Consider the following 115,343-nt stretch of genomic DNA (forward strand, 5'->3'; position numbering starts at 1 on the left):
GCAGGAAAATGCCGACCAAAACGGGCCGCAAAGTGACATCGCCACGGTCCGTCATCTGCTGGCAAATGATGGTCGGCAGGTGATCTTCATGCTTTCGCACGCCAATCGCGACACGCTTGAAACCGCCGCCAATGATTTCGCGGGCCGGATCGCGGCCCTTGATGGCACGCAGGGCATCACCCTTCCCGGTCACAACAATGATCGATTTGCCGATCTGATGGCGCTTTATGGCCCTCATGCCAACAGCCTGCTATCCCCGTCTGATCGCGAAAAGCTGGCAAATGGCAACGCCGAAGCGCTCTATCGCCGCGCCATCCAAAACCTCTATTCCCCGGCAACAACGCTCAGCAGCCAGTCGCTTAAACAGGACCCGTTTGCCCTGCTGCCAGCCTTCCTGTCCGACCTTGGCGCAAAGCTTGGCACCGGTAACGAGATCATCACCCGCGACGGGCAATTTTACCTGCCGGTGATGGCAAGCCTGTCACCCGATCTGCGAAGCTCCGGCAACGATCAACGCTGGGTCATGGATGCCAACGCTGCCTTGCAATCCATCACCGATGCCACATCCGGCCTGACCACCGCCAAAACCGGCCAAATCTTCTTTGCCGTGGCAGAAGCCACCCGCGCCCAATCCGATGTGCAACGCATCGCGATCATCGCGACCATCGGCATCCTTGTGATGATCGGGCTGGTGTTCTATTCACCCATCCCGCTTTTCGGTGCCCTTCTGGTCGTCGGCAGCGGCCTTTTGGCGGGGCTCGCCGCCGTGGTCGCGATCTTCCCCGCCATCCATGCGATTGCGCTGGTGTTTGGCGCGACCATGATCGGCATTTCGGTCGATTATGCCCTGCATTACCTTGTGCTGCGCTCTGCCGCCGGATCCCCCACGGACCGGCTGCGTAAAATCAGACCGGGGCTAAGCCTTGGCCTTCTGACATCCATCATCGGCTTTGGCGCACTATCGCTCAGCCCCACCCAATTGCTCTCCCAGATCGCGGTTTATTCCATCGCCGGTCTGATCGCGGCCTATTGTTCGGTGCTGTTCCTGCTGCCCCTGATCCCGGCCAGCGATGTCCAGCCATCCTCGCCGATCCGCAAACTCCATGACGGCTTGCAAGCTGTACTTGGCAAAACATTTGCCCCGATCCGGGTACGACTGACCGCAAGTGCCGCCATCATCATCACCCTTGCCCTTGCGGCCTTCCTGATCCCCGGCAATAACGATATCCGCCAGTTCGGTCACGGCAATGACGCCCTGATATCGGATGCCGGAAACATTGCAGATATCCTCGGCCTTGGCGGCAGCCCCGTCTTCCTCCGCATTGATGGCGGTGATCCCCAAACCCGCCTTGAAACCGGCGAAGCAGTACGGGGTGCCCTGACACCGCTGATCGCCGATAACCGCCTTGGCGGCATGATCGGCCTGTCCGATCTGATCCCGTCCATCACCCGGCAGACCGAAAACCGCGATCTGGTCACGACCGGCCTTTATGATCGCTTTGGCCCGGCCCTGTCCGATCAGTTGCCGGTCACTATCACCGCACCGGATAAGGATGCTGATTACCTCATCCCCGATGACAACGCGACAAGGACATTACCCGAAATCGCTCGCCTGCATTCCGGCGGATCGGACATCATCCGGCTTCGCAACGCCACCGATATTGACGCCATCAGCAACGCCCTTGCCGATATCCAGAACGTCACCCTGATCAACCCGCCCACCGCGATCAGCGACCAGTTCGCCGCCTATCGCCTGTGGGCATGGATTGCCTTGGGCGGTGCGCTTTGTGTCGCCGCCATCCTTGCTGTTTTGCGTTACGGGCTTCGCACCGGCATCTGCGTTTTTGCCGCCCCCGCCGGGGCGATCCTGTTTGCGGTGCTGGGCGGTTATGCCTTTGGCATCGCCCAAAGCTTCTTTACCACCATGGCGCTGTTTCTGGTCTTTGCCATCGGTGCGGATTACGTTCTGTTTCTGGCCGAAAGCCGCAACGGCCCCCATGATGACGACACGCGCCTTGCGGTGTTGCTGTCGCTGATCAGCAGCGTGCTTGCCTTTGGCCTTCTCGCCACATCATCCGTACCGCTGGTGCGCGATATCGGATCGGTGATTGCAATCGGCCTGATCGGGGCATGGTTCCTGGCCTTCTGGATGACCGCACCGACAGGCGATAAAAACAACGCGCAAACCCAAAAACAGCGGGGACAAAAACAGTGAAACCCGATTGCGATATCGCCGTTATCGGTGCCGGGCCTGCCGGATCGGTCATTGCCAAATTCCTCCATGATGCCGGCATGGCCGTTACCGTGCTCGAAGCCGAAACCTTCCCGCGCTTCGTGATCGGCGAAAGCCTGCTGCCCAATTGCATGAATGTGCTCGAACGCGCCGGGCTTCTGGATGCCGTGACCGATGCCGGGTTCCAGTTCAAAAACGGTGCCGTCTTCGAATGCGGCCCCCAATATATGTCGATTGATTTTCGCCAGAATTTCGAACCATCCGATTGCTGGGGCACCACGTTTCAGGTTAAGCGCGCCCGCTTTGATCAGATTCTGGCAGGTGAGACCGCGCGCGCCGGGGTCGATATCCGCTTTGGCCACCGCGTCACATCCGCACAACTTGCCGATGGCGATTGCCGCCTTGGCTTCACCGATGAAAACGACAATCCGGGCGAACTGCGCGCCGGGTTCGTGGTCGACGCCAGCGGCTATGGCCGGGTTCTGCCCCGCATGCTCGGCCTTGCCCGGCCCGGCAAGTCGATTGAACGCCGCGCGTTATTCACCCATATGCGCGATCACATTACCGATCCCGGTTATGACCGCGAAAAAATCCTGATCACGGTGCATCCGACCCATCATGAAATCTGGTACTGGCTGATCCCGTTTTCCGATGGCACCGCGTCCATCGGCGCGATCTATCCCGATAATGATCCGGCCTTTGTCGGCATGTCGGATCAGGACATTTTCAATAAGCTGATCAATGACACACGTCTCGGAAGCCTTCTGGCCAATGCCGAACCGATCCGCGATCTCAATTCCATCGCCGGATATAGCGCGCAGTCGGAAAAACTTTTTGGCGATGGTTATGTGCTGCTCGGCAATTCGGCGGGCTTCCTTGATCCGGTCTTTTCATCGGGTGTCACCATCGCCCTGCATTCTGCCGAACTGGCCGCCAAGGCCCTGATCGCGCGTCATAATCGCAAGTCTGTTGACTGGAACCTGGATTTCGCCGACCCGCTGTCAAAGGGGGTCGATACGTTCCGGGCTTACGTCGATGCATGGTATGATGGACGGTTACAGACGATTATTTTCAATCAGCCCGATGACGATTCACAACTGAAACGTATGGTCGTTTCGATCCTTGCAGGTTATGCATGGAATATGGAAAACCCGCTGGTCGCCAAAACCGAACGCTATCTTGAGATGTTGCACGATCTATGCGCTCCGTCGTCGTAAAAACCCTTGTCGCTGGAATGCTTGCCACGGGCCTGAGCGCCTGTGAAACAATGAACATGCCCGATCTGACAATGCCCGACTTTTCCATGCCCGATGTCTTCACATCAACACCGGCGCAAACCGTGATGCTTGACGAGGGCTATGAATTCACCCTGCCCGAACAGCCATGGGCAGATGATGACGCCATCGACGTCACCCAGCAGGTCACCGCAAACTGGAAAAACACCAGCAGCAACGAAACCGAAACCGGCACCTTTCAGGCCCGCATATCGCTTGAACGCGATCACGCCCGCATCGTCATGATCGATGATCTGGGCCGTCGCGCGATTGATATCGACTGGTCGACCGATGCACTGTCGGTCCAAACCGCCGACTGGCTGCCCGCAACACTTGATGCACGCCGTATGCTGGCCGATATCGTCATGGTCTATTGGCCGCTCGATGTCGTGCGCGATGCCCTGCCCCGCGATCTGTCGATCCGCGAAACCATGGGTGAGCGCACGCTTCGCATCGATAGCAACGGACGCTTCTATGCCCGGATCGAACGCCCGGTACGCGATGTCTGGCAGGGTTTTGCCAAAATCCGCAACGAACGTTTCGGCTATGTCATCACGATCCAGTCAAAACACACTGGATCGTCATCATGACGCTGGGCTCGCTGTATCTCTCCGCCCTTGGCATCGTATCGGCCCTTGGCACCGGGATGGATGAAACCCGCGCCACACTTTTTGGCGACCGCCCGGCGGATATGATCGCGCGCGACGGTTTCCTGCCCGACCGCACCACGATCCTTGGCACAGTTACGCATGATCCCGAACCGCTACCCGAAAACCTAGCCCGCCACGATACCCGCAACAACCGTCTGCTTTGGGCCGCAACCCGGCAGATCGAAACCGACATCACCGATCTGATTGCCGATATTGGTCGTGCCCGCATTGGCGTCATCATCGGCACCAGCACATCGGGCATCGAAGAAGGCACAACCGATTACGAAGCCGCCCTTGATGGCGGGGCCTTCCCCGAAACATTCCTGTATAGCCATCAGGAAATCGGATCACCCGCTGATTTCCTGCGCGATGCCTTTGATCTTGGCGGACCATCTTATGCGATTTCAACCGCCTGCTCGTCCAGTGCCAAGGGTTTTGCCGCCGGGGCGCGCCTGATCAATACCGGGCTGTGTGATGCGGTTCTGGTCGGCGGCGTCGATAGCCTCTGCCGTCTGACCGTGCGCGGCTTTGATGCCCTGCAATCGGTTTCAAACGGCCTTTGTAATCCCATGAGCCTTAACCGCGACGGCATCAATATCGGCGAAGGGGCCGCACTTTTCATCCTCCGTCGTGATGCGGGCGACATCGAATTGCTCGGCGTCGGTGAAAGCTCCGACGCCCATCACCCCAACGCCCCGCATCCCGATGGCCGGGGGGCCGCCATGGCAATGCAAAACGCGCTTTCCAATGCCAAACTCAAACCATCCGACATCGCCTATATCAATCTGCACGGCACCGCGACCCCGCTTAATGACGGGATGGAGGCACGTGCGGTTTGCGATGTCTTGGGGGCCAATGTCCAGGCAAGCTCCACCAAACCCATGACCGGCCATACGCTGGGCGCTGCGGGTGCCATCGAAGCCGCGATGCTCTGGCTCTCGCTTTGCGATGCCGCCGATGGCGCCCCCCTGCCGCGCCATATCTGGGATGGTGCGACTGATCCCGAAATTCCCGACATCAATCTGGTGACCAAGCCGGGCACGAAATTGCCCCCTTCGGATCGCTTGGCGATGATGAGCAACTCATTTGCCTTTGGCGGCAGTAACGTCTCGGTCATTCTGGGCCGGGGCTGGAACCGGGGGAACCGCGCATGAATGCGTCTGTAAAACCCGCCTTCCCACCAGCCTTCCCGCCCGTCGAAACACTGGTGCCCCACGCCGCCCCAATGCTTCTGATCGACCGCGTTCTGAATGCCGATGCCGAAAGCCTGACGGCAGAAGTCCGCATCACAAAAAACAGCCTGTTTTTCACCCCCACGCATGGCGTCCCCGCCTATGTCGGGATTGAATATATCGCCCAGTCGGTCGCCGCCTATAGCGGCTGGCGCGCCCAGTCTGCCGCCCCCGGCACAGCCCCCAAAATCGGCTATCTGCTCGGCACGCGCAAAATGACCATGGCATGCGATGGCTTTGCCGATGGCGATGCGCTGTCGATCCATGTGCAGAACATTTTCGAAGACGGCGAAATGGGTGTGTTTGACGGTGAAGTTCGCAAAGGCGATGAAATCCTTGTGAGTGCGCGCATCAATGTCTATCAGCCCGACGACGCAGCAACCCCATCCGAAACCCCAACCAGCAACCAAGAAACGACAAAGCCATGACAGAAACCATTCTGGTAACAGGTGCCAGCAAGGGGATCGGTGCCGCAACCGCGCGCCGTCTTGCAAGGGACGGTTTTGATATCGTCGTCCATTATCATTCCGATCTGGCCGGGGCCGAAGCCGTCCGTGATGATATCATCGCCCTTGGCCGCACGGCCCGCCTGATCCAGTTCGATATCGCTGACCGCGATGCCACGCGCACCGCAATCGAGGCCGACATTGCCGATCATGGCGCGCCCTATGGTGTGATCCTCAATGCCGGGCTGACCCGCGATGGACCTTTCCCGGCCCTTGAAGACGACGATTGGGACCGGGTTCTGCACACCAATCTCGATGGTTTTTACAATGTGATCAAACCGCTGATCATGCCGATCATTCAACGGCGCAAGGGCGGGCGGATTGTCGCGCTCACCTCCATCGCCGGGATCGCCGGCAATCGCGGGCAGGTCAATTACGCCGCCTCAAAGGCCGGGATCATCGGGGCGGTCAAATCGCTTGCCCTTGAACTCGCCAAACGCAAAATCACCGTCAATGCCGTTGCCCCTGGCGTGATCGAAACCCAGATGACCGGCGACCTGCCAGAGGACGAGGTCAAGGCGATGATCCCGATGCGTCGCTATGGCACCACCGACGAGGTCGCGGGCACCATCGCGTTTCTGTGCAGCCCCGATGCGTCCTACATCACGCGTCAGGTCATCAGTGTGAATGGGGGCATGTTATGAGCAAAGGCACATCCTCCACCCGCCGCGTGGTCATCACCGGCATGGCGGGCATCACCGCCCTTGGTGATAATTGGGAAACCATTTCATCGCGCATGGCAGCGGGTGAAACCGGCATCCGGCGCATGCACGATTGGGACGGCAAATATGATCTGCGTACCCGCCTGGCAGCCCCCGTGCAGGATTTCACGCTCAAGGGCAAATTCAGCCGCAAACAGCTCCGCAGCATGGGCCGTGTCGCGCAGATGTCGGTCGATGCCACCGACAAGGCATTGGAAATGGCCGGCCTTCGTGATGATACCGCCATCCTTCAGGGCGGGCGTCTTGGCATTGCCTATGGCTCGTCATTTGGCAGCACCCCGCCCGTTCTCGGCTTCACCCGCCTGATGGAACATGGCGACAGCAACGCCATCACCGCCACCAGCTACATCCAGATGATGAGCCACACGGCAGCCGTCAATATCGGCGTGCTATACGGCATTTCCGGGCGCATCATCCCGACCTCGACCGCCTGCACATCGGGCAGCATGGGGATCGGTTACGCCTACGAGGCGATCAAATTCGGCATGCAGGACCTGATGATCGCCGGTGGGGCCGAAGAACTCTGCCCCACCATGGTCGCCGTGTTCGATACCCTGTTTGCCACAAGTACGTCCAACGACGCCCCCGAACTGTCCCCGCGCCCCTATGATGCAAGGCGCGATGGTCTGGTAATCGGCGAAGGGGCCGGAACGCTTATTCTGGAAGAATACGAACACGCCAAGGCCCGCGGGGCGACCATTTACGGCGAAATCGTCGGCTTCGCCAGCAATTCGGACGGCGCACATATTACCCAACCTGCGGCGGATAAAATGGAAGTCGCCCTTCGTAAATCGCTTGAAAGTGCCGGGCTGTCATCATCGGATATCGATATCGTCAATGGCCACGGCACCGCAACCGATCATGGCGACCTCGCCGAAAGCAGGGCGACACGTGCGGTGTTTGACCGCGCCATTCCGATGCACACGCTCAAGGGCCATTTCGGCCACAGCCTTGGTGCATGTGGTGCCATCGAAGCGTGGCTTGGCCTTGAAATGATGCGCGAAGGCAAATTTGTCGCCACCGCCAATCTTGAACAGGTCGACCCGGAATGCGCCGAACTTGATTACATCTTTGGCGACGCCAGAAGCCTCTCGGCGGAACATATGATGAGCAACAATTTCGCCTTTGGCGGCATCAACACATCCCTGATCTTCCGGCAAATCTGATTTTACCGGCCCAACAAAAAACCCCGGCATCTGCCGGGGTTTTGCGTTTCAGGCCGCATTTCTATCCGCCGGGATCGATGCCGTCGCCTCGATCTCGATCAATGCCTCGTCTTCGACAAGCGCGCTTACCACCACCATCGTCATCGCCGGGAAATTCTTGCCAAGCACGCGGCGATAGGCCTCGCCGACCTCGCGCTGTTTCGCAAGATATTCCTTCTTGTCGACCACGTACCATGTCAGCCTTGTCAGGTGTTCCGGCCCGCCACCGGCGGCCTCAAGCACATCGACGATATTGCGCAGCGCCTGTTCCATCTGACCGACGAAATCCTTGGCGACAAAGACCTGATCGGCCGTCCAGCCGATCTGCCCGCCGATATAAAGCGGTACCCCGTCGGCCAGCACGCCATTTGCGTAACCCTTGGGCGGTTTCCATCCGTCTGGCTGAATGATTTTATGCATCTTTTTCTACCATTTCATTGATTTCGTTGTCGATTTTGGCACGCAAATCATCGGGCCACGGCACCGATTTCCCGGCACCCCTTCTGGTAAACACCAACGTTGCTGTCATCGAAAGGCGTTGCTCATCACCACAGACAGCCGTGATTTCAAGATCAAGGCTGGACCGCCCCAACCGTTTCGGCACCAACCGAAACTCAAGCATCTCGCCAAGGCGGCTGGGCGCGGTAAAGCTGATCTGCAGCCCCGCGGTCGGCACCGCCACCTCGTCAACCCCGTGCATCTGCGCAAAGCTGAAGCCGATGCGGTCCTCAAACCATTCTTCGACCGTCGCATTGATCATTTCGAAATAGCGCGGATAAAAAACGATCCCCGCCGGGTCGCAATGCTGAAACAGGACTTTCTGGGCATAGGTGAATGTCGTCATCTCACACCCCCAGATACCGGTCGGCAAGGTCGTCGGTCAAATCGCCAACCGCCCCGGTCCATGCGGTAACGCCCTTTTCGACCACCACATAACGGTCCGCAACGCCGGATAATTCTTTAAGCGACTTATCGACGACAAGGATCGAAAGACCCGATTGCTTCAACCGGTTGATCGCAGCCCAAATCTCTTGGCGCACCACCGGTGCCAGGCCTTCTGTTGCTTCGTCAAGGATCAAAAGCCGTGGGTTGGTCATCAATGCCCGCCCGATGGCCAGCATCTGCTGCTCCCCCCCCGAAAGCGTCATCGCCTTCTGATCGCGCCGTTCGGCAAGCCGTGGGAAAAGGTCCGCCACCCGGTCAAAATCCCATTCACCGGCGCGTGCTGCCGCCATCAGGTTTTCCATCACGCTTAACCGGGCAAAGCACCGCCGCCCTTCGGGGACAAGCCCGATGCCAAGCCGTGCGGCCTTGTGCGATGGCAGTTTCGCAAGGTCGGTATCAGCAAAGCGGACCTCCCCATCCCGGTGGCTCATCATCCGGCAGATGGTCTTGATCGTCGTGGTCTTGCCCATGCCGTTGCGCCCCATAAGCGCAACCGCCTCACCCTCATTCACGATCAGATCGACGCCAAACAGCGCCTGCGACGCACCATAAAATGCGGTGATGCCTGATACTTCCAGAAGTGCGCTCATGATCAGGCTTCCTCCCCCAGATACGCCCGCTTGACGTCTTCATTGCCACGAATATCGTCAACCGTGCCGGTCGCAATCACCCGGCCATAGACCAGAACCGAAATCCGGTCGGCCAGCGCAAAAACCGCGTCCATATCGTGCTCCACCAGCAGGATCGGCGCTTCTGCCCGCAACCCGTCAAGGAACCCGGTCAGGCGTTTCGATCCTTCCGGCCCCATGCCCGCCATCGGCTCGTCGAGCAAAAAGGCACGCGGCTTAAGTGCCAGCGCAACCGCCATTTCAAGCTGCCTGCGTTCGCCGTGCGATATGTCGGCGGCCCGCATCTGGGCCCGGTCGGCAAGGCCAACCCGCTCCAATTGCGCCATCGCAGGTTCGATCAACGACGCATCGCTCAGAACCGGCTTGAAAAACCGGAAGATTTTCCCGCTGACCGATTGCTGCGCCAGAACCACGTTCTGAAGCACCGAGAATTCCGGCATCAGGGACGACACCTGAAATGTCCGCGCCAATCCCATGCGGGATCGTTCCACCGCATCCAGTTCATTGATATCGCGCCCGCCAAAGCGGATGTTACCGCTATCGGATTTGATCTCGCCCGCAATCTGCTTGATCAGGGTGGATTTCCCCGCCCCGTTTGGCCCGATCAGGGCATGGATTTCACCGGGCATAAGGTCCAGCGACACATTGTCACTTGCGCGCAACGCACCGAACTGCTTGGTGACATTGGATAGTGAAAGAATGGCTTCAGGCATGTTTGCGCTCCCCCGCCAGAAGTCCGATCAGGCCACCGCGTGCAAACAGCACCACCACCAGCAACAGAATACCCAGTGGCAATTGCCAGTATTCAAACATGCCGCCCAGAAGATGTTCCAGAATGATGTAAAGTGCCGCCCCCGCGACCGGACCAAACAGCCGCCCGACCCCGCCAAGAATGACAAACACCATGATTTCACCCGACATATGCCATGACAGCATCGACGGGCTGACAAACCGGTTCAGATCGGCATAAAGCGCACCGGCCCATGCGGTAATCATCGCCGAAATCACAAACGCCACCAGCCGCACCCGAAACGGCGCAATGCCAATCGCCATCATCCGCTGGCTGTTTTGCCGCGCCCCATGCAGGGCCAAACCAAACCGCGACCGGATCAGCACGGCTGAAAACGCAATCGCAACACCAAGCATCGCAGCACACAGCGCAAAGAAGCTGATCGGATCAAGCGTGTTGAGCCCCGGGAAGCTGTTGCGCACATAGATCGAAAGCCCGTCTTCCCCACCATAGGCAGGCCAGGAAATCGCGAAATAATAAATCATCTGCGCAAAGGCCAGCGTGATCATGATGAAATAGACCCCGCTGGTCCGAAGCGTGATCGCCCCGATCAAAAGCGCCACCAAAGCCGATGCAATCAATGCCACGATCCAGATGACAATCATCTGTGTCGTACCGTTGATTTCAAAGGGTGCCGTCATGATCGGCTCGTAATTCAGCGCATGGCTGGCAAGGATCCCGGCGGCATAGCCCCCGATCCCGAAAAATGCCGCATGACCAAATGACACAAGCCCGCCAAAGCCAAGCGCGATGTTAAGCCCGACCCCCGCCATGCCAAGGATCGCAACCTTTGTCGCAAGCGTGATGATAAACGGTTCGCCCATGATCTGCGCGATCACCGGCACCGCAATCAGCAACGCCGCCAGAACGATATTAAGGATGGTTTCGCGGTTCATGCTCATATCAGGCTTCCGTCCCGAACAAACCGCTTGGCCGCAGGAAAAGCACCAGCGCCATAACGATATAAATCAGCATCGATGCAAGGGCCGACCCAATCGCCGTCGCACTTGCCGGATCAAAAAACGCCTCGAACCCAAGCGGCAGCAAAAACCGCCCCATCGTGTCGGTAAAGCCGACCAGTAACGACCCGACAAGCGCGCCCTTGATCGACCCGATCCCGCCAATCACGATAACAACGAATGCCAAAATCAAAACCGGCTCGCCCATGCCGACCTGAACCGATTGCGTGGTTCCGACAAACGCCCCCGCCAGCCCGGCCAACGCAGCACCCAGCGCAAAAACAATCGTGTAAAGCCGGTCGATATTGATCCCGAGTGCGGCAATCATTTCACGGTCGGCTTCACCGGCACGGATGCGCGTGCCAAGCCGTGTCTTGCCAATCAGCAGGAACAGCCCGCCCGCCACGATCAGACCAGCCACAATAATCGCCAGCCGGAAAATCGGATATTGCGATCCACCAGGGATAGTTAGCGTGCCCGAAAGGGCTTCGGGGACATTTAAAAACAGCGGGAAAGACCCGAAAATCCACCGGGTTCCTTCGGAAAAAATAAGAATAAGCGCAAATGTCGCCAGCACCTGATCAAGGTGATCACGTTTATAAAGCCTGCGGATCACCAGCATCTCGACCAGCGCGCCTGCAAGGGCGGCCGCCATCAAACTCGCGACAAGGCCAAGCCAGAATGAACCGGTCCACGCCGCAACGACCGCGCACGCAAACGCGCCCACCATATAAAGCGACCCGTGCGCCAGATTGATCAGCCCCATAACGCCAAAAACAAGCGTCAGACCCGATGCCATCAGAAACAGCATGACCCCCGACTGAAGGCCGTTCAGAAGCTGTTCCAGAAATAAAGAAAACATAAAGGAAAACTCCGTCGCAAGATGGCGGGCATCAGCCCCGGAAACCGGGCACCAATGCCCGCCGAACCTGCCAGTCTATGAAACAGACTTCGTCGTTACATCGCACATTCCGATGCATAGGCATCGGCATGATCGATAAGGGCTGTGCCAATGATCTTGTTGGTCAGAACGTCGCCTTCCTTCACCACTTCACGGACATAGATGTCCTGGATCGGGTGCTGGTTCGGGCCAAAGATGAATTTGCCACGGACGGAATTGAAGTCGGCAGCGCGCAATGCATCACGGAAGGCGTCCTTGTCATTGACGTCTGCCTTGCCCATTGCCGACAGCAGCAGGTTGGCGGTATCAAAGCCATATGACGCATAGATCGACGGCAGGCGGCCATATTCCGCCTGGAAGGTTTCGACAAACGCCTTGTTGGTGTCGTTGTCGATATCCTTGGACCAGTTGGCGGTGTTTTTGATGCCAATCGCCGCATCGCCAATCGCGCCAAGAATCCCCTGATCAAGCGAGAATGCAGGACCGATCAACGGAATATCCACACCCGACTGGGCATACTGTTTCATGAACGCAATGCCCATGCCGCCCGGCAGGAAGAAGAACACGCTATCCGCACCCGATGCACGGATCTGTGCGATTTCGGCCGCATAGTCGGTCTGACCAAGCTTGGTGTAAACCTCGCCCGATACATCACCCAGATAGAAACGCTTGAAACCGGCGATGGAATCCTTACCCGCCGGATAGTTCGGCGCCATCACAAAGGTTTTCTCGTAACCGGCACTGGTCGCATAACCGCCTGCGGCTTCATGCAGGTTGTCGTTCTGATACGAAACGCTGAAATAATTCGGGTTGCAGCCCTTGCCCGCCAATTGCGACGGTGCGGCATTGACCGAAAGATAAAACTTGTCCTGTGCCACCGCCGACGGCACCACCGCCATCGCCAGGTTCGACCAGATGATACCGGTCAGGACATCGACCTTCTCGCTCTGGATCATTTTATCGGCCAGCTGAACCGCGATATCGGGTTTCTGCTGATCGTCTTCGATCACAACCGTCAGGTCCGGGTTATTGGCCTGCTTGACGGCGAGCATGAAACCATCACGCGCATCGATGCCAAGCCCCGCACCGCCCCCCGAAAGGGTCGTGATCATGCCAACCTTGACCGGCTCGGCCTGTGCCGCCCCTGCCATCAAAAGCGCAGCCAAAGCTGCGATTGTCGTCTTAGTGCCCTTCATCAAAGCCTCCGTGTTTATATGTTTTTATCTACTCAGCAACACGTTGATCCCGCGACTTTTTCTATCGTCTGTCGTCGCAGTTTTGTGAACCTGATGCCTGCCCCTGATTTTGCAGTGTTCCATCAGGCCCGTCCATCCTCAAAGCGTGGTTCGCACCCGCCAGAGTTCCGGAAACAGTTCAACTTCCAGCATTTTTTTAAGGTAACTCACCCCGCCGGTCCCCCCGGTCCCGCGTTTGAAGCCAATGACGCGTTCCACCGTGGTCACATGGTTGAACCGCCAACGCCGGAAATAATCCTCAAAATCCACCAGCTTCTCGGCCAGCTCATAAAGCGGCCAATGCTTTTCAGGCGCGTTGTAAACCCGATGCCACGCCGCAATCACATCGTCATGTGCTTCGTATGGCGCACTGACATCGCGCGATAACACCGCATCGGGCACCGCGATGCCTTCACGCGCCAGAAGGGCCAGCGCCTCGTCATAAAGGCTGGGCGTTGCCAGTTCGGCGTTAAGCATCTCGGTAATGTCATCGCGGTGCGCATGCGGGCGCAACATCGCATGGTTACGATTGCCTAACATAAACTCGATCTGGCGATACTGGTATGACTGGAAGCCCGACGACGGGCCCAGCGCATCGCGAAATGTCGTATAGTCGCTGGGCGTCATGGTCCGCAAAACGTCCCACGCATTGTTCAATTGCTCGAATATGCGCGATACCCGTGCGAGCATCTTGAATGCCGGTTGCAGGCGACCTTCGCGGATGGCATCGCGTGCCGCCGTAATTTCCCGGATCGCAAGCTTCATCCACAATTCGGATGTCTGATGCTGAATGATAAACAGCAATTCATCCTGCGCATCGGTCAAGGGATGCTGGGCGGTCAGAACCGCATCCAGCGCCAGATAATCGCCATACGACATCTGATCGGAAAAATCGGTTTTGGCCCCTTCGGTGCTGGGGTCATAGGGCTGGTTCATCGGGCAGCCGGTATTTTTGGCTTTATCGCTCATGTCACGGCATTCCTTTTGTGGAATTCCGGCTTGTCCCAGGCCCGCGTTTCCATGATTTCGGCCAGAATTCTGACCGCCCCATCAACATCGTTGTTGTCGATATAAAGCGGGGTAAAGCCGAACCGGATGATATCGGGTGCCCTGAAATCGCCAATCACGCCGCGCGCGATCAAGGCCTGCATCACCGCATAGCCATTTTCAAACCTGAACGATATCTGCGATCCCCGCTTGTTGGCATCCCGCGGGCTTGCCAGTTCCAGCATCGGGCAGCTTGCCTCGACCCCGGCGATGAACTGCTCGCAAAGCTCAATGCTGCGTTTGCGGATATCGGCCATCTCGATCCCATCCCACGCCTTCATCGCCTCTTCCAGAACCGTCATCTGAATGACCGGCGGGGTGCCGACCCGCATCCGCGAAACATCCGGGGCCGGGCTGTATTCAAGGTCAAAGGCAAACGGGGCCGCATGACCAAGCCATCCCGACAATGCCGGGCGCACGGTCTTCGCATGATCGGGCCGGACATAAATAAATGCCGGCGCACCGGGGCCACCGTTAAGGTATTTATAGGTGCACCCCACCGCAAAATCGGCTTCACATCCCGCAAGATCAACCGGAACTGCCCCCGCCGAATGCGCCAGATCCCAGATCACGATTGCGCCCGCATCATGGGCCATCTTCGTGATCCGTTTCATGTCATACATCCGCCCGGTGCGATAATCGACATGGGTCAGCATCAAAACCGCCAAGTCCTCGTTGATCAGGCTTTCGACATCTTCCGGGTTTGGCGTCTTAAGAACATGGCCCTTATCAAGGCTTTTGATCAACCCGTCGGCGATATAAAGGTCGGTCGGGAAATTGCCATTGTCGGAAACCACCACCTTGCGATCCGGCTTCATTTCAAGCGCACTGGCAAGCGCCTGATAAACCTTGATCGACAAAGTATCGCCCATCACCACCGTACCCGGTGCCGCCCCGATCAGACGCGCGACCAGATCGCCAACGCGCTTGGGCTGCTCCATCCACCGGGCATCGTTCCAGCCGCGGATAAGCATCTCGCCCCATTCATCACTGATCATGGATTTGGCGCGCGCGGCTGCGGTTTTCGGCATCGCACCCAATGAATTCCCGTCAAGGTAAATCACCCCGTCAGGGATATGGAACAAGGCTTTGGTGGCGGCAAAGTCAATCATGCAGACATTTCCTGTTTCAATCGGAATCGCTGGATTTTTCCAGTCGCGGTTTTGGGTAGTGCCTCGATAAACAATATCGAACGCGGATATTTATAAGGTGCAATCGTCGCCTTGACATGATCCTGCAAAAGCTTCGCCATTTCGGGTGACGGATTGGCATTCGGGGTCAATACCACATGCGCCTGCACGATATAACCGCGTTCCTCGTCAGCAGCCGCCACCACCGCACATTCCGCCACATCCGGGTGCGACAGCAACGCCGCCTCGACCTCCGGCCCGGCAATGTTATAGCCCGACGAAACGATCATATCGTCGTTACGCGCGGCAAAATGGAAATAGCCCTCGCTATCGACAAAAAACGCATCCCCCGTCAGGTTCCAGCCATCGCGCACATAGCCATGCTGCCGATCATCGGCCAGATACCGGCACCCGGTCGGCCCGCGCACCGCAAGCTTGCCAATCGTGCCGATGGGAAGTTCGTTCATTTCATCATCAACGATCCGGGCTTCATATCCGCCCACCGGCCGTCCGGTGCAGGCCGGATGACTGTCGCCAAACCGGTTGGAAATAAAGATATGCAGCATCTCGGTCGCGCCAATCCCGTCCAGCATCGGCTTGCCGGTCTTTTCCATCCATGCCTTGTAAACCGGGGCTGGCAATGTTTCCCCCGCCGAAACGGCGGCACGAAGGGATGATAAATCCGCCCCGTCATCCATCGCCGCCAGCATCGCCCGATAGGCCGTCGGTGCGGTAAAGCACACGGTTGCCTTATAGGTCTCGATGATTTCAATCATGTTGGGCGGCGATGCCTTTTCAAGCAACGTCGCGGTCGCCCCGAACCGAAGTGGAAAAACCGCCAACCCGCCAAGCCCGAATGTAAAGGCCAAGGGCGGCGACCCGACAAAAACATCATCAGGCGTCACGTTAAGCACTTCCCTGGCATAGCCATCGGCAATGATCAGAAGATCACGATGGAAATGCATGGTGGCCTTGGGCTCCCCCGTGGTGCCGGATGTGAAACCCAGCAACGCCACATCATCGCGTCCGGTCTTGACCGCCTCATATTTCACCGATTTGGTAAGCGCAATGCGATCCAGTTCCGCGTCATGATTGGCCGTACCGTCAAAGCCGATCACCTTTTTAAGGAACCTGCTGTCCTTGGCACACGCCACCAGCTCATCCATCAGCCGCGTATCGCAAAGGGCAAATTCGATCTCGGCCTTGTCAACGATCTGGGCCAGTTCCCCTGCACGCAGCATCGGCATGGTATTGACCACAACCGCCCCGGCCTTGGTTGCGGCCAGCCAGCAGGCCACCATCGCCGGATTATTGGCCGACCGGATCAAAATCCGGTTGCCGGGCTTGACGCCATAATCCTCGGCCAGCGCATGGGCAATGCGGTTGGTCCAGTCGGATAATTCCTTGTATGTCCGCTGGCGGCCATTGCCGATCAGGGCGGTATTGTCACCAAATCCCTGTTCGACCATCCGGTCGGTCAACTCGACCCCGGCATTGAGATATTCGGGATACTGAAACTTTTCGAGGTTAAAGACCGGCCAACTTTCGACCGGTGGCAGATTGTCCCTTGCGAACGTATCGCTATGTGCGGTCGGACCCAGAACGTGCGACATGGTTAAGCCCCTGATACAGCTATTTTTGTGCCAGCGTTTGCCGTGCAATGATTATTTTTTGGACGTCTGACGCACCTTCATAAATCCGAAGGGCGCGAATTTCCCTATACAGCGTTTCAACGATGTGACCAGAACGCACACCATCGCCGCCATGTATTTGTACCGCCTTGTCGATGACGGTTTGGGCATGATCGGTTGAATAAAGTTTTGCCATCGCGGCCTCGCGCGACACCCGCGATGCCCCGCTGTCTTTCAGCCACGCGGCGCGATAAACCAGAAGCGCACTGGCATCGACATCAAGCGCCATGTCGGCCACATGCCCCTGCACCATCTGCAAATCAAAAAGCGGCGCACCAAACAGTTCGCGGGACTGAACGCGACTGATGGTTTCATCCAACGCACGACGGGCAAAGCCCAATGCAGCCGCGGCAACGGTCGACCGGAACACGTCCAGAACCGACATCGCGATCTTGAACCCTTCGCCGGGAAGGCCAATCAGGCTGCTTGCCGGAATGCGGCAATCATCAAATTTCAACCGCGCCAATGGATGCGGCGCAATGGTTTCCAGCCGTTCGGCAATCGAAAGCCCCGCTGTGTCGGCGGGCACCAGAAACGCCGATAGCCCCTTGGCCCCCGGTGCCTCGCCAGTGCGCGCAAACACGCAATAAAAATCGGCAATCCCGCCATTGGAAATCCAGGTTTTCTCGCCATTCAGCACGAAATGGCCGCCATCGGATCGCGCATCCAGCGCGATATTGGCAACATCCGATCCCGATTGCGGTTCGGTCAGGGCAAAGGCCGCAATCGCCTTGCCGGAACGGACCTTGGGCAGAATACCCGCCCGCTGCGCTCTGGTGCCAAACAGCGAAATCGCCCCGCTGCCAAGCCCCTGCATGGCAAAGGCAAAATCGGCCAGCCCGTCATAACGCGCCAGCGTCTCGCGGATCAGGCAAAGCGACCGGACGTCAAGCTTCGCCCCGTCAATATCCGGGTCAATCGCGGCATGTTTCAGCCACCCGCCATCATTAAGCCGCGCCACCAGATCGCGGCACGCCCCATCCACATCATGATGATCGATACCGTCAAGATTGGCCCCCGCCCACGCATCAAGCCGTGCGGCAAGGTCGCGGTGCCGGTCTTCGAAAAACGGCCAGTCAAGATAGGACGTATCAGCCATCAGTTCCCCTCGAACACCGGTTTTTCCTTGGCGACAAATGCCTTATAGGCGCGGTTGAAATCCTCGGTCTGCATGCAGATCGCCTGCGCCTGTGCTTCGGCTTCAATCGCCTGTTCGATCCCCATATTCCATTCCTGCGCCAGCATGGTTTTCGTCATCATGTGGCCGAAATTCGGGCCTTCGGAAATCCGGGTTGCCAACGCAATCGCCTCGGCCTCCAGAACATCGCCCTCGACCAGCCGGTTATAAAACCCCCAACGCTCGCCCTCATCGGCACTCATGGATCGCCCGGTATAAAGAAGTTCGGCTGCACGGCCCTGCCCGATGATGCGCGGCAGGATCGCACATGCCCCCATGTCACACCCCGCAAGCCCGACACGGGTAAACAGGAATGCGGTTTTGGATGCCGGGGTCGCAATGCGCAAATCGGATGCCATCGCAATGATCGCCCCGGCACCAACGCAAATGCCATCGACGGCTGCAATCACCGGCTTGCCACAGCCAATGATCGCCTTGACCAGATCACCGGTCATGCGGGTAAATTCCAAAAGCCCCTTCATGTCCTTGTCGATCAGCGGGCCGATAATGTCGTGCACATCCCCGCCCGAACAGAAATTGCCGCCGTTCGATCCAAAGACCACCGCCTTGATATCATCGGCATAAACCAGATCGCGGAACGTATCGCGAAGCTCGGCATAACTCTCGAACGTCAGCGGGTTTTTGCGTTCCGGCCGATCCAGCGAAATGACCGCAACATCGCCTTCCATGCGCCAGTTGAAATGCTTTGGCGTGATGTTTGCCATCTTAGTCATGGTGCGCCTCGTTATGATGATAAACAGTCCGAAGAATACGGATCAGGGCATCGGCATCATGGGCCGACAGATCGGAAAACAGCTCGGACACCCAGCCTTCATGCACAAGGGCCCGCTCGGCAAAATCCTTTTCGCCCGCTTCCGTCAGGCGCACGATGGATGCCCGGCGATCATTTTCGACCGGCACGCGCACCAGCATCCCCTCGGTCACAAGCCGGTCAACAATCCCGGTGACATTTCCGTTTGATACCATCAACGCACTTGAAAGCTCGCTCATGCGCATCCCGTCGCGGGATCGGTAAAGCGCTGCCATCACGTCAAAGCGCGGCAAAGTGGACCCGAATTCAAGGCGCATCTTCTCGCGAAGCTCGCCCTCGATCTTGCGCGACACTTTCAGGATTTGCAGCCACGCCCTAAGGCGCGCCTTTGAGATATCGGGCGAAATATCCGATGTCTCGTTGTGCGGCAGATCGGGGTCGCGGACTGTCTTATCCATATTCATATCTCTCCTCCCGATACCGAAATCGCCTGTCCGGTGATAGATGCGGCCTGGCTGCTTGCCAGCCACATCACGGTCTCGGCAACTTCTTCGGGCGCGATGAACCGGTTCTGCGGATTGATCTTCGCAAGGCTTGCGCGCGCGTCTTCCGCACTCATGCCGGTTTTCGCAACGATATTGGCAACCGATTGTTCAAGCATCGGCGTTTCCATGAAACCGGGGCAAACCGCATTGACCGTGATCGGCGTTGCTGCAAGCTCGGTCGCAAGGCTTTTGACTAGCCCGATAACCGCATGCTTTGCCGCGCAATAGGCGGTGACATAGGCATAACCCTTAAGCCCCGCCGTCGATGCAATCGAAATCAACCGACCGGGCTTGGCGCGGTCCATCACGTTCAACCCTTCGCGGAACGTCAAAAACGTCCCCGTAAGGTTCACATCCATCGTGCGCTTCCAAAGATCGGTGGATGTTTTGCCAAATGGCGCGCTTTCGGCCATGCCCGCATTGGCAATCACCAGATCGGGCGCACCGGTCACATCGCAAAATGTGCCAAACATCGCGCGCACCGATGCCTCGTCCGTCACATCGGCGGGAATGGCGGTGATACCCGGATGTCTTGCCACCTCGGCCAGCATGTCGGCACGGCGGCCTGATACCGCGACCTTGACCCCGGCATCGGCCAGCATACGGGCCATCACGGCCCCCACACCCGTCCCGCCGCCGGTAATCAATGCTGTGCTGATGGCAAGGTTTCCCATGGGGTTACACCTTCCCGGTCATGACGTCGGACCGTTCCGCCAGACGCCACATCTGATCACGCCCGGCATGGTACGGTTCCGGCCAGTTTTCCGTCCGGTTGCCAAGCGTTGCCGCCGCATGCAGCGTCCAGTACGGATCGGCCAGATGCGGCCGCGCAAGGCACACAAGGTCCGCCCGTCCCGCCATCAGGATCGAATTGACGTGATCGGGTTCGTAAATATTGCCAACCGCCATGGTTGCCATATGCGCTTCGTTGCGGATCCGGTCGGAAAATGGCGTCTGGAACATGCGGCCATAGACGGGACGGGCGGCCTTGGTCGTCTGGCCTGCCGACACGTCACAGATATCAACATCATGGGCCTGCAACATCCGGGCGATCTCGACCGCTTCTTCGGGCGTGACACCGTCATCCCCGACCCAGTCATTGGCCGAAATACGCACCGATAACGGCTTGTGCGCCGGCCATGCGGCACGCACCGCGTCAATCACTTCCAACGGATACCGCATCCGGTTTTCAAGCGACCCGCCATATTCATCATCGCGCGTATTGCTAACCGGGCTGATAAAGGATGACAGAAGGTATCCGTGGGCCGCATGGACCTCGATCATGTCAAAGCCCGCCCGATCCGCCATTTCGGCGGCCGCGACGAACTGATCGCGCACCCTATCCATATCATCGCGCGTCATCGGTTTTGGCGTCTGGTTGCGATCCGACCATGCAATGTCGGATGCCGACAATAACGGCCAGTTACCCGATTTCAGCGGCGCATCCATTTCTTCCCAGCCAAGCTGCGTTGAACCCTTGCGCCCGGAATGGCCGATCTGCGCACAGATTTTGGCATCCGTTTCGGAATGCACGAAATCGGTAATCCGTTTCCACGCTGCCTCGTGCGATGGCGCGTAAAAACCGGGGCAGCCCGGCGTGATGCGGCCGGTATCGGAAACACAGGTCATTTCGGTATAAACCAGCCCCGCGCCACCCTTGGCCCGCTCGGCATAATGCACCAGATGCCAGTCGGTCGGGCAGCCATCCACCGCCTTGTACTGCGCCATCGGCGACACCACGATGCGGTTTTTCAGTTTCATGTCACGCAATGTAAACGGCACGAACATCGGGTGACGGACTTCGTCATTCGCCGGTATCCCCGCCTGCCGCTGGAACCATCCCTCGGCATCTTTCAGCCACTTGGCATCACGCATCCGAAGGTTCTCATGGCTGATGCGCTGCGACCGGGTCAGAAGCGAATAGGTGAACTGCACCGGATCGAAATGGAAATACCGTTCGATCTCCTCGAACCATTCCATCGAATTGCGTGCCGCTGATTGCAGGCGCAAAACCTCCAACCGGCGTTCGTCTTCATATTTGGCAAAGGCGGACGGCAAATCGGCCTCGGAATGCAGGTAATTGGCAAGCCCGATGGCACTTTCAAGCGCAAGCTTGGTGCCCGATCCGATGGAAAAATGCGCCGTCGCCGCCGCATCGCCCATAAGAACGATATTCTCATGCGACCATGTTTTGCAAAGCACGCGCGGGAAGCTCAACCACGCCGACCCGCGCACATGATTAGCATTGCTGATAAGCGCATGACCGCCCAGATGGTCCTTGAAGATTTCCTCGCAGGTGGCAATCGACTCTTCCTTGGTCATGTCGCCAAAACCATAGGCTTCCCAGGTTGCCTGCGAACATTCGACGATGAAGGTCGCGGTCTTGTCATCAAACTGATAGGCGTGCGCCCAGACCCAGCCCTTCTCGGTTTCCTCGAAAATGAACGTAAAGGCATCATCGAATTTCTGATGTGTGCCCAGCCAGACAAACTTGCATTTCCGCGTATCGATATCGGGCTGGAATTTATCGGCAAACTCGGTGCGGGTTTTGGAATTAAGCCCGTCGGATGCGACGACAAGGTCAAATTCCCTAGCATAATGCGCGGCACTTTCGGCCTCGGTCTCAAACCGTAAATCAACGCCCAATTCGCGTGCCCGCTGCTGCAACAGGATCAAAAGCTGCTTGCGCCCGATGCCGCAAAAACCATGTCCGGTCGATACGGTTTTTTCACCGCGATACAGAACCGCAACATCATCCCAGTATGAAAAATGCGCCCGGATCGCCTCGGCACTTTTGGCATCGTTTTCCGCAAGGTTATTAAGCGTCTCGTCGGACAACACAACGCCCCAGCCGAACGTGTCGTCTGGCTTGTTGCGCTCAAACACCACGACCTCATGACCGGGATCACGCAATTTCATCGAAATCGCAAAATAAAGCCCCGCAGGACCGCCACCCAAACAAGCTATTCTCACCTGATTTTCCCTTCTTGATATGGGGGTCTTTGCCCCGGTTGTTTTGGGAAACTTCAAAAACGGTACGCCTGCCCGACATTTATTTCAAGCATAAAATATTTGGGTTTGAAATATCTGGATTTTCCCCTAGAATTCCCGAAACAAGACGATGCAAGTTGCTTCAAGCAAGCCAACAACAAGGTATCTCTGATGTCCGACCTGCGGTCATGTTTCCGCGAGCCAATTCCTGAAATTGCGATAGCGGCTCAGTATTTGGATGCTGCGGTAACCGAGCATCTAAAGGGGGAACATGAACAGGCCGCCACGCTGATCAAACGATCAGATATGCCGATCATCCGGGACTGGACGGAATCAATCTGGGGCAAGAACAGCCCCTACGTTTCCTCTGGCAGGATTTCTGGCGCAGCACCTGTTCTGACCAAAGGGCAACGGTTCGCAGCCCGGATGCCAAATGCGCTGGAAAAAAAGCATCTCCATGAACGGGATGCTTTTCATTGCCGTTTTTGCGGCATTCCCGTCATTCGCAAAGAAGTCCGTGCGAAATTGGCAATTCTCTACCCAGACTCTTTAAAATGGGGCCGGAAAAACACCGAACAACACGCCGCATTTCAAGCGATGTGGCTTCAGTATGATCACGTGATCCCCCACGCAAGGGGCGGCAACAATGACCTCGATAATCTGGTGATTACGTGCGCACCATGTAACTTTGGGCGCATGAACTTTCTGATCGAAGAAGTCGGGCTCCTTGATCCCAGAACCAGAGAGCCTTTTCGTAGCTCTTGGGACGGGCTGGAACGATTGATGACGTGATTCGATACTGAAGGACCTGACGAAGCCTATTGCGGGCTGAAACCGAAACCCGCTCTAAAAAAGGGATGATAAAAACAATGATCACCAACTGGGACGACGCATACGCCAATGGCGATTACATCACGGGTGCGGCAGAATTTCCCGGCATGTGGGCCAAACTGGCAGCAGCCTTCCGCGATGAAATGGTGGCCTCAGGCCGGGCGGAACTGGATGTGGCCTATGGCAATGCCGAGCGTGAAAAATACGACCTGTTCCTGCCCGAAGGCAGCCCAAAGGGCGCGGTCGTTTTCGTGCATGGCGGCTATTGGAAGGCATTTGATAAATCGACATGGTCGCATCTGGCACGCGGGGCTGTTGCGCGCGGCTGGGCGGTCTGCCTGCCAAGCTACACCTTGGCCCCCGATGCCCGCCTGTCGGAAATCACCCGCCAGATCGGGGCGGCGATTGATCATGTTGCCAACCGCATTTCTGGCCCCATTCACCTGACCGGCCATTCGGCGGGTGGTCATCTGGTCAGCCGGATGAACTGCGTCTCCTCGCCCCTGTCAGCGGCCACACAGGCACGCATCAAAAACACGGTATCGATCAGCGGCCTGCACGATCTGCGCCCGCTTCTGAAAACCGCGATGAATGATGTGCTGAAACTCGACGAAGCCGAAGCAATCGCCGAAAGTGCCGCCCTCATCCGTCCGCATCTGCCATGCTCCATCACCTGCTGGGTCGGCGCGGATGAACGGCCGGAATTTGTTCGTCAGAGCGACCTTCTTGCCAATATCTGGACCGGGCTTGGTGCATCGACCCGCGCGGTCGAGGCCCCCGGCAAACACCATTTCGACGTCATCGCCGATCTGGCCGATCCGGACTCTGATCTGGTCGCCTGCCTGCTGCATCCGATCGAGCCGGAGGACGCATAATGTCCACACTGTCCACAATGCCCCCCGTCAGCCTCACAACCGAAAACGACACCGCGATCATCACGATTGATCACCCGCCGATCAACGCCACCAGCCATGCCGTCCGTCTGGGAATCTGGGATGCGCTCGATCAGGTCAACCGCGATGACGCGATCCGTGCCGCAATCCTGATCTGTGCAGGGTCCACCTTTATCGCCGGTGCCGATGTCACCGAATTTGGCAAACCGCCGCTGGACCCGATCCTGCCCGATCTGATCCTGAAACTCGAACAATCGACCAAGCCACTGATTGCCGCCCTTCACGGCAATGCGCTTGGCGGCGGGCTTGAGGTCGCACTCGGCTGTCATTACCGCATCGCCACGGCGACGGCCAAACTCGGCCTGCCCGAAGTCAATCTTGGCCTGATCCCCGGTGCCGGTGGGACCGTGCGATTGCCCCGCCTGATCGCGGTTGAAAACGCAATTGCCATGATCACCGGCGGCAAGCCGGTCACAGCCACCACCGCCCTTGATTTCGGCCTGATCGACGAAATTGCGGATATCGGAAATGGCGATTTGCTGGTTGCGGCAATCGCCTTGGCCGAACGGATCAAAAACGATCCCTGCCCGGCCGCCCTGATCGACCGCACCCCGCTCAATGCCCCGGATGCCGATGCTTGGGATGCAATCCTTGCCGGGATCGGCAAAAAGGCCCGTGGGCAGGATGCCCCGGTGATTGCCGCCCAAACCATCCGGGCCGCCGTCACCGGCGATGCCAGAACCGCCCTTGGGATCGAACGCGAAAACTTCATTCGCCTTCGCGACAGTGACCAGTCAAAGGCACTGCGTCATATTTTCTTTGCCGAACGATCCGTTGCCAAGCTTCCCGAACTGGCCGGCGTCGCCCCCCGCCCCCTTCACGAAATCGGTGTCATTGGCGGCGGCATCATGGGGGCCGGTATCGCCACCGCCGCCCTTCTGGCCGGTTATGCCGTGGTGATGATCGAACGCGATGACGACGCCTGTGAACGCGGCATCGCCAATGTCCGCCATCATCTCGGCGGGTCGCTCAAACGCGGCATCATCACCCAGTCCCGCCATGACCAGCTTCTGGGCGATCTCGTCAGCAGCACGGATTACGCCGCCCTCGCCGATTGCGATCTGGTGATCGAGGCCGTGTTCGAAGACATGGCCATCAAGCACGACGTGTTTGCCAAACTCTCCGCCCATTGCAAACCCGATGCGGTGCTGGCATCCAATACCTCCTATCTCGACATCGATGCGATTGCGACCGCCTGCCCCCATCCCGAACGGGTGATCGGCCTGCATTTCTTCTCCCCGGCGCATGTGATGAAATTGCTCGAAGTCGTCCGCACCCGCTTGGCGAACCCCGCCTCGCTGGCAACGGCCCTTGCCTTCGCCAGACGGCTGGGCAAGATCGCGGTCCCTTGCGGGGTGTGTGATGGCTTCATCGGCAACCGGATCATGTCGGCCTATCGCAAACATTGCGAATACATGCTCGAAGACGGATCTCTCCCGTCTGACATTGACCGCGCCATGACCAATTTCGGCTTCCCGATGGGCCTGTTTGCCATGCAGGACATGGCCGGCCTTGAAATCTCATGGGCCACGCGCAAACGCCTGGCCCCCACCCGCGATCCGAATGAACGATATGTCGCCCTTGGGGATTACCTCTGTGAAATGGGCCGTTTCGGGCGCAAGAATGGCCTTGGATGGTATCGCTATGATGAACATGGCAAAGCTTTCCCTGATCCTGTTGTCGATGAACTGGTGATCGCTGAGTCGGCGAAAAAGGGCATCAAGCGCCGCCCGTTTTCCGATGCCGAAATCATCGAAACCATCCTGTCTGCCATGCAGGCAGAAGGCGAAAAAATCCTCGCCGAAGGCATCGCGCACAGCCCGGACGCCATCGATGTCGTGATGGTCAACGGCTACGGCTTCCCCCGCCACAAGGGCGGGCCGATGCACCTTAAAAAGACCGCCTGAACACCCGAAATCCGGGGCTTTCGCGGCCCCGGAAAGGTGCCCGACCCCGGCCCTTCTCCACCATCACCCCGACCCGCGCAGCGGCACAAACTTGGCACAAACCGGGCGCAACTCGGGCATAAAGCCCCCCAAATGACGCTCAACTGGTGCTCAAACAGCCCGCAAACCGGGCACAACTCTCCCGCTTGGCCGCCTTTGACTGCTTTTGACTGCCGTTTGTCCCCCGCTTGACCGCCAACAAAACGGCCAAAATCGCCGCTCGTGGCCATAATACGAACCGCCAATCTGGCTGCCCGCCGCACACTGCACACCACATACCACCAAAACAAAAACGCCCACCGGGAAATTCCCGACGGGCGCAATTCTGGTGTTGACTTGGTTCTTATAGCAGACCAAAAAGAACAAATCAAGAACTTTTTAGCATGGCCGGTGTTTTTTTTCGCCTACCCGACCAGAACTTCCTTGCCACTCGCAAGCGATTCAAGCGCCGCATCGGCCAGAATCAACGCTTTCAGGCCATCTGCACCGCTGGGATAGTTGCTGGTTTTACCCGCCACCACATCACAGAATGTCGTCAGCTCGATGCGATAGGCATCGGCATAACGCGACATGAAGAAATCCATCAACGGTTCGGCGGTATAGCCCGCCCCGTTCGCCACCGTCACCGACGTGGTGCGATGGTTTCCGGCCTCGACCAGACCTTTTGAGCCATGCACTTCGATGCGCTGGTCATAACCATATGTCGCACGGCGCGAATTGGTGATCACCGCCATCCGACCACTTTTGGTCCGAAGGGTTGCCGCCGCACTATCGACATCACCCGTCGCCTTGATTGCCGGGTCGGTCAGAACCGCACCGGTGGCATAGACCGATACAATCTCCTCGCCCAGAAGGAAGCGCGCCATATCAAGGTCATGGATCATCATATCGCGGAAAAGCCCGCCCGACCGTTTGATATAATCGACCGGCGGCGCGGATGGATCGCGCGACGTGATCTGCACCATTTCAACATCACCAATCGCGCCCGCGTCAATTTCGGCCCGAAGGCGGGCAAAACTGGGGTCAAAACGGCGGTTGAAACCAACCATCAGGACCGCACCGGTTTCCTCGACCACCTTAAGGCAATCGCGCACCCGCCCGGCATCCAGATCGACCGGCTTTTCACAGAAAATCGCCTTGCCCGCCCGCGCGGCCAGTTCGATCTGATCGGCATGAAGGTCGGTTGGGGTGGCAATGATAACGGCGTGAATATTGCCATCCGCCATGATTTCCTCGACCGTCGCACGGGTCGCCCCGGTAAGGGCAATCGCGTTTTCCGCCGCGGCATCGACCGGGTCGAAAACCTTGGCGATTTTGGCATTTGGCAGGGCCTGAACGGCTTTGGCGTGGGTGATGCCGATACGGCCAGCACCAAGAAGTCCGATATTAAGCATGTCTGACATCCTGAAAGGACAAATGTTGCGAAGATGGGAATACGGAAAACGGGTTATTTGCTGTCGCGCTGGAAAATCCAGTCATGATCGGGATGGTTCTGGAACCGCCATTTGCGCATCGGCCCGGCCATGACATTCAGGTAATACATCTCATAGCCATAAGGACTGCCGCACGGGTGATGCCCCTTGGGCACCAGCACCACATCGCCGTCCGAAACCGCCATGGTTTCGTCAAGCTCCCCATCCTCGGTAAACACCCGCTGGAAACCGAAACCCTGCTTGGGGTTAAGCCGGTGATAATAGGTTTCCTCAAGGTATGTCATGTCGGGATAATTATCCTCGTCATGGCGGTGCGGCGGATAGCTTGACCAGTTACCGGACGGGGTGAAAACCTCGGTCACGAGAAGACTGTCGGCAATATCCTTTTCCTCCATCGCAATCGGATGGATGTATCGGGTATTGGCCCCCTTGCCGCGTTCGACCAGCTCGATATCGCTGATCACGCGGGCCGGATAATTTCCCTTGCCCGGTGCGGTACAGACCGCCAGAACGCAATCGGTTGTGGCCTTGGCATTCCAGCTGGCATCGTTGGGCGCATAGACACAGGCAGGCGGGATACGTTCAAACACGCTCATGCGTTTGCCCAGTTCCCCGAAATTCTGATCGCCCACCGTGATTTCGGCCTTGCCTTCGACAAGGACCAAAATCACTTCGCGGTCGCCCGTCGGCTCGGCTGCCGTTTCACCGGCTTTCAGGTGATAAAGACCGAACCCGACATAGCCCCAATTGGCACTTTGGGCGGTAATGTCATGGACCTTTCCACGGGTCCCCGACGGTTTTCTCAGCAGATCGGCCATCAGGCTTCTCCCTTATCCAGTCCGGTTTTCTGCGCCATCGCACGCAGCGCCTTAAGCCCCATCGACTGATATTTGAACGGATTGCGCACGACCGGGTCCTGTTCGGCCTCGATCACCAGCCAGCCGGAATAATCATGCTCGGCCGCGATCTTCAGAACCGGTTCGAAATCAACAATGCCTTCCTCGTCGCCGGGCACGGTAAACACCCCGCGCCGCACCCCTTCAAGGAAGCTCAGATGCTGATTGCGCACCTGCTCGGCGATTTTCGGACGCACGTTTTTGCAATGGATATGCGCCACCCGATCCATATAACGGCTGGCCAGTTCTTCGGGATTTGCCCCGCCAAACCATGCGTGGCCTGTATCCAGCAACAAATGCGTTTTCGGGCCGGTATGGGCCATGAAGGCATGAATTTCATCAGCCGTTTCAACAATTGTGCCCATATGGTGATGATACACCAATGTCACACCCTGATCGGCGCAATAGGCGGCAATCGCCTCAACATCCGCGCCAAATTTCGCCCATTTGTCCGCTGGCAAAACGGGGCTTTCGGACAAGGCGGCATTGTCATTGCCGTGGATCGCATTGCTGGTTTCACACACGATGCACACCTTGCATCCCATCGCTTTCAGCAAATCCAGATGCGGCTGGATCGCCTTTTTCTCGTCCTCGACCGAATGGGTCAGAAGGTTAAGCGAATGCCAGCCCGACACGAATTTAAGCCCGTTGGGGTCAAGCTTGGCCTTGAGTGCCGCCGGTTCGGTCGGCATCTTGTGGCCTTTTTCAATCCCGTCAAAACCGATTTCGCCTGCTTCGGACAAACAGGTTTCAAGGCTGATTTCAGCACCCAGCGTCTGATCATCGTCATTGGACCAGGCAATCGGGTTGGTACCGTAAAGGATCATTTTCTTAATCTCCGGGGCGCTGTTGTTTAAGCGCAGCTTCGTAATTTTTGCGGGCTTCGTTCACTGTTGGCCGCACCGAAACTTCCGGCACGGCAACATCCCACCAATGACCACCGGCGTCGGTGCTTGGCAGGGGATCGGTATCAATGACAATGGCGTATGACCGGTCGGCCTTGCGCGCACGTTCCATCGCCGCTTCCAGTTCGCTGATCGACGATACCTTTTCGGCAATCGCCCCCATCGATCCGGCATGGGCGGTGAAATCAATCGCGGACGGCACCACATGGCGTGCGGTATCCAGAAGGTTGTTGAAACTCTCCCCACCCGTCGCCATCTGCAACCGGTTGATACAGCCATAACCACGGTTATCAAGGATCACGGTGATGATCTTGTGGCCCAGCATCACACTGGTCGCCAGTTCGGAATTCATCATCATGTATGACCCGTCACCGACCATCACGACGACCTCGCGGTCGGGCTGTGCCATCTTGACCCCAAGCCCGCCGGCAATTTCATATCCCATGCAGGAAAAGCCGTATTCAACGTGATAACCGTTGGGTTTTGCCGCCTTCCAAAGCTTGTGCAGCTCGCCGGGCAGACCACCCGCCGCACAAACCACAATCGCATCGTCATCAACACTGCGCTGAACCGCACCAATCACCTGCGCATCGGTCGGAAGGGCATTGCCCGTTGGTGTTGCCGTCACCTTGTCCACCGCCGCAATCCAATCGGATTTAAGCCCGGCATCAATCGCCGGTGCCCGGTAATCGCCCAGCATGTTGCCAATTTCGGCAAGGGTGATTTTGGCATCCCCCGTCACCGCAATCGCATTATGTTTGGCCGCGTCATAGGCCGCGACATTGATCGACAGAATGCGCCGATCCGGATGCTTGAAAAGGGCCCAGCTGCCGGTGGTGAAATCCTGCAACCGTGTCCCGACCGCAATGATCAGATCGGCATTTTCGGCAATCGCATTGGCACTGCTTGCCCCCGTGACACCAATGGAACCAAGGTTAAGATCATCATCCCACGGCATGGACGATTTACCCGCCTGCGTTTCCCCAACCGGAATATTGTGACGATGGGCGAACTCGGCCAGGGCATCGCAGGCACCTGCATAATGCACTCCGCCACCGGCAATGATCATTGGCTGTTTGGCAGCCTTGATCGCCGCCACCGCCGCGTCAAGCTGATCCAGATCGGCGCGCGGACGCTGGGTTTTCCAGATTTTGGTCTCAAAGAAACTTTCGGGCCAGTCAAAGGCTTCTGCCTGCACATCCTGACAGAATGCCAATGTCACCGGGCCGCAATCAGCCGGATCGGTCAATGTCGCCATGGCGCGTGGCAGGGCGGTCAAAAGCTGCTCGGCGCGCATGATGCGGTCAAAATAACGGCTGACCGGCTTGAAACAGTCATTGGCCGAAATCGTGCCATCGCCGAAATCCTCGACCTGCTGCAACACCGGGTCGGGGGCGCGATTGGCAAACACATCGCCGGGCACAAACAGGACCGGCAGGCGGTTGACATGCGCCAATGCGGCGGCCGTGACCATATTGGTCGCGCCGGGCCCGATCGATGTCGTGACCGTCATGGCACGTTTGCGGTTTGATGCCTTGGCATAGGCAATGGCGGCATGCGCCATGCCCTGTTCGTTATGGCCGCGCCAGGTCGGGAAATCATCGCCAATACCGTGCAATGCCTCGCCCATTCCGGCGACATTGCCATGACCGAAAATCGCCCAGCACCCGCCGAAAAACGGTACACCGTCTTCGTTCTGCTGTTTGCTCAGATACCGCACCATCGCCTGGGCGGCGGTTAATCGAACGGTTTTCATGCCGCTCCTCCCGATTTTTTGCGCGCCGCATCCCATGTGGTGCAAAGCGCGCGATATTTTTCCGCCATCTGTGTAACGGCTGTTTGATCGTCAATGTTACCCGCAAGCCAGTCGCGTGCAACCCCGGCAAAGATCGTCCGCCCGACGGCAAAGCCCCTGACCATGTCATGCTTGGCCGCAACCTCGAAACTTGCCACCAGTTCGGCTTCGGGCGCTTCAAGACCCAGAACGACGATGCCCCGGCAATAAGGATCATGGCGCGAAATCATGTCACAGGCATGACGCCATGCCGCGTCCGATTTCATCGGTTCCAGCTTCCACCAATCGGGATAAACCCCGATCTCATAGAACCGCTCGATGATTTTCGCCGTCGTCTGATCATCACAGGCCGCAACCTTTGACGGGATGATTTCCAACAGGAATTCAAGCCGGTTGGCCCGTGCCCCATCCGCCAGCCGCTTGATGGTTTCTTCCTGATCTTCCTTCATCGCCGCGTCATCATCGGGGTGATAGAAACACAGCACCTTGACGACATGCTCGACCGGCCATTCGGCAAGCTTGCTTCCGATATCCGGGCCAATTTCCAATCGTAACGGACGCGATCCCGGCAATTCAACCGGCCGCCCGATCCAAAGCCCGGTGCCAGCCGCGGCATAAAGCGCATCACGGCCAAGGCGCGGTTCGCACAGGATGCCATAACCCGGCTTATCACCCGCCACATCGCGCACCGAACGCAGGCAAAGCTCCTTGAACGGCCCGATCCGGTCGCGCGAAACGCCAACCTCATCGGCCAGGTCTTCAAGCTGCATGCGGTGATCAAAGGCAAAAACCCGCATTTCCGGCCAGTCACCCATCCGGTTGGTCGACCAATGGATCTGCTCCAGCTCCGCATCATGACGCAGCGACGGGTTCTTGATCCCCCGATCAAAGAAGAACTGCAATTCGTCCCAGCTTGGATAAGCCGGCGTACAGCCATGCCGCGACACGGCAAACGCGCCGCACGCATTGGCATATTTAAGCGACGTTTCCCAGTCCTGATCCGTCAGCCACCCCTTAAGCAGGCCGGACATAAACCCATCACCCGCGCCCAAAACGTTAAACACCTCGACCGGAAAACCGGGGCCGGAAATACCGTCATCAAGCTTCGCGCCAATCTTGCCGGTAAAGGCAACCGCCCCCATCGGCCCGCGCTTGCACACCAGTGTCGCGTTCGACGTAACCCGCACATTTTCAAGCGCCTCAAGCGTATCGGTCGTGCCACCGGCAATGTGAAACTCTTCCTCGGTCCCGACGATCAGGTCAAAAAGATGCAATGTCGCTTGCAGTTCCTTGGTCACCTTGTCCGATGCAATGAAGCGGTTTTCACCATCCCCATGCCCCGACAATCCCCAAAGATTGGGCCGGTAATCAATATCAAGGGCCGTTTTGGCCCCGTTTTCCCGCGCCAGTTTCAATGCCTTCAGCACGGCCGCCCGGGTGCGCGGATGCGATAAATGCGTCCCCGTCACCGTGACGCACCGCGCATCGGCAATAAATTCGGGATCAATATCATCCTCGCACAGCGCCATATCGGCACAGTTTTCCCGATAGAAAATCAACGGAAACTGTTCCTGATCGCGCACGCCCAGAAGGACAAGGGCGGTCAGACGTTCCGGATCGGTGACAACACCACGGACATCGACACCCTCGGCCAGCAACTGTTCGCGGATGAAACGCCCCATGTGCTCGTCGCCCACCCGCGTGATCAGGGCCGATTTCAGGCCAAGCCGCGCGGTGCCACACGCCATATTGGTCGGTGATCCGCCGATATATTTGTTAAAGGATGCCATATCCTCAAGTCGGCCGCCGATCTGCGCCCCGTAAAGATCAACCGATGATCGTCCGATGGTAATGACATCAAGCTTTTTCATCAGATCGTCCCCCCAAGCGACCCTTCAAGCTCGGCCAGTTCCTGACCGCCCGCCATCAGATCCTGCAATTCTTCGGGTTTGATATCACCGCGCTTTGCCGTGCCATGTGTCTGGCCACGGTTCAAAACCGTGAAACGGTCGCCCACCGCCATGGCATGGCGCACGTTATGGGTAATGAAAATCACCCCGATGCCCGATTTGCGCACCCTGTCGATGGTCGCAAGGACATTGGATGTCTGCCGCACGCCAAGGGCGGATGTCGGTTCATCCAGAATAAGCACCTTGGCCCCGAAATAGACCGCGCGCGCAATCGCCACCGTCTGCCGTTCGCCCCCCGAAAGGGTGCCGACGGCCTGTTCCGGCTCGCGCAGATTAATCCCCATGCGCGCCATTTCGTTCAGTGTGACGGAATTGGCGTGATCGAAATCGATCCATTTGAACGGGCCGAAACTTTTGCGCGGTTCACGCCCCATCCAGAAATTGCGCGTCACCGACATCAACGGGATCATCGCCAGATCCTGATAAACCGTTGCAATGCCGCTTTCCATGGCGTCACGCGGGCTTTCAAAAACGACGTCCTTGCCGCCAACCCTCATCGTTCCCTTGGTCGGTTTATGGACCCCCGACATGGTTTTGATAAAGGTCGACTTGCCCGCCCCGTTATCGCCCAGCAGACAATGGCATTCGCCTTCCATCACATCGAACGACACCCCGCCCAGCGCAATCACCGGACCAAAATGCTTTTCGATATTGTTCATTTCAATCAATGGCGTGCTCATCACCGTTCTCCCGTGATCATGCGGCGGATATAGGTGTTCATGATGACGGCAAGGATCAGGATACCGCCCAGGAACACACGGAACAGCGAACTTTCAGCCCCGGCAAAGAAAAGCCCCTGCTGAACCACACCGAAAATCAGCGCGCCAAGTGCTGCCCCGATGACCGATCCATATCCCCCGGTCAGAAGCGCCCCGCCGATCACCACACAGATGATCGCTTCAAATTCTTTCAAAAGTCCGCGGTCTGCAGCGGCCGAACCGAATTCCATCACCTGACAGGTGGCGAAAACCGTGGCACAGAACGCGGTAAACATGAACATCAGGATTTTGACCCGATTGACCGGCACGCCGACATAACGTGCGGCTTGCGCATCCCCGCCGGATGCAAAAATCCAGTTCCCAAACCGGGTTTTGGTCAAAAGCCAGTGCCCGAAAATCACCAGCACCACCGCCCAGACCACCAGCATCGGCAGGCCTTCGACAACCGGCTGCCCCTCGCGCGAACCACGCGTAAAGGTATCAAGCAGTCCAAGATCGGCAAACCACTGGAACAGGTCCTTGAAAATCACGCCGCCAAACAGAAATGCCAGCGGATCACCCTCTGCGGCTTCCTTGACCCCGCCAATAATCGTCTGGCGCGTGGTCAGGATGGATAACCAGATCGTCAAACCGCGCAGGATATAAAGAAATGCAAGGGTGACGATAAAGCTCGGCAACCCGGTCTTGATCACAAGGAACCCGTTTAACGCGCCAAGCCCGACACAAATGACAAAGGCCGCAATGATCGACAGCCACACCGGCCATCCCAGATGGACCGACAGGATGGCAATCACCACCCCGGCAAAACCGATCATCGATCCGACCGACAGATCAAATTCGCCGGCAATCATCAAAAGGCAGGCACCAACCGCAATAATGGCAAACTGCGCAGAAACCACGCCCCAGTTCTGCACCCCTTCGGGCGAGAACATGCCGCTATCGCCCGCGATCATGAAGAAGAAAACAAAGACCAGGATCGTGCCGCAAATAGCACCCAGTTCCGGTCGGATCATGGCACGTCGAAGGGTTGAGACTTGCTTGAGCCGCTCGTCCGTCATGACATCACTCTTTTATCTGGCAGGTGAGTTTTGCCAGGGGGCGGCACGCTGCCCACCCCCTGACGGGAGGAATGCTTAACGGAATTCGCCAGCGTATTTTTCAACAAGCGCGATATTGTCCTTGGTGATGAAACCGGGACCGGAATTGATGTTGCCGGACGGCAGAACACCATATCGTGCATAGTTGGTCAGGATAACGACCGGCAGATACCCCTGAAGGTAAGGCTGCTGATCAATGGCGAAATTGATCTCGCCCTTTTTGATCGCTTCGGCGATTTCGCTGGAAAGATCGAACGTGCCAAACATGATCTGACCGGCAAGACCGGCATCACGAACGGCGGCCAGGGTCGGATGGGCCGAATTCGGGCCAAGTGTCAGGATCGCATCGACATCCTTGTTGGTATTCAGATAGGCCGCGACCTTGTTCTTCACTTCCGACGGATCCATGCCGCTATCGATCATCTGGCTGCCAAGCTCGACGCCAAGCGCATCGGCAAAGCCACGGCAACGCTCAACCGATGCCGGGTTGGTGATGTAATGGTTCACACAGACAAATGATTTCGCACCGGCGGCTGCGGCACGTTTGCCCGCCCCGAAACCGGCATCATATTCCGGCTGACCAACATGCATCAGCGCACCAAGCTCGGCCGACTGTTCAACGGTGCCGGAATTGATGGTGATCACCGGAATACCGCGATCAACCGCATCCATGATCGGGCCTTTAAGCACGTTGAAATCGGCGATGGTGACAATGATGCCATCCGGGTTGGTGGCCGCTGCCTGCTCGACAATACGGGCCATATCGGCCAGATCGCCGGTCGGCGGGTTGCGGTAATCAACCGTGACTTCCATCTGGTCGCCTGCGACCTTGATGGCATTCTTGATGGTGTTCCACCAGCTGTCCGAGTCCGGTGCATGGCTGATCAGAACGAATTTTTCGTCTTCTGCCGAAGCAGTCCCGGTAAATCCGGCAAAGGCAATGGCAGCGGCCGCAATTGCGGTCAAAGTCTTCTTCATCGTTAGCCTCCCTAGTGGCTTTGAAACGGGGCCGCATTTTGCGCCCCGATGCGTCGACTGAATGTTCAGTGAACGGTCCGGCCTGTGATTTCTTAAGGCGTCACTTTTTACCGGGCCTCGCTTCGGGGTCAGGTACCCCGAATTCGATGAATGGAATTTTTATTCCATTTTTATTTTGATGCAACAAATTTTTTCTATTCGCTTGCCCGATCCCGTTTTGCCCCAATCGCCACCGCCAACGAAATCGCCAGCGAAAGCGTGGCCGACAGCGCCCTGAAGGCCCCGACATCGACTTCGGACACCGCAAGGGTCAGGGCGTCAATCCGCCGAAGCGGACTTGTCATCGTATCGGTAATCGCAACAACCGGGTTGCCGAGTCCCCGTGCATAGGCCGCCAGATCGATGGTTTCCTGCGAATAGGGGGCAAAGGTAATGGCAATCATCACATCGCCCTTGCGAATGGCATGACGCGGGTTAAGCTTCCCCACCCCGTCATGCAAAACCGCCGGGATGTCCATCTTTTCAAACGCATAGGATAAATAACTCGCCACCGGAAAGGCGCGTCTGAACCCGACAATATGGATCATCGGGGCAGCCGCCAGCACATTGACCGCTTCTTCAAGCAATCCGGCATCAATCGACGACGCCAGATTTTCAAGCGACAGCCGCCCGGCCTCGACAAACTCCGCCAAAAGCGCACTGGGGCTATCGGCCCCGCTTGCCCGAAGATTTTCCAATCGCGTCGCGTAATCGGGCCATTTCTGGGCATAGGTTTCGCGAAACATTTTCTGCATTTCGGAAAATCCCGAAAAGCCCAGCAACTGGCAAAACCGCATGAAGGCCGATGGTTGCACCCCCGCCCCGGCGGACAGTTCCGCCACGGTCGAAACCGCAATACGGTCTGTATTCTGGGCGACAAATTCGGCGCATTGCCTCAATCTTTTGGGCATTGCCTCCGATATTTCAGCCAGCCGATGATTGAATTCTTCAAGCGAGACCGGCGCGGTTTGTTCCGTCATGGCGTACGGGTTTCCTGTTTTTGTTTTTGCTTGACGCTGGATGTATTCCATGATCATCCATTTTATAGAATAAAAATTCTATTTTGATACAGACAGGGAGTCCAGCGAAATGGCATCCATCGGTATTGGCCTTATCGGCACCGGTTTCATGGGCAAGGCGCATGCGCTTGCATTTGGCGCGGTTCGCGCCGTGATGGGCGATGTCCCTGATGTCCGTCTTGAACTGCTCTGTGATACCCCGGCGGACAAGGCCAGAACCATGGCCGATCAGTTCGGCTTTGCGCGTGCCACCGATGACTGGAAGGCCCTGATTGCCGATCCGGCGGTCGATATCGTATCGATCACCACCCCCAATATGCTGCATTTTGACATGGCGCTGGCCGCAATTGCGGCGGGCAAGCATGTCTATTGCGAAAAGCCGCTGGCCCTGACGCTTGATCAGGCGCGTGCGATGCGCGATGCGGCGCGCAAGGCCGGGGTGAAAACCATGGTCGGCTATAATTACATCAAAAACCCCGCCTTTACCCATGCCTGCAAACTGGTGCGCGAGGGTGCGATTGGCGACATTGTGCATTTTCGCGGCTGGGTGGACGAGGATTATCAGGCCAACCCCGAACTCCCCTGGACCTGGCGCAGCACGATTGCCGACGCTGGTTTGGGCGCACTTGGCGATCTGGGATGTCATCTGGTTTCGATGACCTATGGCCTTGTTGGCCCGATCGACAGTCTGATTGCCGATATGCAGACGGTCCATGAAACCCGCCCGCTGGCCGATGGGGCGGGCCGGGCAAAGGTCGAAAACGAAGATACCGCAACCGCCCTTGTCCGCTTTGCCAATGGCGCACAGGGCAGCATTTCAACCTCCCGCTCCGCCTGGGGGCGCAAAAACCGGCTGGCATGGGAAGTCCACGGCACAAAGGGCATGCTGTGCTTTGATCAGGAACGGCTGAACGAATTGCAGCTTTACCGCAACGAAGGCCCGACCGCCAAACAGGGCTTCACCACCATCCTGACCGGCCCGGAACATCCGCCTTATGGCAATTTCTGTCCGGCACCGGGCCATCAGCTTGGCTTTAACGACCTCAAGGTCATCGAAGCCGCCGCCCTTCTGCGCGCCATCCGCGACAATCACGCTGCCTATCCGGGCTTTGACGATGCGTTTGAATTCGAAAAGGTCATCCACGCGGTTGCCCTGTCGGCCCGCGAAGAACGGCGTGTAAAAATCGACGACCTTTAACGCACGGCATTATCGGAAGGGCTCAAGCGTCCGACATATGTTCGGGCTTGCCCTTCCACTTGGCAAAAAGCACCAATATCCCCGCCCTCTGCTGTGCTTTTGATTTTGCAGGCATGGTTTCCATCCTTCTTTGGTGTGTTTCACACCCCAAACGGTCGGCGCTTCCCAAAGATGCCCTATAAACAGCCAAGCAACATGCGCAAGACAGGCTGCAATTTGACCGTCAATACGCCACCGATAATGAAAAGGCCGGAACAGCATTTCTGCTATTCCGGCCTTCATCATTCAGGAGCCGACGGGAGGTCTCGGCTCCCTCAGTGAACCAGCGGCAATTCCTTGCGGTCGCCCTCAAGCGTCCATTCCATTGGATTAAGAGCACGGCCCTCGGCCGATACGACGCCGTTTTGATGGAACAACACCGCGCCATATTGCGCATCTTCGATACGATATGTGCCATCGGTATCAACATGAACATCAAGCGCATGGCTATTGGCAAATTTCGCCAAATCACCGGCATGTCCCAGTCGAACAACCCATATCCCATCACGCCCCGCAAGACGCAATTCATGCCCGGCCGACCCGCCCGTTTGCACAAGCTCCAAAGGTCCCGACGCCGATATAAGCAACGCACCCTCGCCCGAACGTGCCGACGCCCGATATCCATCGACATGCCATTCATCAAACGCCAATGTCGGGAACCATGCATGGGTAAAATCAGGTTGCGGTGCCACACCTTCAAACCGGACAATCGCCAGATCACGATATTGCTGAACGCGTGGAACACTTGCCGATCCGCCCCAGAAGGACGGGCGACCAAAACCGGATTGAACAATTTCGCCGGGATGGTTGATGAATATCTGTGCGCCCGGTTCGCGACCGATCCGCGCCTGAAGAAGCGTTTCCTGATATCCCCAGTCCCGCCAGCGATAAAGGGCGGCACTTCCCATCGCGGTTTCACTGGTTTTGTAATGATACAATCGGCAAAACGCATTTTCGCCCTGCCAGAAAGTCCATTCCTGCGCGGTATCGCGTTTCTCCCAGCAGGCAATGTCGGCAAGATCAGGCAATTCAAGCCCATGATCACGCAACGCCAAAGCCATCTGGGCCAGGCAATTCACATGCGCCCCAAACTGCCCTTTGCCCCACAACAATCTGGCAAGACCGTTCAGTTCCAAAGTATCGGCGACGCAAAGTGAATGCTCGTAACTTCGGCCCTGCGCCCCGGTAATGACGCCGTGATGCGCCGAATTGGCAATCATGGTGATCAGTCGGGTAATGGCCCCAGATGCCCGTTTCCGAATGACTTCGTCGGGTGCAAGCGCAAACAGGGCCGCCAGCCCTTTAAGATCAATCGGGAAATAGGTTCCGGAATTGAATTCCGCCATTTCGGCCGCTTCGAAATGATCGAACCACGCCATCAGGCGCTCATAACCGGCCTGTTTCTGTGCGGTGCCATTCCTATCTGCGCGCCGGAAATGTGACTGCGGCAACAGGTTCCCTGCCAGATAGGCAGAAGTATGGAACAACAATGCATGGTTTTCCGAGAAATACCACTGAACATCGTTGCCCGGCTCATCCATCCAGTAACGGAATTCAAGAATAGCGGCATCGATACGCGCGACCAAAGATGCAGGGAGCCGATCCGCAAACACAATGCGCGTCCACAAAAGCGGAACCAGCGCAAAATCAGCACAGTCATAACACTGCTCGATCCCCGGCAAAGCCGTGTTGATGATTGCCTCGGCACGCGCCAACGCCACCTCATCCCCGACGGCCGCACAGGCAAGTGCGGTTTCGGTATCGGTTTCACCGTTCTTTGCAATCCATGCAAGGCTTTCGGCAATGCGCGCCTCAAGGTTTTCCGGTGCTGGCCCGGTTACAGAACGCCAACTGACTTCCGCACCAAGCCGCGCTTCGGATGCAAAATCGCCGCACTGGAACGCAAATCCGAAATACCGGTAATCTGCCGGAAAATCGTTCGACGATGCCAGACGCACGCGATCTGCCCCCGCGGGAATTTCAAACGTCACATCATCATGATCATGCGACATGAAATGACCGGCAACCCTGACCCGGCCGCGAACCTTGTCAGGAAACGGCACAGGCATGACAAGCCAGATATCATCACTGTCATAGAATTTACGATCAAGATGCATGGCATCAACAGCCGCCTCGACCGCAGATACGGCGTCAGGTTCCGCCGGAAAACAATTCCCCGCCTCTGCCTTTGGGCCGTCAATCCAGACAAGCGCAATACGGATAACCGCATCGCGCTCGCACAGATCTTCAAACTGGACGGCAACCTCGTTGTGGCCCTGTTTCAGATCGGCCTCAAACTCGACCTCGTCCATGGCATTCCGGGTCGCGGGCGAAAGCCACGCAACCGCCCGCCCGTTCACATAAACGCGCGCGGCCCCACAAATACCCAATCGCAACCGCGCAGGGCCTGCATCCATGGCATTGATCGCCGTTCTCGCCCACCCCTGAATATGGGTTGCCCGGAACCAGAACCCCGAAAGATCAAGAAACGGTGATCCACCTGGCAAAATGTTCCTTGCCTTCCGCCAGTCAGGGAACGGCAGTTCGGCAATTTCTTTGCCACGGCGTTCGGCAATATAAGCGGTCCGGCAGGGATAGGTATGCGGGATGAAATTCTTTTCCTTTGTCAGGAAAAAGGTTGAATCCATCTCGCCTTCCATCGGCATATCCGCCACATCATATGCCCGTTCTTCAAGCGACGTGACCTGCCAGTAAGGAACGGATGCTCCGGATTTAAGCAGCATGACTTAACGCAGCTCCTTAATGGCAACCGGCGAAACATCGGTATATTCCTGATTTTCCCCGGTCATGCCCCACACAAAACCATACGGCCCGGTACCGGCCCCCATATGAATGGACCAGGCTGGCGACAGGACGACATCGCCATTTGCCACAACCAGATGACGGGTATTATCCGGGCGCCCCATGAAATGCATAACCCGGTCTTCATCCGAAAGATCGAAATAGCAATAGGCCTCCATGCGGCGCTCATGCAGGTGCGGCGGCATGGTGTTCCAGACCGAACCCTTCGCCGGATCGGTAATGCCCATCAGCAACAGACAGGATGGCGCGACCTCTGGATGAATATACATCGCCAGGGAACGGCGATTGCTTTTCTCGGCATCCCCCATCTCAAGGATTTTCGATTCCGCACGCGTGATCAGACGCGTCGGCACTGAATGCCCCGCCGGGACCGAATTCATATAAAAACGTGCCGGGCTTTTGGCATCATCACTGCCCAGCGAAACGGTTTCAGCACCACGGCCGATATAAAGAACATCGCGGTTTGCAAGCTCATAGCGCGTTCCGTCCACCTCGATCCAGCCCGCGCCGCCAAGGTTTGCAATGCCCATTTCGCGTGCATCAAAGAACAGGTTCGTCCCGACATCTTTGCCATCGCCAAAGCCAAGCGCCTTTTCCCCCGGAACGGCACCACCGACAATCATCCGATCAAAATGAGTATACGCAAAGCTGATCTGACCCGGCACAAAGAGACGCTCGACCATAAAATTCTCGCGCAACTGGGTCGTATTCATTCCATCGATCTGATCGGGACCGGCACCATAGCGTTGTTCCATAGCCACGGGATATCTCCTAAGGATGTTCCTGCACGTTCAGCCACCGTTTGGATCGGTGACGCACTTTATAAATTCGCAGAAGCAGGAAGCTGGCTTCCTGTTCCGCACAGGAAAAAACATCACACCAAGAAATTTTTCGTGCAATATGTAAATAAATTCCACAAACTGATGAGAATCAGGAAAGGGAAAAACATGGCAGTTAGCGGACGCACGAAGATAAGCGACATCGCCTCGCGTCTTGGGGTTTCTACGGCAACCGTATCACGCGCCCTAAGCGGCAATGGCTATGTCCGCGAACATCTCGCCTCCAGAATCCGGGCTGCGGCCATTGAAATGAACTACGCCGTTTCAAGCACCACTGCCGGGCAAAAGGTCCTGATTGTTTCCTCGCAAGAGGCCATGATCGATTTCAAACGCAGCCAGTTCACCATGTATGTTCTCGAAGGGGTTCGCGAACGCGCCGAAAGCCGGGACATCCGCATAGAATCTTACATCTATCAGCCCAATCAACGCTTCGAAGACCTCTACAACGCGGCACAGGCCCCGGATTTGATCGGTCTTTTGCTTGTTTCCGTCGATGATGCGACACTCGATTATGTGCGCGCCTCGGATATGCCTGCCGTCCTGGTCAATGGTGACGATCCGGAAATGCAGCTAAGCTCGGTCACGCCATGCAATCGATCGGCGGCCTCCCTGGCGACCAAACATCTTATCAATCAGGGACACCGCCATATCCTGTTTCTCAATCGCCCCGGCAGGCGCACGATTCAGCGCCGCTTCGAAGGATGGCGCGACGCCATGGCCGAACATTACAATCCCGACTATGTGATTGATATCGACGACTGGACCGCCGAAGCCGCAAGCCAGCGCATTACCGAGGTCATCGAAAGCAACCTTTCTTTCAGCGCCATTGTCGCTGCTGGCGATATCCTGGCTGTCGGCGCTGTTTCCGCCCTGCAAGCCAAGGGCTACAACGTCCCGAAAGATGTTTCTGTGGTCGGCATTGATGGCCTGCCCCAGGGCCAATACATGTCACCTGCGCTGACATCGGTCAAAATTCCGATGCAGACAGTCGGCGCGCTGTCGCTGGATCTGCTGATTGAAACCTGCCGACTGACCAATGCCGATATTGAAATGCCCGCACGCCGGATTGAACTGGCGTGCGAGCTCATTAACCGCGAAAGCGTCGGCCCGCCACCGGCCAAACTACGCTGACAGACATGACCGGCCAAACGTGATCAGGGCGCCACAAACCGCCCTATCGCGCAAGCCAGCCACCATCAACATTCAAAATGGCACCTGAAACATAATCAGACGCGGGCGCTGCCAGATAAACCGCTGTTTCCGCGATATCATCAGGACGTCCCCAACGCCCTGCCGGAATACGTTCCAGAATGGCCGCAGACCGATCAGGATCATCACGCAACGCCTGTGTATTGCTTGTCGCGATATAGCCCGGCGCAATCGCATTCACATTGATACCGCGTGCCGTCCACTCATTTGCCAGAATACGGGTCAAACCGGCCACACCATGCTTGGATGTGGTGTAGGACGGAACCCGAATACCCCCCTGAAACGATAAAAGCGACGCGATATTCACAATCTTGCCCTGCCCGCCGCGCGCAAAGACCTCCCTGGCAAATGCCTGCGCGGTAAAGAACACCGCCTTGGCATTCACATCCATGACGGCGTCCCAGTCTTCTTCGGTAAAATCGATGCAATCGGCGCGGCGGATAATCCCCGCATTATTGACCAGAATGTCGATATTGGCACCCTCAAACAGGGCCGCCCCCGCCATCGGATCAGCAAAATCAACAATGACCTCGCTTGCGACACCGCCCGCATCACCGACCATTGCAACCGTTTCGCTACAGCTTCGCCGTCCTGCACAGACAACTTCCGCACCTGCGCGTGCCATGGCGACGGCAATAGCCTGCCCTATTCCGGCATTGGCACCGGTTACCAAAGCTTTTCGACCGCTCAGCGAGAACGCATTCATGATATAACTCCGCTTGGATAGGATTAGGTATGGGTGAACGTCACATCAGCCCAAGGAACCGCGGCAATGCCAACGTGATCCAGGGGACATAAGTGGTCAGAAGCAAGGCCGCCGATGTCGCAAAGAAGAACGGCAGGATCGGCCTTACCACCTGATCAATGCGCAGATTGGCAACCGCACACCCGACAAAAAGGACGCTCCCGACCGGTGGTGTCATCGACCCAACCCCAAGGTTAAAGATCATGATGATCCCTAAATGCACCGGATGAATGCCGATCTCGGTCGCAATCGGCAAAAAGATCGGGGTGAAAATCAACACTGCCGGCGTCAGATCCATGAAAAACCCGATGATCAGCAGACAGACATTCATCACCAGCAAAATCACAATGGGATTGTCAAAGGTCAGAATGGTCTCGGCAATGACATCGGGAATCCCGGCAATCGTCATGACATAGGACATGATGCCCGATGCCGCGATCAGAAACAGGATCGAACAACTCGTAACCGCCGACGATTTCAAAGCTTCCAGATATTCCTGCAAGCTTGCCATCCGGTACATCAACGACAGAACAAATGAATACAGAACGGCAACCGCCGCACCTTCTGTCGCGGTAAAAGCCCCGATCGCAATGCCACCAATGACCAGGATAATCATCAATAACGGCGGCAACGCCTGCCATGTCACATGCAGAATTTCCGACCAGCCGACACTACCTTCCGTGCGATAACCGCGACGCATGGCAAAAAAGGTAATGACCATCATAACCGATAGCCCCATCAGGATGCCCGGAAGATACCCGCCAAGAAACAGGGCGGAGATCGACGTCCCGCCAGACACCAGCGAAAACAGGATTAAAGGTCCGCTTGGCGGGATCAGAATACCGGTGGGCGCCGATGCAATATTCACCGCTGCCGAAAACGCGGGATCATACCCCTCTTTGCGCTGCAACGGCCCCATAACCCCGCCAACGGCGGCCGCAGCAGCAATGGACGACCCGGAAATCGAGCCAAACAGCATATTGGCCAGCACATTGGTATGGGCCAATGCACCGGGCATACGCCCGCCCAGCAACTTCGCCAGATTGATCAGGCGGATTGCGATACCGCCCTTGTTCATGATGTTTCCCGCCAGCACAAAAAACGGGATGGCCAGAAGCGTAAAACTGTCGATGCCCGAAAACATCTTTTGGGCGCTGACAAAACTGATCACGCTTGATGGCAAATAGGCAAAGCCCGTCACAACCGACGAAACACCAATTGCAATCGAAATCGGTGTTCCAAGGGCAAGAAGGCCGAAAAACAGCGCAAACAGCACAATTGCCGCACCCGCAGGATCAAGCATGAAATCAACAAGCGCATCCATTTCAAACTGTCTCCTGCACTTCTTCAACCGGCGCCAGTTGACCCAGACCGATCAGAATAATATTAAGGGCCTGCAACAGAATGATCAGGCCCGCCGACACCGGAACCGCAAGGTAAACCATCCCCATCGGGATCTGCATGATCGGCGAAAGCTGCGCCATTGCAGACATGCTCGCCCCCCAGCCACCGATCAGCATCGTAAAGCTGGCAAATGCGATGGAAATAAGCCCGTTCAGCATCGCCAGCCCTTTGCGCCACCACATCGGCCCCAGAAAAACCAGCAGATCAAGCGACAGATGTTTACGGCTGCCAAAACAGTAAGCCGACCCCAGAAGCGCCATCCAGATCATCGTAAATCGAAGCGTTTCTTCCGTGAACAAGGCAGGCGTTGCCAGCACATAGCGGGTGAAAACCTGCCACAGCATCAGGACCACCATGCAGCACAACGTGATTGAAATAATCACCAGCAGCAGGCGCTCAATACCATGCTTGAGAGATTGCAACACTTCGCGTTTCCTCCGTCGAAGTTGCCTGGCGCAGACAGGCATTCTTTTTATTTCGATTATCCCCAGACCATGCGATGTGAAAACAATATCTGCAATCTGAAAATTATTTTCATAAACATTTCGGAACCGGACTTACACGTTAAAGCAGGATGATGCAACCGGCGCTGCGCAGCCAAACTGCGCTCCATCACATTCAAAAGATTATCAAACCCGGACAAATCTCTGACCTCAAAGATATTGGCGCGCACTCTGTCCCAAACGTGAATGCCGACGCCCCTTTCGCGCGGTTTCCTCATGTTTGCTTGGCCGCCCGCGAATGAAAATTTATTACATATGGAAATTTTATTTTCACAATGACAGTTTTATCCACATGTCATCGATGAAATGCGGTGACATTTTCGTCACCGCCAATCGGGCGGAAAAAAATCCAAGGGAGGAAAACAATGAAATATCAGAAACTTGCCTTGACCTTAACTGCAATCGCCACTCTTGCGGTCGGCCAGGCAGAGGCCAAAACACGTTTGACTCTGGCCAATTCGCTGTCGGCGGACCACCCGACCAGCACCGCCCTGCAACAATTTGCTGATGAAGTCAAAGAACGTACAGATGGCGAAGTTACCATTCAGCTGTTCTTAAATGCGGTTCTGGGGTCCGAGCGCGAAGTCCTCGAACAGCTTCAGAACGGTGCGGTTGACATGACCCGTGTGAGCGCAGGCAACCTCGAAAACTTTGACCCGGTATTCAAGGCATTCACCCTGCCTTATATCTTCAAGGGCGAAGACCATTTCTATCGCGTCATGACCGGACCGGTCGCAGACGAGGTCTATAACGCCACAGAAGGCAGCGGCTTTGTCGGCCTGACCTTCTTCGACAGCGGCGCACGTTCGTTCTATACCACCGATAAACCGATCAATACGCCAGAAGACCTTGCTGGCCAGAAAATCCGGGTTCTGAACTCCAACAGCTCGATCCGCATGGTCGAAATGATGGGGGGCTCCCCGACACCGATGCCCTACGCCGAAATCTATACTGCCCTGCAAATGGGCGTGATTGATGGTGCGGAAAACAACGTCACGGCTTTGACCATCGGTCGTCACGGCGAAGTCGCCAAATTCTATTCGCAGGACGAACATCTTCGCATTCCGGACTTCCTGGTGATCTCCAACGCGGCGGCAGAAAAACTCACCGACGAACAGAACGCCATCGTCAAGGAAGCTGCTCTAAACGCGACTGAATCCTTCCGTGCGCTCTGGGACCAGGCCGTCAAGGATTCGACCGCAGAAGCAGAAAAGATGGGGGTGACCTTTGTCTCCCCGGATCAGGCCCCCTTCCGCGAAAAAGTCATGCCGCTGCTTGACGAGTATCGCAACGATCCGGATTTCGGCGGTCTTCTGACCCAGATTCTCGAAACCGAATAATTTTCCGCTCCGCGCCACCAAATTCCTTCAGAAAAAACAGCGAGACATAATAATGGGAACCGATACCGTCAGCCTTCACCACGAATTGAAAGAGAAAATCTCTCAGATAGTGACAGGCTTACGTAACCTGCGAGACGAAGGACAATTCAACGAGCCGAACCTTGATGGAACAGCCGGTGATTATGTCAGTTTCGATAGTTGGGAATGGCCACAGGGTGTCGGTCTGTATGGAATTGCACAACTCTGGCTCCAGACCAGAGACGCAGAAGCGCGGAGTATTCTGGAAAATTGGTACGAAAAACAGCTTTCCCGGGGCCTGCCGCCCCAGAATGTGAACACGACAGCCCCCATGCTGGCCCTGTCCATTCTGTGGCAGCAGACCCGGGATCCTCGATGGGAACCTGTTCTTGACGATTGGGCAAACCGTCTGATCGCAGAAGCCCCGCGCACCACGTCCGGCGGGTTCCAGCACGATGTTTCAGACAAGATCAATAACGGCGAACTGTGGGACGATACCCTGTTCATGCTCGCCCTGTTTCTGGCATCCTACGGTCAGGCTTCCGGCCGAAAAGACCTGATCGACGAAGCCAAATTCCAGTTTCTGGTCCACACCCACTATCTTTGCGAACCCGAAACCGGCCTGTGGTTCCATGGCTGGACCTTCGATGGAAATCACAATTTCGCCCGTGCGCGCTGGGCGCGCGGCAATTCATGGATTTCGGCAGGAATACTCGATCTTATTGATCTTGCCGATCTTGATGCCGCCACACGCCGCTATCTGCTATGGGTTGTCAAGGCACAGCTATCAAGCCTGATCGACTATCAGACCCAAAACGGCACATGGCACACACTGGTCGATGATCCAACTTCTTACGAGGAAATCTCGGCAACCTCTGCAATCGGTTATGCGCTGCTCAAAGGATATCGGCTGGGCCTTGGCCCCGAAAGCTGGAAAACGGCCGGTCAAAAGGCTCTGCATGCCGTGCTTGGCAACATCGACAGTAATGGCGTCGTGCAACAGGTTTCCTACGGCACCCGCATGGGACATGACCTTGAATTCTACAAGAACATCCCCCTGCACCCCACTGGCTATGGCCAATCCATGGCGCTTCTGTGTCTCGTCGAAGCTCTCAATCACATAAACGAATAGAATTGCGCTTCAACTGAAGTTTCGAAAGCCCCTGTCCGCATTGCGACAGGGGCTCTTTTATAAGTTTTCAGCGAAGCCTATCGGCCAAAATCGAACCAAAATCACGACAAGACAATGATCCGGCAAGGTCTGCTGTTCGCGTTTCCGGATTTTTCAGCATTTCGGAAATTGTCTTATCCAGCCTGTTTGCAGCCTGCTGCAAATCGCTGCGACCGGTTTCTGCCCCCTTCCAATCCAGAAGCAGAACGGTCGACAGCAAAAGCGATACGGGGTTGGCGATATTCTTGCCTGCAATATCGGGGGCTGAACCATGCGATGCCTGCGCAATCGCATTTTCATCCCCGACATTGAGTGACCCGGAAAGCCCAAGCCCACCGGCCAGCTCCGCCGCCTCATTCGAAAGGATGTCGCCAAACATGTTGGTCGTTACAATCACGTCAAACGCATCTGGCGTTCTGACCAGAAGTGATGCCATCGCATCAACATGTTCTTCGCGAACCGTAAGTCCGCCCTGCTCGGCTGCGGCTTTCTCTGCTTCGGATAAAAACAGACCGTCGCTAAGTTTTAAAACATTGGCTTTGTGCACAATGGTCAGATGCCCGCGACGTTTGGCCGCAAGACGTGCAGCAAATGCCGACACCCGATAACTTCCCTGGCGCGTCACCTTGCGCATCGCCAGCGCAAGATCAGGGGTTGGCATCACCTCGCCGGTGCCCGCATACATGGTGCGATCGGCATAAAAACCTTCTGTGTTCTCACGCACAATCACTAGATCCATATTCCGGGCCAAAGCAGGAAGACCTTCAAACACCTTCGAAGGCCTTACATTGGCATACAGATCAAGATTGATGCGCAATGCCGCAGAAGGATTGATCCCACCCTGATCTGCCGGAGGATAATGCGCGGTATCAACCGGTCCCAGAATGGTCAGATCAGCCTTGCGGGCACGCTCGATCAATTCCGGGGTAATGGTGGCACCGTGTTTTTCCAATGATGCAAATCCGACATCTTCGCTGGTAAATTTTAATCCCAGCGAAAACGAACGATCCAATGCCTCAAGCACATTGCGGGTGACAGCCGTAATTTCCGGTCCGATCCCGTCGCCCGGCAATAAAAGAACATCCACGACCCTAAACCTCCGTCAGAATATTTTCAGGAACAAGAACCCGACCTTCAAACAACCGGCGTGCGGTGCGGATCACCCCGCCGGAAATCACCGAAAGATTTGGTCCCGATCCTTCGATGGTAAGTTCCACCGCAATCATGCCACTTGGATGTTCAATCTGAATCCACTGTTGCGGCAAGGCCTTGAGACTGATCATACCATCAACGATGCTTCCTGAAAGTGATGCGCAACTGGCAACACAAATCGCACCGGTCACCGCATGGGTTGCATGGCAATTATGCGGCACAAAATAGCGCGATGTAATATCGCCACCTTTTGTCGGCTCGGACAGAATGGCCATTTTCGGAACAACCTTACCGGTACAATCGCCAAGCCCCATTAGTTCCGATGCTTTGCGGCGCACGGCTTCCATCCGCGCAATCAGTTCTGCATTGCCGTCAAGCTGCGCCTTTGTTTCGTTCCCCGTTATTCCAAGATCGCGGGCGCGAAACATCACCATCGGAACCGCCACATCAATACAGGTCACTTCAAGCCCGTCGATATAGTTGATCGGTTTCCCCGTTGGCAGGAGCCGACCGGTTTTGCTGCCCATGATATCCTTGAACCGCAATATCAGCGGGGACGCAGTCCCGGGCACGCCATCAATCGCCGCATCCCCGCTATAAGTCACCTTTCCGCCGGGTGTCGCAACCAGGACATCAACCAATGCACCGACATTTTTATTGTAAATGCGGACCAGCGTTTGATCCCCTGTAACCGGCACCAAACCGGCCTCAATCGCAAACGGGGCAACTGCCGCGGTCATGTTCCCGCAATTCGGATTTACGTCAACCTCTGCCCTGTCGATGGCTACCTGGGCAAACAGGAACTCGACATCTGCATCCGGTCGGCTGGATGGCGCAACAATGCATGATTTGCTGGTTAACGTATCGGCACCGCCAATTCCATCAATCTGACGTTTGTCTGGTGACCCCATCGCCGCAAGCAAAAGACGATCACGCGCGGCAACGTCTTCGGGCAAATCACTGGCCAAAAAGATCGGCCCTTTTGATGTTCCGCCGCGCATCATGACGCAGGGAACGGCATGTTGGTCATTCACAATCACGGTATTTTTCATGTCGATCACCCCAGCGGCCAGGGAAGTTCAATCAGGTCCTGAAGCATCCCGGCCGGGAAATCGAGAACCAGTGACCACGCAAGAACACAAAGCCCGCCAATCGCAAGCCCGGTTAAAAGCAACGTCCGAAGCCACGATGCCTTTGCCTTGACCCGAAGGAAGGCCATGAAGAACCCGGTAATCGCAATCAGGAACCCAAACACGGCGGTTGCGGCAACCATTCCGGCAACCCAAAAAACGTAGTGCCAAAGACCTGCGGTCGGCTTCACGTCCTGATGTTCAAGGTCAAATTCATGATCAAAATTGGCCGCATGGGACGGTGGCGATACAATCAATTGCCAGATCAAAATCGCCGAAACGACGAACATCACCACCGAAACCGCACCGGTAAAGACACTGCCAAGGAAGGAATGCTGCGTTGCATCCCAAATTCCGAACGCAAAGAACGCCAGAAGCACGCCCGCAAACAGGATTTGCGGCCAGCGTTTCGGATTGTGGGAATGGCTGCTTTCTTCTTCTTCAACCGGATTTACCGGGTGTTTGCGCATCCCCATAAGAACGGAAATGACTGTCAAAGCCGCGATAATTACCACACCTGGACGGGTCAAGAATTCCCAGTTGTAGAATTGCAGGGCCTGATAAAGATAGGTTTCCGTGTTGGATGCGAGCACAAAACCAATCAGAAACGCCGGGCGAGGCCAGCCAAAGCGTTTCATCAGCACGCCAAGAACACCAAGCACCAACAAGGCGATCATATCGGAAAGGGAACGCGTCGCCTGAAACGCGGCAAAGCAGATCACCGTAATCATGAACGGCGCAAGGTAACCGTATTTGATTGTCGTCAGGCGTGAAACGAAAGGCGAAATCAGCAATGCACCACCAGCACCAACGACATTGGCAATCGCAAGCGACCAGATGATCGTGTAGGTGATATCAAGATCGCGCCCGACCATTGCAGGGCCGGCTTCAAGACCAATCAGGACCATACCGCCAAGGAAAACAGCCATGCTGCCCGATCCGGGAATACCAAACAGCAGCGTGGGAACAAGCCCGCCGCCCTCCTTGGCATTGTTTGCGCTTTCCGGTGCCAGGACACCACGAATATCGCCCTTGCCGAATTGCGATTTGTCTTTTGCGGTCTGGACCACATGACCATAGGCGATCCAGTCGACAACACTTCCGCCAAGCCCGGGCAGGGCCCCGACAATACTGCCAAGACCGGCACAACGCAGGCACAACCATTTGTGACGGATCATATCCCGAACGCCGTCGCGCCACCCCAGACCAAGGGTGCCCTTATCAGAAATAGATCGATTTTGCCGGCACAGGTCGATGATTTCAGGGAACGCAAACATGCCCAGCCCGACAATGACGAGTGGCAGACCATCCATCAGATAAACAGAGTCAAAGCTCATGCGGAGTTCGCCGGTGGCCGGAGCCGCACCAAGCGCCCCCAGCAGCAAGCCAAGGCCCGCAGCAATCACGCCTTTAGGCAGGCTTTTACCGGCAAGAACGCCGACCATCGACAGACCAAGAACAGCCAGCATAAAGAGTTCGGCCGAACCAAATGCCAGGATCAGAGGCCGCGCGATCACGACAAAGCCGGTCAGGATAACAGCCCCCACCAGTCCCCCGACCAAGGATGCCGAAAATGCAGCCCCCAGCGCACGGGCACCATGGCCTTTTTTGGCCAAAGGAAAACCATCAAGAACTGTTGCTTGTGATGCACTTGATCCCGGTATCCCCATCAAGACAGATGTAAAGGTATCCGAGGTCGGGATAACAGCAACAAGACCGATCAACATGGCAAGTGCCGAAATCTGGTCCATGCCATAAATGAAAGGTAACAGAAGAGACAGCCCGACAATTCCGCCCAGACCGGGCAGAATGCCGACAATCATGCCCATTCCAACCCCCAGCAAAAGATACATCAGATGGGTTGGCTGCGCGAAATGAGACAGTGCCGTCATCATTGCATCAAGCATCAGGAAACTCCGTCAAAAGACAAAGTTCGCCCGTTCCCTTGAAACGACCAGACAGTCGCAGGGTGAAAAAAGCGGGGTGGACAAGGCCACCCCGATCAGGAAACGGGAGACTTCAGATTTTCAGTTAGAACTGAACCGAATATTTATCGGTCAGCCATTTTTGCACCCACTCACGGGCTTCTTCTGGAACGTTCACAGCCGTGCGGAAAATACGCTCTGCAGGCTCGCCAACGATCTGTTTGTATTCGCCAAGCGTTGCCTGTCGATCCGCGACAAAGCTCTCATCTTGGGTTGCGGCCTGTGCGGCATCACGATAGGCCTGCACGATTTCCTCAGGCGTATCTTTTGGCAGGAAGACCATTTTCTGAGCCGGGAAACCGGCAATGAAAAAGGCTTTGTAAGCATCCCAGGCGGGACCTGAAGGTTTTTCACCCTTCATCATCTCGTATGCTTCCGGGAAACTTGGCAGGTCGGGGAAGGAAGGATCGCGCACGATATTGCCGTCATCGTCGATCGCCCCCCACGAGAACAGCGGAACAGCGCTGCCGATATCAACAAGTGGTGTAACGTTGTTAATAAACGCCGACGAAGTCTGGTAATCGATGTTGACTTCGCCACGCTCAAAGGCAAGACGACCGGCCCCTCGGCCTTTCATGCCAAACACGGCATCGACATCAAGTCCCAGCAGCTCAAACGCTAGCAACGGAACCAGATCAAGGGACGTCGCGCCCTGACTACCATAACGCAACTTGACGGTTTCAAGTGCTTTCATGTCAGCAGCCGACTTAAGACCCAGATCGGAATTCACATAAACAACACCACCCGTCGGCGAAGCCAAAACCACGCGCCAGTCACGCATTTCATATTGCACGCGTTTGTCGCGCAACAGATACGGAAACTGGGTTGAGCCGGAAGTTCCGATGGCGGTCAATCCATCAGGTTTGGCGCGGGCTTCAAACTGGTTCGCCCCCGAAGTCGAACCGCCGCCCGGAATGTTCTTGACGACAACGGTCGGGTTTCCCGGCAGAAAGACGCTGAAATACGGTGCCCAGAACCGGCCCCAGGTATCAGTCCCCCCACCTTCACCGAACGGAATAATCAGTTCGACACGATCCCCGGCAAAGTCGGCATCCTGTGCGGTTGCTGTACCGGCAAAGCCAAAAGCAATTGCCGCAGCCGCACACGCGGTTTTGAATGATTGATTAACGGTTTTTCCCCATGACATTGGGCTTTCCCTCCATAACGGTTGTTTTCTCTCGAACGGAAGGAAGAAGCGCGTGACGCACAGACATGCATCAAGTGTCGATTTCCTCCCATTCAGGCTTTCGGCTGTTATTGTTCTTCTGACCGGTCGTTGCCGGGAGTGCCGTTTGCCTATGACGCAAAATCTAAACGAAAAAGCTGTCAGTTTGCTGTCTAGGGTCAAATTTTTCATTTTCGAAGTCGTTTTCGGTGTTATTTAGGCAGAATGCGTATCCTGATCGTAGAAGATAACCTTGTTCTGGCTGACAAAATCGCTGCTGCCCTGCGGCAGACCGATCATGCTGTCGATCTGGTTCATGATGGCGAAGATGCTCTTCGACTTGTTCTGCAAGAAACCTTTGATCTTCTGATTCTCGATTTGTCGCTTCCGGGACTGGACGGGATTGAAATTCTGAAAACCGTGCGCGCGCGCAAAATCAATTTGCCCGTCATGATCCTGACCGCACGCGGCAATCTGGATGAACGTGTCGCCGGTCTGGATGCCGGGGCAGACGATTATATGGTCAAACCGTTCGAGCTATCGGAACTCGAAGCCCGTGCCCGCGCACTTTTACGACGCAATATCGGGCAGCGTAATCCCGCCATCACGGTTGGAAAACTGACATTCAATTCGGTGGACCGGTCCGTCACGATTGATGGACAGCCCGTTTCGCTAACACCGCGCGAACGTGGTGTGCTGGAAATCCTGCTGCTGAACGTAAGCCAGGTGATCAGCAAGGAAAAAATCGCCCTGCATCTGTTCGGTTTTGATGATGAGGCCAGCGTAAAATCCATCGAACTTTACATCAGTCGCCTGCGCAAAAAAATTGCATCAGGTGATGTCGAAGTCCGGACTATTCGCGGACTTGGCTATATGATTGACGAATGACCGAAAACGCTACCGCCATATCAACATCATTGCGCGCAAGGCTCCTGCGCTGGCTTTTGCTGCCTGGATTAATGCTGGCATTCGGGCTGCTGGCCAAAAACTATCTGACCGTTAGCGAAATGGCCAACCGTATTCAGGACCGGCTTCTGGTTGCACTGGCGGTAACGATTTCCGAACATGCAATCAATTCAAGGGGCGATTTGCTATCGCGTGATATCGAGCTGCTGCTCGAGCAATTCACCCGCGAAAACACATATTACCGCGTACAGGGTCCGGACGGGGCGTTTGTGACGGGGGATTCTGGTCTGCCACGACTGCCCGCTGGCATTACTCTGGAACCGGGTGTCCCCCATTTCTATAACGCACACTATCGCAACGAGGACGTACGCGCGGTAACCATGAAATATCTGGTTTCCAATCCGTCGTCGAACATCTATGGCTGGGTCACCATTGATGTCAGCCAGACCCGTCGTGAACGCGATAATCTGATTTATGACGAACTTCTGGGATCGACCACTGATTTTCTGGTTCTGATGTTTCTCGGCGGCGTTTTCGCGTGGATCGGCGTTTCACGCGGACTTGCCCCCCTAAGACGCCTTCAACAGGCAATCCGCCGCAGATCCACTGATGATTTGCGGCCAATTCGCCATGCCATGCCCAAGGAAGTCACCGAGGTCGTCAGATCTCTAAATGCACTTTTGGCACGCCTGGAAAGCTCAATCACGGCCAATCAGCGTTTCATCGCCGATGCATCACACCAGCTACGTACCCCGCTTGCGACAGTACAGGCCGAAGCCGAATGGGCTTTGCGCAATGCCAGCGACCAACAAGACCGTCAAGCTCTTGAACGTATCGTCAGTCAAACCCGTCAGACGGCCAGACTTGCCAACCAGCTTCTGAACCTCGCGCGGGTGTCACCGGAAGGCCGAAAGGCTGTCCGCTACGAGAAGACTGATCTCTTGGCCCTTGCCGCCTCGGTGACATCCGGGATGGTTCGTCATGCCATCCGCCACAATATTGATCTTGGCTTCGACGATCAAAGCGAGGGCATGAGCTGTGAAATTGAAACAGGAAACGAAGTTCTGCTTCAGGAAATGCTTTGCAACCTGATCGAGAATGCAATCGTCTATGGCAATCCCGGTACGATTGTGACGGTGCGCGTCATTGGTCGCGGCGTTGCTGTAGGTCCGGTTCTCGAGGTTGAAGACAACGGCCCCGGTATCCCGGAAAAAGACCGCGATACGGTTCTGGAACGGTTCGTGCGCCTTGATGAGCAAAACGGACAAGGATGTGGCCTTGGACTGGCTATTGTCAAAGAAGTTGCCAACGCACATCAGGCCGTTATGTCCCTTGAAGACGGCAAAGACGGTGTCGGCCTCAAGGTGCGGATTGCATTCCCGCGCTAACCGGTTCTATCTGTCTCGTTGCAGACGAAAGACCGGCACGTCGTGCGCCGGTCTTTTGTCTTTTGACATTCAGGCCGCTTTCTTGTCCGGACAAACGCCCACCACCTGCTTGTGATCGTTCTTTTCGACCGCAAACACAATCAGCGCGATCAGGCGATAAAAACCATGCACAAACTTGCCATATGGCATGGACAGAAACAGCGTCATCACAACACCAAGATGGATGCTTAACATCACCCCGACATATTGCGTATCACGCACAAACATCAGGCAAAGTCCGGTCAGACTTGTCAAAAACAGCAGAACCAGAAAACTGACATCCATACCCTTGTTCGTTTTGCCTTTCGGGGCGGCATCTGCCCGGGCCTTCAGGATCAGCAGCCCCGCAGGCCCCACAATAAGACCAAGTCCTCCCAGAATGCCAAACAGTTTGGGCAGGCTCAAATACCCGTAAGGTGCGGGAAGATCGAAGCCATAATGCAAGACCGTGGCCGACGATGTGGCAGCAAAGCACAGCATGAAGCCCCAGAATGTCATCTGATGGAACCAACGCCTTGCCATGGAGGGCGTTTCGCTTGGATACGAGCATCCCTGCCCGTTGCCACCATCCAGATATTTCAGCGAAAGAGCATCTTTTATCCCCTGCATGACGCGGGGATAATCAAGCCTGAAAGGACTTGGCAAATTCATTGTCCGCCAGAATTTGACAATCGAAACCAGCAGCGCAAGCAGCACAAATCCACCGACCGCACCAAACATTGCGGCCAGGACATCATGCGAAATCACGCCGTAAAATGCGTTGTCGTGCGCTGAAAAGAAATCATCCCCGGTTAGAATGGCCGTTCCGCCCAGAAAAAGCGTGATCACAACGATTGACAGAAAACTGACCCAAAGACCGTTATTGGCAAACAGCTTGCCCATAAAGCCCGGCCACGCGTAAATGCCGTAGTTTTCCTGCCTGAGCTCCGCCATCGCGGCCGGAACGTTAAGCTGAAATTCGTGTGGCGGCGCATATTGGCAATTGTGATAACAGGCCCCGCAGTTATGGCAAAGGTTTGCCAGATAATCGAGCGTATCGGAATTGAATTCCAACCGCAGTTCCATCGCTTGGAAAACGGCACAATGTCCCTCGCAATAACGGCAGGCATTGCAGATCGACATAACGCGGGCGGCTTCGGCTGTTTTATCGGTTGAGCGCATAATCGGCAGCCTCCCTTCCTGCAATTCGTCCAAACACATTTCCAATCGTCATGCCAATCCCGGCAAGATATCCTTGGCCCAGAACGTTTCCGGCCATAATTTCACCCGCAGCAAAGATGTTCGGGCTTTCGGTCCCGTCGGCCATCTGCATCTGCGCCTTTTCGCTGACTTCTACCCCGAGATAGGTGAATGTGATGCCCGGCCGCAGGCAATAGGCGCTATAGGGCGGATGATCGAGTGTCCGCGCCCAGTTGGTCTTGTTCACCACAAGCCCGCTGGTATGAACCCCATCCAGTTCGGTATGATCAAATTTTCCCGGTTGAACCGCCGCGTTATAGTCGGCAACGGTTTTCTCAAGCGTCGCGGGATCCAGACCGATCTTTTGGGCCAATTCGCCAATCGTATCGGCGACCACGGCCGGGAAAACGGGGGGCATAAAGGCACCACGCGCCTTCTGGTCAATAATCACATGGGCCACCTGATCAGGTTGGTCCGCAACAAGACGGCCCCAGATCGCATATCGCTTTGGCCAGAAATCCTCGCCTTCATCATAAAATCGCTCGGCATTCCTGTTCACCACAATGCCAAGCGACACGCAGTCAACCCGCGTGCAGATTCCGCCGTCAAACTTTGGCGCGCGCCCGTCAATTGCCACCGCATGGCACTGATTGGGTTCCCCGATCTGCCGGGCTCCGGCATCAAGCAGCATGCGCAGCAAATCACCACGATTATAGGGCGTCCCCCGGATCAGGAAATTTTCGGCAATGTCGCCCCATGCCTCTTTCAGCCACTCGATATTCGCTTCAAATCCGCCGGCTGCCGCAACGAACGCATTTGCCGAAATGGTGTGATCACCCACCTGAAGGCTTTTAAATCTTCCTTCCGAAATCTCTACGGACGTGACCATCGCATCGTAATGAACTTCAACGCCAAGCTTATCGGCATGCCGATAAAGGGCGTTTAACAGTTGCTTGCCCCCGCCCATGAAGAACGCATTCGTTCGGCCCAAATGCAGGGTTCCGCCAAGTGGCGGCTGGAACTGCACACCGCGCGCCTCAAGCCAGTCAACGGCTTCTGTCGATTGGCGCAGGGTCATGCGGGCGAGTGTTTCGTTGGTTTTCCCCTTGGTCACCCGCATCAGGTCATCCCAGTATTCCGCCTCGTCATAAGTGCCGCTCAAAACCGACAAGGGGCCAATATGCATGGGTCGCAAATTGCGGGTATGGCGGGTATTCCCGCCGCGATGGGTTCTGGGTGCCCCTTCCAGCAGACAGACGCGCGCGCCTTTTTCCGCAGCAACAATCGCGGCAATCAGCCCCGCCTGCCCGCCGCCCGCGACAAGGACATCATAATGATCGGATTCAGTTTTCACGGCGTCTCCACCTCTTTTCGTATTTTAATGGATACTCTTGTATACAATTGTCTCCAACCTTGAGATTTCAGCATGCTTGTGTCAAGTTAAAAACCAGACAGAACAAAGCAGGTGCCTTCTCATGAGCCCAGATTCCGCCGATCACCAGCCCCGCGGGGAAGTTGCCTATCAAAAGCTTCTGGCAGCCATCCAGCATGGCGAACTCAAGCCGGGGACCCGAATCCGCGAGGTGGAAGTTGCTGAAAGGTTTGGAATCAGCCGCACCCCGGTGCGCGATGCCATTCGACGTCTGGAAAGTGATGGGCTGCTGATCCACATGCCGCGACACGGGGCCGTCATCAAGGAACTCGATCATCGCGAAGTGATCGAGCTGTATGAAATTCGCGAAGTTTTGGAAGGAACGGCCGCCCGTTATGCCGCGCGCCACGCATCAGAGCTTGAAATCGCCGAACTGGAAGATCTCAATGAACTGATGCTGAAAAACGGGCAGGACCCGGTGAAAGTTGCAGAAGCAAACCGGCTGTTTCATCAGGCGCTGTATAGAACGGCGAACAATCGCTATCTTATTGATGCACTTAATTCTTTATCGAATTCAATGGCGCTTCTGGGCGGTACGACGCTTCAATATGACGGCCGCCCCGAAAGTGCCTATCAGGAACATAAGAACATTATCGACAGCATCCGGTCCGGCAACGCCGATCAGGCCGATACCGATGCAAGACATCACATCCGAAGCGCTCAAAGGCTGCGGATCAAGCTATTGCGTGAATAAGAGGCGATCTGTTGCACGCTGTTGCAAGGTCACACCACGCGCAACAGATCCGCATAAACACCGTCAAGAGCGACCAGTTGGTCATGACGCCCCTGCTCTGCGATGCGTCCTGCTTTCATCACCACGATCTGGTCCGCATGGCGGATGGTGGACAGCCGGTGCGCGATGGTAATCGTTGTCCGGCCTTTCGACATGTGGTTCAACGCAGACGACATCGCGCGTTCCGTACGTGTATCAAGAGCACTGGTCGCCTCGTCCAGTAAAAGCACAGGCGGGTCGCGCAGGATGGTGCGAGCCAGCACCAAGCGCTGTTTCTCGCCACCGGAAAATCGGTATCCATCCTCACCAACCAGCGTATCATAGCCCATAGGCAGCGACGCGATATGGTCGTGAATCTGGGCAATCTTTGCCGCCGCAACCAGTTCGGCCTCGGTCGCGTCCGGTTTTGCGAAGCGCAGGTTCTCTGCCACAGAGGCATGGAACAGATAGGGCTCTTGCGGAACGACCCCCACCATTTCGGACAGCGATTGAAAACTGAGATCGCGCAGATCCACGCCATCAAACCGGATGGCACCACTATCCACATCGTAAAGCCGCGCCAGCAAGTATCCCAGTGTCGTCTTGCCCGAACCCGTCGGGCCGACTATCGCGACATTGCTGCCTGCGGGAATCATGAGGCTTATGTCATACACAGCAGTCGGGCCATCCTCATGGTAGGCAAAACTGACATGCTCCAGCTCTACCTGACCGCGCATGTCCGAACGGCGAATTGTAACGGGTGCCGGTTTCTCGGTGATCTCAACCGGCATGTCCAGATACTCGAAAACCCGGGCAAACAATGCACGTGTTTTTCGTGTATCGCGGCCGATTTCCAACAATTGCTCGAAAGGCCACAATAGCTGTTCCTGTAACGCGATCATCGCAACCAGCGTACCGATGGTGGCAGGATTGTCTGTCTGCATCAGCAGCCCCCCCGCCAGCAACGTCATCGCCGGCAGGACGGCCAGCGCAAAGCTGATCAGGGACCACTGCCATTCACCGGCGGTATGTGACTTCACCTCAAGTTTCGCCAGGTCTCCCGATATCCGGGTGAACCGTTGTACAAGATGTGGACCCCTTCCCATCGTGCGGGCAAGGATGACACCCGAGGCCGAAAGCGTTTCCTGCACCGCCACGGAAATGTCGGCGGCGCGCGCCTGCTGCTGGTAGGTCAACGCTTCGCGCATACGGGCAACGCGGTTACTGATCAGGATCGTTCCCGGCACCACGAACAGAACAAAAAGTGCCAACCGCCAGTCAAGGATCACGATGGCAATGGCCGTCATGACAACCGCACTGAGCGAACGACCAAGTTCGTTGGCAGTTTCCGTTACCAACGATTGCAGTCCATCGATATCACTGGCGATGCGCGACTGAACCTCGCCCACACGCGTTCCGGTAAAGAACCGCAACGAAAGGCTTTGGAGATGGGTGTAAAGCCGCACCCGCAAGGCATGCAGAACCGCCTGTCCGATACGTGACATGAGGATCACCTGATAGGCACCGACCGCCGCCGAAAGCAGGGCGACGATGACCATACCTCCCACCAGCCCGACAAGCAGTTTGATATCATTGGCGGGCAAAGCTTCGTCAATGATCGCCCGCAACAGGAACGGTCCCGCCAGACCGACCGCTGAGGACATGATCATAAGCAATATGACCGCTGCGATCCGTTTCCGGTAAGGAATGAACAGCGACAATATACGCCGCATGGAAACATGCCGCGCCGCAAGGTCGGTATAGTCGTCGGAATAAGGAAGATGTTTGGACATTGGTACAATCAGACGAAAGGTAACACTTGGCACGGCAGCCGGATTTCGACGGCAAGACCAGGATGATCAGAAGGGAATATCGACGCATCTCCTCCATGCGCCCGGGCAATCGCCCTGACAATTGGCAAGCCCAGGCCGGAACCACCACCGCTACGCCCCCGTGAGTCGTCCGCACGCCAGAACCGCTCGAAGGCACGCGTGCGGCTTTCTTCAGGAAGGCCCGGTCCTGTATCCGTGCAACGGAAAAAGACATACTGTCCTGCCACACCGGTCTCGACATGCACCGTACTTTGCGGCGCGTAACGACAGCAATTTTCCAGAACCGCCACGAAAGCCTGCCTCAATCGCGCGCGGTCAGCACTGACGACGGCGCTGGACAACTGGCGCATTACCGTGATCCCGGCCTTGCTGAAATGATCCTCAAGCGAAAGGAGCGCCGCCTCGGCCTCCACCGCCAGATCAAGACGTGAATATTGCAGATCGAGCTGCCCTGCATTGCTCAGCGCCAGTGTCCGCAACTCCTCGACGATGGCCGACAGATCATCCACATGGTTAATCAGGCGACCATACAGTTCCGGACTGGGGGCGAAGGCACCATCCAGCAACCCCTGGAGCCGCCCACGCAGAATGGTCAAAGGCGTTCGCAATTCATGTGCAATGGCCGAGTTAGAATATTTCAACTCGGCCTCGGCACGTTGCAGTCGCCCTGCCATCTGATTGAAATCGTCAACCAGATCGCTCGCCTCGCCAAAATTGCCCCGGCTCAATGAGGCGCGCGCCGAAAAATCCCCATTCGCCACCTTGCGCGCAGCCGCGGCAACAGATTTCAAAGGATCCACAATCCGTCGTGCCAGAACCCACCCCAACAAAGAGGCGGTTAATATGCCGATCCCCAGAAGAAGGCCCAACGTTACGATATCACCGGTGCGCAGGATGTCGTCGTCGGTGAAATCCGGATAAAGCCATTCATAAATGAAGAAGAAATACGCCGTTAACCCGAAATAAACGACGGTGAAAGCAAGCAATGTAAGCGAAATCATCGCACGAACGATGCGGGAATTCAGATTTCTAGCCATGGGTGTTGTCCAGTCGATAACCGACACCACGGACACCGACGAGCATGCCATCCGCCCCGGCAGCAGCCAGTTTGCGCCGCAGATTGCTGACATGGCTGTCGACTGTCCGATCCAGCGCCTCACCCTCCGGCAGGCACGCATCGACCAGTTCCGAGCGCTCGAACACCCTGCCAATCCTCAAGGCCATATAAGCCAGAATGCGAAATTCGGTTCTGGTAAGGCCGAGCACAACCGGTCCCGCCGCGCTTTCGACCTCCACCCGATAGGCCTGTGGATCAATGGTCAATGGTCCGACGCGCAACATTTGCCCGTCATCACGGGCAATGGTTCGCCGCAAGACCGCCTTAACACGCGCCACAACCTCAAGCGGGTTGAACGGTTTAACGACATAATCGTCTGCACCAATACGTAGCGCCTGCAACTTGTCGAGATCCTCGGCAAGCGCCGTTACCATGATGACGGGCGTGTCACCACGTCGACGGATCGCCGCCAGCACTTCATAACCGTCCTGCCCCGGCAGCTTGATATCCAGCACCACAAGGTCGGGCCGCAAGCGCTGATGATGGGCAAGCCCGACCGTTCCATCACCAGCCGTAACAACCCGGAATCCTTCGCGTGACAGGTAAGTCCCGATGATTTCCGCAATCTCGGGCTCGTCCTCAATGATGAGGATCAAGGCATTGTTCATGGACATGTTTTCGATCTTTGGCTTTTCACCCAAAAGGATTCATTTGATTGAGGCGCATCTCACCCCAGGTTATTCACAACCGATTGAAAGTTCCATCATGCATCTGCCAGCAATGCCGGCATCGGAGTTCCAGAATAACACTCAACGATTACTCCTCCCACGTCGAGGGCAGGTTAAGATTTTGTCGAGGTTTTGTGGAGATGTTCGGCAATAGGAACTCCAGTGTAACGAGCTCAAGAGGCAGTCCGATAATTTATCTGTATCAAAGAGCGCACTTCATCATTGTGCTGCCGCAACCTCTTCATCAGCGATTGCAGTACTTCCGCCAAGCGCGCGGTAAAGCGTTGATTCATTGACAAACTGTGCGAGCCGCACATCGGCAAGAACCACTTCGGCAGAACGACGGCGTTCCTGCGCATCAAGCCAGATGCGCAGGGTGGTCGCACCAGCCCGATAACGTGTCTCGGTCAGTTTCTCGACTTCCAGCGCGGCCATATAGGCATTATCAAGTCGGCGTGACTGCTCGCCATAGCTGGCGCGCGCACCAAGCGCATTGGCCACATCGGCAAACGCGTTCAGCAAAGTTTTGCGAAATGCGGTGACGGCCTCTTCATAATGGGTCTCTGAAACCGCAATCGTCAAACTCATATCCTTCAGGTTAAGGAATGAGAGGACAGCACCTGCTCCCAGGGTTCCGACCGGGTTGGAGACGAAGGAAATCAGTTGATCGCTGCTGGTCCCTAACCCACCGGTAAGCGATATCCCCGGATAGAAGCTGGTCCGCGTCGCGTCCACGCTCTTCAACGTCCCCCGCAACCGCGCTTCTGCTGCACGAAGATCAGGACGGCGGGCAAGCAGATCGGCGGGCAACCCTGCTGCAAGCTCCGGAAACTTCTTTCGCGGCAGGCTCTGCGGTTCTGGAACCGGGTTTGGCGCACCGTTCAAAAGGACCGTAAGCACATTGCGCAGAACAAGGCGGGCCTGCTGCAACTCCGCTACTCGCGCCGCCTGAGTCTCGACAGCTTGTTCGCTTTCTCTAAGTTCCAGATCGGAAACATCCCCGACTTCTGCCTGCTTCCGCACGAGATCCTGAATTTGCTCTACATAATCAAGGCTGTTTATAGCCGATGCAACCGACTCATTGGCATGGGCGATACGGAAATAGGTTTCGATCGTCATGCCGATGATTGCCAGGCGCGCCGCTTCGTAATCCTCGGCAGTTGCCTCCGCCTCGAAGCTTGTGCTGTCGCGCTGTGCCGCCAGTTTCCCCCACAAGTCGACTTCATAGGAAACACCGATTGCTGCAGACGAAGATGCTGTCGAAGTCGCACTTCCTTCAAGAGGCCGGCTCTTCGAAGTGTTAAGAGTCCCGCTCAACTTCGGGAACAGGGCATTTGCCGCAAGGTCGGCTTGCAGGCGCGCTCTGCGCGCACGAACGGTCGCAGCGAAAATGTCGTTGTTGCGACTGACCACTTCGCTGATCAGGGTGGTAAGTCCGGAATCTCCGAATGCAATCCACCACTGATCTGCACTCGCATTCGCCGTATCTGCGGCAACCGAAGCAGACCATGTCGGCCCCTCCGGCAGATCAGGGCGCAGATAGTCTGTCGACGGGCTGGTGCAACCGGCAAGGACAACAAACAGGCAAGGAACAATCAATCTGACAAAAACCATGACTACTCTCTGGAAAGCGCAACGACCGGATCAAGCCGCGAGGCATTGCGTGCAGGCAGAAAACCGAAAACGAGGCCGATGAGAAGTGCGACCAGACAGGCGGAAAGGATGGCGTCGATCGAAATGATCATCGGGAATGAACTGCCCTGCCCCCCAAACGTAGCAGCCGCGCCAAGCGCCACTCCAACGCCAAGCAGAGATCCGGCAATGCAAATCGTGACAGCTTCAATCAGAAACTGAAGCATGATGTCGATACGCCGTGCGCCGACCGCCATGCGCAGGCCGATCTCGCGGGTACGCTCGGTGACGGAAACCAGCATGATGTTCATAACGCCGATCCCACCAACGATCAGCGAAATGACCGCGACCGAAGAAATCAGCAGCGTCATCGTCCGCGACGTCTTCTCCATGATCCGGCGCAACTGGTCACTGTTGAAGACAAAAAAGTCCTGTATACCGTGACGGCGTGTCATCAGACCGACAATCGCGCGTTCGGCAACAATCGTGTCAACATTGTCAGATATGCGAACGGTCAGCCCGGCAAGGCTCGTTGCCGCCCCAAGCAGCCTGCCGGCCACAGCAGTATAGGGAAGGTATATTTGCAGGGTTTTGCCCGACATGCCGGAACGCTGGGCCACCGTGCCGATGATGACCACCGGCACGCGATCGATCATGATGATCTTGCCAAGCGGAGATTCACTACCCGGAAAAAGCGTAGTTGCGGCTCTGTCGTCTATCACGGCCTCCTGACGACGCTCGGCGATACTGTCGGCCGTGAAGCCGTTGCCCTGCACGATCTTGAGGCCGTTTACCCGAAAATAATCCTCACCGACACCGTCAACGTTGGCCGACATGGAAGTGCTGCCGAACCGAATGCGCGCACTCGTCGACACCAGTGGCGTAACGCTGTCGATATAGTTTTGCGCAGACAAAGCCTCGGCGTCGGACACAACCAGCGTCCTGATGCTGTCGGCGCGCTCGTCGTCCCAACCCTGCCCGGGATAAATGGAAAGTGTACTGGCACCAAGTTCGCTGATCTCGGCAAGGACCCGCTGGCGTGTCCCTTCGCCCAGACCGACGACTGAAACCACGGCAGCAATGCCAATGATGATCCCCAGCATGGTCAGGAATGTGCGGACCCGATGAGCCGCCATCGAGCGCAACGCCATGGGAAAAGCTTCTGCAAACCGTCGATGGAAACCTGCCAGCACGCCAACAGACCCGGAACGTGCAAAGGAAGGTAAGGGAGCACCAACCAGAGGTTCGCGGCATCGCTGGTCAGACAGAACCAGACCGTCACGGACTTCTATGATGCGATCAGCATGGGCCGCGACCTCCATATCGTGGGTGACGATAATGACCGTATGGCCGTCCCGATGAAGCTCCTTGAGAATCTCAAGCACGGTTTCACCGCTTCTGCTGTCAAGCGCTCCGGTCGGCTCGTCGGCAAGGATGATACGCCCACCATTCATAAGCGCGCGAGCAATCGACACCCGCTGCTGCTGACCGCCGGAAAGCTGACCTGGACGGTGATCGACGCGCTCGCCAAGGCCGAGACGCTCCAGAAGTGACCGGGCCCGCTCGCGCCGGGAGGCGGTATCAAGGCCTGCATAAACGGCTGGCATCGCGACATTGTCAGTCGAGTTGAGCGTGCCGAGCAAGTGATAGCGTTGGAAGATGAAGCCGAAATGCTCCCTTCGCAACGCTGCCAGTTCGTCTGCGCTCAAACCGGCAACACTGCGCCCACCGACACGGTAATCGCCCGCAGTCGGCTGATCAAGGCAGCCAAGAATATTCATGAGCGTCGACTTGCCCGATCCGCTTGCGCCCACAATCGCGACAAGTTCACCACTGTCGATATGAAGATTGATCCCCGCAAGCGCGGAAATGGTCTCTTCGCCCGTCTGAAACAGCCGTGTGACGTTCTCTATTTCCAGTAAAGCGCTCACATCATCTCCATAGCGTTAGAGTCCGATGCCTGACCATCTGCCGGAATGACAACCTCCTCGCCGACCTGCAGGCCATCGATCACTTGCGCCTTGATCCGGTCAGTCAGTCCTATTGTGACAAGGCGCTCCGAAATTTCGCCAGAAGAGGAGCGGACACTAATGCGATAGCGACCGTTCTGATCGCGCTCGGTCAACGCTGACCATGGCACCAGCGGCACGTCCTCTGCCTGCCCCACCACAATGGTCACCAGAGTAGTCATCATGGGTCGCAGTCGGCCATCAGGATTGGGCGTTGTGAATATTCCGTTGAAATAAACAGCCTGTGTTGCCTGCCCTGCGGTTGTGGAGGCCGTCGTTGATTCTGTCGCGATTGATGTCGGGGCGGGCGCAATCTGCTCCAATCTGCCGACCGTCGGAAGATGGGTTTCGCCCATGATCGTGAAACGCACGATCTGGCCGGGTTTTACGCGGGTAATATCGGCTTCTGATATTCTTACCTTAACCTGCATGACGTTGAGCTCGGCCAGCACAATGATCGTCGGCACGGCCAGATTGGAGTTCAGTGTTTGGCCAGCCTTGGTAACGACCGCAACCACAACCCCATCCATCGGCGCGGTAACCTTCGTGTAGCCAAGGTTGGCTTTCGCGTTCTCGACCTCCACTGTGGCTTGGGCAATCTGCGCGTCCAACGCCTCGATATCAGCCGTCAGGACTTTGAACGCCGCCTCCGCCGTCTCAAGCTCGGCGACTGACGCCGCACGCTGACGGGCCATGCTCTTCTGCCTGTCATAGGCTTGCTCAGCCCGCCTGAGTTCAAAACCACGCGCCTTGCGCTGCGCCTTCACATTGGCAAGTGCCGCCTCTGCGATGCGAAGAGCATATGCCTGTGCCGTCGGGTCAATCTCGGCGATCAGATCCCCGGCCTTGATTTTCTGACCCAGTTCAACATGCAAGGTTTTCAACTGACCGGAAACCTGCGCACCGACACTGACGATCCGGGCAGGTTCGAGTTCACCATTGGCAAGAACCGTTTCCTCGATTGTGCCGAGCGAAACAAACTCGGTAAGCACGGATGCCTGCGGCTCTTCCTCAAGAACACCGCTGGCCGACGCCATTGCCACCAGCGCCACAGCAATTACGCCTGCGATGATCAGAGTTCGACCAATGCTATTTGACAGTTTCATTGTTGTTTTTACCAACCGACATTTATTGACCAGAAAAGAAGATCGTCGTTCAATCGGGTTCACTCTCGCCCCGAGACGACTGATCTCGATAACCCCGCCACATCAGCCAGATGGTTAGCCGTGGGCGGGTCGTTTGCGAGTTTTGAAAAAATCCCTGTGAACATGATTGCTTTCTTCAAGCACCATCTCACGCCGCAATGAAAGTTGGGTGCAGGTTATGTGGAGATCGCGTGGACGCGCGCGTCTCCTCGCCCAGCTGCCCCGTAATCCAGGACCCAAATGACAAAACCCCGCCAATCGGCAGGGTTTTGTCATTTGGATGCGACGGCAGGCATCCAGTCCGGCGCTCCATACCTGGAACGACAAACAAATATTTTGTAATATTAATTACTTAAATGAAATCTGCTCAAATGATCGATCCGGACAATCCCTCTAAAAACTGACTTCCCGGATAAAGCCTGCGACTATCGCTTCATAAAGGCGGCGCGCCCAGCTCATGGGCTCGGCATCAATCTGCAGCCTGCCGCGCTGCATCATCGAAAAACCCTCGCCGGCCGGGGGACTTTCCCTATCCGTCGCAACGATCCCCTCCAGCTTGAAAACCGGATCATGCGGGGTGTATCGGCCATCCCTGTCCGCAGTCGCGGCAATTGTCCCGCCGTGGGTGGATACAAGGGCTGGTGTCTCGATATAGGTGCTGTTGAACCGCTCGACAGTCTCGACCTCGATGTCAAGAACGGGTTGGGTAAACTGTTCCGGATAGAACCTTGCCGATGGCCGGTTGCCGATACGCGCAATATCGCGCTGGGAGACATAGGCGACAACTTCCCATGACGCCCGTTCGCTGGCACCGACAATCCGCGCAAGCTGGGTGCGCGGTGCAATCCAGTCGCCAACCCGGATATCATCGGCCAGTTCGCGCACCATGCCGTCAATCGGCGCACGCAGGGTCAGAAGATCCTGCCGCGCTTCAAGGGCAACGATCCGCGCCGCCAGACGCCGCATTTCCTGAAGACGGGCGGCATAGTCGCCAAGATTATCCCGGCTCGCCTCGGTCTGCGCCAGCAATATCCGCGCCTCGGCAAGCTCCAGCTCCCGAATGCGGTGTTCGGCATCAAGTTCCGGCGCGCTCAGAATGGCAATCGTATCACCGGCCCGGACCCGGTCCCCTTTTTTGACCGTGATTTCGACAACCTGGCCTGCAACCGTGCTGATGATCTCCGCATCATTGCTGGCCTGAAGCACCGCATCTGCCGAAACACGCGATTGCCACGGCACGAATGTCAGAACGGTCAGAACAGCCAACAGAAATCCCGTCACGACAAGCGACGGTGTGACTTTTGCGCTATGGCGGTCTTTCCACCAGTGTTTCATTTCATTTAAAACCGGAATGACGATGAACCATGCGATTTCGACCACAAAAAGGATAATGCCAAGAACCTTGAAGAACAGGTGGTAAACCACCAGCGCAATGCCAAGAAACAGAAAGAAGCGATAAATCCAGACCGCAATCGCAAACGCCGTCAGCATTCGCCGCTTTTTGCGTGGCATCGGTTCGGGGGCGGGATGCCCGAACCGGAAAAGCGTCTCGCGGATCGTCCATTTCGCCATGGCAAAGGACCGGTTTTGCAGATTGGCAATACCCAGAAAATCCGACAGCAGATAATAGCCGTCAAACCGCATGAAAGGGCTTAGATTGATCAGAAGTGTTGTGATCCAGGTTGTCGTCGCCAGAAGGAACACCGCACTTTGCAACGGCCCGGGCGGCACAAGATGCCAGAAAAAAGTCGCCAGCAGCGCAAGTGCCAGCTCAACCCGGATACCGGCCGCCGCAATACGCAGCCTTTTTTCCTTGCTGATGATCCGCCAGGCATCGGACGTATCGGTATAAAGCACCGGATACATCACCAGAAACGCAACCCCCATCGACGGCACCCGGCAGCCATAGCGCGCCGCACTATAGGCATGCCCGAATTCATGAAGGATTTTGGCAAGCGTAAGTGTCACCGCCATCCACACCACGCCCTGCCAGTTGGCAAAGCCCATGAATGTCGACACAAACAGGTCCCATTGACGCAAGGTCAGGAAAATGCCGATCAACCCCAGGATCAGCACGCCCAACTGAACCGCGCGCGATGCGATAATATCGGCAATCGGCTGGGTCTTGCGCAGGAAACCGTCCGGATGAACCAGCGGCACACGCACAAAAAGATAATTGTGGATCGCCCATTTCCAGAAGGGCGGTTTGCCCGCATTGGCAATGCGCGAAAACTCGGCCACGGTCTCGTTGCTGTCGCGCTGCAACAGACCATTACCATGCAGGAACTTTATCAGTCCGTTTAGCGAGGCCTCGTCAACGCTCAGAACCGTATCGCGGCAAATGCGCTCGATGATTGCCTGCCCCTGGCGCAAAGGCCACCGGCGCAGCATTTCAAACGCGGCATAACCGATCCGGAAATACCGGTTGCGCACCGGATCATGGATCGTCCAGCACGGCGCGCCATATTCATCGGTCCCGGCGGGCAGAAGCCTCAGATCCTCGCGCAGTGGCGGCACAACCAGCTCTTTTGCGTTCCCCTGCGGTGCGATTGCCATGGCAGATCAAAACCCGATCATCTGGCGCAATGCTGAAAGCGGACGGCGGAAAAGGAACAGCGCCAGCGGAACACGATCCCCCATGATTTTCGCCGATCCCTTCAACCCGATACGGGGAATGTCATCCGGGCTGTCAAAGCGCGCCACCGCCTGATAGGCCAATATGCCTTCTGGCGTTTCCTTTGGCTGATAGGCGGCATATTCAAGCGTTGCGTCAATCGAACCAAGCGGATCAACATCCAGAAACAGCCGGACCTCCGCCCCCGATTGCAGGGCGATGGCATCGGAAACCGGAATGGAAATACCAAGCTCGGCGGCATCGGGGGCGGCAATGGCCATGACCTGCTCACCCGTCGAAACAGGCCGCCCGCGCCAGTCATTGGAATCACTGAAAATCGCAATACCCGATTGCGGTGCCCTGACCTCGATCTGCGAAAGCTGATAGCGGCTGAATTCGGCCTGTTCCTGACGCAATGCCAGACGCGTCTGCGAAAGCGCAACCTCGGCCCGGCCCTTGGCATCCCCGAATGCCTGCTGCGATGCACGGCGCAGTTCCGCCTCGGCGGTATCGACCGCGCGCAACGCTATCTCGTAATTTGCCTTGAATTCCGCACCTTCAAACGAAAACAGAAGATCGCCCTTTTCGACCGGCGCATTCGGACGAACACTGATTTCGCGAATAACCCCGGTGATCGGGGCGGCAATCATGACCGGATCGCGCGGCATGACCGTTGCCGGGGCAATAATACTTTGCCGAACCGGGATGGCCAACACAAGAACAAGGCCGACGAAAACACCGGCCAGAACGGCGCGGCGTTTTTTCCCGGCCTCAAACAATCCGCCCCGCCTTTTGCGCGGGCGAAGCGCATTCCACGCATGGCCAAGCGCATCGGTCAGTTGTTCGACAAGAAGCAGTTCCCCGTCCTGCCATTCCGGGGCCCGGATCAGTAACAGAAGGCCAAGCGATGTGCCATCCGGGGCAAGAACAGGCTGAGACAGGATATTGTCCTGAAGAAACTCCCGCCAGTCCGCTTCGACATCAGCACCATCCGATGCACGCGAAAATATCTTCTTCTGATCGGGGGTAATCTGCCGGTTGGCAAGCTTTTCGACGAACCGGATATAGGGGGCATTGCGGTCCACCGTCGGAACGTTTGAAACAGCCACCACCCGCAATTTCCCATCCAGCCCATGCGAAAGCAACACCGCCTGCTGATAGGAAATCAGTCGGCGTGTTTCCGTAACGGCCACGAACTGAAGTGCGGTCATATCCCGGGCCTGGCGGATGGACTTTTCGATGCCCAGCAAAATTGCGGATGCTGTAATGGTGCTCATTTTACCCGTCGGTTCTGGTCGCGTGCCGCTTCGCCCTGTGCCGGAAACGCTCAGGATTCCGGTTCAAAAACAGCAACACCGCTCATGCCCGGCAACAGCTTCCCGGCATCGCCATTGATGGCTGCAAAGACTTTAACCGTCTGGCTGACCGGGTCAATATCAGCACCGATCCTTTCGGTGGTTGCCGCAATGACCGATCCCGTTTCCTCGATCCGCGCCTGAAAGCTCTGCCCCGTCGAAAGCCATGACAGCCAGCTTGACGGCACGATCAGTTCAAGTTCAAGATTGCCCGAACCGATGATTTCCATCAGTTCATCGGCAGGATTGGCAATCTGATAGGGCTGGCTCAGCCACTGGACAACAGCCCCGTCATAGGGTGCCGTGATCTTGCAGCGATCAAGATACACATCATGAAGCTGCAACTGCGCCAGTGTCCGCTCCTTTGCTGCTTGCGCCATGACAACATCAAGCTCGCCAACACTGCGCAATTCAAAAAGCCGCTGCTGGGATTTCAGTTGGGCATCGGCCTGGCGATAGTCGGCCGCCGCCGTTGCGCGTTGTGCCTTATAGGCCGCACAATCAAAAGAAATCAGCAAATCGCCCTGCTTGAACTTCTGGCCCGGACGGACCGTCATTTTATCAATTCTCGCGGCCAGTTCACCGGCAAGAACGGCGCGATCCTGTGTGGTCACCAGAACACGCGCTTGCAGTGGTTCCTGCGCATCTGCCAGAACCGGAAACAACAAAGCCGAAACCGCAAGCATGCAAAACATGCTTGCGGCAGACTTGAATGTGCGGCCCGGGGACTGAACCCGAAATCCGCGCAACGACGTCAGGCTAAAAAGCATCACTGAACAGCAGCCTGCTTCATTTCATTTTCTGATGCCGGATCGCCAACGTCTTCGGCAACGGTGACCGGTGCATCGTAATCCCCCCGGTTCCAGCGCGACAGAACATCGCCGACCGTCTGCGCAAGCGTATCGACAGAATCATCAGGGATATCGTTCGGGAACGGATCTGCCCCGATCGAGGCAAACAGACGGCCATAGGATGCCTGCATGTCGGCATAGGCCATGTCGCGTTGCAGATTGCTGAGCAACGCACGGACATCGGCACGGATCGCCTGCCCCTCGCCGACCGCATTGGCCGACTGGCTGGCATTGACGGTTTCCGATATCTGGTCCTGCACCGATGCGATCCGGTCGGTCAGTTCATAATCGCGCTTGGCAAAGGCAAACCGCAGTTGCGCGATATTGACCTGACTGATCACCGCCATGCTCAGCGCAAGACGCCGCACTTCCGAAAGTTCGATCTGGCTGTCGGCAAGGCGCATGTTTGCCGGTGCCTTGAACAACTGCATCAGGTTCCACGAAAGATCAAGCGACCCTTCATACCAGTCGGAATTGACCTTGTAGCTGTCCGTGGTGTGATTGATACCGGCACTGAAATTAAGCCCCGGCACCATCTGCAGGATGGCGATCTTTGCGTCCTGCTGATTGATCCGCAACTGATAGGCTTCCGAACGCAGTTCCGAACGGTTTTTCAACGCCTCCAGCTCAAGTTCCTCGGCACTCATCGAAAGAACCGGCATTGAACCGGTTTCCGGTTCAACCGCGGCCGCAACCGTGAAATCGCTATCGGGGTGAATGTTCATCAGAACGGCAAGTTCGGTGCGGGCTTCCACCAGTTGACGCTGACGGGTTTCAAGTTCACGCAGGGTCAACAGAAGATCTTCCTGATAGGTCAGCGCATCAAGCGGCGCACCAACCCGTTCACGCACCTGCGTTTCGGAACGCGAAAGTGCCGTACGAACCTTTTCCAGGACCGGTTTGAACTGCACCAGCGCCCGTTCGGCTGCGGCTGCGCGCCAATAGGCACTGCGCGTATCATTGATCACGTTATGGATCACCTGGCGACGGCGTTCCTTGACGATAAGCGCCATGTCCGCCTGCTGATGGGCACGCATATAGCCAATGGCAAAATCCAGAACATTCCAGCTTACCGTCAGGTCGCTATCGCGGACTTTCTTGTCCGAACTGGTGGATGTCGAGGTTTTGCTCTCGTTATAGGTCGAGTCTGACCGGCTGCGCTGTGTCCAGCCGGAACTGGCAACCACGTCGGGCAGAAGATTGACATTGGCAACGTCAAGCTGCCCCATCGCAACGGCTTCTTCCATCAGCTTGAGCCGATGATCAAGGTTGTATTTAAGCGCACGCGCTATCGCTTCCTCAAGCGTCAGCGGCCCGGTGATCTTTTCCTGCTTTTCAAACAGGCGCTTCAGATCATTTTCAACCCGCGCATTATTTTCCGAAACCGTCAACGGCTCCGGCGCAACCGCACAGGCCGATAATACTGCCGCCGCAGTCAGCGCGACCGCCACATTCCGCCATTTTCGGAAAGTTCCGGGAAACTTCAAAGCACGATAAACCAAGACGGTATTCCCCCAAGTAAATTCAAACTCCCGCATCTCTGCCCGACAGATACGCGGCTATCCGATGCGTCATCCGGGTCTGTTGCGATTCTGTCCAAAACCGCAACATCCCTCTTTCCATCTCGATCCCGCCCGGGCTCTTCGAAACCGGTCGGGACATTCCCTCATTCCGGCAGTCAGACAGGGTCGACCGCCGGAAAATCATTACTCAAGTCATCAAGCAAATCATCACGCCGGAATACGATACGTGCCCAGAACCTGGTCAAGCAGCATCGTTTCCATTTCGGCGGCATCGCCAAAGGCTGCCAGTTGCGCGCTGAAATCGTCAAGTGCCGCGGCAAGCTCTGCCTCACCGTTACCATCGATCATGGCCTGATCACCGCCACCCTCGCCAGTCGGGGTTTCACCGTCGCCACCTTCGCCACCTTCGCCACCCGGAGCCTCGCCCCCGGTTGAGGGCGCGCCCAGAATACCGTCATTGCCAACAGGTGTTCCGGTTCCCGCTTCGCCACCGGCACCGCCGCCAAATCCACCGCCGAAGCCGCCGCTGCCCAAACCACCACCAAGGCCACCACCTAGTCCGCCGCCACCAAGGCCACCGCCCAAGCCGCCGCTGCCAAATCCGCCACCGGTCAAAGCAGCACCACCGCCGTTACCTCCCAGTCCGCTGGTAACACCCAGCCCGCTTCCGGCCTGGTTGACGCCAAGCCCTGTCGAAACCGGCGTGCCGGTATTGTCGATCGGGCTGGTACTGCCCAACTGGCCGGTCACGGTGGTCCGGATCGGGCCGCCGGAGTTGAACTGCCCGCCAGAACCATTGCCATTCGATCCGCCGCTAAGCGCACTGCTGACCGGCGTTCCCGCGTCCCCACCCGATCCCGGCGTTTGCAGGATCGGCGGGATCGTTACGACCGGTGTCGGTGGCGGCGCAGGCGGCGGCGGAGGCGGTGGTGGCGTTTCGGCCACCGGCTCTGTCACCCGTACCGTCACCGTGCTGGCCGTGCTGGTGTTTCCGCTGATATCGGTCAACGTCACGCTGATCGTCCGGTTCCCGCCTGCCGGTGTGCCCGAACTGTTTTCATAGGACAGCGCACGTATCAGCGTCTGAACATTTGACGGTTCCGCAGAAGTGTTGAAGTTGATCTTGAGCGTACTTCCCGCCCCGATCGGATTTTCGAGCGTACCAATGACAGTCCCGTTAACCCGAACATCCGTCCCGTCAAGGGTCACAGTCCCGGTGGTATCAAGTGTCAGGATATCCTGGGCTGCGTTACCGCCCCCGGTGATGCTGACCGTAAGGTTCCCGCCGTTACTGAAACCACCCGCAACGAAATCCGCATCCACTATGGCCGCATTCTGCCCGACATCAAGTTTGACCTTTTCACCGGTGGTATAGGCAACACTGTCCCCCGAAAGGTCGGTGATGGCCGGTCGGGCGGTAACATTGACAGTGATTGTATCGCTGTCGCTCACAGTGCCGTCCGATGTTTCCACGGTAATCGTACGCGAACCGGAAGCTGCCGCCGTAAACCGCAGATTGGCCAGCGTCGCATTGACATCGGCGACACTGCCGGAAATCTCGATGGAATTGGTGCCACCCCCGGTGATGCTCGCATTGCCGGTCGTGGTAAATGTTCCATGTCCACTGGGCACCGAAATTGTGGTGGTCACCGTCGCGCTATCGACATCCTCAACCGAAATGCCGGTGATCGCCTTTGCCTCGCCAACAACGGCGGTCTGTGCCCCCGGTACGGTATTGACCGGCGCATCATTGACGGCACCGACTGCAACCGTCGCCGCGATGGACGCACTTGCGGTGTCCGAACCACCGTTGGTCGTACCGCCGCTGTCGCTAATGCCGGTAAGGGTCACAACACGGCTCGATGTGCCGGGATTGTTACTGCTTGACGCATAGGTCATGCCATCGACCACGGTTTGCGCATCCGCCGCACTCAGGGTACCGCCGGTAATCGTGATGGTCGCAACACCGCCCGTAACCGAAACGTTATAGGTCAGTCCGTTGGTGGCAGTGGACCCGGTTCCATTGACAAGCGAGATCGCCTTACCATCAAATGTGATGCTGTCGCTGGCTTCGGCATTGGTCACCGTAAAGGTCATGCCCGAAATCGTCTGACCGCTTTCACCCGTGCTGATCGTGACACCAGAGAACAGATCAACCGCCGTACCGTTTTCGGTAAAGGTCGGAGTGCCACCAGTGGCCGAAACCGTCGGCGCATCATTCACACCCACCACATTGACCGTAACATCAGCCGGGGCGGAGGTAAAACCACCCGACGCATCGGTAACCGTCACCCGTACCGTCCGCGCCCCTGTCGTCGGATCATCCGCGTTGCTGTTGCTGTACTGGATCGCCGCCAGAAGGCTCGCGACCCGTGCAGGGGTGGCGTTGCCATCGAAATTGATCACCAGATTGTTGCCTGCGGCAATATTGTTGGCCAGCGTACCGATCACGGTGCCACCGACACTGACAGTCGAGCCCGCAGTTGAGCCGGAAAGCGTAATCGTGCCCCCGGTCGAAAGCCCCAGGATATCCTGCGCAGCATTGCCGCCGCCTGTGATACTGACGGTCAGATTGCCGCCATTGAAATCGGTATTGTCGCTATCGGCAACGGTCGCCGCCGTTCCGGCATCAATGGCAACCGCGCCGCCGCCTTCGGTATAGGTGACACTATCCCCATTCAGATTGCCGATCACCGGAGCAGAGACGATATCGACATTGCCGCCGCCAACCTGCGGATTGACCGTACCGTCATCGGCATTGATCGTAAAGGTTGCCGCATTATCGCCCGCCGCGTTCGATGCGCCGGTATACTGAATATTGGATGTGGTATCGAGCCATGTGTTGATATTGGCTGCCGTGCCCGTCAGCGTCAGCGTGCCGGTACCCGAACCGCCCACCGTCACACTGCCCGACGAGGTCGCGGCAAATGTCCCGGCGGATGCCGCAATCGTCACTGTAAGACTGTCGCCGTCAATATCGGCAAAACTGACAGCAGACAGATCGAAATTGCTGGCCGTGTTCTCGGTCACCGTCACATCGGTCGGAATACCCGTTACCGTCGGCGCGTCATTGGTTCCGGTAATATCGACATTGCCACCGCCAACCTGCGGATTGACCGAACCATCATTGGCATTGATCGTGAAGGTCGCGGCATTATCACCCGCCGCGTTCGATGCGCCGGTATACTGAATATTGCTGGTGGTATCGAGCCACGTATTGATATTGGCTGCCGTGCCCGTCAGTGTCAGCGTGCCGGTGCCAGAACCGCCCACCGTCACACTGCCCGACGAGGTCGCGGCAAATGTCCCGGCGGATGCCGCAATCGTCACCGTCAGACTGTCACCGTCAATGTCGGCAAAGGTAACGGCAGACAGATCGAAATCGCTGGCCGTATCCTCGGTCACCGTCACATCGGTCGGAACACCGGTAACGGTCGGCGCATCGTTGGTGGCGGTAATGTCAATATTGCCATTGCTGACGGTGGAATCGGTCGTACCATCATTGGCAGTGACGGTAAAAGTCGCGGCATTATCGCCCGATACGTTCGATGCACCGGTATATTGAATATTGCTGGTGGTATCGAGCCATGTGTTGATATTGGCTGCCGTGCCCGTCAGTGTCAGCGTGCCGGTGCCCGAACCGCCCACCGTCACACTGCCCGACGAGGTTGCGGCAAATGTCCCGGCAGTAGCCACAATTGTCACCGTCAGGTTTTGGCCATCAACCTCAGTAAAGGTAACGGCAGACAGATCGAAATTGCTGGCTGTGTCTTCGGCAACCGTCACATCGGTTGGAACACCCGTTACCGTCGGCGCATCATCGACACCGGTAATATCGATATTGCCACCGCCAACCTGCGGATTGACCGTACCGTCATTGGCATTGATCGTGAAGGTTGCCGCATTATCACCCGCCGCGTTCGATGCGCCGGTATACTGAATATTGCTGGTGGTATCGAGCCATGTGTTGATATTGGCTGCCGTGCCCGTCAGTGTCAGCGTGCCGGTGCCAGAACCGCCCACCGTAACACTGCCCGACGAAGTCGCCGCAAACGTCCCGGCGGATGCGGCAATCGTCACCGTCAGGCTGTCGCCGTCAATGTCGGCAAAACTGACAGCAGACAGATCGAAATCGCTGGCCGTATCCTCGGTCACCGTCACATCGGTCGGAACACCGGTAACGGTCGGCGCATCGTTGGTGGCGGTAATGTCAATATTGCCACTGCCGATCTGCGGGTTTGTCGTGCCGTCATTGGCATTGATCGTAAAGGTCGCGGCATTATCGCCCGATACGTTCGACGCGCCAGTATATCGGATATTGCTGGTGGTATCGAGATAGGTATTGATATCCGCTGCACTGCCTGCAAGCGTAATGGTCGTGCCGTTAACAAGGGTTGCTGTCACGCCACTGCCAACACCCGAACCATCAACAGGGGTCGCAAACGTCCCCGCTGATACTACAATCGTCACCGTCAGGTTATCGCCATCAACATCGGCAATCGTGACCGCCGACAGGTCAAAATCGCTGATGGTATCTTCTGTCACCGTCACATCGGTCGGAACACCACTGGCCGTCGGCGCATCATTCACCGCCGTGATGTTGATCGTCACCGTATCGGCAGTACCATCTATTGTTCCGTCATTGGGCGTGACTGTCAGGGTTGCCGCAGTCGTATCGTTGCTGGCCGGTGTATAGGTGATCTTGGTTGTGTCATTGAGATAGGTATTCAGGTTCGCCGCCGATCCCTGAAGGGTCATGGACCCGCTGCCTGAATTGGTAATCGTGATCCCCGTGCCAGCCGCACCGGCAATTGCCCCCCGGTCAACCGCAAGCGTCAGGGTGATGGTATCCCCCTCACCATCCGACACATTATAGGCAGATAAATCAATCGCGGTCGGAGTATCCTCGGTAACGGTAACATCTGCCGGTGTACCGCCCAGTGCTGGTGCGGTGTTGCTGACAATCGCCTTGACATCAACAACTTCAATATCATTGAGACCTAATCCAGAGTTACTTCCCGTATTGACGGAGGAAATCACAACACTTTTGATGTCATTAAGACTTGTTGTCGAAATCCCGCTGAACACAGAGAAGTCGGTAATGGTTTGCGCCGAATTTTCAGTTGCAAGAAGAGTTCCTGTTGCTGTCGAATTATCAGCGTAAGTCACTTCGATTGTTATGGTATCATCTTGTTCCGTAAAGTACTTGAAACCAGTCAGGTCAAAGCTGTAACCATCAGCTATTGCCATGGTAAGCTTCGTACCATTACTGCCATCCCCCACCGAACCGTCAAACGCTTGATAGTATCCGGCTGCAGCGCCTGTAAGATCGTAGAAGTATTTATAAGAGAATGTCAGGGTTTGACCATCAACAGTTCTTTCAAAAGTTCTTGTCGTAACACCGTCGCCAGAATTATCGACGTCACCAGAATTAAAGCTAACTGTCTCAAGAATGCCGGAATAGTTGGCAAACTCTCCGGCGTCATCGGCGTCGATTGTCCCGAAATGCGCTTCCAGATCCCAATCCCCGCCAAGCGATGCGGTCCCGGTCATATCGGTTGATGCCGCAATATCGGCACCGGTCAGGGTGGCAAGGGCATTCACAAAGGCCGCCCCCTCACCACCGGCAACATCGCAGCCATAGAGCAACAGGTCACCATCCTCGGCAAGCGCATTGCCCAGCATCTGCAATTCGTCGGCGCGACCGGTCAATGACTCCTGCGTCAGGGTTGCCGTCCCGACATGAAGCTGGCCTTCGGAACCATGGCTGAGCAGATGGATCGCATCGTAACCGGAATTGCCCTCTGCCCACTGCGCCATAGCCGAAACACCGTCCCGCGCACCATCAAGCAGGATAATCGCCTTGCCCGGAGCAACCCCGTTGGCCAGAATTTGCCAGTCGGCGACACTGGTATCAATCAGAACCGCTTCCTTGCGTCCATTATTCTGGGACGGGTCGGCAGCACGGATTTCCTGAAAACCGGTTGAAGATGCCTGTGACAATGCTGCCGCCAGGGCCGCACTTTCCTGATCGCCCCCATCCGCAGAGGTTGTATCATCGGCACTTCCCGAAGTTGCATTTTCAGCTTCCGAGTCTGCTTGCGCCTGTTCTGCACTTTCTGCCGCCGTCGCCGCCCCGGCTGCGTCGAACATGTAACGGGGCTCAAGCGCCAGGGGCAGAACATCCGCTAAACTCTGAACGTGCAGAACGGACTGTGTTTTAATTCCCGCGCGGGTGGCACTTGTCGGCATCAGAGCCTCCGTAAAATTCAATATTGCTCAATGGTATATGTCGCGAAAAAACAGACATCCTGCAACTACTCGAAAGGGTAGTTATGTTGCGATTACTGTGATTACTGCAATTATTCAGCAAAATTTACGCAATTGTCAGAAAAAGTCAGATTTGAACCAGCGATATCATTGTAATCCTCAATGATACGCTCCAACGCTTGAAGTCAAGCCTCCCAGTCCGGGCCAGATCAAACGTTTTTGGACTATAATACCAACACAAATTCTACCCTGACGCTAAAACAGATTGCAATTCGCACAATAATTTATCCACTATGAAGTGGTGCGTCTTGTTTTGACAAGTCGCAAGCAGAAGGACAACGGGTTTCAGGGCAACAACCCGATACGATATCCGACGTCCCGGATCACCTCAACACCACCCCATCCCGAGGATGGCTGTTTTCGTTTTGTCCCAAATAAGGGGGGATCATGTACCCGATCAGGAAATCATCATTGAAACTTTTGCCACTTGCCGCATTGGCCGGGCTGGCATTTGGTGCGGCAACAATATCCGCGCCCAAACCGGCAGCCGCATGCAGCGATCAACCCTATGTCGGTGCGGTATGCATGGTTGGTTTCACATACTGCCCGCGCGAATATATCGAAGCAAAAGGACAGATCCTGCCAATCAACCAGTATCAGGCACTGTATTCGCTTTATGGCACGACATACGGCGGCGATGGAGTGACGACATTCGGCATACCCGATTTCCGGGGGCGCAGCCCGGTTGGCATTGGCCAAAACCCCTATACAGGCACAACCGTCACCTTGGGGCAAAAGCGCGGCACCGAGACCGTCACACTGACTGTTGACCAGATGCCAAGCCACACCCATGAAGCAATATTCGAGGCGACGACCGCCCCCGTGACGGTTGACATCCCCGGAAGCACGGGCGATCTAGACATCACCACGACCTTTTCCGCCTCGACTGCGAATGGTGCCAGTACGTCACCAAGCACGACCAACAACACCTTGTCCAAGGTCGCAGGTCCGCCATCAAGCCCCTATGGTCCGGGCGGCGGCACGAATGTGCCCCTTGCCGGTGTGACAACTTCTGTTACCGGAACTCCGGCAATCCCTGCAAGAACGGCACAGATCAACACGGTTACCGGCGGCAAGGTCAGTGTTGGCGATACTGGCGGCGGGCTGCCCCAGCCCAACATTCCCCCGCAGGCCGCGATCAGGTTTTGTGTTGCAACACTGGGTCTCTATCCGCCCCAACCGGATTGATCCCGTCACGGTATCCCACCGTATTTTGCTGCCCGCAACACAAAGGAAACTATGATGATGATCTCAGCAAGGCGATATTTGATGGTCGCGGTAGCCCTGGGGACGGCTGCCATCCTCATGCCCGAGCCTGCAAGGGCCGAGTGTAGCCCCGATGCGTATCTGGGTTCAATCTGCATGACCGGAATGTTCCGATTCTGTCCGCGCGGCTATGCCGATGCGAATGGAGGGCTGATGAGTATTAACGGGAACGAAGCGTTATTCTCGTTATTCTCCGACATCTATGGCGGCGATGGCCGAACCACTTTCGCCCTGCCGGATTTGCGCGCTTTCATGCCGGTCGGTGCGGGAACCGGCCCGGGCCTTACGCCTGTTGTACAGGGTAATTTGCGCGGCAGCGAGCGCCACGCCCTCTCGCTTATGGAATTGCCCGTGCACAGCCATCAGGCGGACTTCACCCCGACCACGACCAAGGTGGACGTCTTTATCTCCGGACAACAGGGAAACCTGTCGGTAAACACGCAGATTTCCGCCACCACATCCAGCGGCGCGAACGCATCCCCCAGCGCGGCGAACAACACGTTATCGACGGTCTCGGGTACGGCGCGTCTTTACGGCCCTGGTGGGGCAACAAATGTCACGCTCGGCAATCTGGATACGATTGTTGCGGGCACGCCTGCCATCCCACCGACCACCACCATCATTAAAACCGTTATGGGCGGCTTCGTCTCGTTGGAAGACACACCGGAAAACCAGACAAAATATGTACCAAATATCCCGCCGCAAATGGCCATTCGTTATTGTGTGGCAATTGAAGGGACTTACCCGATAAGGCCCCAATAATACTTATGCCCGGATATGGTCCTGCGCGCCCGCATATTGCCCATATCCGGCCCAAAAACACGACTGTCCATGCCCTCATGGCCCGCATCGGATGTTTCTTCACAGTCAACCAGACACCTGACCGCACTTGAAGGCGTTTCGGGCGGTGGCGGAACATCCGGTAACGGGGATGTTGGTAATGGGAAAACCGGCGGTGGATAATCCATGCCGATTTCCGGACCATGACTGACGCGGCGCTATTGCATCGTGACCAAAGGCATTTACCCGCCAAGCCCCTCCTGATAACCGTCGGGCGTCTGCCATCCTCGCCAACTGACGGCCTTCGGGCTCACCGCCCAATCCCATCACCTCCGGCCACGGCGGCACTTCCGGTAACCGATGAAGCCCGGACGCACCTCGGGCGTCTGCCGTCCTCGCCAGATGACGACCTTCGGGTCCACGACCCGCTCCGGTCACTCCCGGCCACGGCGACATTTCCGGCAACCGATGAAGCCCGGACGCACCTCGGGCGTCTGCCGTCCTCCCCAGATGACGGCCTTCGGGTCCACGACCCGCTCCGGTCACTCCCTGCCACGGCGGCACTTCCGGCAACCGATGAAGCCCGGACGCACCTCGGGCGCAAGGCCCCCACCTGTCCACCAACGACGGGTCTTGGCCCGCTGCTGCCATTGCTGCCACTCCCGGCAGTTTCACCTTATCCCTTCCCCAAAAGACACACCTCTCCCGTCATGACAAATGATCGGGTTAGCCCTCCTTAGTTCTCTTACTCCTCGGGCAGAATGCCGCCGTAATGGCTCCGCCAGCCGCCGCCCTGTCCATATCCGTGTCTATGTCTTTGCCGCTGCATCCTGATATCCCCTTTCATCCGGCCCCAAACGCAAAAACCCGCGAGGCACAAGGCCTCGCGGGTTTCGGTCCGGGTGCTTTTCTCCCGTTGACCTGTCTCTTATGCCATACACAAAAGAACAAATCAAGAACTTTTTTGAAAAAAAGCACATTCATATGTTAAATCGGGTTTCGCAGCAGCAAAAGCGGCACGACAAGCAACGCTGAACAGGCAGCAAGATCACCTAAATCGGATGTACTATATTTGCCTTCCTCATGCAGGACACTGATCGCCCCGATTGACTTGCCCATCGCAACCACCGGGACACTGAGGCAGGCAGAACAGCCCAGACTTTTAATCAGTTCATGATCTGGGAACGCCTCGCGCATGGCCGTTTCGTTTTTTCCGAACCATGGCGTCTGATCACGCAGAACGGTTTGCCCCCACTGTGTCGGTCCCATCTTCTTTTTTGCCGATGTCGGATATTTTTCCGGATTATTTGACCAGACGCGACGGCACATATCGTCGCCATTATCCCAGGCAAAGAACGTCATCAGACGGGGTTTAAACCGGCAATCATAAAGATCGGCTATCGCATCAAGTGATGCTTCGGGCTGGGCTTTCGCCGCATATGCCCCCGCCAGTCGAACAAGATCAATATCAGTCATAAAGAGTACTCGGCAACCAAAGGGCAATTTCAGGAAACCAGACAAGCAGGGCAATCGCGCCAAGCATCAGCAGGAAGAACGGGAACGCATATCTTGCCACCCGGCCAACAGACTGCCCTGTCAGGCTTTGCAGAATAAACAGATTGAAGCCAACGGGCGGTGTGATCTGGCCCAGCTCAACCGTCACAATCAGAAAAATGCCGAACCATACCGGATCAATCCCGGCCTGCATCGCCAGCGGCAATGTGATCGGCAAACTCATGACGATGATCGAAACACCATCAAGAAAAAGCCCGAGCACAAGATAGAACAGCGTCAGAACCACAATCAGCATCGAAGGGGACAACTGCCATTCACCGATAGTGCGCGCAATTTCACTTGGAATATGCAGATAGCCCATCGCGGTCGACAGAAAGGCTGCTGCAATCAGGATCGAACAGATCATTGCACTGCTGACCACGGCCCCAAGCAGGGTCCGCACCAACATCGCAACCGAAAACTGGCGCAGGCAGATGGTAATCACAATCGCACCGAACACACCAACAGCTGCGGCTTCCGACGGGGTCGCAATCCCGGAATAGATTGCCCCCAGTACAATCACCATCAGGGTGATAATCGGCAGCAGATCGATAATCGCCCCAATCAATTCCAAAGGCTTGAACCGTGCCTCTGCCTTTGGGGCAATGCCAGGTTTCAGCACGGCACGAAAGGCAATATAGCCAGAAAAGAGCGCAGCGATCATGATGCCCGGCAGAACACCGGCAGCAAACAGACGGCTGATCGAAACCTCGGCCAGGATGCCATAGACGATCATCACGATTGACGGAGGGATCAGCAATCCGAAGCTGCCAGCCCCGGCAAGCGAGCCCAGCGATAAAGATTGATCATAGCCACGACGCGAAAGTTCCGTTGTGGTGATTTTACCCACCGTGGCCGCCGTGGCAGCACTAGAGCCGCTAACTGCAGCAAACATGGTACAGCCCAGTACATTTGTATGAAGCAATCTTCCCGGCAACCAGTTCACAAATGGTGTCAGGCCCCGAAATATCCGATCGGAAATATCTGTCCGGAAAATGATCTCCCCCATCCAGATGAACATCGGAATGGCGGCCAATTCCCAGGTCGTGGAGTATCGATAGACAATATTGGCAGCAATGGTACCGATGCGCGATATATCCATACCGGCAAGTAGGGCAAGTGACAAACCACTCACCGCCAGAAGCCCGACAAATATCCAGACCCCGAGCCCAAGGAACAAGAAAATCAGTGCAAGAACCAATCCCGCAGCAAGAAGTGCATCCATGATAAAACCCGTTTTTTTTAATTACAGTTTCAGCGCGCGAAACGACATGATTTCAAAGCGTTTCGGCATCTGATGCACGATCGGGGATTGCGATGAATTGTCTGATCAGAAGCGCGATCAACTGAAGAAACAGCAAACAGAGCCCGGCAAGAATGATCCCCTGAGGTATCCACATGGGCATTTCGGCAATACTGCTGCTAACGGTATTTCGGGCCCAGTCGCGCGCAACCCGGACCCACATGAAAGAAATCAGAAGCCAGGTCACACCAAGACCGACGACGCAGCTCAAAGCTTCAAGAAACTTGCGATGCCTGCCTGACACATGCCCAAGGAGCAATTCGACGCGAATGATGCTTCCCTCGCCCAACGCATAGGGCAACGCCAGAAAGGTTGCCGTTGCAACGCCATAACCAACCATTTCATCCATGATAAAGGTCGAACTGTCGAAAACCGTTCGCAGAACAATCTCAAAAAGAATGAACAATACCATTGCTACCAAGGTTATGGCGGCCAGGGCAGCTCCCAGCTTGGACAGGCTTTCGATGAATTTGACGACAGATTTCATGATACTATTCGCGTTGAGCGTACCGGGCACAGTATCACCATGCCCGATACCGGTTCAAAGATATCGAGCCCTACTGTGCAAGCAGCTCGTGATAGGTGTCCAACAGTGTCTGGGCATCGTCGCCCACGCGTTCTTTCCACTGCTCAACTTCCGGGGCGGCAGAAGATTTCAGCAGCGACAAAAGATCCGCCGAAACGCCGGTTGTAACGGTTACACCATTTTCGGCAAGCTTGGCGTAGTTGGCTTTAACCCGGGAATCCAGAGCCTCCCAACCGAATGTTTCCGCCTTTTTTGCGGCATCAAGAACAGCTTTCTGACCTTCTTCACCAAGATCATCAAAGGCATCGCGGTTCATGTGCGTGACCTGAAGCGGAAGCGCATAGTTTACTTCGGTAAAATCGGACAAATATTCCCAGAACTGCGACCCGGCACCGCCGTCAGCCGAGGTCAGAACAGCATCGATGCCATTGGTCGTCAGCTGCGGAACGATGTCGCCCCAGCTGAGCTGAACCGGTGACGCGCCCGCATTCTGGAGGGTCTTGGTACCGGGGGTGTCATAGGTCCGAATTTTCAGACCTTTAAGTGCATCTGGTTTATCAATCGGCTTGTTGGCCCAAAAACCAGAAGCCGGCCAAGGTGCGGCATAGAGGAAAACCTGATTGTCCTCTTCGAGCGCCTTTTCATAAAAGGGCCGGGTTGCTTCATAAAGTTTGCGGGTATCTTCAATCGAGGTCGCAATGAATGGCAGCGACGAAACCAGGAAGATTGGATTGATCCCTGACCATGCGCCCGAGAAGGATGACGCAAGCTGTACCGCACCATCCCCGACAGCGTCATAGTGATCGACCGATTTATAGCCCAATGCACCACCATGATGGACGGTGACACTTATGTCGCCATTGGTTTCTTCGCCAAGCGTTTTGGCAAAAAAATCTGCCGTCTGGGCGTGAATGGAGCTTACCGGATATTCGCTCGACATATCCAGGCTGGTTTCGGCATGAGCGCCGGTAACGCCGATCCCGAGTACGACCGCAAGGACCGGAAGGGTAACGTTCTTCATTGCACTTTCCTTTTTTTGAAATTCGGTGATCTTCGAACCGGACTTACAGGGAACCTGTATTTTTAAAAATGCGGCCACCCTTCATGATCAGCGGCATATGCACGCCCTGACGGGTCAGCAAGGACAGGTCGTCGAGCGGATTTCCGTCAACGACAATAATGTCGGCAAATGCGCCCGGCGCGATCACACCGATTTCACCCTCCTTGCGCAACACCTTTGCTGCATCAATGGTAGCAGACCGGATGACATCCTTTGCAGGCAGGTAACGACCGCGCAGCAGGAATTCCTCGGACTGGTGGTCATGCATCTCGCCCAGAAGGTCTGAACCATACCCCATGACGACACCCGCCTTATGCAGATGGGTCAGGCATTCAAGACCAGCACCACGAACGTCTTCGATTTTGGCAACCGATTCCTCAGGCAAGCCAAACCGGGCACCTTCACGCGCCAGCAAGTCATAGGTGATATTTGTCGGGATCACGACGGCCCCCGCTTCGCGGATCAGCTTGGCCGTTTCCGGCTTCATCAGATTGGCATGTTCAATGGATTCAACACCGCACTCAAGCGCACGGCGAATGGCCTCGTCGGTATAGAGATGCCCCGAAACATAAAGCTGTGCATTCTTGGCTTCTTCAACCGCGGCCTTAAGCTCCTCGGTTGAGAAGGCCAAAATTGCAATCGGGTCGGTCGGAGAAGAAACACCACCATTTGCCATCACTTTAATGAAATCGGCCCCTCCCTTGATCTGTTCGCGCGCTGCGCGGCGGACTTCATCAACACCGTTCACAACCACGCCAAGCGAACCGATCTGATCTCTGTAATAGTCAACAGACCGCAGACTGTGGCGTCCGCGATAGTCGGTATGACCACCGGTCTGCGACAGGGCCTTGCCACAAATCACGAGACGCGGCGCAGGCAGACCATCCTGCTCAACCGCTTCGACCAAACCGTAATCAGCCCCCCCCAGATCGCGCACGGTCGTAAAACCGCGCATCAACATGCGTTCCATGATCTTTGCCGAACGCAGCGCGACCAAAGAGTTCGGAAGGTCCGCGTTTTTGCCAAGATTTGTGGTGGTTGCGATGACATGCACATGGCAGTCGATCAAGCCTGGCATCACAGTCTTGCCACGCACATCCATAACTTCTGCATCCGGCGATGTGGCATCGGCCGATACTTCACAAATGCGATCATTTTCAATCAGGATGTTGAGCGGCTCCGTCGGTTCGGCAATCGAGCCATCAACAATACGGGCATTTTTAATCAGTTTTAAGGTCATGATCTTTCTTCTCTGGTGGAGCAAGCGGAGATATCGATACCCAATCCGTTGGCAAACATCTGACGAAGCAGCTGGCGCCAGAAGGACAGGAGTTCATCGAAATATTCGGTATCTTTGCGGACAATGGTCTGTGCCACCATGCCGCGAAACAGGCACATTGTTGCGTTCAGGACGACTTCTGCCTGTCTTGGATCAGCATGGTATCGGCGCGAAATAATGGCCCAAATTTCGTTGAGAGAGCTGTGAAAGCCTTGAACAACCGGTATGAGGCGCGTTTTGAAAAGCGCGTTGTGGCGCATTTCCGGTAGCCATTCCAAAGTTACATAAAACAGGCCATCCGCCATCAAACGCCACAGATAATCAATAATCTCATCAACAGAAATATCCTTGTCTGCGTTCTGTTCAACATATCGGCGCGTGGTTTCGATGGCTTCCTTGAGCTGATATTCGACCGCCGCAACAACAACGTCTTCCTTCGTGGCGTAGTGATGGGTCAAAGCGCCACGCGAGACATCGGCCTCTTTTGCAATTGCCGGGGTCGTCAATCGCGAATAGCCCTGCCACTGCAAAAGCCGAACCGTCGCCTCCATAATGCGTCGACGGGTTTCTGCACTTTTTTCAACTTGTGTGCGGACTGTCCGACCGGTCATCTCGCCATCCTGTTTCAGTATTGATCCTCAGGCCGTTGATGTAACAGATACATATAAAAACAGTATAGACTGTTTGTTTTATATTATGTGCACATTCCTGATGGAAGCCGTCCCAATCTCTAAAATATTTCCATCTCCCAGTTCATCGATACGCCAAAGTCGGCAACCAGAGAGACAAGATCGGGAACAACATCAGGATCAAAAGGGTAAGGAAATCCATGGCGATAAACCATCCGACACCCCGGAATACCTCGGGCAACGTTACAAGGTTCCCCAAAGCACCTTTGATCATATAAACGTTCAAGCCAACTGGCGGAGTTACCAACCCGATCTCCAGAAGCTTGATCAGGATGATCCCAAACCAAATCGGGTCCAGTCCGGCACTGCTTACCAGCGGTAAAATCAACGGCAGGGTCAGCAGCAGAAGCCCAATAGAGTCAATCAGCATCCCAAGCACGACATAGATGACTGTCACGGCAAGGAATATCCACCACGGTTCAGAACTGACACTGAGGATCGAGTCCGAGAAAGCGGCCGGAAGTCCACTTAATGCAAGAAAGCGCGTAAAGAACACAGACCCGATAAGAATGACAAAAATGCCCGTTGCGGCAACAATGGTATCGCGTAGGGAATTCTTGATCGCGTGCCACGTCAATGTTCCGCGAACGGCCGCAATGACAGCCGCGACCGACGCCCCGATTGCACCGGCCTCGGTCGGCGAAAATACGCCGGAAAATATTCCCCCAAGCACCGAGAAAATAAGAACAGGCAGCGGCCAAATCGTTTTCAGGGCAGCGCGTTTTTCTTCTTTCGTCGGGTTTATGACAACACTACCGGCAAGAGATGGCTTGAGCTTCACCCGCGCCATGATCATGCCCATGTAGACAAGGGCCGAAAGCACCCCCGGAATGAACCCGGCCATGAACAGCTGACCGACGGAAACCTTTGCATAAACGCCATAAAGGATCAAAAGGACACTTGGCGGGATAAGAGACCCCAGCGTTCCGGATGCTGCAATCGTACCGGTTGCAAGCCCCTTGTCATAATTGTTCCGCAGCATTTCCGGTACTGCGATGCGTGACATCGCAGATGCCGTCGCGACACTTGACCCCGCGGCCGCCGCAAAGAAGGCACATGCCCCGACACTTGCAATCGCAAGCCCACCGGGCAACTTTGCCAGATACAGCCGCAGCGCTTCAAACAACCCTTTGGTCATGTTGGTTGAGGAGCAAATAAACCCCATAAGCAGAAACATCGGCGCCGCCGTCAATTCCCACTGACCGACATATTCGAACGGCGTTGCAGAAATCATACCCAAGGCGACGTTCACATTAAACATCGCCGCGATACCGCCGATCGAGACAAGACCAAGACTGATCCCGATTGGCACACGCAAAGCAATCATCGCGAGCGCAATAAGGGTCCCAATGATACCGATATCAAGATTACTCATTACTTCCCTCTTACAACGCGCGCCAGCGGGTTAAGGACTTCATCAGATTGCACAGCACCGCCAAAACACATCCGACAAAACCGATTGGCAGCGCCCATCGGCTCGGCCAGACGTAAAAGAGAAAGTTGGACATGATGGTTTCCGAGGACTTGGTCGCGCGAATGGCATCAAGCGTGCTCTGCCAGGCAAGAAGTCCAAAAAATGCAAGCCCCGCCAAACAAGCCAGAACATAAAGAAAGACCTGCGCAGACCTTGGCATTTGCTGAACAAACAAGTCGACACGGATGTGCTGGTTTTGAAGCTCGACATATCCGAACGCAAGAAAGATCGCGCAGACCATGTAATAGTAGGAAACGACTTCGAGTGTTCCGGTTATGCCGTAATCCGAAATTGTCCGAAGCAAAACGTCGGCGGTCACATGAATCATCATGAGAACGACAAACACTGCAGACACCACAAGAAATGCGGTGTTAAGCCAAGATACAGCCCGGTAAAGAAAGTTGGACTGAACTGCGCCAGAACCTGAAATATCTTGATCAGGATTAAAGGACATGAATACCGCTCCGCTTCGTGCCGGAATTACATTTCAGGCTTGGCCGACGCTCCGGGAGACAAGGGACACACTGTCGTAGTGCCAGGTGCAAAGAGCGTCGGCCAAAGGCAAATGCCGCATCCTGATGGATCGGGCAAATGGGCCTATTTTATGCCGTAGGAAGCTGGATCGAGATCGCCATAGATTTCCTTGGCAGCGATCGCCGCGAGGGCATCGACATTACTGCGATCTGCATGTTCCAGCAGTCCCTCCCATTTTGCATAGGTGAACCGGAAATCGTCGATCAGATCCGCGCCGTCAGCGACACCATATTTTTGTTCGGCAATCGTATAAATCTCGCCCAACACTTTCTCGCGGAATTCTTCGACCGACGCCATCAGCTCTGGGGACGGCTGACTGACTTCATTGCCCTTCGCTTTTGCCTCTTCAAGTGCCGCTTCCGAGCGCGCAATGTAATTCACGGCCATGTTTGCCATGCTATAAGCCGTTGCATCCATAAGCTGCTTGCGTTGTGCTGAGGTCAGATCTGCCCAGAAACCGGCGTTAAAGCCCCATTCTGGACCAGTCCAATACATCCCGGTCGGCAGTTCGGTGGTATAAGGTGCAACTTCCCACAGAGAGCGGTCAATCAGGTCATTGGCGGCATTACTTGCGCAATCAAGTGTCCCCCGTTCAAGGCCGGTATACATTTCACTTGATGGAACGTTTACGGGAATCCCCCCAACTTCCTCGACCCATTTTGAGACACTCGATCCGGCAGTGCGGATACGCTTGCCCTTTATGTCTTCAAGGGTGCGAACCGGCTTGCTGCAAAAAAGGATATAAGGGGGCGTTGCATAGGCACCAAGATAAACAATGCCATTATCAGCCCATTCCTTAAGCTGAACTGCGTTGTGCATGCTGAAATCTGCAGCGGCAAAGATCGCTGTCAACGGATCAGAATAGTTAAAACCAAGTTCCTGAATGGCATTTGCCACAGGCAGCTCTGAAGGCGTATAGACCGCCGCGATGTTCGCGACATTGGCAATATTATCGCGCGCCCCCTGAAGGCTTGCGCGCGGCGCCAAAAGAACAGATCCGGTATAAACTTCAGGTGACAGATCGCCGCCCGAAATCTCGCGAACCTTTTCCGCCCATTCGACATAGCCGAATTTGCTGAGTGGATGTTCTGCATCATAAAACGAGTTGGCAATGAAGCTGGTTTCCGCATGTGCGGTGAAAGCGCCACCTGCTGCAAAAACAGCGGCAATTGCCGGAAGGATCAATTTTTTACCAAGCATCTAGGTCTCCATGTTCAGATCGTGACGGCCACTCTGGTCTGACGTGTCTTGCTACCGATTGCCGGATTAAGTCCGTTCGGCTTTGTTCTTGATAAAAACATACAGACTAGTCTGCTTGTAAATGTCAATATTTATAAATGGACTTGTGGGATCAAACCCGGTTGAAATAAGTTATGACGCAACAACGAAAGCAGGAGCGTTACGCCTTATGGCATTGAAAAATCAGGCATCAGAGCTCTCTGACGCGACAGAAAAAAAAAGTTCGCCCCGGAAACGTCGCACACAGGCAGAACGATCAAGTGATACGCGAAAACGCGTATGCCAAGCGACCCTCCAGGCTCTCATCGAGATCGGGTACGAGCGAATCTCGACTCAGGAAATTGCCACTCGGGCAAAGGTATCTCGCGGGGCGCTAACCCATCAGTTCCCCACCCGCAACGAGCTGATTGTTGCGGCCTTTGATTATCTGATGCGTTCATGGGAAAACGACTGGCCTTTTGATGACGCCCAAAACCGCCCGAGCATGAAAACCGACGAACTTATCGACGTTCTGTGGGAAAAACTGTTCGAACCCGACAAATACATGGCGGCACTCGAACTGATGCTGGCAGCTCGCCTTGACGATGATTTAGGCCGCGACCTGCGCAACACCATGGCGCGATGGACAACCAAGCGCGACAATATCATTGCTGAAATACTCGGCGTTTCTCAGGATTGTGAACGCACGCGCACCTTCATCCAGATCAATCTCTGCATGCTACGTGGGCTTGCGGTCCATAAGAGCTTCGACAATGAGCCGGATGTTGCCAAAAGAATGCTAAATCAATGGAAGGAAATCCTGCGTCATCTCGCAGAATCCGGAAAATTCCCAAATGATGCTTCCTGATGCCCCTCCCTGATGCAAAGTCACGACACTGACAATCCCAAGAAAAATCAAGTGTAAGACCAAGCGCGGAAAAAAGGGCACCCGAACCGTGAAAGCCGATTTCTGCGAAAACAAAAACCATTTCACGGCCCGGGATGAAAGCTCAGATCAGGCGATATCCACCGGCAGGACATCCGCCGGGATGTTCTGATAGCAGACCGGACGCAGGAAGCGACGGATCGACATGGTACCAACCGACGTCGCACCGAAATTGGTCGATGCCGGGTATGGCCCGCCATGCACCATGGTGTCGCAAACCTCGACCCCGGTCGGGAAACCATTGGCCAGAATACGCCCCGCCTTGCGTTCAAGGATCGGCAGCAACGAACGCGCATCCGCCGCATCCCCGCCATCCATATGGATCGTGCAGGTCAGCTGACCTTCAAGCGCCCTGGCAATCGCCTGCATTTCGGCAATGTCCTTCACCCGGACGATCAGAACCAAGCGGCCCAAACACTTCCTCGCCCAGCACATGATTGGCCAGCCAGTTTTCACCGGTGGTCTCAAACAGATACGGCGTCGCATTGCGAAGATCACATGACGTGGTCAGGACTTCCTTGACGCCCGATGTCGCAGCAATACGTTTCGCCCCACTGCGATACGCATCGGCCATGCCATCGGTCAGCATGGTTTGCGCCGCCACATCGCCAAGGCCCGCTTTGGCGGTTGTGACAAACGCATCGGCATCCGGCCCATCCAGAACAACCGCAATCCCCGGATTGGTGCAGAACTGCCCTGCCCCCATGGTCAGCGACCCGACCCAGCCCCTGGCGAGTTCTTCGGTGCGCGCACTCATGGCGTTCGGCAGCAGGAACATCGGATTGACCGAGCCCAACTCGCCAAAGAACGGGATTGGCTCCGGACGCTGCGCGCACAGATCGAACAACGCACGACCACCGTCCAACGACCCGGTAAAGCCGACCGCCTTGATCAGCGGATGCTGCACCAGGCTCTGGCCGACATCGCGCTTGCCACCCTGGATCAGGCTGAACACACCGGGATGAATGCCACATGCCTTGACCACAACATCAATCGCCTGCGCAACAATCTCGCCGGTACCCGGATGGGCCGAATGGCCCTTGACCACGACCGGGCAACCAGCTGCAAGGGCGGCGGCGGTATCGCCACCAGCGACCGAGAATGCCAGCGGGAAGTTCGACGCACCAAACACCGCCACCGGGCCAATCGGGCGCTGCATCAGACGCAGATCCGGGCGCGGCAGGGGGGCGCGATCCGGAAGCGCTTCGTCATGACGGCGATCAAGATAATCACCGGCAAGGATATGGCTGGCAAACAGGCGAAGCTGGCCAACGTACGGCCACGTTCCCCATTCAGGCGCGCTTCCGGCAGGCCGGTTTCCTGGGTACCGATTTCGGTGATTTCCGCACCGCGGGCATCGATTTCATCGGCGATCCTATTCAGGAACTTCGCCCGTTCTTCGCGGGTGGAATAGCCATAGGACCAGAATGCTTCCTCGGCGGCCCTGGCAGCCTGATCGACCAGGGCTGGGGTGCCGACCGGGAAAGTATTGGCCGGACCATGGGCCGGTTCAGACTGGAAGGTCTGCTCGCCCGCCACCCACTGGCCGGCAATCAGATGTTTTCCTGTCAGGTTATAGGACATGAGTTTCCCCTGTTTGCTTGATCAGATCACGCGGACTTTAACCGGCTCTTCTGGCTGGACCGCAAGGCGGTTGCGCAACGGGCGCCCGAAAGGCTTTGCCTCGATTTCGAATTCATCCCCGTCGCGGGTTTGAATGCCATCGGCAAAACTGAGCGTCGCCGTTCCAAAGAAATGCAAATGGATGTCCCCAGGGCGTCGGAAAATATCATATTTGAAATGGTGATATTCCAGATTGTCGATGGAATGAGACATGTTCTCTTCCCCACTGACAAACGGCTTCTCCCACAGAATGCCACCGTCACGATATACACGTGAAACCCCTTCGACATGCCCCGGCAGGTCACCAAGCAATAATTCAGGCCCAATGGCACAGGCACGAAGCTTGGAATGAGCAAGATACAGATAGTTCTGCCGCTCCATCACATGATCGGAAAATTCATTCCCGATCACAAAACCGATGCGCACCGGAAAGCCATCAGGATCATTGATATAGACCCCGGCAATTTCCGGCTCCTCGCTGCCATCAAGGGCAAAAGACGGACTTGGGATATCATCGCCAGGTGCCGCAATGATCGAACCATCGCCTTTGTAAAACCATTCGGGCTGAATTCCCTTTTCCCCCGAAGGCGGCTTTCCACCCTCAAGCCCCATTCGGAACATCTTCATTGAGTCTGTTTCATCTGCGGCCTTACTGGCGGCCTGATGCATATTTGCCCGTGCCGATGCCGATCCCAAATGGGTCAAACCGGTTCCCGTCACCAGAAGATGCGCAGGATCGGGATGATCAATCGGCGACAGCAACCGCCCTGCAGATGCAATCACATCATAGCTTTCGCGGGCCTCGTCGAAGCGGCATTCCGCCGCTTCGATCATGGTCATGCCCCGGTCGATGGCAATTGCTGCCAGATCGCGAACCGTGTCTACCCCGGCCAACGGGGCGACTTTGTCACCATCAACAACGCCAACCCGGCGCTTGCCGTTTTCGGCAATGAATTGAACCAAACGCATGATCATGACCCCTATTCGATGATCTCGAATTCACCAAGCGCATCCTCGGCGATTTCAAGCCCCAGACCGGGCAGATCATCATCAAGATCAATGAAACCGTTCTTTGGCACCGGGTCGCCTTTGAAGACGTAGTAGAACAGTTCGTTTCCGACCTCGACATCAAAGACCGGGAAGAATTCCGATATCGGGCAGTTCAGGTTCGCCATCGTCAGGTGATAGTTATGCATCTGACCGGCATGCGGAATGACCGGCACCTGATAGGCTTCCGCCAGTGCATTGATTTTTTGGGCGGCGGTAATACCGCCAACACGGTTGGTGTCATATTGAATGACACTAAGTGCATTCATATCCAACAGCGTCTTGAATCCGAAATTCGTGAACTCATGCTCACCGCCGGAAATCGGCACGATGTTCATGTTGTTCAGTTCGGCATAGCCCGCAAGATCATCGGCAATCACCGGTTCTTCAAGCCAACGCGGCTCGAATTCTGCCAGTTTGGGCAACATGCGCTTGGTATATTCAAGGTTCCAGCCCATGTAACACTCCAGCATCAGATCACGATCCGGACCGATGACTTCGCGTACGGTTTTGACCAGATCAAGGTTCTTGCGCATCCCTGCGGGACCATCTTTCGGTCCCCAGCCAAAGCGCATCTTGACCATATCAAAACCCTGATCGACATAACTCTGGGCCTCTTTGGCAAGCGCATCAATCGACTGACCATAAAGCTTGGACGCATAGACAGGAATCTGCTCCTTGGTTCTACCACCAAGCAACTTGAATACCGGTTTGCCGGTTGCCTTGCCCATGATGTCCCAGATCGCGATATCAATCGCCGAAATTGCCACCATACCAACGCCTTTACGGCCCCACGCATGGGTACGGCGATACATTTTCTGCCACAGATATTCATTGTCGAACGGGTCTTCGCCAATCACCAGCGGCGCAAGATAGGTATCAATGATTTGCTTGGTGATCGTCGGTGCGAGTGCCGCGTTACCAATACCGACAATACCGTTATCGGTTTCAACTTCACAGATCAGCCATTCATGGAACCGGAAGGATCCCATGCTGTCGCCGCGCTCAAAAAGTGCATCGGATGCATTGGTACAGAAATTGGCCTGCGGGGCGACGGTTTTACCGCTCCAGCGCAACACACGTGTGCGGATACTTTTGATTTTCATCGCAATCATCCTTTCAGATGGAGTGCCCGCAAATCGGGCTTTCGAACAAAGCGGTGACGTTCACACAAGACACATGTCCTGGGCGGTCTCCGGATCGAACCAGAATTTATGATTAGAACCTTGCCTCGGGCCGGGTGCGCAGGGAGAACGCAACCCGTCCGACGGCAAAAACAATCAGGTACTGATCGTCAGGCGGCCAATCGGGCCTGACGTCGGCTTCCCGCCATTCTTGCGACAATTTCAAATGCCGCCAAGGTCGCCCCGACATTGGCTTTGCCAAGGCCGGAGATGTCGTAAGCCGTACCATGCGCAGGCGTTGCAACCGGGATCGGAAGCCCCCCCTGCACGGTCACACCACGATCAAAGCCCAGAAGCTTTATCGCGATCTGCCCCTGGTCGTGATACATGGTGACAATCGCATCAAGTTCCCCGGCTTGCGCCTTTAGGAAAATGGTGTCGGCCGGCCATGGCCCATCCGCCGGAAGTCCAAGGTTTTTGGCCTTCTCTACCGCTGGCGCGATAATGTCGATTTCCTCGCGACCAAAATTCCCGCCATCGCCCGCATGCGGGTTAAGAGCAGCAACACCAACCCGTGGCTTATCGATCCCGTTGGCGACAAGAGCATCGGTAATCAGTCGAACCGCATCAACAATCCGGTCGACCGAAATGTTTTCCACGACACGTGCCAGTGCAATATGGCTGGTCACGCGGCTAGTCCACATGCCTTCCATGGTGTTGAATTCACAGATCGGACCATCATGACCAATATGCTCGGCCATATAATGCAGCTCGTCCTCATGGCCCATGCCACCACGGATCATGGCTTCCTTGTTGAACGGCATGAACAAAATGCCATCAACTTTTTCGTCACGTGCAAGGTCAAGGGCGACGTCAAGCGTGCGCAGACTTGCTGCACCGGATTTGGCATCGACCACACCGGGTTTGATCTGATCCGGATCGAAAAATGATGTTTCGATATAGGGATAGGCATCTTTTGGCCAGCTTGCCGGGAGATCCTTGACTGCTGCCAGATTAATATCAAGACCGGAATCCTTGCGGCCGCGTTCAATCAGGCATTTGTCGCCAATCACCACCACATCCGCCTTCTCGCGAATATCACTGCGCGACAGAAGACGCAGAAGCAATTCCGGACCAATACCGTTGGCGTCGCCGGGGATTACCGCCAAACGCGGTTTCACATTAACAGTCATCTATAAAAGAACTCCACAAGCGTCATGGGAATGAAGGGCAGGTAGGTGACCGCCATCAGCACAGCGAACAGCACGCCGATGAAAGGCACATTAACCTTGGTCGTTTCCCAGATATCGGTTTTGGCAATCGAACAGGATGTCACCAGCACACTGGCGACAGGCGGGGTCTGCTGACCAATGGCAAGATTAAGGGTAAGAATGATGCCAAAATGCACGGGATCAATCCCGACCTGCTGGATCAGCGGCAAGACAATCGGCACCACCAGAATGATCGCAGCAGCACCGTGCAATATGCAGCCAAGAACAAGCAAAAGCACATTAAGCAGCATCAGCACGACGAACGGATCATTGGTAAATCCGGTGATCGCCGCAGCCAGCATCTGCGGCAGACCTTCCTCGGTCAGATAAAGACCCAGCACAGCCGAGGTCGCGACCAGCAGCATCACGGTTGCTGTCTGGTTGATCCCTTCGCGCAGGGCATCAAGGAACATCGAAAAATCAAGTTCCCGATAGATGAAGGCCCCGATAACAACCGCGGCAACCACCGCCAGGCCAGCTCCTTCGGTCGCTGTTACCAACCCGCCGAAAATACCGCCCAGAATGATGAATGGCAGGGTCAGTGCCCAGGCCGCTTCACGGAAGGTTTTGCGAACGCGCGCCAGATCAAAACGTTCATCACGCGGAATGTCATATTTTACTGCAAAGTAATAGCTGACACACATCAACCCGAATGCCCCCAGAAGGCCCGGCACGACACCGGCAACAAACAGTTGCACAATCGAGGTATCCGAAAGCGCCCCATAAAGGATCATGGGAATTGACGGCGGGATAATGATCGCAAGGGATGCCGAAGACGACGTTATCGCAGCCGCAAAGGTGCCTTTATATCCCTTGCGCTTCATGCCAGGGATCAGGACCGAACCGGTCGCGGCAACATCCGCCACCGCAGAACCCGAAATTTCGGCAAAGAATAACGACACCCCGATATTGACCATCGCCAGACCGCCGCGCATGAACCCGATCAGGGCCGAAACGAAGTCGATCAGCCGACGCGAAATCGATGAGGTGTTCATCAATGCGCCCGCCAGAATGAATAGCGGGATCGCAATCAGGGGAAAGCTGGTCGCACCGTCAAACAGGGCAAGTGCGGCATTGTAAAAACCCGGAACTCCATGCAGGGAATAAACCCCCACCAGTGCAGCCGCACCGATGGATACCGCAATCGGAACCCCCATAAAGACCAGGAAAAACATCAAAGGAAGAATGACTGAAACGGCCATCATGCTGCCCTTTCATTGAACGGCGCATCGCTTTTCTGCGCCTTGGCAATTTCGTGGTTCATTTCTTCGGTTTCGACATCAAGTGCCGTCACCATGCGCTGCCATGCTTCCGGCAAACTCAGTAATTGACCAATCACGAACAGCGCACAGCCGACCGGAATGACCGATTGAGTGAATTGCAAGCCAACCCAGGGCAACGAAATCAGGGTTTCGCCCCCCATGATCTGAAGAACAAACCAGCCAGCCCACGCCATTGCAGCAAACATCGCAATGACGATGGCCTCGCCCATCAGAAAGACGATCTTGCGCAGGGTCAGAGGCAGGGCAAGAAGAACACCCGAGAAACTGAGGTGGGATCGGCGCACAGCGGCAAGAGCGGCACCGTAATAGGTAATCCAGGCCAGCATCACCGAAGCCACTTCGTCATACCAGACCAGGGAATAACCGCTATAGCGGAAGATCACTGCCAGGATCACGATCAACGCCAGAAACGTGATCAATGTCATGGTAAAGACTTCCAGTGTACGCCGGAACAGAACTGCTGCGAACTGCATCGCGTTCTCTCCTAAGGAAAACGAAGGAAGAAAATGCGGGGCAACCGGACGGATGGTTGCCCCCGCCCGATTTAGTCTGCAGTCGCAAGGGCGGCATCAACCAGTGCCTTGCCGCCATCAATTTCGGATGCGAACTTGTCATAGATCGGCTTGGAAGCTTCAACAAAGGCGGCACGATCAGCCGTATTGACTTCCATACCGCCTGCCGTCAGCTCATCAAGCAGCGCCTTGTCAGCCTTCGCACCGGCATCACGCGACCAAAGGGCCACTTCGCGCGCGGTATTGACCAGAATGTCGCGAACTTCCGGATCAAGGTCATTATAGACCGTAACCGACATGGTCGGATAAGACGGCGAATAGATATGCCCCGAAAGCGTCAGGTATTTCTGCACTTCGTTAAGCTTGGCAGCCTCGATGTTGGTCAGCGGATTTTCCTGACCATCAATGACACCGGTCTGAAGACCGACAAAGACTTCGGAAAAGGCCATCGGCGTCGGGTTCGCACCATAATTCGAGAACATGGCAACCCGCCATTCAGATTGCGGCGTGCGTAACTTGATACCATCAAGATCGGCCGGAACATTGATCGGACGCGCATTGTTGGTGATCTGACGGAAACCGTTCTCCCAAAGAGCAAGGATTTTGTAACCGGCCTCTTCAGCCTGCGGGGCGACGGTCGGCCAGAAAACAGACTCTTCGATTTTTGCCAATTGATCACGATCCTTCACAAGGAACGGCAAATCAAAAAGGGCAAATTTGTCTGCAATGGTCGGCATGGTCGATGACGGCAAAGTAATCTGCACCGTCCCAAGCTTCAGGCGCTGCATCAGCTCTTTGTCCTTGCCCAGCTGGGCAGAGTCAAAAAGCTTCACCGTTGCCTTGTCACCAAGTCGCTCATTGGCAAGACGGGTAAACTCAGCCGCAGTATTCGCCTGAAGCGAACCATGCTCGGCACTGATGGCAAATACGATCTCGTCTGCAGCATTTGCAGTTGCGAGTGCGGACATGGACGTGATGCTGCCAAATGTTACGGCAGCGACAAATTTACGGATACGACCTGTGTGGGTCATGTATTCCTCCCGATTTATATCTATTTCGCTGTTCACCGGTAGCTGGGAACGCACGATCTTTGCCGTGCTTGATTTTGGTATACCATATTGAAGATACCGAGAGTCAACAAAAAATCACCTTAGGTCCGCCTTCATTGACAGAAAATCATAAAATTTGATAAAAAAACAAAAACTTAGGATTAATCATCACTGACAAGATCCACCCTCCTCCAACCCCAAATGGTATACCATATTTTTTGGTATACCATTTTTGCCTTGCTCTTATTCATTACGCATCCTATAGTTTGCGCAATGACGATACGCAGGGAAGAATGGTTTGAGTAACATCACGCTAAACGCCGGATCAGAATCCGACCTCGACACCTACGAGCCGACTGTCGATGCACCACTCGCAACCATCTCGGAGAACAGCGACCTGCCGCTGGCCCAACAGGCAGCAAATGTCCTGCGCGACATGATCGTGCAAGACATCATTCCGCCGGGCAAACCGATCCGCGAACGCACATTGGCTCAACAGCTTAATATATCACGCACCCCCCTGCGCGAAGCCTTGCGGATTCTGGCCGTTGACGGCCTTGTCGAACTTCTGCCTTCACGCGGTGCGATTGCGGCAAATCCAAGCCCCGAAGACGTCAAGCACATGCTTGAATTTCTTGGCGGGATCGAAGGTCTTGCCGGGGAACTGGCCTGCAAACGCGCGACCGACGAAGAAATCGACGAAATCCGTGCCCTGCATTACGAAATGCTTGCCGCCTTTGCCCGCAAGGACCGCCTCGCCTATTTCAAACTCAACCAGCGGATTCACCGCGCCCTTGTAATGGCATCGGGAAATCCATTGCTGATTGAAACCCATGAACGCATGAATGCGCGACTTTATCGCATCCGTTATCGATCCAACATGCGCAATACAAAATGGCCAACCGCGATTAGCGAGCATGAGGAAATTCTGAAAGCCATTGAAAGTCGTGATGCCGCCAAACTGAATGACCTGATGCGCAACCACCTCGGCAGCACATGGATCAAAGTCAGCGAAGACGGTCAAGTCGGCACCGCGGATCATCACGATAACGATTAATCCAGAAACACACGAACCGGCACTGCTGGAACTGGCTCCCGCGAAAGCGGGGGCCTTCTTTTTTGACTGCAATCAATAAAAAGCTTGGCAACCGCTGGCTGGCTATGGCTCCCCGGCGAAATTCTGCCAACTCGTGCAACAATCGGCGTCAATGAACTTGGCGCAAATACCCTGATCGAAGTCGTGGTATCTGCGGCCAAATAGCAACCTGCTATAGCGTCTTTCAATTGGCGGTAAGTTTAACAACCTAGCCGCAACGCAAATGTTGATCTTTGGCACAGGCACATCAAGAAATTTCAAGATGCCTGTGCCTAAACCGTAAAGTTAGATATCAAAGTTGGTGGGCAAAACGATCATGTCACGGATCGTCACCGTACGCGGGCGCGACAGCATGTAAATCACCGCGTCTGATACTTCCTCCGGATCAAGCAGCGCGCCATTTTCCTTGGCTTTACGCAGGTTCTCTTCAGGCCAGTCTGCCAAAAGGGCCGAAACGACCGGCCCCGGCGAAACTTGTGCGACACGAATGCCGTGTTTGTTTAGCTGGCGACGCATGGTTTGCACAAAGCAAGTGATTGCCCATTTTGATCCGGAGTAAACCGGCTCCCACTGGATCGGCATATGACCTGCAACGGAAGCCGTCACAATGATGTCTCCGGTTTTGCGTTCCTGCATGTGCGGGATCACATCACGAACATTCTTCATCACGGCATTGACGTTCAGGTTCAGCATCCGGTCAATCGTTGCGGTGTCTGTTTCGGTCAAGTCACCACCGATATAGGAACCTGCATTGCAATGCAGAATGTCGATATGGTCGACCTTTTGCAGGATTTCTGGAACCATCGTAGCACAGCTATCTGCATCAAGCAGATTGGTATGTTGCGCAATAGCATTCGCCCCCAATTCAGTCGTCAACTGAGAAAGGGCATCCTGATTGTAGTCAACCATCACAACCTGTACGCCAGCTTCAAGAAGCGCGCGCGTAGTAGCAAGACCGATGCCCGAGGCAGCGCCAGTGACAACAGCAACTTTGCCCTGAAGGGATTGAGCCATAATTCGTCTCCGATAAAAATGATTGAGATCAGACAGCCAGAAAACCGCCATCCACAGGCAAGACAGCCCCACTGACGAAGGACGCATCGTCGCTCAACAACATGATGATCGAACGGGCAACGTCATCCACCTCGGCAAAGCGCCCTTGGGGGTGACGAACCATCATCGGATCGGCTTTGGCCGGCTCCGACCAGGTCGTCGCGGCAAGTTCGGTCATGGTAATAGTGGGGGCAATGGCATTGACCCGAATACCGTACGGTCCAAGCTCCTTCGCCATAACGCGGGTCGCGCCTTCCAGTCCGGCCTTGGAGGCGGCATAGCACATATGCTCCTCAAACCCGCGATGCCCGGCGATGGATGTAACATTAACAATCGCCCCACCACCACCTGCTCTCACCCGGGCACGTGCAAATTCCTGCGCACAAATCAAAGCCGCCCGCAGGTTGATGCCCATCACGGTTTCATACCCCGCATCGGTCATCTCAAGCACACTTTCAAGGACATTGGTCCCGGCACAATTGATCAGAAAATCTGCCGTCCCTGCTGTCTGCATGGCATTGCGTGCCGCCCTACTGTCGGACAAATCCACCTGAATCGCGCGCGCCCCGATCTGGGCGCTCAGCGCATCAAGATCACCTTGTGTTCTGGCCATGGCGATGACGGAGGCACCGCGTTCAGCCAGAAGATGGGCGCAGGCACGACCGATGCCTTTGCCAGCCCCTGTGATCACGACTGTTTTTCCATTGAATGTATCGGTCATGAAGCGACGTTTCCCTGATAATGATTACGCAATTTGCACCATGGCCGGCTTATTGTTTGCCGCTGCTTTTCTCGTTTTGCGATGCACTCGTTACTGATTAAGTCATGCGTTCCAGCAGAATATCTGCGGTCAGATCATCTGTAACAAGTGTGTCCACCAACCCGCGCTTGATCGCTGCATGAATGATTGGAACCTTGTGTTTGCCGGCCGCCGTCAGGATCTTGTTGGGAATATCTGCTAGCGCGTTCAGGTCGACCCCGACCGTTCGCTCGTTTAGCGGATGGTCAATCTCGTTCCCATCAGCATCAAGAAAACGGCCCAGAACATCCCCGACCGCACCCGCGTCACGCAATTCCTGCATGGTCAGATCCCCTGGCAAACCATATTTCACCATAAATGAAAGATCGGACACATCCCCCACGACCAGCAGGGCTGCATCAGCAGACAGGCACCGCTCGATATGGGATGCATAGATTTCCTGGCTTAAGAAGACGTCTTTATCGACATCATCGGGCAGATAAATCGGTGCAACCAGATGTGAATAGTTGGCGTCAAACCGCTCGGCAAAGCCCGAAGCAATGCTAAAGGCATTAAAGGATGATCCGGCCGCCGTCCCGCCCATCAGGGCAAGAATTTCCAGATCCGGCAGGGAATGAAGCGGCAAACGCTCCATCGCGCGCTGCAATGTTACCCCCCAGGAAACTCCGATCCTTTTCCACGGCTCTGTCTTAAGGGTCGCCGTCAGATAGTGGGCAAGTGCCGCGCCAACAGGGGCGTGATAGTCATAATTGTTATGATCTACCGGCACGACCAGCGCTTTGCCAACACCTGCCTGTTCCAAACGTTTTTGTGCTTCAAGCCGGGTTACAAAAGGCGACTCGATCTGGATTTTCACCAACCCCAGCGACTTTGCTTTCTGAATGGCCTGATTAACACGCAGGCGGGTTACCCCCATATCACGCGCGACTTCCGCCTGTGTCTGGCCGTTCACGTAATAGCGCCAACAGACCTCGGTCACGAAACCTTCGCTATCCTCAAGTGGTTCTCTTGGCATGAATTATTTCCTCTTGTCGCCCTGCACATTGGCCCTGTGCAATTGTCATGTCACGCAAACTAACAAATGTAATTCAAAAATTACAAATGAAAATTTTCACTTGCATCAAATATATTACATATGCATTCTTCCGGCGACCGGAATCGCAAATCCAATGCAGCGCAAGACTGCCAAATGCGATCCCCCATCAATCAACGGGAGGAATATCCAATGAATTTTGCACTCAAAGTGGGCGTCTCAGCCTTCGCCATGGCTGTCGCCTCAAGCACTGCTTATGCTGATGATGCATTCTGGAAAGAAGCAGCCGCCCCCTATCAGGATGTCACACTGCATGGCGTGACGGAATCCACACCGCCATCCAATTACATTCGCGAAGTCCTCGCGCCACAATTCGAGGAACTGACCGGTATCCGCGTTGATATCGAGACCACGTCCTGGGATCAGATGTATGACAAGGCCATCAAGGACATGGAAGCTGGAACCGGCATCTATGACATGGTCTTTATCGAACAGGACATTGTCTATTCCTATCTGGCGCGCGACTTCCTGACAGACACGACCAAACTTCTGGCCGACAATCCGTCCCTTAAGGCACCGACTTACAGCGAGAACAACTTCACCACCTTTGCCGATTACTTCCGTGGTGAAAACGGTCACCTGTATGGCGTCCCTATGGAAGCTTTCATCAAGATCTATCTCTATCGTACCGACCTGTTCAACGATCCGGAAATCAAGGAAGCCTTCAAGGCAGAAACCGGCCACGAACTGAAACCGGCCACCACGCATGAAGAATATGGCGAGATCGCCCGCTTCTTCACCAAGTGGGGCGAAGATCACGATCTGGATCTGTGGGGCACCACCGCACAGGCCCATACCGGCCATCCGGCATCCTGGTACGAGTTCTTTGAAACCATTGCCCCGACTTATGGCGTCTATAACTGGGGCATTGATGCGGACAACAACTATGCCGCATCCGTTGCCAATGGGGGTTCGATGAATAGCCCCGAAGCCAAGGAAGCCATGAAGTGGTGGCTGAGCATGCGCGACATTGCCCCGCCTGAAAGCAATGCTTCGACCTGGACGGAAGTCGGCACCACATTTGGTGCGGGTCGTGTTGCCCAAGGTCTGGTCTATGGTGAAAACGCCGGCTGGATCGCAGCCGATGAATCCAAATCGCTTGTAGTTGGAAAAGTGGGGGTCGCCCTGCCCCCGATGGAAGACGGCATCCTTGAGGAAGTCGAAGGCGGCAAAGGTTATATCGGTTATTACGATGGAGGTGCCTTTGGCATTCCAGCAACGTCAAAAAACCAGAAAGCCGCGATGCTGTTCCTGCAATATATCGGTCAGGACGAAGTTCAGCCGGACTGGGCTGTTGCCGCACCACGTGTGACCAACAAATCGACCTATGACGATCCCAAAGTCCAGGCCATGAACAAAGAACTTGGCGGTTATTATGATCTTCTGCGTGACAAGGGATATCTGTTTGCCGGCGCCCCGGCATATCCGTTCCATGCACAGGTTCGCGAAGCTACTGCACCGATCCTGTATCAAATCCTGACGGGCGACCTTGGCCCGGACGAGGGACTTGATCAGATGGCAGCAAAGGCCGAGGCCGAGCTGACCGATCTTGGCTATCGCAAGTAAGGCCTTTTCCCAACTTACCTTTCATGGTCGCTGCCCCATGGGCAGCGACCAGATCCCGGCATGATCCCCGCTTTGGCGGCGTGACCGCCACACTGCATCTTTTTCCAGGGAGTTGACGATGCAATCCAACAAGCTTGGTTGGATCCTCCTGGCCCCTACGCTGGTGATCCTGTTTTTCTTTGGCGTTTTGCCGTTCCTGTATGTCGTTTTCGTCTCGTTCCATCAATGGAATCCATTTGCGGCATCCCCCGAAATGATTTTCAACGGCGCGGAGAATTTCCGGCGCATCGTCTTTGACAGCGCATTCCTGAATTCGCTGGGCGTGACAGTTGCCTTTGTCATCTTTGCCGTTCTCTCCGAACTGGTGATCGGTTATCTGCTGGCTCAGGCCTTTATGCGGGAATTTCCCGGGAAATCGGTCTTTCGCACGATCCATACACTGCCACTGATTATGGCACCGATCATTGTCGGGTCGGTCTGGAAGCTGATGACCACACCATCCATCGGGATCATCCCTCATTATCTGGATGAATGGTTCGGGATCACGATGAATATCGGGACATCCGCCCCGGCTGCCTTCCTGACCATCGTCATCATGGATATCTGGCACTGGACGCCGCTTGTCACCCTGACCCTGATCGCGGCACTGGTGTCGCTGCCACGCGATCCGTTTGAACAGGCCCAGATCGACGGGGCGAACAAAGCTCAGACATTCTGGCACATCACCCTTCCGATGATCACACCAGCTCTGGTCGCAACCGTTTTCATTCGCCTGATGGATGCCCTGCGCACGGTCGATGAAGTCTGGATGCTAACCGGGGGTGGTCCGGGATCGTCCACCCGTTTCCTTGGCGTGCATATCTTCAAGGAAGTCTTCCCCAAGACCAATTACGGCTATGGCTCTACCATTTCGGTGATCGTGCTGTATCTGACCATCGTGGTTTGCTGGCTGCTCTATGTCAGCATGCTCGCACCGCGCAAGAACCGGAAGGGATAAGACGATGAAAAAGCGCAATCCGCTACTGACAACGCTTTTCTGGATATTGATCAGCCTTCTGACCCTGTTTCCGATCTATTGGCTGTTTGTCATTTCGGTCAAACCCGCGGTTCAGCTTTTCAGCACACCGGACATTCTGGTTAGCAATCCCTATTGGGGGAACTATGTCGAGGTTCTCGGCAATCGGTTGATCCGAAGCTACATGGTCAATTCACTGGTGATTTCGACCGGGAATGCCGTGCTGTGCACAGTGCTTGGTTTCTTTACCTGCTATGCGCTATCGCGTTTCAATTTCCGCGGCAAGGAATCCATCTTTTTCTGGACGATCACCAACCGTATGGCACCGCCCGCGGTGTTCCTGTTGCCGCTTTTCCTGTTGATGACGCAGGTTTACCGGGTTGGCGATTTCACGCTGCTTGATACCCGGATTGGCATGATTCTGGTCTATTGCACCTTTAACCTGCCGTTTGCGATCTGGACCCTGCGCCCGACGATTGACGCCATCCCGCGTGAACTGGATGAAGCCGCCTATGTCGATGGTGCAAGCCCATGGAAAGTTATTACCGAAATCGTTTTTCCGCTTTGTCGGCCCGGGCTTGCCGTGACCCTGATCCTGACCTGGGTGTTTGCCTGGAACGAGTATCTGCTGGCAGCAACACTTACCAATTTCGATGCCCGTACCCTGACCACCGGCCTTTCGGAATATGTCACGACCACCGGGACCGAGTGGGGAATCATGGCCACGATTTCAGTCTTCACCCTGATCCCTGCCCTGATCGTGTTCGGACTGGTTCAAAAACATATTGTTGCCGGTCTGACCTTTGGCGCGGTGAAAGGATAACACCATGACCAGACACAATACGACACAGCTTGATACAGCCTCGCTGACCGAAGACGACACCGAAAAAACCAAGGCCCCGGAAGAACGGCACGGCTTTCTGCCAATCGAAACCAATGCCTTTGACCGGTGCTTTATCTCGGTCGTGATCTGGGTGGCATTGTCCCTGTTCTGGTTCCGCTTCGTGGAGCCAATGGGTCTGTCCATCTGGATTTCGAATGCCATTGCCCTTGCTCTTGCTGTCTTTATCGTCAGGAAAGGATAACGCCATGAAATCGTTGGTTCTGGAAAAAAAAGACGACATCACCCTGCGCGATTTTCCTGCCATTGACCGCGAGGAAGAAGTCCTTGGCCCACGCGACGTGCGCATCAAGATGCATACCGTCGGCATTTGCGGATCGGATGTACATTACTACACCCATGGCCGGATTGGTCCATTTGTGGTCACTGCGCCAATGATCCTGGGGCACGAAGCATCCGGCACCGTGATCGAAACCGGATGCGATGTCACAACGCTGTCCGTTGGTGACCGGGTCTGTATGGAGCCGGGCATCCCCGACCCCAACAGCAAGGCAACCCGCCTTGGCATGTATAATGTTGATCCGGCCGTACGCTTTTGGGCAACCCCGCCGGTACACGGGATTTTGCGCCCGACCTGTGTGCACCCCGAAGCCTTTACCTTCAAGCTTCCCGACAATGTATCCTTTGCCGAGGCCGCCATGGTCGAACCGCTTGCAGTGGGTGTCCACGCCGCCACCAAAGCCCGGATCAAACCGGGCGATATCGCGGTGGTCATCGGCGCTGGCCCCATCGGACTGGTCACCGCATTGTCGGCATTGGCCGGTGGCTGTGCCCGGGTGTATGTCGCCGACCTTGCCGAAAAAAAGCTTGAAATAGCAGCATCCCTAAGTGCGGCGATCATCCCAATTGATGTCAAATCCCAAAACATCCCCGAGGTGATCAAACGCGACACCGATGGCTGGGGGGCCGATATCGTGTTTGAAGCCACCGGCTCGCCCAAGGCTGCCGCCGGGGTTTTTGAACCCCTTTGCCCGGGTGGGTGTGTCGTCATGATTGGCGGTCAGCCTGATCCGATCAGCTATGACGCAGGGGCAGCGATGATCCGGGAAGCCCGGATCGAGAATATTTTCCGTTATGCCCATGTCTTTCCGCGTTGTGTTGCCATGCTGAGTTCCGGCGCAATCGACGTAAAACCCCTGATCACCAGAACATTCGCATTCGAAGACAGCGTGCGCGCATTCGAGATCGCAGCATCCGCCCCACCGGCGGACGTCAAATTGCAGATCGAATTGCCGCAATAGGGAGAAGCCTTATGGCCGACGTAAAAATAGAAAACGTAATCAAGCGCTACGCCAATATTCAGGTCATGCACGGGGTGAATGTCGACATCAAGGATGGCGAGTTTGTCGTCCTGGTGGGGCCGTCTGGTTGTGGCAAATCAACACTGTTGCGCATGCTTGCCGGGCTAGAGGAAATCAGCGAAGGCACCATCTCGATTGGCGGACGGATCGTGAATGATGTTCTGCCGAAAGAACGCGATATTGCAATGGTGTTCCAAAGCTATGCACTTTATCCCCACAAAACGGTGTATGAAAATATCGGCTTCCCGCTCAAGATGGCAAAACGACCGGAAAGCGAGATAAAGCAGAAGGTTACCGACGCCGCCGAAATTCTCGATCTTGCCCATCTTCTTGACCGCTATCCCAAGCAGCTTTCCGGCGGCCAGCGTCAACGTGTCGCCATGGGCCGCGCCATCGTGCGAGATCCGCAAGTCTTCTTGTTTGACGAGCCGCTTTCAAACCTTGATGCCAAACTGCGCGTGACCATGCGCGTTGAGATCAAGGAACTGCATCAGCGTCTTGGCACAACGATTGTCTACGTCACCCATGATCAGATCGAAGCAATGACCATGGCGGACAAAATCGTCGTCATGCGTGATGGCCGGGTCGAGCAGATTGGTTCTCCGTTGGATCTGTATGACAATCCGATAAACGTTTTTGTTGCTGGCTTCATCGGCTCACCTTCGATGAATTTCGTTCATGGCAAGATAACCGAACACAATGGCACGAAGCACTTTGAGTCCGATAACGGCCTGATCCTGCCAATACCACCGACCACAACACCAACGGGAAAATCAGTGACCTACGGCATTCGTCCTGAACATATCGACATTGGCGATGAGGGGATTTCAATGAATGTCGTGGTCGTTGAACCAACAGGTTCTGAAACCCAGATCGTTGCGAAATCAAACGGTGACCTCATTGACGCGCTGGTCAAACAGCGTATCTCTGCCCGCCCCGGTTCCGAACTTCATTATGTGATTGATCCGGTCAACGTGCATCTGTTCGACCGCGATACCGAACTGCGGATATAGGGGAGCCCGATGAATTCACCTGCCGCAGTAATTTTCGACCTCGACGGTTGTCTGGTCGACAGCGAACCCTTGTCGCTTGAGGTCTTGGCAACCGAAATGCACCGCCTCGGAATTGATGGCATTACGGTTAATGATATCCGTGACCGGTTTCTCGGGGTTTCGATCCAAGACATTTGCAGACATGTCTCCGAACGTCTCGGTCAGGCCTGCCCGGACGATTTTATCGACCGGGTCGAAACGCGCCTTCTCAGGGAATATCAAACGCGCCTCCAACAGATTGAGAATGCGGAAATGTTGTTGGATCGGCTTTCCAATGCAGGGATGAAAACGGCACTTGCAACCGGCAGCTCCCTGCGACGAATGGCGGCAACTCTTGAAATATCGGGTCTTGCCGCGCATTTCCCGGGCACCGCATACAGTGCCGAGCAGGTCGCCAATGGCAAACCCGCGCCTGACTTATTCCTGCTTGCCGCAGAGGGCATTGCAACCGATCCCAAAGATTGTGTTGTTATTGAAGACTCTCCGCATGGCGTAAAAGGAGCTATCTCAGCCGGGATGAGAGCTATAGGTTTTGTAGGTGGAACGCATTTACATGATATTCGCTCACATCAAACCCAACTGCTTAAATCCGCCGGTGCGTCAGAAATCTTTGAATGCCTTCTGGACGTTGGAGATGCAATTCTGCACAAGCCTGCGTAACATCAACACATTTGCATGCCATCGCTCAAGATATGGCAGCTTGAATTTCCACAGAAGGCTTTGGGATGACTTTTCTTGGAATTGATCTGGGAACCTCCGGTATCCGCCTACTGCTGATTGACGACGGTGGTGTGCCGATAGGCTCAGCGGAACGCAGCTATCACGCCAGCCATCCGCATCCGGGCTGGTCTGAGCAAAATCCTTCGGACTGGATTGCGGCACTGGAAGATTCCATTGCCGAGCTGCGTGATAATTATCCGCAGTTTGCCGCGCTGCGGGGTATTGGCGTAGCCGGCCATATGCATGGAGCGACACTTCTGGATAACAGCGGACGGGTCTTGCGCCCCTGTATTCTGTGGAATGACACGCGCTCTCATACGCAGGCCGCGCACCTTGATGCGAAAAAACCGTTTCGTGCCATTTCAGGCAATATCGTCTTTCCGGGATTTACCGCCCCGAAACTTGAATGGGTGCGGGAAAACGAACCCGATATTTTTGCAAAAACCGCAAAGGTTCTTCTGCCCGCCGCTTATCTTAACTATTACCTGACCGGGGAATATGTTGCGGACATGTCGGATAGCGCGGGCACATCATGGCTTGATGTGGGTAATCGGACATGGTCGAACACGTTGCTTTCTGCCGGAAACATGCGCCAAGATCAGATGCCCCGCCTTGTCGAAGGTACGGACGAAGCCGGTCGCCTGCGTCGCGCTCTTTTGGACAAATGGGGTCTTGGTGGGCCGGTTTCGGTTGCCGGTGGTGCGGGTGATAATGCAGCAGCGGCCTGTGGCATTGGCGCGCAGAATGAAGGACAGGGATTTGTCTCGCTTGGCACATCTGGTGTGTTGCTATCAGCACGCGACGGCTATCATCCGGCACCAGAAACCGCGTTGCATACATTCTGTCATGCCATCCCGGGAAGATGGTACCAGATGGGCGTTATGCTCTCGGCAACAGATAGTCTGAACTGGCTTGCGCGCATCACCGGTCAAAACCCGACAGAGCTAACTTCAAAGCTTGATGGCAACCTGAAAAAACCCGGCACTGTCCGCTATCTCCCTTATCTGGCGGGGGAAAGAACGCCACATAATGATGCAGAGATCCGTGGCAGCTTCACAGGACTGGCGACCGAAACGAGCCGCGAAGATCTTACGCGTGCCGTGCTTGAAGGTGTTGCGTTTGGTTTGCGAGACAGCTTTGAGGCATTGGCCGCAACCAACGCTAAACTGGATCGTTTGATCGCTATTGGCGGTGGGTCGGCCTCCCGATACTGGATACAGCTGATCGCAACTACTCTTGGCGTCCCATTGTCACTTCCCAAAAGCGGCGAATTTGGAGCAGCACTCGGTGCTGCACGACTTGGCATCACGGCTGCCACCGGTTTGGCCGCGAATAGTGTCATGAGCCTCCCGGAAGTCCGGGAAACAATTGATCCGGACAAAGGCCTGACGAGCACATTTGATGATGCTTATCAAAAGTACAGCTCTGCGTATCTCGCCATAAAATCTTGCCAGTAACATCCTGGATTTTGGCAGGATTAGCGCTCACTTTGTTCGCTCAGCTCCGCCCGACGGGCTCCGCAAAGAACCTGGCAAACAGGCTTGGCCTATTTGCGGGTTCAACATCCGTCATCCCCGAAGCCAAAACGACAAAACCCCGCCGGATAGCGGGGTTTGCTCGTTTGGTTGCGGGGAGAGGATTTAGCTACGCGCATTGCGCTACGCTGAACCGGCGCAAAGCGATGCTTTGCTTGGTTTGAACAAGAGGCTAAAAATGACCGCTCCCACCTACCAGACATTAAAAAAGCCCGCCACGAGGGCAGGCTTTCTTAAAGTTGGTTGCGGGGACGCGCACCGAAGTATACTCATCTACGCCAATCACCATTAGAGCCTAACTTATTTACTGCCAAGCCCTTTCCTCCGTATGATACCCAACCAACATAAGACAGCCTTCAAATTGCAGAGCCAAACACATTAGGGTCTACAAAATTGGAAAATGGCAGGGTAATCAAAACATCCAGGCCACCGCCATCACGGTTTCGAATGGCGATTTCACCGCCATGTGCCTTGATTGCACGCCGCGCAATCGAGAGCCCCAAGCCAAAGCCGGCACCGTTTATCCCGGGCTCCCCGCGGATAAACGGTTCGAACATATTTTCAAGCTGCTCAGCCGGAATACCCGGCCCCTGATCGGATATGGTGATGCAGAACACATTGCGATCGGCATCTGCTTCGGAAGAAATCCGCACCAGCTGGCCTTCGCGTGAATGGCGCAAGGCATTGCGCACTACATTTTCAAAGGCCCGCCGCAAAAGTTCAGCATTGCCCGCCACCACCGGCACTTCACCATGCCAGTTGCGTTTGATGGCAAGATTGGTCTGGACCTTGATCCCGGTTGCCTCGGCCTCAAACCGGGCATCACTAACAACCCGGCCCAGAAGATGGTCGATATCAAGCCATGTCTGGTTCTGGCTGGCACCGCTTTCGGCCCGTGACAGGGTCAGAAGTTCTCCGACCAATTCATCCAGCCGAATGGTTTCTTTTTCAATCCGGTCAAGTGATCCTTCGATCCGTTCCGGTTTCTGACGCGCCAGCCCGACGGCCAATTGCATCCGCGCCAGCGGGGATCGCAGTTCATGTGATACGTCGTTTAGTAGGCGGTCGCGGGCCTCGATCAACTGCTGCAACCGCACGGCCATCACATCGAAGTCACGCGCCAGATCGGCAATCTCGTCACGCCTGCGTCCAATCTTTTCGCCTAGCCGCCATGTCAGATCACCATTCGAAAGTCGTTCGAACCCCTCCTGAAGCTGCCGGATCGGGCGTGTCAGGTACCAGGCCAAAACACCGCTAAACACCAGCCCTCCCAGAACACCCGCAATCACCAACGGTGTCGGAACATTGAACCGCCTCCGTTCCGGGATAGAGGCAACGATATCGGACACATCAAATTTCAGATGTACCAGCAATCCGACCGGGCTGACCGCATCACGCGACAGAAATCCGTTTTCGCGGATTTCCTCGAACCGCTCTTCGGGAATAAAATCAGGCACCGGCCGTGCGGTGCGATTTGCATCAGGCTCGATGCTAAGACGTATGCGTTCATCTTCGGGCCAATGGGCAATCGCTTTTTCTAGTGCACCAATGCCTTCTGCCTCGACGATGCGGGCCGCGGTTTCGACATAACCGCGTGCGATTTCCTGAAGATATCCGACATGATAGGGCTTGGGCGGATCGCCATACAGTGTGAATAAAAGCCACACGCCCTGCCAGATTGCCATAAAGGTCAACGCAAAACCGATCAGGATTTTCCAGAATAACCGGCCTCTCATATGTCCTGCCTCAGGCGATAGCCAAAACCGCGCACGGTTTCAATCAAACCGGCATCATTGCTGACGGATTGCAATTTCTGTCGAAGGTTGCTCATATGCACATCAATCGAACGATCATAAACCTCGCGTGTGCGTCCCAATACCTTCATTGAAAGCTCGTTCTTCGATAAGGCACGTTCCCGCGCACGCATCAGAACTTCCAGAAGATTGAATTCCGATACCGTCAGGTCCAAGTCGCGACCATCAAACTGTGCCACCCGGCGCGCAGTATTCAGTCGCAATTTTCCCAGAACGACTTCATCGTCCATA

The 115,343-nt window shown here is 55.8% G+C and carries 98 protein-coding genes (2 of these 98 running past the window's edge); 29 read left to right on the plus strand and 69 right to left on the minus strand.

Features of this window, described 5'->3' with window-relative positions:
• The 7 genes in view from IT971_RS14340 to IT971_RS14370 are tightly spaced (at most 56 nt apart) and all read left to right on the plus strand, a layout consistent with a single transcriptional unit that may run on beyond the window.
• Positions 1-2,215: the 3' portion of an MMPL family transporter gene (locus tag IT971_RS14340; RefSeq protein ID WP_063094824.1), read on the plus strand. The gene continues 116 nt to the left of window position 1, outside the view; the window shows 2,215 of its 2,331 coding nt (coding positions 117-2,331); the start codon falls outside the window, past its left edge; its stop codon occupies positions 2,213-2,215.
• The gene (locus IT971_RS14345) at positions 2,212-3,450 is read left to right on the plus strand and encodes an NAD(P)/FAD-dependent oxidoreductase (protein WP_063094826.1); all 1,239 of its coding nucleotides are present in this window, start codon (positions 2,212-2,214) and stop codon (positions 3,448-3,450) included. The genes IT971_RS14340 and IT971_RS14345 overlap by 4 nt, the downstream gene beginning before the upstream one ends.
• Before the next feature lie 56 nt (positions 3,451-3,506).
• Positions 3,507-4,097, plus strand: a complete 591-nt coding sequence (locus IT971_RS14350; RefSeq protein WP_158526689.1) for a DUF3261 domain-containing protein — start codon at positions 3,507-3,509, stop codon at positions 4,095-4,097.
• Complete coding sequence (locus IT971_RS14355; RefSeq protein WP_063094830.1) at positions 4,094-5,311, plus strand: beta-ketoacyl-[acyl-carrier-protein] synthase family protein; 1,218 nt, start codon at positions 4,094-4,096, stop codon at positions 5,309-5,311. Before IT971_RS14350 ends, IT971_RS14355 begins: the two co-directional genes overlap by 4 nt.
• Positions 5,308-5,817, plus strand: a complete 510-nt coding sequence (locus tag IT971_RS14360; protein ID WP_063094832.1) for a hypothetical protein — start codon at positions 5,308-5,310, stop codon at positions 5,815-5,817. The genes IT971_RS14355 and IT971_RS14360 overlap by 4 nt, the downstream gene beginning before the upstream one ends.
• A complete protein-coding gene (fabG, locus tag IT971_RS14365; RefSeq protein WP_063094834.1) occupies positions 5,814-6,539 on the plus strand; it encodes a 3-oxoacyl-ACP reductase FabG in 726 nt (241 codons plus the stop codon). Before IT971_RS14360 ends, fabG begins: the two co-directional genes overlap by 4 nt.
• Positions 6,536-7,783, plus strand: coding sequence for a beta-ketoacyl-ACP synthase (locus IT971_RS14370; protein WP_063094836.1), 1,248 nt, complete (start codon positions 6,536-6,538; stop codon positions 7,781-7,783). Before fabG ends, IT971_RS14370 begins: the two co-directional genes overlap by 4 nt.
• Before the next feature lie 48 nt (positions 7,784-7,831).
• Here IT971_RS14370 and IT971_RS14375 read toward each other — a convergent pair whose 3' ends face one another.
• The 15 genes from IT971_RS14375 to IT971_RS14445 form a co-directional block, all read right to left on the minus strand.
• Positions 7,832-8,242: a RidA family protein gene (locus tag IT971_RS14375; protein ID WP_062959088.1), complete on the minus strand. Its 411-nt coding sequence runs from the start codon at positions 8,240-8,242 to the stop codon at positions 7,832-7,834.
• Positions 8,235-8,666: a thioesterase family protein gene (locus IT971_RS14380; protein WP_063094838.1), complete on the minus strand. Its 432-nt coding sequence runs from the start codon at positions 8,664-8,666 to the stop codon at positions 8,235-8,237. The genes IT971_RS14375 and IT971_RS14380 overlap by 8 nt, the downstream gene beginning before the upstream one ends.
• Before the next feature lies 1 nt (position 8,667).
• Entirely contained in the window at positions 8,668-9,357 is a 690-nt protein-coding gene (locus IT971_RS14385) for an ABC transporter ATP-binding protein (protein ID WP_063094840.1), read from the minus strand.
• A 2-nt stretch (positions 9,358-9,359) separates the two neighbouring features.
• A complete protein-coding gene (locus tag IT971_RS14390; RefSeq protein ID WP_063114492.1) occupies positions 9,360-10,109 on the minus strand; it encodes an ABC transporter ATP-binding protein in 750 nt (249 codons plus the stop codon).
• Positions 10,102-11,088 (minus strand): branched-chain amino acid ABC transporter permease, encoded by a 987-nt coding sequence (locus tag IT971_RS14395; protein WP_007090655.1) that lies wholly within the window; start codon positions 11,086-11,088, stop codon positions 10,102-10,104. The genes IT971_RS14390 and IT971_RS14395 overlap by 8 nt, the downstream gene beginning before the upstream one ends.
• 1 nt (position 11,089) lies before the next feature.
• On the minus strand, positions 11,090-12,007 hold the full coding sequence (locus IT971_RS14400; protein WP_063095189.1) for a branched-chain amino acid ABC transporter permease: 918 nt from the start codon (positions 12,005-12,007) through the stop codon (positions 11,090-11,092).
• A gap of 95 nt (positions 12,008-12,102) precedes the next feature.
• On the minus strand, positions 12,103-13,242 hold the full coding sequence (locus IT971_RS14405) for an ABC transporter substrate-binding protein (RefSeq protein ID WP_063095191.1): 1,140 nt from the start codon (positions 13,240-13,242) through the stop codon (positions 12,103-12,105).
• 138 nt (positions 13,243-13,380) lie between these two features.
• Positions 13,381-14,250, minus strand: coding sequence for a tryptophan 2,3-dioxygenase (kynA, locus tag IT971_RS14410; protein WP_196871068.1), 870 nt, complete (start codon positions 14,248-14,250; stop codon positions 13,381-13,383).
• Positions 14,247-15,440 (minus strand): kynureninase, encoded by a 1,194-nt coding sequence (gene kynU, locus IT971_RS14415; protein ID WP_063095193.1) that lies wholly within the window; start codon positions 15,438-15,440, stop codon positions 14,247-14,249. Before kynU ends, kynA begins: the two co-directional genes overlap by 4 nt.
• The gene (locus tag IT971_RS14420; protein ID WP_063095195.1) at positions 15,437-17,071 is read right to left on the minus strand and encodes an AMP-binding protein; all 1,635 of its coding nucleotides are present in this window, start codon (positions 17,069-17,071) and stop codon (positions 15,437-15,439) included. Before IT971_RS14420 ends, kynU begins: the two co-directional genes overlap by 4 nt.
• A gap of 19 nt (positions 17,072-17,090) precedes the next feature.
• Positions 17,091-18,248: an acyl-CoA dehydrogenase family protein gene (locus IT971_RS14425; protein ID WP_063095197.1), complete on the minus strand. Its 1,158-nt coding sequence runs from the start codon at positions 18,246-18,248 to the stop codon at positions 17,091-17,093.
• A complete protein-coding gene (locus IT971_RS14430; protein WP_074624819.1) occupies positions 18,248-19,060 on the minus strand; it encodes an enoyl-CoA hydratase family protein in 813 nt (270 codons plus the stop codon). Before IT971_RS14430 ends, IT971_RS14425 begins: the two co-directional genes overlap by 1 nt.
• Positions 19,053-19,556 carry a MarR family winged helix-turn-helix transcriptional regulator gene (locus IT971_RS14435; RefSeq protein ID WP_223305174.1) on the minus strand — a complete coding sequence of 168 codons (504 nt, stop codon included), beginning with the start codon at positions 19,554-19,556 and terminating at the stop codon, positions 19,053-19,055. The genes IT971_RS14430 and IT971_RS14435 overlap by 8 nt, the downstream gene beginning before the upstream one ends.
• A 2-nt stretch (positions 19,557-19,558) precedes the next feature.
• Positions 19,559-20,317, minus strand: a complete 759-nt coding sequence (locus IT971_RS14440) for an SDR family NAD(P)-dependent oxidoreductase (protein WP_063095200.1) — start codon at positions 20,315-20,317, stop codon at positions 19,559-19,561.
• Positions 20,318-20,321: 4 nt separating this feature from the next.
• Positions 20,322-22,616, minus strand: a complete 2,295-nt coding sequence (locus tag IT971_RS14445; protein ID WP_063095202.1) for a bifunctional salicylyl-CoA 5-hydroxylase/oxidoreductase — start codon at positions 22,614-22,616, stop codon at positions 20,322-20,324.
• A gap of 105 nt (positions 22,617-22,721) precedes the next feature.
• Between IT971_RS14445 and IT971_RS14450 the strand changes: the two genes are divergently transcribed.
• The 3 genes from IT971_RS14450 to IT971_RS14460 all read left to right on the plus strand — a co-directional run bounded on the left by IT971_RS14450 (position 22,722) and on the right by IT971_RS14460 (position 26,325).
• A complete protein-coding gene (locus IT971_RS14450) occupies positions 22,722-23,426 on the plus strand; it encodes an HNH endonuclease (protein ID WP_196871069.1) in 705 nt (234 codons plus the stop codon).
• Positions 23,427-23,503: 77 nt separating this feature from the next.
• Complete coding sequence (locus IT971_RS14455) at positions 23,504-24,340, plus strand: alpha/beta hydrolase (protein ID WP_082822683.1); 837 nt, start codon at positions 23,504-23,506, stop codon at positions 24,338-24,340.
• Positions 24,340-26,325, plus strand: coding sequence for a 3-hydroxyacyl-CoA dehydrogenase NAD-binding domain-containing protein (locus tag IT971_RS14460; protein WP_083195740.1), 1,986 nt, complete (start codon positions 24,340-24,342; stop codon positions 26,323-26,325). The genes IT971_RS14455 and IT971_RS14460 overlap by 1 nt, the downstream gene beginning before the upstream one ends.
• Positions 26,326-26,768: 443 nt before the next feature.
• Here IT971_RS14460 and iolG read toward each other — a convergent pair whose 3' ends face one another.
• The 9 genes from iolG to IT971_RS14505 form a co-directional block, all read right to left on the minus strand.
• A complete protein-coding gene (gene iolG / locus IT971_RS14465) occupies positions 26,769-27,758 on the minus strand; it encodes an inositol 2-dehydrogenase (RefSeq protein WP_063095545.1) in 990 nt (329 codons plus the stop codon).
• Positions 27,759-27,811: 53 nt separating this feature from the next.
• Positions 27,812-28,615 carry a 5-deoxy-glucuronate isomerase gene (iolB, locus tag IT971_RS14470; protein ID WP_063095544.1) on the minus strand — a complete coding sequence of 268 codons (804 nt, stop codon included), beginning with the start codon at positions 28,613-28,615 and terminating at the stop codon, positions 27,812-27,814.
• A complete protein-coding gene (gene iolE, locus IT971_RS14475) occupies positions 28,615-29,520 on the minus strand; it encodes a myo-inosose-2 dehydratase (protein ID WP_063095542.1) in 906 nt (301 codons plus the stop codon). Before iolE ends, iolB begins: the two co-directional genes overlap by 1 nt.
• Positions 29,521-29,524: 4 nt before the next feature.
• Positions 29,525-31,354, minus strand: a complete 1,830-nt coding sequence (iolD, locus tag IT971_RS14480) for a 3D-(3,5/4)-trihydroxycyclohexane-1,2-dione acylhydrolase (decyclizing) (protein ID WP_063095540.1) — start codon at positions 31,352-31,354, stop codon at positions 29,525-29,527.
• Positions 31,351-33,264 (minus strand): 5-dehydro-2-deoxygluconokinase, encoded by a 1,914-nt coding sequence (iolC, locus tag IT971_RS14485; RefSeq protein ID WP_063095539.1) that lies wholly within the window; start codon positions 33,262-33,264, stop codon positions 31,351-31,353. Before iolC ends, iolD begins: the two co-directional genes overlap by 4 nt.
• A complete protein-coding gene (locus IT971_RS14490) occupies positions 33,264-34,043 on the minus strand; it encodes an ATP-binding cassette domain-containing protein (RefSeq protein WP_063095537.1) in 780 nt (259 codons plus the stop codon). Before IT971_RS14490 ends, iolC begins: the two co-directional genes overlap by 1 nt.
• Complete coding sequence (locus tag IT971_RS14495) at positions 34,043-35,140, minus strand: ABC transporter permease (protein ID WP_007090674.1); 1,098 nt, start codon at positions 35,138-35,140, stop codon at positions 34,043-34,045. The genes IT971_RS14490 and IT971_RS14495 overlap by 1 nt, the downstream gene beginning before the upstream one ends.
• Positions 35,141-35,215: 75 nt before the next feature.
• The gene (locus IT971_RS14500; protein ID WP_063095535.1) at positions 35,216-36,157 is read right to left on the minus strand and encodes a sugar ABC transporter substrate-binding protein; all 942 of its coding nucleotides are present in this window, start codon (positions 36,155-36,157) and stop codon (positions 35,216-35,218) included.
• Between the two features lie 194 nt (positions 36,158-36,351).
• A complete protein-coding gene (locus IT971_RS14505) occupies positions 36,352-37,176 on the minus strand; it encodes a MurR/RpiR family transcriptional regulator (RefSeq protein ID WP_063095533.1) in 825 nt (274 codons plus the stop codon).
• 109 nt (positions 37,177-37,285) lie between these two features.
• Here IT971_RS14505 and IT971_RS14510 point away from each other — a divergent pair, with 109 nt between their 5' ends.
• The gene (locus IT971_RS14510) at positions 37,286-38,413 is read left to right on the plus strand and encodes a Gfo/Idh/MocA family protein (protein WP_063095531.1); all 1,128 of its coding nucleotides are present in this window, start codon (positions 37,286-37,288) and stop codon (positions 38,411-38,413) included.
• Positions 38,414-38,727: 314 nt separating this feature from the next.
• Here IT971_RS14510 and IT971_RS14515 read toward each other — a convergent pair whose 3' ends face one another.
• Positions 38,728-41,196 carry a hypothetical protein gene (locus tag IT971_RS14515; RefSeq protein WP_063095529.1) on the minus strand — a complete coding sequence of 823 codons (2,469 nt, stop codon included), beginning with the start codon at positions 41,194-41,196 and terminating at the stop codon, positions 38,728-38,730.
• A 3-nt stretch (positions 41,197-41,199) separates the two neighbouring features.
• Entirely contained in the window at positions 41,200-42,030 is an 831-nt protein-coding gene (kduI, locus tag IT971_RS14520) for a 5-dehydro-4-deoxy-D-glucuronate isomerase (RefSeq protein WP_037992780.1), read from the minus strand.
• Between the two features lie 192 nt (positions 42,031-42,222).
• Between kduI and IT971_RS14525 the strand changes: the two genes are divergently transcribed.
• Positions 42,223-43,245, plus strand: a complete 1,023-nt coding sequence (locus IT971_RS14525; protein ID WP_063095527.1) for a LacI family DNA-binding transcriptional regulator — start codon at positions 42,223-42,225, stop codon at positions 43,243-43,245.
• Positions 43,246-43,288: 43 nt separating this feature from the next.
• Here IT971_RS14525 and kduD read toward each other — a convergent pair whose 3' ends face one another.
• Genes kduD through IT971_RS14540 form a run of 3 tightly spaced genes read right to left on the minus strand, consistent with a single transcriptional unit; the run spans position 43,289 to position 45,894 of the window.
• Positions 43,289-44,029 (minus strand): 2-dehydro-3-deoxy-D-gluconate 5-dehydrogenase KduD, encoded by a 741-nt coding sequence (gene kduD / locus IT971_RS14530; RefSeq protein ID WP_063095525.1) that lies wholly within the window; start codon positions 44,027-44,029, stop codon positions 43,289-43,291.
• A gap of 40 nt (positions 44,030-44,069) precedes the next feature.
• Positions 44,070-45,392 carry a TRAP transporter large permease gene (locus tag IT971_RS14535; protein WP_223305176.1) on the minus strand — a complete coding sequence of 441 codons (1,323 nt, stop codon included), beginning with the start codon at positions 45,390-45,392 and terminating at the stop codon, positions 44,070-44,072.
• 1 nt (position 45,393) lies between these two features.
• Positions 45,394-45,894: a TRAP transporter small permease gene (locus IT971_RS14540; protein ID WP_196871070.1), complete on the minus strand. Its 501-nt coding sequence runs from the start codon at positions 45,892-45,894 to the stop codon at positions 45,394-45,396.
• A 446-nt stretch (positions 45,895-46,340) separates the two neighbouring features.
• Between IT971_RS14540 and IT971_RS14545 the strand changes: the two genes are divergently transcribed.
• A complete protein-coding gene (locus tag IT971_RS14545; protein ID WP_063095521.1) occupies positions 46,341-47,315 on the plus strand; it encodes a TRAP transporter substrate-binding protein in 975 nt (324 codons plus the stop codon).
• A gap of 109 nt (positions 47,316-47,424) precedes the next feature.
• Positions 47,425-48,465, plus strand: a complete 1,041-nt coding sequence (locus IT971_RS14550) for a glycoside hydrolase family 105 protein (RefSeq protein ID WP_196871071.1) — start codon at positions 47,425-47,427, stop codon at positions 48,463-48,465.
• 67 nt (positions 48,466-48,532) lie between these two features.
• Here the strand turns inward: IT971_RS14550 and IT971_RS14555 are convergent, their stop codons facing one another.
• The 4 genes from IT971_RS14555 to IT971_RS14570 all read right to left on the minus strand — a co-directional run bounded on the left by IT971_RS14555 (position 48,533) and on the right by IT971_RS14570 (position 53,918).
• On the minus strand, positions 48,533-49,591 hold the full coding sequence (locus tag IT971_RS14555) for an isocitrate/isopropylmalate dehydrogenase family protein (RefSeq protein ID WP_063095516.1): 1,059 nt from the start codon (positions 49,589-49,591) through the stop codon (positions 48,533-48,535).
• A gap of 4 nt (positions 49,592-49,595) precedes the next feature.
• Positions 49,596-50,708 (minus strand): 4-oxalomesaconate tautomerase, encoded by a 1,113-nt coding sequence (locus tag IT971_RS14560; protein WP_051682459.1) that lies wholly within the window; start codon positions 50,706-50,708, stop codon positions 49,596-49,598.
• Between the two features lie 5 nt (positions 50,709-50,713).
• On the minus strand, positions 50,714-52,693 hold the full coding sequence (locus IT971_RS14565) for a tripartite tricarboxylate transporter permease (protein ID WP_063095515.1): 1,980 nt from the start codon (positions 52,691-52,693) through the stop codon (positions 50,714-50,716).
• A 124-nt stretch (positions 52,694-52,817) separates the two neighbouring features.
• Positions 52,818-53,918, minus strand: coding sequence for a tripartite tricarboxylate transporter substrate binding protein (locus IT971_RS14570; RefSeq protein WP_037992793.1), 1,101 nt, complete (start codon positions 53,916-53,918; stop codon positions 52,818-52,820).
• 243 nt (positions 53,919-54,161) lie between these two features.
• Between IT971_RS14570 and IT971_RS14575 the strand changes: the two genes are divergently transcribed.
• Positions 54,162-54,824, plus strand: coding sequence for a response regulator transcription factor (locus tag IT971_RS14575; protein ID WP_062947915.1), 663 nt, complete (start codon positions 54,162-54,164; stop codon positions 54,822-54,824).
• Entirely contained in the window at positions 54,821-56,230 is a 1,410-nt protein-coding gene (locus IT971_RS14580) for a sensor histidine kinase (protein WP_051682455.1), read from the plus strand. Before IT971_RS14575 ends, IT971_RS14580 begins: the two co-directional genes overlap by 4 nt.
• Positions 56,231-56,299: 69 nt before the next feature.
• On the opposite strand, the gene tcuB is transcribed toward IT971_RS14580, so the two are convergent.
• Together tcuB and tcuA are read right to left on the minus strand one after the other, a co-directional pair.
• The gene (gene tcuB, locus IT971_RS14585; protein ID WP_065702067.1) at positions 56,300-57,430 is read right to left on the minus strand and encodes a tricarballylate utilization 4Fe-4S protein TcuB; all 1,131 of its coding nucleotides are present in this window, start codon (positions 57,428-57,430) and stop codon (positions 56,300-56,302) included.
• Positions 57,414-58,802, minus strand: a complete 1,389-nt coding sequence (gene tcuA / locus IT971_RS14590) for an FAD-dependent tricarballylate dehydrogenase TcuA (RefSeq protein WP_063095511.1) — start codon at positions 58,800-58,802, stop codon at positions 57,414-57,416. The genes tcuB and tcuA overlap by 17 nt, the downstream gene beginning before the upstream one ends.
• A gap of 121 nt (positions 58,803-58,923) precedes the next feature.
• On the opposite strand from tcuA, the gene IT971_RS14595 reads away from it, so the two are divergent.
• Complete coding sequence (locus tag IT971_RS14595; protein ID WP_037992798.1) at positions 58,924-59,574, plus strand: GntR family transcriptional regulator; 651 nt, start codon at positions 58,924-58,926, stop codon at positions 59,572-59,574.
• A 29-nt stretch (positions 59,575-59,603) separates the two neighbouring features.
• Here IT971_RS14595 and IT971_RS14600 read toward each other — a convergent pair whose 3' ends face one another.
• From IT971_RS14600 to IT971_RS14650, 11 genes are all read right to left on the minus strand, one after another.
• Positions 59,604-61,385 carry an ABC transporter ATP-binding protein gene (locus IT971_RS14600; protein ID WP_063095509.1) on the minus strand — a complete coding sequence of 594 codons (1,782 nt, stop codon included), beginning with the start codon at positions 61,383-61,385 and terminating at the stop codon, positions 59,604-59,606.
• An 8-nt stretch (positions 61,386-61,393) separates the two neighbouring features.
• Positions 61,394-62,461, minus strand: coding sequence for an ATP-binding protein (locus IT971_RS14605; protein ID WP_063095507.1), 1,068 nt, complete (start codon positions 62,459-62,461; stop codon positions 61,394-61,396).
• On the minus strand, positions 62,454-63,155 hold the full coding sequence (locus IT971_RS14610) for a response regulator (protein WP_223305178.1): 702 nt from the start codon (positions 63,153-63,155) through the stop codon (positions 62,454-62,456). Before IT971_RS14610 ends, IT971_RS14605 begins: the two co-directional genes overlap by 8 nt.
• A 273-nt stretch (positions 63,156-63,428) precedes the next feature.
• Positions 63,429-64,823: an efflux transporter outer membrane subunit gene (locus IT971_RS14615; RefSeq protein ID WP_063095505.1), complete on the minus strand. Its 1,395-nt coding sequence runs from the start codon at positions 64,821-64,823 to the stop codon at positions 63,429-63,431.
• Between the two features lie 2 nt (positions 64,824-64,825).
• Positions 64,826-66,772: a MacB family efflux pump subunit gene (locus IT971_RS14620; RefSeq protein WP_063095504.1), complete on the minus strand. Its 1,947-nt coding sequence runs from the start codon at positions 66,770-66,772 to the stop codon at positions 64,826-64,828.
• Positions 66,769-67,956 carry an efflux RND transporter periplasmic adaptor subunit gene (locus IT971_RS14625; RefSeq protein ID WP_063095502.1) on the minus strand — a complete coding sequence of 396 codons (1,188 nt, stop codon included), beginning with the start codon at positions 67,954-67,956 and terminating at the stop codon, positions 66,769-66,771. The genes IT971_RS14620 and IT971_RS14625 overlap by 4 nt, the downstream gene beginning before the upstream one ends.
• Before the next feature lie 432 nt (positions 67,957-68,388).
• Entirely contained in the window at positions 68,389-70,551 is a 2,163-nt protein-coding gene (locus tag IT971_RS14630) for an HlyD family efflux transporter periplasmic adaptor subunit (RefSeq protein ID WP_063095500.1), read from the minus strand.
• Positions 70,552-70,557: 6 nt separating this feature from the next.
• Positions 70,558-71,886, minus strand: a complete 1,329-nt coding sequence (locus tag IT971_RS14635) for an efflux RND transporter periplasmic adaptor subunit (protein WP_063095499.1) — start codon at positions 71,884-71,886, stop codon at positions 70,558-70,560.
• A gap of 50 nt (positions 71,887-71,936) precedes the next feature.
• A complete protein-coding gene (locus IT971_RS14640) occupies positions 71,937-72,650 on the minus strand; it encodes an efflux RND transporter periplasmic adaptor subunit (RefSeq protein WP_158526688.1) in 714 nt (237 codons plus the stop codon).
• Between the two features lie 83 nt (positions 72,651-72,733).
• A complete protein-coding gene (locus IT971_RS14645) occupies positions 72,734-74,266 on the minus strand; it encodes a TolC family protein (RefSeq protein ID WP_063095495.1) in 1,533 nt (510 codons plus the stop codon).
• A gap of 279 nt (positions 74,267-74,545) precedes the next feature.
• On the minus strand, positions 74,546-80,590 hold the full coding sequence (locus IT971_RS14650; RefSeq protein WP_065702070.1) for a DUF4347 domain-containing protein: 6,045 nt from the start codon (positions 80,588-80,590) through the stop codon (positions 74,546-74,548).
• Between the two features lie 489 nt (positions 80,591-81,079).
• On the opposite strand from IT971_RS14650, the gene IT971_RS14655 reads away from it, so the two are divergent.
• Both IT971_RS14655 and IT971_RS14660 read left to right on the plus strand, forming a co-directional pair.
• Positions 81,080-81,856, plus strand: coding sequence for a phage tail protein (locus IT971_RS14655; protein WP_063093984.1), 777 nt, complete (start codon positions 81,080-81,082; stop codon positions 81,854-81,856).
• A 51-nt stretch (positions 81,857-81,907) separates the two neighbouring features.
• Positions 81,908-82,696: a phage tail protein gene (locus IT971_RS14660; RefSeq protein WP_082822675.1), complete on the plus strand. Its 789-nt coding sequence runs from the start codon at positions 81,908-81,910 to the stop codon at positions 82,694-82,696.
• Between the two features lie 1,005 nt (positions 82,697-83,701).
• Here the strand turns inward: IT971_RS14660 and IT971_RS14665 are convergent.
• The 9 genes from IT971_RS14665 to IT971_RS14705 form a co-directional block, all read right to left on the minus strand.
• Complete coding sequence (locus tag IT971_RS14665) at positions 83,702-84,190, minus strand: GAF domain-containing protein (protein ID WP_063093978.1); 489 nt, start codon at positions 84,188-84,190, stop codon at positions 83,702-83,704.
• On the minus strand, positions 84,183-85,493 hold the full coding sequence (locus tag IT971_RS14670) for a TRAP transporter large permease (RefSeq protein ID WP_037991768.1): 1,311 nt from the start codon (positions 85,491-85,493) through the stop codon (positions 84,183-84,185). The genes IT971_RS14665 and IT971_RS14670 overlap by 8 nt, the downstream gene beginning before the upstream one ends.
• Before the next feature lie 52 nt (positions 85,494-85,545).
• The gene (locus IT971_RS14675; protein ID WP_063093976.1) at positions 85,546-86,058 is read right to left on the minus strand and encodes a TRAP transporter small permease subunit; all 513 of its coding nucleotides are present in this window, start codon (positions 86,056-86,058) and stop codon (positions 85,546-85,548) included.
• A gap of 70 nt (positions 86,059-86,128) precedes the next feature.
• Complete coding sequence (locus tag IT971_RS14680) at positions 86,129-87,118, minus strand: TRAP transporter substrate-binding protein (RefSeq protein WP_037991770.1); 990 nt, start codon at positions 87,116-87,118, stop codon at positions 86,129-86,131.
• A gap of 43 nt (positions 87,119-87,161) precedes the next feature.
• Positions 87,162-88,397, minus strand: coding sequence for an amidohydrolase family protein (locus IT971_RS14685; protein ID WP_037991771.1), 1,236 nt, complete (start codon positions 88,395-88,397; stop codon positions 87,162-87,164).
• Positions 88,394-89,047 (minus strand): TetR/AcrR family transcriptional regulator, encoded by a 654-nt coding sequence (locus IT971_RS14690; protein WP_063093974.1) that lies wholly within the window; start codon positions 89,045-89,047, stop codon positions 88,394-88,396. Before IT971_RS14690 ends, IT971_RS14685 begins: the two co-directional genes overlap by 4 nt.
• A 142-nt stretch (positions 89,048-89,189) precedes the next feature.
• Positions 89,190-90,500: a TRAP transporter large permease gene (locus IT971_RS14695; RefSeq protein ID WP_037991773.1), complete on the minus strand. Its 1,311-nt coding sequence runs from the start codon at positions 90,498-90,500 to the stop codon at positions 89,190-89,192.
• A 10-nt stretch (positions 90,501-90,510) separates the two neighbouring features.
• Positions 90,511-90,918, minus strand: coding sequence for a TRAP transporter small permease (locus IT971_RS14700; RefSeq protein ID WP_196871072.1), 408 nt, complete (start codon positions 90,916-90,918; stop codon positions 90,511-90,513).
• A 278-nt stretch (positions 90,919-91,196) separates the two neighbouring features.
• Positions 91,197-92,333: a C4-dicarboxylate TRAP transporter substrate-binding protein gene (locus IT971_RS14705; protein WP_063093972.1), complete on the minus strand. Its 1,137-nt coding sequence runs from the start codon at positions 92,331-92,333 to the stop codon at positions 91,197-91,199.
• A 208-nt stretch (positions 92,334-92,541) separates the two neighbouring features.
• On the opposite strand from IT971_RS14705, the gene IT971_RS14710 reads away from it, so the two are divergent.
• Positions 92,542-93,219 carry a TetR/AcrR family transcriptional regulator gene (locus IT971_RS14710; RefSeq protein WP_051682366.1) on the plus strand — a complete coding sequence of 226 codons (678 nt, stop codon included), beginning with the start codon at positions 92,542-92,544 and terminating at the stop codon, positions 93,217-93,219.
• Positions 93,220-93,366: 147 nt separating this feature from the next.
• On the opposite strand, the gene IT971_RS22440 is transcribed toward IT971_RS14710, so the two are convergent.
• The 9 genes from IT971_RS22440 to IT971_RS14745 all read right to left on the minus strand — a co-directional run bounded on the left by IT971_RS22440 (position 93,367) and on the right by IT971_RS14745 (position 101,188).
• Complete coding sequence (locus IT971_RS22440; protein WP_252724156.1) at positions 93,367-93,666, minus strand: hypothetical protein; 300 nt, start codon at positions 93,664-93,666, stop codon at positions 93,367-93,369.
• Positions 93,641-94,555 carry an aldehyde dehydrogenase family protein gene (locus IT971_RS22445; RefSeq protein ID WP_371734415.1) on the minus strand — a complete coding sequence of 305 codons (915 nt, stop codon included), beginning with the start codon at positions 94,553-94,555 and terminating at the stop codon, positions 93,641-93,643. Before IT971_RS22445 ends, IT971_RS22440 begins: the two co-directional genes overlap by 26 nt.
• On the minus strand, positions 94,456-94,881 hold the full coding sequence (locus IT971_RS22450) for an aldehyde dehydrogenase family protein (protein ID WP_252724157.1): 426 nt from the start codon (positions 94,879-94,881) through the stop codon (positions 94,456-94,458). Before IT971_RS22450 ends, IT971_RS22445 begins: the two co-directional genes overlap by 100 nt.
• Before the next feature lie 21 nt (positions 94,882-94,902).
• Entirely contained in the window at positions 94,903-95,889 is a 987-nt protein-coding gene (gene araD1, locus IT971_RS14720; RefSeq protein WP_037991667.1) for an AraD1 family protein, read from the minus strand.
• Positions 95,890-95,900: 11 nt separating this feature from the next.
• On the minus strand, positions 95,901-97,073 hold the full coding sequence (locus IT971_RS14725; protein ID WP_063096090.1) for an L-rhamnonate dehydratase: 1,173 nt from the start codon (positions 97,071-97,073) through the stop codon (positions 95,901-95,903).
• Positions 97,074-97,261: 188 nt separating this feature from the next.
• Positions 97,262-98,284 carry a 4-hydroxythreonine-4-phosphate dehydrogenase PdxA gene (locus tag IT971_RS14730; protein WP_063096088.1) on the minus strand — a complete coding sequence of 341 codons (1,023 nt, stop codon included), beginning with the start codon at positions 98,282-98,284 and terminating at the stop codon, positions 97,262-97,264.
• Positions 98,281-99,567 carry a TRAP transporter large permease gene (locus IT971_RS14735; protein WP_223305179.1) on the minus strand — a complete coding sequence of 429 codons (1,287 nt, stop codon included), beginning with the start codon at positions 99,565-99,567 and terminating at the stop codon, positions 98,281-98,283. The genes IT971_RS14730 and IT971_RS14735 overlap by 4 nt, the downstream gene beginning before the upstream one ends.
• Complete coding sequence (locus IT971_RS14740) at positions 99,564-100,118, minus strand: TRAP transporter small permease (protein ID WP_063096086.1); 555 nt, start codon at positions 100,116-100,118, stop codon at positions 99,564-99,566. Before IT971_RS14740 ends, IT971_RS14735 begins: the two co-directional genes overlap by 4 nt.
• Positions 100,119-100,189: 71 nt before the next feature.
• Positions 100,190-101,188 (minus strand): TRAP transporter substrate-binding protein, encoded by a 999-nt coding sequence (locus IT971_RS14745; protein WP_082822601.1) that lies wholly within the window; start codon positions 101,186-101,188, stop codon positions 100,190-100,192.
• Positions 101,189-101,504: 316 nt separating this feature from the next.
• Between IT971_RS14745 and IT971_RS14750 the strand changes: the two genes are divergently transcribed.
• Positions 101,505-102,263, plus strand: a complete 759-nt coding sequence (locus tag IT971_RS14750; RefSeq protein WP_196871073.1) for a GntR family transcriptional regulator — start codon at positions 101,505-101,507, stop codon at positions 102,261-102,263.
• A 324-nt stretch (positions 102,264-102,587) separates the two neighbouring features.
• Here the strand turns inward: IT971_RS14750 and IT971_RS14755 are convergent, their stop codons facing one another.
• From IT971_RS14755 to IT971_RS14765, 3 genes are all read right to left on the minus strand, one after another.
• Positions 102,588-103,316: an SDR family oxidoreductase gene (locus tag IT971_RS14755; RefSeq protein ID WP_063096084.1), complete on the minus strand. Its 729-nt coding sequence runs from the start codon at positions 103,314-103,316 to the stop codon at positions 102,588-102,590.
• Positions 103,317-103,344: 28 nt separating this feature from the next.
• Positions 103,345-104,076 (minus strand): SDR family oxidoreductase, encoded by a 732-nt coding sequence (locus IT971_RS14760; RefSeq protein ID WP_063096082.1) that lies wholly within the window; start codon positions 104,074-104,076, stop codon positions 103,345-103,347.
• Positions 104,077-104,173: 97 nt separating this feature from the next.
• Positions 104,174-105,130: a sugar-binding transcriptional regulator gene (locus IT971_RS14765; RefSeq protein WP_063096080.1), complete on the minus strand. Its 957-nt coding sequence runs from the start codon at positions 105,128-105,130 to the stop codon at positions 104,174-104,176.
• 210 nt (positions 105,131-105,340) lie between these two features.
• Between IT971_RS14765 and IT971_RS14770 the strand changes: the two genes are divergently transcribed.
• From IT971_RS14770 to xylB, 8 genes are all read left to right on the plus strand, one after another.
• Complete coding sequence (locus tag IT971_RS14770) at positions 105,341-106,774, plus strand: extracellular solute-binding protein (RefSeq protein WP_037991671.1); 1,434 nt, start codon at positions 105,341-105,343, stop codon at positions 106,772-106,774.
• Positions 106,775-106,892: 118 nt separating this feature from the next.
• Complete coding sequence (locus IT971_RS14775) at positions 106,893-107,771, plus strand: carbohydrate ABC transporter permease (RefSeq protein WP_063096078.1); 879 nt, start codon at positions 106,893-106,895, stop codon at positions 107,769-107,771.
• Between the two features lie 4 nt (positions 107,772-107,775).
• Positions 107,776-108,612: a carbohydrate ABC transporter permease gene (locus tag IT971_RS14780; protein ID WP_063096076.1), complete on the plus strand. Its 837-nt coding sequence runs from the start codon at positions 107,776-107,778 to the stop codon at positions 108,610-108,612.
• Positions 108,613-108,616: 4 nt separating this feature from the next.
• Entirely contained in the window at positions 108,617-108,874 is a 258-nt protein-coding gene (locus IT971_RS14785) for a DUF2160 family membrane protein (RefSeq protein ID WP_063096074.1), read from the plus strand.
• 4 nt (positions 108,875-108,878) lie between these two features.
• Positions 108,879-109,931: an NAD(P)-dependent alcohol dehydrogenase gene (locus IT971_RS14790; protein ID WP_063096072.1), complete on the plus strand. Its 1,053-nt coding sequence runs from the start codon at positions 108,879-108,881 to the stop codon at positions 109,929-109,931.
• Between the two features lie 11 nt (positions 109,932-109,942).
• Entirely contained in the window at positions 109,943-111,004 is a 1,062-nt protein-coding gene (locus IT971_RS14795; RefSeq protein WP_063096070.1) for an ABC transporter ATP-binding protein, read from the plus strand.
• A 9-nt stretch (positions 111,005-111,013) separates the two neighbouring features.
• Complete coding sequence (locus IT971_RS14800; RefSeq protein ID WP_063096068.1) at positions 111,014-111,703, plus strand: HAD family phosphatase; 690 nt, start codon at positions 111,014-111,016, stop codon at positions 111,701-111,703.
• A gap of 65 nt (positions 111,704-111,768) precedes the next feature.
• On the plus strand, positions 111,769-113,220 hold the full coding sequence (xylB, locus tag IT971_RS14805) for a xylulokinase (protein ID WP_063096066.1): 1,452 nt from the start codon (positions 111,769-111,771) through the stop codon (positions 113,218-113,220).
• A gap of 434 nt (positions 113,221-113,654) precedes the next feature.
• Here the strand turns inward: xylB and IT971_RS14810 are convergent, their stop codons facing one another.
• Positions 113,655-115,034, minus strand: a complete 1,380-nt coding sequence (locus IT971_RS14810; protein ID WP_063096064.1) for an ATP-binding protein — start codon at positions 115,032-115,034, stop codon at positions 113,655-113,657.
• On the minus strand, positions 115,031-115,343 hold the end of the coding sequence (locus tag IT971_RS14815) for a response regulator transcription factor (protein ID WP_220387810.1). Its footprint extends 398 nt past the window's final position; the window shows 313 of its 711 coding nt (coding positions 399-711); its start codon lies beyond the right edge, outside the window; the stop codon is at positions 115,031-115,033. Before IT971_RS14815 ends, IT971_RS14810 begins: the two co-directional genes overlap by 4 nt.

The sequence above is a fragment of the Thalassospira sp. B30-1 genome (assembly GCF_015767575.1).
Taxonomy (GTDB): domain Bacteria; phylum Pseudomonadota; class Alphaproteobacteria; order Rhodospirillales; family Thalassospiraceae; genus Thalassospira; species Thalassospira xiamenensis.

Bases quoted from the DNA above. Each gene is read 5' to 3' on its own strand.
- IT971_RS14685 (WP_037991771.1), bottom strand. From the start codon at position 88,397: ATGACCTTAAAACTGATTAAAAATGCCCGTATTGTTGATGGCTCGATT.
- fabG (WP_063094834.1), top strand. From the start codon at position 5,814: ATGACAGAAACCATTCTGGTAACAGGTGCCAGCAAGGGGATCGGTGCC.
- IT971_RS14595 (WP_037992798.1), top strand. From the start codon at position 58,924: ATGAGCCCAGATTCCGCCGATCACCAGCCCCGCGGGGAAGTTGCCTAT.
- IT971_RS14440 (WP_063095200.1), bottom strand. From the start codon at position 20,317: ATGGGAAACCTTGCCATCAGCACAGCATTGATTACCGGCGGCGGGACG.
- IT971_RS14420 (WP_063095195.1), bottom strand. From the start codon at position 17,071: ATGTCGCACGTTCTGGGTCCGACCGCACATAGCGATACGTTCGCAAGG.
- xylB (WP_063096066.1), top strand. From the start codon at position 111,769: ATGACTTTTCTTGGAATTGATCTGGGAACCTCCGGTATCCGCCTACTG.
- IT971_RS14765 (WP_063096080.1), bottom strand. From the start codon at position 105,130: ATGCCAAGAGAACCACTTGAGGATAGCGAAGGTTTCGTGACCGAGGTC.
- IT971_RS14355 (WP_063094830.1), top strand. From the start codon at position 4,094: ATGACGCTGGGCTCGCTGTATCTCTCCGCCCTTGGCATCGTATCGGCC.
- IT971_RS14770 (WP_037991671.1), top strand. From the start codon at position 105,341: ATGAATTTTGCACTCAAAGTGGGCGTCTCAGCCTTCGCCATGGCTGTC.
- IT971_RS14360 (WP_063094832.1), top strand. From the start codon at position 5,308: ATGAATGCGTCTGTAAAACCCGCCTTCCCACCAGCCTTCCCGCCCGTC.
- IT971_RS14705 (WP_063093972.1), bottom strand. From the start codon at position 92,333: ATGCTTGGTAAAAAATTGATCCTTCCGGCAATTGCCGCTGTTTTTGCA.
- IT971_RS14350 (WP_158526689.1), top strand. From the start codon at position 3,507: ATGCCCGATCTGACAATGCCCGACTTTTCCATGCCCGATGTCTTCACA.
- IT971_RS14545 (WP_063095521.1), top strand. From the start codon at position 46,341: ATGAAATATCAGAAACTTGCCTTGACCTTAACTGCAATCGCCACTCTT.
- IT971_RS14730 (WP_063096088.1), bottom strand. From the start codon at position 98,284: ATGACTGTTAATGTGAAACCGCGTTTGGCGGTAATCCCCGGCGACGCC.
- IT971_RS14515 (WP_063095529.1), bottom strand. From the start codon at position 41,196: ATGCTGCTTAAATCCGGAGCATCCGTTCCTTACTGGCAGGTCACGTCG.
- iolC (WP_063095539.1), bottom strand. From the start codon at position 33,264: ATGAAAAAGCTTGATGTCATTACCATCGGACGATCATCGGTTGATCTT.
- IT971_RS14605 (WP_063095507.1), bottom strand. From the start codon at position 62,461: ATGGCTAGAAATCTGAATTCCCGCATCGTTCGTGCGATGATTTCGCTT.
- kduD (WP_063095525.1), bottom strand. From the start codon at position 44,029: ATGAATGCGTTCTCGCTGAGCGGTCGAAAAGCTTTGGTAACCGGTGCC.
- IT971_RS14615 (WP_063095505.1), bottom strand. From the start codon at position 64,823: ATGGTTTTTGTCAGATTGATTGTTCCTTGCCTGTTTGTTGTCCTTGCC.
- tcuB (WP_065702067.1), bottom strand. From the start codon at position 57,430: ATGCGCTCAACCGATAAAACAGCCGAAGCCGCCCGCGTTATGTCGATC.
- IT971_RS14535 (WP_223305176.1), bottom strand. From the start codon at position 45,392: ATGGATGCGCTTGTTGATTTCATGCTTGATCCTGCGGGTGCGGCAATT.
- IT971_RS22440 (WP_252724156.1), bottom strand. From the start codon at position 93,666: ATGCAGGCGATTGCCAGGGCGCTTGAAGGTCAGCTGACCTGCACGATC.
- IT971_RS14775 (WP_063096078.1), top strand. From the start codon at position 106,893: ATGCAATCCAACAAGCTTGGTTGGATCCTCCTGGCCCCTACGCTGGTG.
- IT971_RS14455 (WP_082822683.1), top strand. From the start codon at position 23,504: ATGATCACCAACTGGGACGACGCATACGCCAATGGCGATTACATCACG.
- IT971_RS14810 (WP_063096064.1), bottom strand. From the start codon at position 115,034: ATGAGAGGCCGGTTATTCTGGAAAATCCTGATCGGTTTTGCGTTGACC.
- IT971_RS14490 (WP_063095537.1), bottom strand. From the start codon at position 34,043: ATGAGCACGCCATTGATTGAAATGAACAATATCGAAAAGCATTTTGGT.
- IT971_RS14650 (WP_065702070.1), bottom strand. From the start codon at position 80,590: ATGCCGACAAGTGCCACCCGCGCGGGAATTAAAACACAGTCCGTTCTG.
- IT971_RS14380 (WP_063094838.1), bottom strand. From the start codon at position 8,666: ATGACGACATTCACCTATGCCCAGAAAGTCCTGTTTCAGCATTGCGAC.
- iolG (WP_063095545.1), bottom strand. From the start codon at position 27,758: ATGCTTAATATCGGACTTCTTGGTGCTGGCCGTATCGGCATCACCCAC.
- IT971_RS22450 (WP_252724157.1), bottom strand. From the start codon at position 94,881: ATGTCCTATAACCTGACAGGAAAACATCTGATTGCCGGCCAGTGGGTG.
- IT971_RS14405 (WP_063095191.1), bottom strand. From the start codon at position 13,242: ATGAAGGGCACTAAGACGACAATCGCAGCTTTGGCTGCGCTTTTGATG.
- IT971_RS14510 (WP_063095531.1), top strand. From the start codon at position 37,286: ATGGCATCCATCGGTATTGGCCTTATCGGCACCGGTTTCATGGGCAAG.
- IT971_RS14710 (WP_051682366.1), top strand. From the start codon at position 92,542: ATGGCATTGAAAAATCAGGCATCAGAGCTCTCTGACGCGACAGAAAAA.
- IT971_RS14610 (WP_223305178.1), bottom strand. From the start codon at position 63,155: ATGTCCATGAACAATGCCTTGATCCTCATCATTGAGGACGAGCCCGAG.
- IT971_RS14635 (WP_063095499.1), bottom strand. From the start codon at position 71,886: ATGAGCACCATTACAGCATCCGCAATTTTGCTGGGCATCGAAAAGTCC.
- IT971_RS14500 (WP_063095535.1), bottom strand. From the start codon at position 36,157: ATGAAGAAGACTTTGACCGCAATTGCGGCCGCTGCCATTGCCTTTGCC.
- IT971_RS14400 (WP_063095189.1), bottom strand. From the start codon at position 12,007: ATGTTTTCTTTATTTCTGGAACAGCTTCTGAACGGCCTTCAGTCGGGG.
- iolE (WP_063095542.1), bottom strand. From the start codon at position 29,520: ATGATCCTTTACGGTACCAACCCGATTGCCTGGTCCAATGACGATGAT.
- IT971_RS14735 (WP_223305179.1), bottom strand. From the start codon at position 99,567: ATGATGGCCGTTTCAGTCATTCTTCCTTTGATGTTTTTCCTGGTCTTT.
- IT971_RS14785 (WP_063096074.1), top strand. From the start codon at position 108,617: ATGACCAGACACAATACGACACAGCTTGATACAGCCTCGCTGACCGAA.
- IT971_RS14390 (WP_063114492.1), bottom strand. From the start codon at position 10,109: ATGCCTGAAGCCATTCTTTCACTATCCAATGTCACCAAGCAGTTCGGT.
- IT971_RS14755 (WP_063096084.1), bottom strand. From the start codon at position 103,316: ATGGCTCAATCCCTTCAGGGCAAAGTTGCTGTTGTCACTGGCGCTGCC.
- IT971_RS14690 (WP_063093974.1), bottom strand. From the start codon at position 89,047: ATGACCGGTCGGACAGTCCGCACACAAGTTGAAAAAAGTGCAGAAACC.
- IT971_RS14760 (WP_063096082.1), bottom strand. From the start codon at position 104,076: ATGACCGATACATTCAATGGAAAAACAGTCGTGATCACAGGGGCTGGC.
- IT971_RS14675 (WP_063093976.1), bottom strand. From the start codon at position 86,058: ATGAAATCTGTCGTCAAATTCATCGAAAGCCTGTCCAAGCTGGGAGCT.
- IT971_RS14460 (WP_083195740.1), top strand. From the start codon at position 24,340: ATGTCCACACTGTCCACAATGCCCCCCGTCAGCCTCACAACCGAAAAC.
- IT971_RS14725 (WP_063096090.1), bottom strand. From the start codon at position 97,073: ATGAAAATCAAAAGTATCCGCACACGTGTGTTGCGCTGGAGCGGTAAA.
- IT971_RS14560 (WP_051682459.1), bottom strand. From the start codon at position 50,708: ATGAAAAATACCGTGATTGTGAATGACCAACATGCCGTTCCCTGCGTC.
- IT971_RS14625 (WP_063095502.1), bottom strand. From the start codon at position 67,956: ATGAAACTGTCAAATAGCATTGGTCGAACTCTGATCATCGCAGGCGTA.
- iolD (WP_063095540.1), bottom strand. From the start codon at position 31,354: ATGAAAACCGTTCGATTAACCGCCGCCCAGGCGATGGTGCGGTATCTG.
- IT971_RS14430 (WP_074624819.1), bottom strand. From the start codon at position 19,060: ATGACTAAGATGGCAAACATCACGCCAAAGCATTTCAACTGGCGCATG.
- IT971_RS14800 (WP_063096068.1), top strand. From the start codon at position 111,014: ATGAATTCACCTGCCGCAGTAATTTTCGACCTCGACGGTTGTCTGGTC.
- IT971_RS14565 (WP_063095515.1), bottom strand. From the start codon at position 52,693: ATGCTTGATGCAATGATGACGGCACTGTCTCATTTCGCGCAGCCAACC.
- IT971_RS14570 (WP_037992793.1), bottom strand. From the start codon at position 53,918: ATGTCATGGGGAAAAACCGTTAATCAATCATTCAAAACCGCGTGTGCG.
- IT971_RS14600 (WP_063095509.1), bottom strand. From the start codon at position 61,385: ATGTCCAAACATCTTCCTTATTCCGACGACTATACCGACCTTGCGGCG.
- IT971_RS14580 (WP_051682455.1), top strand. From the start codon at position 54,821: ATGACCGAAAACGCTACCGCCATATCAACATCATTGCGCGCAAGGCTC.
- IT971_RS14630 (WP_063095500.1), bottom strand. From the start codon at position 70,551: ATGGCAATCGCACCGCAGGGGAACGCAAAAGAGCTGGTTGTGCCGCCA.
- kynA (WP_196871068.1), bottom strand. From the start codon at position 14,250: ATGAGCGATAAAGCCAAAAATACCGGCTGCCCGATGAACCAGCCCTAT.
- araD1 (WP_037991667.1), bottom strand. From the start codon at position 95,889: ATGCGTTTGGTTCAATTCATTGCCGAAAACGGCAAGCGCCGGGTTGGC.
- IT971_RS14505 (WP_063095533.1), bottom strand. From the start codon at position 37,176: ATGACGGAACAAACCGCGCCGGTCTCGCTTGAAGAATTCAATCATCGG.
- IT971_RS14670 (WP_037991768.1), bottom strand. From the start codon at position 85,493: ATGGATGCACTTCTTGCTGCGGGATTGGTTCTTGCACTGATTTTCTTG.
- kduI (WP_037992780.1), bottom strand. From the start codon at position 42,030: ATGGAACAACGCTATGGTGCCGGTCCCGATCAGATCGATGGAATGAAT.
- IT971_RS14385 (WP_063094840.1), bottom strand. From the start codon at position 9,357: ATGAGCGCACTTCTGGAAGTATCAGGCATCACCGCATTTTATGGTGCG.
- kynU (WP_063095193.1), bottom strand. From the start codon at position 15,440: ATGATTGACTTTGCCGCCACCAAAGCCTTGTTCCATATCCCTGACGGG.
- IT971_RS14780 (WP_063096076.1), top strand. From the start codon at position 107,776: ATGAAAAAGCGCAATCCGCTACTGACAACGCTTTTCTGGATATTGATC.
- IT971_RS14575 (WP_062947915.1), top strand. From the start codon at position 54,162: ATGCGTATCCTGATCGTAGAAGATAACCTTGTTCTGGCTGACAAAATC.
- IT971_RS14395 (WP_007090655.1), bottom strand. From the start codon at position 11,088: ATGAGCATGAACCGCGAAACCATCCTTAATATCGTTCTGGCGGCGTTG.
- IT971_RS14790 (WP_063096072.1), top strand. From the start codon at position 108,879: ATGAAATCGTTGGTTCTGGAAAAAAAAGACGACATCACCCTGCGCGAT.
- IT971_RS14370 (WP_063094836.1), top strand. From the start codon at position 6,536: ATGAGCAAAGGCACATCCTCCACCCGCCGCGTGGTCATCACCGGCATG.
- IT971_RS14640 (WP_158526688.1), bottom strand. From the start codon at position 72,650: ATGCTTGCGGTTTCGGCTTTGTTGTTTCCGGTTCTGGCAGATGCGCAG.
- IT971_RS14660 (WP_082822675.1), top strand. From the start codon at position 81,908: ATGATGATGATCTCAGCAAGGCGATATTTGATGGTCGCGGTAGCCCTG.
- IT971_RS14680 (WP_037991770.1), bottom strand. From the start codon at position 87,118: ATGAAGAACGTTACCCTTCCGGTCCTTGCGGTCGTACTCGGGATCGGC.
- IT971_RS14495 (WP_007090674.1), bottom strand. From the start codon at position 35,140: ATGACGGACGAGCGGCTCAAGCAAGTCTCAACCCTTCGACGTGCCATG.
- IT971_RS14375 (WP_062959088.1), bottom strand. From the start codon at position 8,242: ATGCATAAAATCATTCAGCCAGACGGATGGAAACCGCCCAAGGGTTAC.
- IT971_RS14425 (WP_063095197.1), bottom strand. From the start codon at position 18,248: ATGGCTGATACGTCCTATCTTGACTGGCCGTTTTTCGAAGACCGGCAC.
- IT971_RS14435 (WP_223305174.1), bottom strand. From the start codon at position 19,556: ATGGATAAGACAGTCCGCGACCCCGATCTGCCGCACAACGAGACATCG.
- IT971_RS14695 (WP_037991773.1), bottom strand. From the start codon at position 90,500: ATGAGTAATCTTGATATCGGTATCATTGGGACCCTTATTGCGCTCGCG.
- IT971_RS14665 (WP_063093978.1), bottom strand. From the start codon at position 84,190: ATGACTGATATTGATCTTGTTCGACTGGCGGGGGCATATGCGGCGAAA.
- IT971_RS14795 (WP_063096070.1), top strand. From the start codon at position 109,943: ATGGCCGACGTAAAAATAGAAAACGTAATCAAGCGCTACGCCAATATT.
- IT971_RS14745 (WP_082822601.1), bottom strand. From the start codon at position 101,188: ATGACCCACACAGGTCGTATCCGTAAATTTGTCGCTGCCGTAACATTT.
- iolB (WP_063095544.1), bottom strand. From the start codon at position 28,615: ATGGCCGATCTGCTGAGAAAACCGTCGGGGACCCGTGGAAAGGTCCAT.
- IT971_RS14525 (WP_063095527.1), top strand. From the start codon at position 42,223: ATGGCAGTTAGCGGACGCACGAAGATAAGCGACATCGCCTCGCGTCTT.
- IT971_RS14740 (WP_063096086.1), bottom strand. From the start codon at position 100,118: ATGCAGTTCGCAGCAGTTCTGTTCCGGCGTACACTGGAAGTCTTTACC.